Genomic DNA, 113,259 nt, shown 5'->3' with positions numbered 1-113,259 from the left:
GCGTGTCCGGGTCCTCTCCCGCCGCCAACAGGTCGGTCACCGTCTCCGCGTCCCTCCGCAGAACCGCCGCCACCAGATCCCCCGCGCCCATGTTTCGCTGCCCCCGCCCGCTCCGTAACGCACCGCAGGGCCCGACAGCCCTGCGTGAGGTTAGCCAGCCGGCGGGTGGTCGGCGAGGGCGGGACCGGGGCGGGGCTCCCCCGGGGGGGACGCCGGGCGGAGCGATACTGGTTCTGGCTGTCGCCTCACCGGGCGGGCTCGGGCGGTGAGGTTCCATCCTTTTTTCGATGTCTTGTCGATGTCTTGAGGGGAGCCGTTCATGACCACGGCGAAAGACCTGTTCATCATCGCGATGGACCCGGCACCGGAGCACACCGTGGGGCAGGGCGATCTGTCGCTCGCGCTCGCCGGAGCCGAACTGCTCGATCTCCTCGACGCGGGGAGCGTCACCGTGGACGGCGACCTCGTCGTGCCGGGCGGGTCGTCGGTGCCGGACGACCGGCTGCTCGGCGCGGCCGCGGCGGGGGTCACCCGGCAGCCGCCCTACGAGCGGATCGAGGACTGGCTGTGGCGTCGGGGCCGGGACCTCGCGGCCGCCTACCAGGACGCGCTGGAGGAGGACGGCGAGCTCACGCGGAAGAGAAGCGGTCTGCTGCCGTTCGGCCCGAAGGAAGTGGAGCTGGTGGACACGCCCGCCCGCCGCCGGGCCGTCGCCCGCCGGGAGGAAGGCGATCCCGTCCTGGCCTCCCTCGCGTCCGCCGTGGGCCTCGACGGCGAGCGGTCCGACGACGAACCCCAGCTCGGCGACGAGACGGTGACCACCGTGGTCGCCACCGTCCATGAAGCGGTGATGGAGCTGGAAGCCGTACGGCAGCGGCGGACCATCGAGAACACCGCGTTCGCCAACGTCTGGCGCGGCCCCTGAGCCGGGGGCCCTGGCCACCCCCCGCCCCCCCGGGTTGACCTTGACACGGTGACAAGCTCTTCACTGCTTGCCGAGGAGGTGGTCTCGATGACGGTCACGGGACAGCACGGGACGCGTGAAGCACGGGCGCTGCGGGCGTTGCGGGACGAGCGTTCGTCGGTACGGCTGAGCGCCGCTCTGGCGGTCGGCTCGACGCCGGACCCGCGCTTCGTCGGCCCGCTGGTCGAGCGGTGCGCGGTCGAACCGGAGTTCCTCGTCCGCGACATGCTGACCTGGGCGCTCACCCGCCACCCGGTCTCCGACACGCTGCCCGTACTGCTCCGTGAAGTCCGCTCGGAGCGTCCGCAGGCCCGGAGCCAGGCGCTGCACACCCTGTCCAAGGTCGGGGACCCGCGGGCATGGTCCGCGATCACCCGGGCGCTCCTGACGGACGGCGACGAGGAGGTCGCCCGGACTGCCTGGCGGGCGGCCGTCGTGCTCGTACCGGAAGGGGAGGAGGCCGCGTTGGCCGCGGTGCTGGTGACGCAGCTCGGGCGTGGTGGGCGGGAGACGCAGCTGAGCCTCAGCCGGGCGCTGGTCGGTCTGGGGAGCGCGGCGGTGTCGGTCCTGGATGCCACGACGCGGGCCGCCGACCCGGGTGTACGCGCACACGCGCTCGCCACCGAGCGGCTGCGGAGCGACCCGGACACCGGATTCGCCTTCGCCCTGGAGGAGGCGAAGCGCGTGGTGGCCCTGGGCGGGACGGGCAGCGGCGAGGGAGGGTCGTAGCGCGTGTTGATCGGTGAGGTCGCCCGGCGGTCCGGCGTCAGTGCCCGCATGCTCCGGCACTACGAGTCGCTCGGTCTGGTGCGGCCCTCGGGCCGTACCGGATCCGGCTACCGGGAGTATTCCGGTGAGGACGTCCGGCGCATCTTCCACATCGAGAGCCTGCGGGCGGTGGGACTGTCCCTGCGGGAGGTCGGGCGCGCGCTCGACGATCCCGGCTTCGCCCCCGCGGACCTGGTCGACGACCTCATCCGCCGGACGCGCGAACGTATCGCCGCCGAGACCGAGTTGCTCATCCGGCTGGACCGGGTCCACGCCACGGAGCCGGCCGGCTGGGAGGACGTCCTCCACGTCCTCGCGGTGCTGCGGGCCCTGGGGTCCCCGAGCGCCGGTACCCGTCAGCGCGCGGCCCTGGCCCCGGTCGACGAGGTTCCGGTGGAGGCCCTGGTCGAGGCCGCGCTCGACGAGAGCGACCCGGTCGTGGCCGGGGCCCTCCGCTGGGCCCTGGCCCGGTCCGACGGCAGTGCGGCCCTGCTGGCCGAAGGGCTCGGCTCGGCGGTGCCGGAGGTGCGGGAACGCGCCGTGCGTTCCCTCACCGAGCTGCCCGGCGACGAGGCCGTCGCGCTGCTGCGGGACGCGCTGGCGCACCCTGATGCCGTGGTCCGGGGCCGGGCGGCCCTGGCGCTCGGCGCCCAGGGCGAGGCCGCCGCGACCCCGGTGCTCGTCGACATGATCGTGGCGGGAAGCAACGACACGGACGCGGCCGACGCGCTGAGCGTCCTGGCCGGCGACGACGACGCCGCGGACCGGATCGCGTCCCTCCTCGTCGGCCGCCTCGGCGAGGACACCACCGGGCCGCCCGCGCCTGGGCGGCTCACCCAGGCGCTGGCCGGCATTCCGGGCCCTACGGCCTCACGCGCCCTCGTGGACCTGGTGGGCGATGCCGACCGTGCCGTCGCGCTGACCGCCGCCTACCTCCTCCGGCTGCGCGGGGACGGGTGAGGCGCCCCGCGCCGGCCGGTCCAGCAGCAGCGGGATCGCCAGGACGGGCAGCAGCCAGAGGAACACGATGAGGCGGAAGCCGTAGAGCTGGCCCAGGTTCGGGTGGCCGGCCTGGTTGAGGAGGCCCGCCGCGCCGGCCGCCAGGGCGATCGGCAGCACCACCGAGCGCCGCTTCAGCAGCGCCCAGGCCGAGAGCGCGAGCAGAACGGGAAGGACGGGGGAGGCGGCCTGGCGGCGCAGCCACGCCGACCAGAAGACCCCCTCCTGTACGAAGAACTCGGGCCAGGGGTTGGGCAGATCGGGCCGCTGGTAGTGGTGCGTCAGCAGGTCCTGGGCGCTGTCCTCGCCCATCGGCCACCCCAGCAGATGCGCCCCGGCGTAGATGCCCACCGTCAGGCCGGCGCAGAGTCCGGCCGCCCGGAGTGCGGGAGCCGCCCCGCGCCGCCCCTTCCACCGGAGCCACCCAGCCCGGAGGAGGAGGACTCCGGCGAGAGCTGCCGCCAGCAGCAGTGCCTGCGAGTAGCGGACGAAGAACATCAGGACGAGGCCGCCCGCGACGAGCGCCGCGCCCGTACGGGGCCGGTCCCGCAGCAGCAGGACACAGCCGAGGACGACCGCCGTGCCCAGCGCCAGGGAGAGCCCGTCGCTCAGCGGGTTCATGGCGACGGTGCCCGTGGGCAGAGCGAGGTACAGCGCCTGCCCGGCCAGACCGGCGCGCCGGGAAGCGCCCGCCGCGCGGAGGGTGAGCAGAACGCAGACGCTTCCCGCGAGGGCAATGACGAGCCCCGCCAGCCAGAGGCCCCAGGTGATGCCGAAGACGGCCACGAAGGGGACCAGGAACAGCGGATAGCCGGGCCTGGCCTCGAAGATGGCCATGAACCGCTCGTTGGCGAACGGCGCGGTCATCCCTGACGTGTTGCCGTGGCGGGTCCAGTACGCGACCGAGTCGTTCAGCCGGCGTACGCACTGCTCCTCCGACTCCCCCACGGTCTTCCTGTTGGTCCAGGGGACAGGGCTCAGGGACGCGTGCTGCCCGCTGTCGCAGGAGTACGCGATGGCCCGTCGGCCCGCCTCCTCGCGGCTCTCGCCGCTGAGGCTCAGGGCGTAGGAGAGGTAGTTCTTCGTGTCGGGCGAGGCCCGGCCGGTGACCGCCGTCAGCTGGAGTCCGGTGAAGGCCACAGCGATGAGCAGCATCCCGATGAGGCCAAGGTGCTGGGTTCTGCGGATATTCGGCATCGGTCGGGCGCTCCCTGCGTACGGCGGTTGCCTCATCAACGAGAGAACCGGCGCGGGGTGGCGTTCCGGGGCGGTGTGCGGGGCGGTTTACGGGGGCGGGTTCGGGACAGGTCGCGTCTCCGGGGTCTGGCGCGTCCCCGTCCCGGGGTCTGGCGCGTCCCGGGCCCGAGGTCTGGCACGTCCCGGGCCCGACGCGTTCCCCGTTCCGACAGGCTCGGCGTGCCCGCTACCGGCCGCGCGGCTTTCCGCGCTTGCCGCTCTGGCCGCCGGCCCGGCCGCCCGACGAGGGCTTCCGGCCCGCCGCGGGCTTGTGCCGGGCACCGCCCTGGCCGCCGCCCGTGCCGGCCCGCTTGCCCTTGGGCTTCTCCCTGGCCTTTTCCTTGGCCTTGGCCGTGGGGCGCTGCGGGGTGGTCGCGCGGCCCCGGGTGCTGTTGACGGTGCGTCCCCGGACGATCCCGATGAACTCCTCCACCAGGTCGGGGGCTTCCTCCGCCTGGGGCCACGACAGGGCGACGCGTGAGGCGGGGGTCTCCGGGACCGGGCGGTAGGTGAGGTCCTTGCGGTGGTGCAGCCGGGCCAGGGACTGCGGGACGAGCAGGACGCCCACGCCCGCCGCCACCAGTTCGATCGCGTCCGCCGTGGTGGCCGGGCGCTCGACGGCGGGGCGGCCGGGCAGGGTCTCCCAGTCCAGGACGTCGTCCAGCGGATGCAGCACGATCTCGTCGGCCAGCTCGGCGAGCGACACCTCTTCGGCGGCGGTCGCCACGTGGTCCTTGGGGATCACGACGACGGTCGTCTCGGTGTAGAGGGGGATCGCGGCCAGGACGTCCCGGTCGACCGGCAGCCGTACGAGACCGGCGTCCGCGCCGCCGTCCGCCAGCAGCCCGGGGGCATCGGCGGCGGTCGCCTGGACGAGCTCCAGGGGGGTGTCGGGCAGCCGCTCGTGCCAGACCCTCACCCACTTGGTGGGCGTCACGCCGGGGACGTACGCGAGCCGGAAGGATGAGGGGATGTCCGAGCCTGTCACAGAACCAGGCTACCGGTCGGTGGTCGGAGGTATGTCCCATGGTCGATACCCTGGACCCATGACGTCGCACAAGACCGCCCAGACCATGAAGCCCGCCACGGCGGCGAAGAAGCTGGGTGTGTACCTCCAGGCCACGCCCGCCGAGTTCCAGGAGGGTGCCGTCTCCCGCACCGAGCTCAACGCCCTCCAGACCGACCCGCCCGCCTGGCTGGTGGAGCTGCGCCGCACCGGTCCGCACCCGCGCCCCGTCGTCGCCGCGAAGCTCGGCGTCTCCATCGCGGGGCTCGCCCGCGGCGGGGTCACCGAGCCGCTCACCACCGAGCAGATCGACGCGCTGAAGGACGAGATGCCCGAGTGGCTCCAGAAGGAGCGCGCCACGCAGGCCGAGGTGCGCAAGGAGGCCGCCCGCATCAAGGAGCGCAACGCCGAGCGCGCCGCGCGATCCGGCGAGCAGCAGTAGACCCCCTCCGCCGGGGCGGCCGTCGCCGCCCTGCGGACTCCTGTCAGGGCCTGCGGCCCCGCCCCTGCGGAAACTCGCCCAGGCTCACCGCACGGTGAATCGTCTCGGCCAGTTCGCGCGGGTCCTCGGTGAAGGTGTCCACCCGGATCTTCCGCCCGTCGCGCAGCTCGATGGCGTAACCGAAGCCCATCCCCCTGGCCTCGGCCAGCGGGCGTCCGTCCCCGGCCGATGCGGACCCGATCCGCTCGATGTCCGCCCACGGGATCAGCGTGGCCGTGCCCGCGACCCGGTGGGTCAGGCCGCGCTCGTGGACGTCGAAGCACTGTTCCCGGGTGCGGAGGGCCTGCATCAGGCGCCAGATCCCGAGTCCGAGACCGGCCAGCCCCACCCCGAGGAGCAGGCCCGCCAGTTCGGGCGCGCCGTCGGTCGTTCCGATGGAGGCGATGGTCACCGGCACGCCGAAGGCGAGGCCGACGACCCCGGTGACCAGCAGCATCCCGGCCAGTCGTAGCCGTCTGCCGCCGTCGGTGCGGTGTTCGCGGACGAATCCGCCGAGTTCCCGTGCGGCTTCGGTGCGTCGCATCGCCGTTCCCCCCGTCGTGGACACCTCAAATTCTGCCCGATCGCGGGGGCGGGCACCACGGAAACTGCCGTACTCGTGCCACGGGCCCGTGGCCGGTCCGCCCCGCCGACGCGTACGTCGGTGGCGCGGACCCGCACACGGGCCCGTCGGGTACCGCTCGGGTCTGCCGGTCGGGTCAGAGAACGCCGGACTCGGCGATGGTGACCTTGGCGCTGGTGCGGCCGCTGCCGGAGCCGAGCGCCTCGATCTTGCGGACGAGCTTCATGCTGTCCTCGTCGGCGACCTCGCCGAAGACCACGTGCTTGCCGTCCAGCCACGGGGTGAGCACCGTGGTGATGAAGAACTGCGAACCGTTGGTGTTCGGGCCGGCGTTGGCCATCGAGAGCAGGCCCACGCGGTCGTGCTTGAGCTTGAAGTTCTCGTCGGCGAACTTCTCGCCGTAGATGCTCTTGCCGCCGGTGCCGTCGCCGCGGGTGAAGTCACCGCCCTGGAGCATGAAGTCCGTGATGACGCGGTGGAAGGACGAGCCGGCGTAGCCGAAGCCCTTCTCGCCGGTGGCGAGCGCGCGGAAGTTCTCCGTCGTCTTGGGGACGACGTCGTCGAACAGGTTGAACGTGATCCGCCCTGCGGGGGCGTCGTCGATGGTGATGTCGAAGTAGACCTTGGTTGTCATGGTGACATCCTCACATTCCTGGCAACCGCAGGCGAAACCCGGGTTGGGTCGGCACGTCGGACGGCCGGATTCCGCTCACCCCCGGGCGGCTCCCCGGTGGGCCGCGTAAACGGCGTTCACCAGGGCGGTCTTGCGCGGGTCGTCGGCGAGCCGGGAGCCCATCCGGTTCATCACGTATCCGAGGGCGATGGAGGCATCCGGGTCGGCCAGGCCGCAGGAACCGCCCGCTCCGTCGTGACCCAGCGCCCGCGGGTCGGGGCCGTAGGACCGGTTCGCGCCGCTCAGCCAGAAGCCGAGGGCGATCTCCGTCTCGTGCGGGAAACCGTCGCCGAGGACCAGGTCGCGGCAGGCACCCTGCCCTTCCCCGGCGCGGGCGGCCGCCTTCTCGGAGAGGATCCGGCGGCCGTCGAGGCTGCCGCGTCCGGCCAGGATCCCGTAGAGCGCGGCGACCGCCCGGGCGGTGCCGTGGCCGTTGGCGGCGGGGATCTCCGCTCCGCGCCAGGCGGGCGTGTTGGCGGCGGCCCGGCCGGTCGGCGGGTTGAGCAGGGAGGCGACGGCGACCGGGGTCATCCGATCCAGGAGGGCCGCCTGGGCGGCCCGGTCGGGACGTTCCTGGACGAGTTCGGCGAGCCGGTGGGTCTCGCTCTCCGGGAGGCCGAAGGTGAAGTCGATGCCCAGCGGTCCGGTGATCTCCCGCTGGAGGAACTCCTTGGGCCGCAGCCCGGTGATCCGGCGGACCACTTCGCCGACGAGGAATCCGTAACTGATCGCGTGGTAGCCGGAGCGGGTTCCGGGCTCCCACCAGGGGGCGGTGGCGGCGAGCCGGGCGCAGGCCGTCTCCCAGTCGTACAGCTCCTCCAGGGTGAGCGGGGTGTCGGGCCCGGCCACCCCGGAGCGGTGCGAGAGGAGGTGGCGTACGAGGACGGATTCCTTGCCGTTCGCGGCGAATTCCGGCCAGTAGTCGGCGACCGGGGCGTCCAGGTCGAGCAGGCCCCGGTCGGCCAGGACATGGGCGCAGAGCGCGGTGGGGCCCTTGCCGGTGGACCAGACGTTGACCACGGTGTCCCGCTCCCAGGGGCGGGTGCGGGCGGCGTCCGCCCAACCGCCCCAGAGGTCCACCACCATTACGCCGTCGACCAGGACGGTCACCGCCGCGCCCAGTTCGCCGCGCTCCGTGAAGTTCTCCTCGAAGGCGTCCCGGACCCCGGCGAACCGGTCGTCGCAGTGGCCGTGGATCTGCGGCACGGGGCCTCCCTCGTCGCGGGCGCGGGCGCGGGTCCGGCGGCGGACACCGGAACCGGATGCCCCCGCAACGTACCGACTGGTCGGACCGGAGGGAAGGGCGGATGACCGGAGGAGCGGCGGGCCGGAGGGGAGGGGCGGTCTCCGGTACGGCCCAGGCCCCGGCCGCCGCCGCCCGGATCAGCGGATGCCCGCCTCCAGGCTCAGGCTCCAGCGGCCCGGCAGGCCGGTCAGGGTGATCGTCGACAGGGGGCGGACGTCGACGTTCCAGTACGTGGAGGGCGGGGCGTTCAGGGCGTAGACGAGGGCCGCCCGGATGACGGCGGGTTCGGCGACCGCGACCACGAGGCCGTCGTCGGCGGGGCGGGTGTCCAGCCAGCCGCCCACCCGCCCGATGAAGCCGAGCATCGACTCGCCGCCGTGCGGGGCGCTGCGCGGGTCGGCCAGCCAGAGGTCGACGGCGGCCGGTTCCCGGGCGGTGACCTCGCCCAGGGTCAGCCCCCGCCAGCGGCCCATCTCCCAGTCCCGCAGGGCCGGTTGCGCCATCGGGGCGAAGCCGAGGGCGTCCCCGGTGGCGCGGCTGCGCGGGGTGGGTGAGCAGTAGCGCAGCTCGGCGGCGCCGAGCGGGACGAGCGTGTGGGCGACGAGCTGCACCTCGTGCCAGCCGGCCTGATCGAGCGGCCGGTCGTCGTCGAAGCGTTCGGCCAGCCGGGAGGAGCTGCGCGCCGCTGCGACCAGGGAGACCCGAAGCGTCATGGCGGGATCGTGATGCCGAACGCGTGTTTGGTCAAGAGGGCGTGCCCGCCCGGACGCCGCGTCAGCTGCCCAGGAGGCCGTCGAAGGCGGTACGGAGACGGCGTACGCCCTCCGCGATCTCGGCCGCTCCGGAGACCGCGGCGAAGCTCAGGCGGACGTGTCCGGCCGGGGGTTCGGCGCAGAAGTAGGGGCGGCCGGGGGCGATGGCGACCGAGGCGCGCAGGGCGGCCGAGACAAGGGCCGACTCCTCGGCGCCGCCGCCGGGGAGCCGGAGCCAGAGGCTGCCGCCGCCCGCCGGGAGGTGCGGCAGCGCGAGTTCCGGCAGCTCGCCGCCGAGGGCGGTGGCCAGGGCCGTACGGCGGTGGCGCAGCTCGGTGGCGACGGCGGCCAGGTGGCGGCCCCAGGACGGGGAGCCGACGAGTTCCAGCGCGGCTTCCTGGAGCGGCCGGGGTACGAAAAAACTGTCGACGACCTGGATGGCCCGCAGGCGCTCCAGCACCGGGCCACGGGCGGCCAGCGCGCCGACCCGGAGGCTGGGCGAGGTGACCTTGGTCAGCGAGCAGACGTGGACGACGGTCCCGTCGGGGTCGTCGGCGGCCAGCGGCGCGGGGAGCGGCCCCGCGTCGTCGTGGACGAGCCGGCGGGCGAAGTCGTCCTCGACCACGAACGCCCCGGCCGCCCGGGCGGTGGCCAGGATCTCGGGGCGGCGGGCGGGCGCGAGGGTGGCCCCGGTGGGGTTCTGGAAGAGCGGCTGGATGACGAGGACCCGGGCGCCGGTGGCCCGGAACGCGTCGGCGAGCAGTTCGGGGCGCACCCCGTCGGCGTCCATGGGCACGGGGACGGGGCGCAGTCCGGTGGCGCGGGCGACGGCGAGCATCCCGGGGTAGGTCGGCGACTCCACGAGGACCGGGGCGCCGGGCGGGGCGAGGGCGCGCAGGGCGGTGGCCAGAGCGCTCTGGCCGCCCGCGGTGATCAGGACATCGGCGGCGCTGACGGCGGGGCCGATCTCGCGGGCGAACCAGGACCGCAGTTCGGGCAGCCCGTCCGTCGGGGGGCGGCCCCAGGCGCCCGGCCTGCGGCCCGCGCGGGCCAGGGCGGCGGAGAGCGCCCGTTCGGGCTGGAGCGAGGCGTGGAGATAGCCGCCGTTGAGCTCGATGACGCCGGGCGGTGGCGCGGCGAGGGTGACCAGCACCCCGGATGCGTCGACCGTACGGGGCACCACCTCGGGTCCGCCGTCGCCGCTCAGCGACACCTCCTGCCAGGACGTGTCGCCCGGGGCGGGCAGCGCGGCGCGGGGCTCCGCCCGGAACGCGCCGGAGCCGGGGCGGGTGGTGACGAGCCCTTCGGCGGCGAGCTGGGCGATGGCGCGGGAGACGGTGACGGGGCTGACCCGGAACCGTTCGACGAGTGCCCGGCTGGACGGCAGCTTTCCACCGGGTGAGTAGCGGTTGAGCTCGGCCCGGAGGGAAGTGACCAGTTCGGCGACGCTGCTACGCTCTTGCATGAGAGCACAGGATAGCGCTACCCAGCCTTCAGCGATAGCGGTCGCCGATCCGGCGGTCGCCCCGCACCCGTCGGCGGTCGCCCCGCGACCCGCTTCCACGGTCGCCGGGGTGGGGCCGTCGACCGACGCCACGCCGGGACCGTCGGCCGGCGCTCCGGCCGGTCCTCCGCTCGCCCCCTCGCGCGGCCGCAGCGGCACCGTGCTCGCCGGGCTCGGCGTCGTGGCGTTCTCGCTCACCTTTCCGGCCACCGCCTGGGGTCTTGAGAGCTTCGGCCCCTGGTCCCTGGTCGCGCTCCGCAGCGTGCTCGCCGCCCTGGTCGCGGGCGGGGTGCTGCTGGCCGCGCGCGTCCCGCTGCCCGCGCGCCGTCACTGGGCCGGGCTCGCGGTGGTCGGGGGCGGGGTCGTGGTCGGCTTCCCGCTGCTGACGACGCTGGCCCTCCAGACCTCCACCACCTCGCACGCGGCCGTGGTCGTGGGCCTGCTGCCGCTGACCACGGCGGTACTGGGGTCCCTGCGCACCGGCGAACGGCCCTCGCGCACGTTCTGGATCGCGGCCCTCGCCGGGGCGGCCGTGGTGATCGCCTTCACCGTGCAGCAGAGCGGCGGGGCCCTGACCTCCGGCGATCTGTATCTGTTCGGCGCGCTGCTGGTCTGCGCGGCCGGGTACACCGAGGGCGGCCGGCTGGCCCGGGTGATGCCGGGGTGGCAGGTGGTCGGCTGGGCGCTGGTCCTGTGCCTGCCGCTCGCGGTGGCGGGCAGCCTGGTGGCCCTGCCGCTCGAACCCGTGCATCTGAACGCCCACGGGGTCCTCGGCCTGGTCTGGGTCGCCGCGGGATCGACCTTCCTCGGGCTGTACGTCTGGTACCGGGGGATGGCGGCGATCGGGGTGGCCCGCGCCAGCCAGCTCCAGCTCGCCCAGCCGCTGCTGACGCTCGTGTGGTCCTTCCTCCTGCTCGGCGAGGAGGTGTCGGCGGCGGCCCCGGTCGCGGCGGTGGCCGTACTCGTCTGCATCGCTGCCACCCAGCGGGCCGGGCGCCGCGCAGGGCGGAAGCCGTGACCGTACGGCCAGGGCAGGAAGCCGGAACCGTACGGCCAGGACGGGAATCCCGGCCCGCACGGTCATAGACTTGTCGACACGGACACCATCTCCCCCTGTGAGGAGGTCGCTCCCGATGGAGGCACACACGGGCGACCGGCTGCTGATGCACGGCAGGACCGTGGGACAGCACGACCGGGTCGCCGAGATCATCGAGGTGCTCGGTGACGGGGGCGCTCCCCCGTACCGGCTCCGCTTCGACGACGGCCATGAACACCTGATGTCACCGGGTCCCGACAGCGTCGTCCAGCACATGGACGCGCCGAAGGACGAGCAGGCGCGGTAACAGCGCCGGGGGCCGGGACCGTGCAAAAGGGTCCCGGCCCCCGGCGTCGGCGGCTCAGCGGGAGAACCGCTCCCGAAGGCTCAGCCCGGGAACTCGCCCCGACCGCTCAGCCCGGGAACCGGCCCCGACCACCGGACCGGCCCCGTCCCCGCTCCGGGTAGAGCCGGACCCGGTCCGCATAGTGGTCGGCCACCACGCGGCGCATCGCGCCGATCCGGTCCGTCATCACGCTCTTCCCGGAGAAGAAGACGTGACCGACCGCCTCCTGGTGGTTCCGGGCGAGGGTGAGGTGGCGGGAGAGTTCCGCCGGGTCCTGCCAGGCGGCGGCCTGGGCGGGGTCGCCCGCCTTGTACAGCGCCTCGCCCACGTACAGCTCGACGCCCGTCCCCCGTACGGTCGCGCTCCACCAGGCGAGGACCTTGGCGTAGTCGGCGGCGGTCTGGCCGATGTGCCAGTAGATCTGCGGGCAGATGTAGTCGATCCAGCCCTCCTTGACCCATTTACGGGTGTCGGCGTGCAGGTCGTCGTACGTCTGCACGCCCGCCCGCGTGTCCGATCCCAGCGGGTCGGTCTCCTGGTTGCGCCAGACCGCGAAGGGGCTGATGCCGAAGCGGACGTGCGGCTTGATCGCCCGGATCCGCTCTCCCGTCTCGCGCACGAGCCGGTCGATGTTGTCGCGCCGCCAGGCCGCCCGGTCGGCGAAGCCACCGCCGTACCGCGCGTACGCCGCGTCGTCGTCGAAGGTCTGCCCGGCCACCGGATACGGGTAGAAGTAGTCGTCCCAGTGCACGGCGTCGATGTCGTAGCGGCGCACGGCGTCGAGCATCGCGTCCTGGACGAAGCGACGGACCTCGGGCAGGCCGGGGTTGTAGTAGAGCTTCCCGCCGTACGGCACGGTCCAGCCCGGGTTGAGCCGGGCCGGGTGGGAGGCGACGAGACGGGTGGGGTCCGTGTGGTTCGCCACCCGGTACGGGTTGAACCAGGCGTGCAGCTCCAGGCTCCGGTCGTGCGCCGCGCGCACCGCCGTACCGAGCGGATCCCAGCCCGGGTCCTTGCCCTGGGTGCCGGTGAGGCAGTCGGCCCACGGCTCGTACGGCGAGGGCCACAGGGCGTCGGCGGTCGGCCGGACCTGGAGCACCACCGTGTTGAGCCGCAGCTCCACCGCCCGGTCCAGATAACCGAACAGCTCGGCCTCCTGCCGCACCGCCGTGAGGCCCGGCTTCGAGGGCCAGTCGATGTTGGCGACGGTGGCGATCCACATGCCCCGCACCTCCCCCGCCCCCGGAAACCCGCCGCCCTTCCGCCGCCCCGCCGGGGAGGCGACCGCGTCACCGGCGGTCGTCATCGCCGCCAGCAGCCCGGCCGCGCTCAGTACGAACGATCTTCTCGCCACACCCGTGCGCCGCATCCCGGCCCACCTCTCTCCGCCGTGTCCCGCACCCGACTCCGATGGCTCTACGTAACCGCATCATTCCCATCCGTAGCTGTCATGACCCGCGGGTCGTCCGCGTCGGCATGCGGAGTAACGTCGTGGGGTCGAGGCGGGCACCGGAATCACACGGGACCCTGCGATACGGAGAACAGCGAAAGGCACGAGGTGACGGACCTTATGGCCGATATTGCACGCGTCGGAGTGGTGGGCTGTGGCCAGATGGGCGCAGGTATCGCGGAGGTGTGCGCGCGCAGCGGCCTCGAAGTGAAGGTCGCCGAGACCACCGGCGAAGCGCTGGAGATCGGCCGCACCCGTCTGCACAACTCCCTGTCGAAGGCCGCCGAACGCGGCAAGATCACGGCGGAGGAGCGGGACGAGACCCTCGGCCGGCTGACCTTCACGACCGACCTCGGGGAGTTCGCCGACCGCGATCTCGTCATCGAGGCCGTCGTGGAGAACGAGCAGGTCAAGACGGAGATCTTCCAGGTGCTCGACCAGGTGGTGACCCGGCAGGACGCGATCCTGGCCTCCAACACCTCCTCGATCCCGCTGGTGAAGCTGGCCGTCGCCACCTCGCGCCCGGACCGGGTCATCGGCATCCACTTCTTCAACCCGGCCCCGGTGCAGAAGCTCGTCGAGCTGATCCCGGCGCTGACCACGTCGGACGAGACGATCAAGCGCGCCGAGGCCGTCGTGCAGGACGTGCTCGGCAAGCACCCGATCCGCGCCCAGGACCGGTCCGGGTTCGTCGTGAACGCGCTGCTGATCCCGTACCTTCTCTCCGCGATCCGGATGTTCGAGTCGGGCATCGCCAGCCGCGAGGACATCGACAACGGCATGGAGATGGGCTGCGCCCACCCGATGGGCCCGCTCAAGCTGGCCGATCTGATCGGTCTGGACACCGTGGCCTCGGTCGCGGACTCGATGTACGCCGAGTACAAGGAGCCGCTGTACGCCGCTCCCCCGCTGCTCCAGCGCATGGTCGACGCGGGCCGCCTCGGCCGCAAGACGGGGTCGGGCTTCTACGCCTACTGACCGTCCTCCTGGCGGGTCCGGCGCTCACCGGGGTCGGCCGTCGGAGACAGGGACGTCCGCATGATGAACTCGGTGTACAGGGACGCGACGGCGCGGCTGGAGGTCCGGCGCTGGTGTCTCAACCGGATTGCGGACCGAGGGACAGCCCATGCCCGTGACGAAGTGGTGACATCGGCGGGAGTCACCAGCGTTGTGACCGCCGGTCCCCGGGCCCGGGCCCGGGGAACCGGGCATCGTGCTGCTGCCGGGGACGAACATGAACGCCGCGCTGCGCCTTCCCCTGGCGGGGGCACTGGCCGGGCGGCGCGGTCGCTCTCGCCTGTGACTCTCCGCAGATATCCGGTCGGGTCCTGCTCTCCACCGCGGGTATCACGCGCCTGCGGGTGAGCGCCCCGTTCCTGGCGGCCACGCTTCCCTGGCTCGTACGGCCTTCGGTGCCCCGGGCGGAGAAGATGCTGCATCGTATGGCCGCGCCGCGGCAGGCGCTGCCCGGCCACCCGGGTGCGTGGATGCGTCTGGTCGCACGCTGTTGCCGCACCAGCCTGGCGCCCCCTCCTCTGCCGTCGGCTCTTCTCGGGCACAGGGCCGCCACGCCCACCCTGGTCGCCTCCGGATCCTTCGACCCCTTACTGCCACCGGCCGCCCTCGGACCGGCCGTGCAGCACCGCCTCGGCGTCGGGGGCTGGGCGATGATCGCCGCGTTCGTGACCGACCTGGTCTACCGGCCGTGAGCGCGCCCGGCGGCACCGCCGGGCGGGGCGGCCGGGCGACGGCGACGGGCGGGGGGATGTTCCATCAGCCGCCGAGTCGTTGCTCCCGGCGGGAGGCCCAACGGGCCATCATCGAGGCGAGCTCGGTCTCCAGGAACTGGAAGAAGTCCAGCGTGTCGCGGATCCTGCGCCCCTGCGGCGAGTCGGGCCCGAAGTGGTCGACACCCTCGCGCATGGTCGCCTGCCAGCTCCTGAGCATGGCATCACGTTCGAGCAGGGCGCTGTACCACTGGTCCTCCTGTACGCGATACCGTTCACGCCGCGAGCCAGGCTCCCGCTCACGGCTCACCAGGTTGACCTGGGTGAGATAGCGGACCGCTCCCGACACCGCGGCCGGGCTGACCCGGAGCTGGGCGCCCAGCTCCGCGGAGCCCAGCGCTCCCTGCTCGGAGGAGAGCAGCGCGGCGAAGACCCTGGCCGGCATGCGCGCCATCCCGGCCGCGACGAGCTGGGCCGCGAAGCGCTCGATGAAGCGCGACACAGCGGCCTCGTCGTCGGAACCGTTCTCGGCACCGCGGTCCGTACGGCTGCCCCTGTGCCGTTCGTTCATGGATCGACCGCCCTCGCCTCTTCCGCCGTTACCCGGTCCGCGGGCGAGTGTATCCAGAGATTCATACGCTTTCTTAACTTCACAACTTTCTGAAACATGCCTAGGTTCTCTGCTGTGACCAAGGCAATCACCGCCGTCGGACTGCACAAGTCCTTCGGCCGAACCCAAGCTCTGGACGGTCTGGACCTCGTCGTCGAACCGGGGGAGGTCCATGGCTTCCTCGGACCCAACGGCGCGGGGAAGTCCACCACCATCCGTGTCCTGCTCGGACTGCTCCGCACCGACTCCGGTGAGGCCCGGCTTCTGGGCCGGGACCCCTGGAAAGAAGCGGTCGAGCTGCACCGACGCCTCGCCTATGTGCCCGGAGACGTCGAACTGTGGCCCCAACTCACCGGAGGGGAGGCGATCGACCTGCTCTCCAAACTGCGCGGCGGCCTCGACCGGCGGCGGCGCGACGAGCTGATCGAACGGTTCGACCTCGATCCGGCCAAGAAGGGCCGCGCCTACTCCAAGGGCAACCGGCAGAAGGTCGCCATCGTCGCCGCACTCGCCTCCGACGCCGAACTGCTGCTCCTGGACGAGCCCACGGCCGGGCTCGACCCGCTCATGGAGGCCGTCTTCCAGGACGTCATCCTCCAGGCCAAGGCCGCGGGCAGGACCGTGCTGCTCTCCAGCCACATCCTGGCCCAGGTCGAGAAGCTCTGCGACCGGGTGAGCATCGTCCGGCAGGGCCGCACCGTGCAGTCGGGCACCCTGAGCGAGATGCGGCATCTGACGCGTACGACCGTCGAGGCCGAAACCGAGCGGCCGGTCACCGGGCTGGAGGACCTGCCCGGCGTCCACGCGCTGGAGGTGCGGGACGGGCGGGTGCGCTTCGCTGTCGACGGCGGACATCTCGACACCGCGATCCACCGCCTCGGCGAGTCCGGCATCCGCCTGCTGATCAGCCATCCGCCGACCCTCGAAGAACTCATGCTGCGCCACTACGGCGACGGGACCGGTCGATGACCGCGGCCACCAGGACTCCCCCGCACCTCGAAAAGCCCGTGACCGCCGGTCCCGGAGACTTCGCCGGTACGGTCGCCCTCGTCCGGTTCGGGTTGCGCCGGGACCGCGTCCGCAGTGCCGTATGGCTGCTCGCCCTGGTCCTCGGCACCCTTGTCACGGCGGCCGAGTACGACACGCTGTACGCCACGGCGGAGCAGCGGGCCGGGGTCGCGGAGACCATGAGCAGCCCCGCCGCGCTCGCCATGACCGGACCGCAGCACTATCTCGACGACTACGGCGTCGGTTCGATCCTGAGCCACCAGCTGCTGGGTTTCATGGCCGTGCTGACCGGTCTGATGAGCGTCCTGATCGTCACCCGGCACACCCGCAACGAGGAGGAGACCGGCCGGGCCGAGCTGGTGCGCTCCACCGTCGTCGGACGCCACGCCCAACTGGCGGCCGCGCTGACGCTGGCGGCCCTCGTCAACGTCGCGCTCGCGCTGCTGGTGGCTCTGGGCCTCGTCTCGATGGGCATCGAGGGCATCGGGCCCGGCGGTGCACTACTGTACGGCTTCGCGCACACCGCGGTCGGGCTGGTCTTCGCGGGGGTCGCGGCCGTCACCGCGCAGTTCACCGCCCACACACGCGGAGCGTCGGGCATGGCGCTCGCCGTCGTCGCCGTCGCGTACGTCCTGCGAGCCGCCGGTGACGTGGGCGAGGGGGCCTTGTCCTGGGCGACGCCCATCGGCTGGGTCCAGCGCACCTACGTCTTCGTGGACAACCGCTGGTGGCCCCTGCTGCTCTGCCTCGCCCTCGCCGCCCTCACCACCGTCACCGGCTTCGTGCTCAGCACCCGGCGGGATGTCGGCGCGGGTCTGCGCCCGGCCCGCTCCGGCCGTCGTACGGCATCCGGTGCTCTCACCCGGCCACTCGGCCTCGCCCTGCGGCTGCATCGGGCGACGCTGCTGGGCTTCGGCGCCGGACTGCTCGTGATGGGACTGATGTACGGCTCCATCCTCGGCGACGCCGCCGACATGGTGAAGGACGTGGAACAGGTCCAGGAGGCGCTCGCGGAGATCGGCGGCAGCACGGTCGAGGAGTCCTTCGCGTCGATGGTGATGGTGGTCGTGGCGGTCGTGGCCGCCGTGTACGTGGTCATGGCCACGCTGCGGCTGCGTGCCGAGGAGAGCGCCGGGCGCGCCGAACCGCTGCTTGCCACGGGCCTCTCGCGGGACCGCTGGGCGGGCAGCCATGTCGCCGTCGCGCTGCTCGGCGGCACCGGGCTCCTCGTCGTGGCCGGGCTGGGATTCGGCCTCTCGGGGGCCGCGTCCACCGGGGACCGCGCTCTGGTGGCGAAGCTGGTCCTCGCCGCGGTCGTCTACGCTCCGGCCCTGTGGGTCACAGTGGGCGCCACCGTCGTGGTCTTCGGGTGGTGTCCGCGGGCCGGAGCGGCGGCCTGGGCGGTGCCCGTGTACGCGTTCCTCGTCGGCTACCTGGGCCCGATCCTGCGGCTGCCGCAGGCGATGGCCGACATCTCGCCCTTCGGCCATGTGCCCCGGCTGCCGGCCGCCCAGATCAGCTGGACTCCGCTGCTCGCCCTCACCGCCGTCGCGGCCGGGCTGATCCTGCTGGGGATCGCCGGTTTCCGGCGGCGGGACCTGGAGTGCACGTAGCGGCTCGAACAACCGGGCTTTCGCAGGGAGGTGGTTATCCGCACAGGTGTATGCGGATAACCACCTCCGCCTTTTCGGGTGCTTACCCGCACTCCTCGATACCCGGTGCGGTTGCCCCGCCCCTTCCCGTATGGATGACGTCAAGGAAGGTCCGGGCAGCGTATGAGCCCCGTCAACAGGTATGGGTTTCGCTTCTGACGTGCGGTTTCCTCGATGAGTCCATTCGAGTCCGAACTCATTGAGGAGCATGCGATGGCCGATCTGGCCTTCGTTGCCATCACAGTCGCGATATTCGTGCTGGTGGCTTTCATTGCCAAGGGGGTGGCGAAGCTGTGACTGCCGAGAACATCATCGGCCTGCTCATCGCCGCCGCCCTGCTGGGATATCTCGTTCTGGCCCTCGTCAAGCCCGAGAGGTTCTGAGCGCAGACATGAGTCCCCTTCTCGCTGACGTGCTCCAGGTGTCCGTGCTGATCGTCGCGCTGGCACTGGTGCACCGTCCTCTCGGCGACTACATGGCCGCCGTTTTCTCCTCGGAAAAACACCTGCGCGTGGAGAAATGGATCTACCGTTCGGTCGGGGTCGATCCGAACACCGGAATGCGCTGGCCCGCCTATCTGCGGGGCGTACTCGCCTTCTCCGTGGTGAGTGTCCTGTTCCTCTATCTGCTCATGCGGGTGCAGGACAAACTGCCGCTGTCGCTCGGCTTCGAGCCGATCTCTCCGGACCAGGCGTTCAACACGGCTGTGTCCTTCACGTCGAACACGAACTGGCAGTCGTACTCCGGCGAGTCGGCGATGGGCCACATCACCCAGACCGGCGGCCTCGCCGTACAGAACTTCGTCTCCGCCGCCGTCGGCATCGCGGTCGCGGTCGCGCTGATCCGTGGCTTCGCCCGGTCCCGTACCGGTGAACTCGGCAACTTCTGGGCCGACCTGGTCCGTGGGGTCGTCCGCGTCCTGGTCCCGGTCTCCGTGGTGGCGGCCGTCCTGCTGGTGGCCGCCGGCGCGATCCAGAACTTCGCCGGCATCCACGAGGTCACGACGGTCACCGGCCAGGCCCAGAGCATCTCACCGGGCGCGGTGGCCTCCCAGGAGGCCATCAAGAACCTGGGAACCAACGGAGGCGGCTACTTCAACGCCAACTCCTCGCACCCCTTCGAGAACCCCAACGGCTTCTCCAACCTCCTGACGGTCTTCCTCCTGCTGCTGATCCCGTTCTCCCTGCCGCGCACGTTCGGCAGGATGGCCGGCTCGGTCAGGCAGGGCTACGCGATCGTCGGGGCCATGGCCGCCATCTGGTTCGCCGGAGTGGTACTGGCCACCTGGATCGAGTACGCGCACCCCGGTACCGCCTCCCAGATCGCCGGCGGAGCCATGGAGGGCAAGGAGCAGCGGTTCGGCGAGGGTTCGTCGTCCCTGTTCGCGGTCTCCACCACGATGACGTCGACCGGCTCGGTGAACTCGTTCCACGACTCCTACAGCGGCCTCTCCGGCGGCATTCTGCTGCTCGGCATGATGCTCGGGGAGATCGCGCCGGGCGGAGTCGGCTCCGGCCTCTACGGGATGCTGGTCATGGCGGTCGTCGCGGTGTTCATCGCCGGGCTGATGGTCGGCCGCACCCCCGAGTACCTGGGCAAGAAGATCGGCACCCGGGAGATCAAGCTGGCCGCCTGTTACATCCTCGTCACCCCGGCACTGGTCCTGATCGGCACGGCGCTCGCGATGGCCACCGGCAACGGCGAGTCGTCCATGACGAACGCCGGCGCGCACGGCTTCTCCGAGGTCCTGTACGCCTACACCTCGGCCTCCAACAACAACGGCTCCGCCTTCGCGGGCTTCGGCGCCGACACCCCGTACCACAACACCGCGCTGGGCCTGTGCATGGCGGTCGGGCGGTTCCTCCCGATGGTGTTCGTCCTCGCCCTCGCGGGCTCCCTCGCGGAGCAGCGCCCGGTGCCGGTCACCGCGGGGACGCTGCGCACCGAGAAACCCCTGTTCACCGGTCTCCTGGTGGGCACAATCATGATCATCACTGGTCTCACGTTCTTCCCGGCGCTCGCGCTGGGACCGCTCGCCGAAGGGCTCGCGGCATGACCACCGACGTAACGAAACAGGACCCCGTGTCCCCGAAGGCAACGACCTCCTCCACCCTCGCCCCTCACCCGGACGCACCGTCAGGACCCGTACCCGCAGGGCGGGTCGGCGCAGGGCTCTTCGACCCGCGGCAGCTTCTCGCGTCCCTGCCGGACGCGCTGCGCAAGCTGGACCCGCGCATCATGATCAAATCGCCCGTGATGTTCGTGGTACTGGTCGGCTCGGTGACCACCACCGGGCTCGCGGTCACGGACCCGGCCGACTGGTTCGGCTGGGCGATCGCCGCCTGGCTGTGGCTGACCACGATCTTCGCCAATCTGGCGGAGGCCGTGGCGGAGGGCCGGGGGAAGGCCCAGGCCGACACCCTGCGCCAGGCCAGGACCGGCACGATCGCCCGGAGGGTGACCGGGAAACACGAGGAGCGGGTCCCGGGAACCGATCTGAGGATCGGTGATCTGGTGGTCTGCGAGGCCGGAGACACCATTCCCGGCGACGGCGACGTCGTCGAGGGGGTGGCCAGCGTCGACGAGTCGGCCATCACCGGGGAGTCGGCACCGGTCATCCGGGAGTCCGGCGGCGACCGCTCGGCGGTCACCGGCGGTACGAAGGTGCTGTCCGACCGGGTCGTCGTCAGGATCACCACGAAGCCGGGCGAGACCTTCATCGACCGGATGATCAGCCTGGTGGAGGGCGCGGCCCGGCAGAAGACGCCCAACGAGGTCGCCCTGAACATCCTGCTGGCGTCCCTCACCATCGTCTTCCTGCTGGCCGTGGTCACCCTGAAGCCGTTCGCGGTCTACGCCGGCGCGGACGGGCAGACCTCGCTGATCGTCCTGACCGCGCTCCTCGTCTGCCTGATCCCGACGACGATCGGCGCGCTGCTGTCCGCCATCGGTATCGCGGGCATGGACCGCCTGGTGCAGCGCAACGTCCTGGCCATGTCCGGCCGCGCGGTCGAGGCCGCGGGCGACGTCTCGACCCTGCTGCTCGACAAGACCGGCACGATCACCCTCGGCAACCGGCAGGCTTCCGAGTTCCTCCCGGTCCGGGGTACGACCGCCGCGGAGCTCGCCGACGCCGCGCAGCTGTCCTCGCTCTCCGACGAGACGCCCGAGGGCAGGTCCGTCGTGGTCCTCGCCAAGGAGAAGTACGGGCTGCGGGAGCGCCATCAGGGGGAGCTGGCACGCGCCGAGTGGGTGGCCTTCACCGCGCAGACCCGGATGTCCGGTGTGGATCTCGTCGAGAACGGGACCGGCCGCAAGGTCCGCAAGGGCGCCACCGGAGCCGTCGTGGCCTGGGTGGAGGAACGCGGCGGCCTCGTCTCCGGCGACGCCCGGTCGCTCACGGACGCGATCTCCCGGGCCGGCGGCACCCCCCTGCTCGTCGCCGTCGAGGACGACCGGGGTGCCCGGGTCCTCGGCGTGATCCACCTCAAGGACGTGGTGAAGGAGGGAATGCGGGAGCGGTTCGAGGAGCTGCGCCGGATGGGCATCCGTACGGTGATGATCACCGGCGACAACCCGCTGACGGCGAAGGCGATCGCCGAGGAGGCCGGGGTCGACGACTTCCTGGCCGAGGCGACGCCCGAGGACAAGATGGCCCTCATCAAGCGGGAGCAGGCCGGGGGCAAGCTGGTCGCGATGACCGGCGACGGCACCAACGACGCCCCGGCCCTGGCCCAGGCGGACGTCGGCGTGGCGATGAACACCGGGACCTCGGCCGCCAAGGAGGCCGGGAACATGGTGGATCTCGACTCCAACCCCACGAAGCTGATCGAGATCGTCGAGATCGGCAAGCAACTCCTCATCACCCGCGGTGCCCTGACCACCTTCTCGATCGCCAATGACGTCGCCAAGTACTTCGCGATCATCCCGGCCATGTTCGCGGTGGCGTACCCGTCGCTGGACCGGCTGAACATCATGGGGCTCGCGTCCCCGGAGTCGGCGATCCTGTCGGCGGTGATCTTCAATGCGCTGATCATCGTGGCCCTGGTGCCGCTCGCTCTGAAAGGGGTGCGCTACCGGCCGACCAGCGCGGATCGGCTGCTGCGGCGCAACCTCGGCCTGTACGGGCTCGGCGGCCTGATCGCCCCGTTCGTCGGCATCAAGATCATCGACCTGCTCCTCTCCCTCATCCCCGGAATCGGCTGACCGATCATGAACTACTCCGCAGTGAAGACGGGACGTCTCCTCTGGGCCGCGCTGCGCATGCTGCTCGTCCTCACGGTGGTGACCGGGGTCGTCTACCCCCTGGCCGTCACCGGGGTCGCCCAAGGGCTGTTCCACGACAAGGCCAACGGCTCGATGGTGAAGGCCGACGGGAAGGAGGTCGGATCGGCCCTCATCGGCCAGACCTGGAACATCAGGGGCGGCGACGGGCCCGACCCCCGGTGGTTCCAGCCGCGCCCCTCCAACAGCGGTTACGATCCCCTGTCCACCGGCTCCGGCCAGCTCGGCGCCTCCGACCCCACGCTCGTCAGGAGCGTCACGGAGACGAAGAAGGCGGTGGCCGCCTTCAACGGCGTGCCCGAGTCCGATGTGCCCAAGGACGCGGTGACCGGCTCGGCCTCCGCGATCGACCCGCACATCTCACCGGACTACGCGGACATCCAGGTCAAACGCGTGGCTGAGGCGAACGGTTTGGCCGAGCGGCAGGTCCTCGCCCTGGTCGAGGACCATACGGAGGGCCGTACCGCAGGATTCCTCGGGCAGCCGCATGTCAACGTCCTCCAGCTCAACCTCGCACTGCGGGCCCTGGCCGGACGCTAGCGGCCACGGTGGGGAGGCCACCGCTCAGGGCGACGACGATCACGCCCGGTGGCCTCCCCGCTCCAGATACCCGGACAGAAACTGATGGCCCGCTTGCGGGCCGCCGTACGCCGGAGTCACGAGCCGGACGGTGGCCGGTGACCAGGCGCAGCCCCGTGGACCTGGCGGCCATGAAGGTCCTGCGTGACGGCCGGCCGGTACGCCTCCCCCTGATCACCGCCCCCGACAAGGGATACCGCTTTGATATCTGAGTACGCCCCGCGCCGCCCTTCGGTCCCGCAAGGCCGCACCGTATCCGACCCGAGAGACCACACATGAGACGCGGCAAGCTCCGTATCTACCTCGGCGCGGCACCGGGCGTCGGCAAGACGTACGCGATGCTGTCCGAGGCGCACCGCCGCGTCGAACGCGGCACGGACTGCGTGGTCGCCTTTGTCGAGCATCACGGCCGGTCGCGTACGGAGGTGATGCTGCACGGCCTCGAACAGGTCCCGCGCCGGGAGATCGAATATCGCGGCAGCGTCTTCACCGAGATGGACATGGACGCCGTCCTCGCCCGCGCGCCGGAGGTCGCGCTCGTCGACGAACTCCCGCACACCAATGTTCCGGGCTCACGCAACACGAAGCGCTGGCAGGACGTGGAGGAGCTGCTTGCCGCGGGGATCGATGTCATCTCGACGGTCAACATCCAGCATCTGGAGTCCCTGGGCGACACCGTGGAGTCGATCACCGGTGTGCGCCAGCAGGAGACGATCCCGGACGAGGTCGTGCGCCGGGCGGACCAGGTGGAGCTGGTCGACATGTCCCCCGAGGCGCTGCGCCGCCGCATGGCACACGGCAACATCTACCGGCCGGAGAAGATCGACGCGGCTCTGTCGAACTACTTCCGTCCCGGCAACCTCACGGCGCTCCGGGAACTGGCCCTGCTGTGGGTGGCGGACCGGGTCGACGAGTACCTGAACCAGTACCGTGCCGACCACGACGTCTCGGCGATCTGGGGCTCACGCGAACGGATCGTCGTGGGGCTCACCGGTGGCCCCGAGGGCCGGACGCTCATCCGGCGGGCTTCGAGACTCGCGGAGAAGGGCGCCGGCGGAGAGGTTCTCGCCGTCTATATCGCCCGCAGTGACGGCCTGACCTCGGCGTCCCCGAAGGAACTGGCCGTCCAGCGCACCCTCGTCGAGGATCTGGGCGGCACCTTCCACCATGTCATCGGCGACGACGTGCCCGCGGCTCTGCTGGCGTTCTCCCGCGGCGTCAACGCGACCCAGATCGTGCTGGGGGCCAGCCGTCGCCGCGCGTGGCAGTACGTCTTCGGCCCCGGTGTCAGCGCCACGGTGGCCCGCGACTCCGGCCCCGACCTGGATGTCCACATCGTCACCCACGGAGCCGTCGGGCGGGGCAGGAAACTGCCGTCCCGGCCGGAGGGCCGCCTGACGCGCCGCCGTGTCGTGGCGGGCTGGCTCACCGGCGTCGCCGGACCCGTCCTGCTCGCCCTGGCGCTGACATCGGCCGGAGACGGTCCGGGGCCGGCCCATGAGATGCTCCTCTTCCTGGCCCTGACCGTCGGAGCGGCCCTGCTGGGGGGACTCCTGCCCGCACTGGCCTCGGCCGGTGTCGGTTCCCTCCTGCTGAACTGGTACTTCACGCCACCTGTACACGCATGGACCATCGCCGATCCCGAGAACATCGTCGCCATCGCCGTCTTCTTCGCCGTCGCCGTCTCGGTCGCGTCGGTCGTGGGTCTGGCCGCGGCCAGAACGCAGCAGGCGGCCCGGCTGCGGGCGGAGTCCGAGACCCTGACCGTGCTGGCCGGCAGCGTCCTGCGCGGGGACAACAGCCTGGAAGCCCTGCTGGAGCGGGTCCGCGAGACCTTCGGCATGGAATCCGTCGCCCTCTTCGAGCGTACGAGCGACTACGCTCCATGGTCCTGCGTGGGAAGCGCGGGGGCCGACCGCCCCGTCGACCGCCCGGAGGACGCCGACGTCGACATGCCCGTCGGTGACCGCCTGGCCCTCGCGCTCAGGGGCCGGGTGCTGCCGGCCGAGGACCGGCGTGTGCTCGGCGCGTTCGCCGCTCAGGCCGCGGTCGTCCTGGACCGCCGGCGCCTGGTGGGAGAGGCGGAGGAGGCGAAGAAGCTCGTCGAGGGGGCCAAGATCCGTACCGCGCTGCTCGCCGCGGTCAGCCATGACCTGCGCACGCCTCTCGCCTCGATCAAGGCCGCCATCACGTCCCTGCGTGCCGATGACGTCGAGTGGTCGGACGAGGACCGCGACGAGTTCCTCGCCGGCATCGAGCAGGGTGCTGACCGGCTCGACCTCCTGGTGGGCAACCTCCTGGACATGTCACGCCTACAGACCGGTACGGTGACCCCTCTGCTGCGGGAGACCGACCTCGACGAGGTCGTACCGATGGCGCTGGGCGGAGTGCCGGAGGGCAGCGTCACCCTGGACATCCCCGAATCCCTGCCCATGGTCCTGGTGGACCGTGGACTGCTGGAACGGGCCGTGGCCAACATCGTCGAGAACGCGGTGAAGTACAGCCCCGACGGCGCTCCGGTCTCGGTCTCGGCCAGTGCCAGGGGCGTTGACGTCGAGGTACGGATCGTCGACCGCGGGCCGGGTATCCCGGACGAGGCCAAGGAGTCCGTCTTCGCACCGTTCCAGAGGTACGGCGACGCCCCCCGCGGGGCCGGGGTCGGCCTGGGGCTGGCGGTCGCGCGCGGCTTCGTCGAGGCCATGGGCGGTACGGTCACGGCCGAGGACACTCCCGGAGGCGGCCTCACCATGACCATCACGCTGAACATGTCTCCGGCCCAGGACGGGCCGCGCTCCGATCCCCGGGCCGGGCCGGCCGTATGAGCCGTACCGATTCCTCGGTTCAGTCAGATCCCCCGTACGGAACCCTTGCTGCCGTACGCCCGGCGTATGCGGCACGCGCGAGGAGCCGGTCCCGGTCGGGGCCGGCTCCTCGCGCGTACGGGGAAGGCGTTACGGGGCCGGGGTCAGCCCAGCCTCAGGTGGTGCAGCATCAGCAGCGCGGCCGCCATGTTCGCGGCGGGCACCTCGCCCCGGGCGATCATGTCCGGGACCACCTTGAGAGGTATCCACTCGCGGCGCGACGACTCGAAGGGGTCCCGCGGGTGGCCCGTCCAGTGCGCCTCGTCGGACCAGTAGAGGTGGTGGCGGGCGTCGGTGAGGCCGTTCGACGGTTCCACGGTGAGCAGGGAGCGCAGCTCGCCGGGGCGCCAGCCGGTCTCCTCCTCCATCTCCCGGGCCGCCGCCGCCGCGATGTCCTCGCCGTCCTCGACGACGCCCGCGGCCAGCTCCCACCCCCAGCTGTCGGTGATGAAGCGGTGCCGCCAGAGCAGCAGCACTTCGTTCGCCTCGTTGACGACGGTGGCGGCCGCGACGGGGCGCTGCCGGATGACGAAGTGGTCGAGGTGGCTGCCGTCGGGGAGTTCGACATCCGCCAGATTCACCCGGAACCACGGGTTCTGATACACATTCTGTTCGTTTAAGTTCGTCCACTGCACGGTTCTGCCGCCTTTCGACATGTTGAGGTCAACATGCCAGCAGGCTCGGCTGCCCGGGGGAACGAACGACGGGGCGGCGGCGGAGCTCACAGAGGCACGCGCAGCGCCTCGTCGATGAGATCGGCGGTCCCCACGGCATCCGCGCAGCCGCTCGCGGCCAGCTCGCGCCGGATCTGCCGCAGCCGGTCGCGCAGCCGCTGGGACTCCATGCCCCGGGCCCGTACGGCCATTTCGGCAGCTGTACCGGCCGCGCGATCGGCCTCGCCCTGGAGCAGTTCGATATGGCTGAGCATCGCGAGCCGGTGCACGCGCCCCCGGTCGTGCGCCGGGGCGCGCACGGCGGAGGCCGCGTGCTCCCGGGCGGCGGGCAGATCGCCGAGTCCGATCAGCGCCTCGGCCACCTGGACGTCGACCAGACCCGGCTGGACGTACCCGGTCTCGTCCGGCTCCCGCCCGGTGTGGATCCGGCCCGCCTGGGCCTCGGCCCGCCCGATGCAGGCGCGGGCGCTCGCCGCGTCGCCGAGCCGGGCGTACGCCTTGGCCTGCATGGCGTGCAGATCGGCGGCGAGGGCCGGGGTGATGTGGTCGCCGGCGGCCCGCAGCGCGGCCTCGGCGAAGGCGATGGAGCGGCGGTAGTCGCCGAGGAACAGCGACTGGGTGACCAGCAGGGCGATCACATAGCCGCCGAGCCCCCGGTCCCCGCTGGACTTGGCGAGCCGCAGCGCCTGGTGGAAGTAGCGCTGGGCGAGCCCGTGGGCGTCGGAGTCGTAGGCGCAGATGCCCGCCACCGCGACCAGTCCCGCCGTCGCCCGGTGCAGGCTCCGGCCGAGCGCGTCGCTGTGGCCGCCGCGCAGCAGCGGGGCGGCCTGCGCGTTGAGGAAGCGGACGATCCGGGACCTGGTCGCGACGCCGCCCGTCTTGCGGTACATCTGCTCGTAGTGGTCGCGGGCCGCCTTGAGCATCGCTATGTCGGCGGGGCTCACCCGGCCGGGTCCGGGACGGGAGACGTCGGTGTCCTCCGGGGGGTTCTCCCACTCCCAGACCGGCATCACCGCCGAGGTCCCCGTGACGGCGGGGACGGTGGCCAGGTGCGGGCGCCGCTGTTCGTCGGAGCGCCACAGCGCGGTGGCCCGCTCGACGAAACCGGAGAGGGACGCGCTCCCGGCGCCGGCGTCCGTGCCCGCCGATGCGGCCGAGGCGCCCATCCCGATGTCGTCGAGCCCGACGGGCCTGCCCAGCCGTCCGCCCAGCACCTCGCAGATGAGGTCGGGCACCTGGCCGCGCGGGCGCTGGCCCTTGAGCCAGCGGGAGACGGCGGTGTGTTCGTACCGCAGGTTCAGCCCGCGGGACCGGCCCGCCCGGTTGACGTGACCGGCGAGGCCCGCCCGGGAGACACCGGACTCCTCGATCAACGATTCGAGCAGGACATTCGGCTCCATCGTCCCCCCCAGGTGCGTGTCGCAATGAGCCTAGTGGAGCACGATTCACACGGGGTGTGAACGGAATGCCCGAACCCTCCTGCTGTGCGCTCTGCCGCGCGGGTCCCGGGCTCGGTTGAATGAACTCCCTCGCAAGAGGCGGCCGGGTCGTCGGCTCCCCCTCGTAACGGCCTACGACCCGCACCCGCGCCGTCCGCACTGCTACCTGCCCGACACTCCGAGGCAGTGCGGACGGCGCCCGGACCGCACGGCCCACTGACCGACGACGAAGGAGGGTGGCTGCGGAACGGCGGCCGGAACCGCGTTTCCTCCCGGTTCCCGCTCCCGGGTCCGGCGTGTGGTCCCTCCGCCGATCGGCGGGACGGAGAAGGGGCGTATCCGGTGGCCGGATACGCCCCTTCTCAACGCCGTGGCGCCTGGGTGTTACGCCCCGCGCAGCACCGCGCCCGTACGCTCGGCGGCCAGGGCCACCGCGCTGTCGCGGGCGGCCGACGCCTCCTCGACGGTCAGCGTGCGGTCGGCGGCGCGGAAGCGCAGCGCGTACGCCAGGGACTTGTTGCCCCCGCCGATCTGCTCGCCGGTGAAGACGTCGAACAGCCGCAGCGATTCGAGGAGTTCACCCGCGCCCTCGCGCAGCGCCCGCTCCACGTCGGCGGCCGGGACGTCCCCGGCGACGACGAGCGCGACGTCCTGGGTCGCCACCGGGAAGGTGGAGATCCGGGGCGCCTGGAGCGCTCCGTCGACGGCCTGTTCCAGGACGTCCAGCTCGACCTCGGCGGCGCAGGTCCGCTCGGGCAGGTGCAGCGCCTTGATCACCCGCGGGTGCAGTTCGCCCGCGTGTCCGAAGAGGGTCTCCTCACCGTTCACGTTGACGTACAGCGCGGCGCAGCGGCCCGGGTGCCACGGGGCGTGCTGGTCGGCGCGGACGATGACCTCGACACCGGCCTCCGCGGCGATCAGGCGGGCCGCCTCGACGGCGTCCGCCCACGTGGCCGGGGTGCCCTTGCCCCACCAGCCGGCCTGCTCGCGGGCGCCCGCGAGGACGACGGCGGCGCGGCGCGGCTGACGCGGCAGAGCCGCGTCCAGTCCGGCGATCTCCTCGTCGGTGGGTCGGCGGTCGACGGGCAGCCGGACGGCGGGCGTCTCCTCACCGGTCGGCCGGAAGACCAGCCCGGTCTCGAAGAGCGCCAGGTCGTGGCTGCCGCGGCCGTCGTTGCGCCGCAGCGCGCCGAGGAGGCCCGGCAGCAGCGTGGTGCGCAGCGCCGGCTCCTCGTCGGAGAGCGGGTTGACCAGCTTGACCGTGCGGCGGCGGGCGTCGTCCGCCTCCAGGCCGAGCTGGTCGAGGACCGCGTCGCCGATGAACGGGTAGCTGAGCGCCTCGACGTAACCGGATCCGGCCAGCACCCGGCCGATGCGGCGGTGCAACCGCTGCCGGTCGGTGAGACCACGCCCGGAGGGGGGCGTCGGGAGGGTGGAGGGCAGGTTCTCGTAGCCCTCCAGGCGGATGACCTCTTCGGCCAGGTCGTTCGGCTCGTTCAGGTCGGGCCGCCAGGACGGGACGGTGACGATCAGCTCGTCCTGCCCGTAGACGTCGCAGCCGACCTCCTGGAGGCGGCGGACGACGGTCTCGCGGCCGTACTCCACACCGGCGACCTGGTCAGGGTGGTTCGCCGGCATCGCGATGGTGCGCGGCGCGTGGGGCGAGGTGATCTCGGTGACCCCGGCCTCGGCGGTGCCGCCCGCGAGGAGGACCAGCAGGTCCACCGTGCGCTGCGCGGCAGCGGCGGCGGCCTGCGGGTCGACGCCGCGCTCGAAGCGCTTGGACGCCTCGGAGGACAGCTTGTGGCGGCGCGCGGTGCGGGCGATCGAGATCGCGTCGAAGTGCGCGGCCTCGATGACGACCTCGGTGGTCAGCGCGTGCTCGCCGTCCGCGTCGGCGATCTCGGTGTTGGCACCGCCCATGACGCCCGCGAGGCCGATCGGCCCGCGGTTGTCGGTGATGACCAGGTCCTCGGCGTCCAGCACGCGCACGGTGCCGTCCAGCGTGGTGAGCTTCTCGCCCTGGGTGGCGCGGCGCACGCCGATCGGCCCGTCGACCCGGTTGCGGTCGTAGGCGTGCAGCGGCTGGCCCAGCTCCAGCATCACGTAGTTGGTGATGTCGACGGCCAGCGAGATCGGGCGCATCCCGGCCTTCTGGAGCCGGCGCTGCATCCAGATCGGGGAGCGGGCCTCGGGCTGGAGACCGGTGACGGTGCGGGCGGTGAAGCGGTCGCAGCCGATCGGGTCGGAGATCTGGACCGGGTAGCCGTACGCGTTGGGCGCGGGCACGTCCAGGAGCGCCGGGTCGCGCAGCGGCAGCCCGTAGGCGGTCGCGGTCTCGCGGGCGACACCGCGCATCGACAGGCAGTAGCCCCGGTCCGGGGTGACGGCGATGTCGAGGACCTCGTCGACGAGCTGGAGCAGCTCGATCGCGTCGGTGCCGACCTCGTGCTCCGGCGGCAGCACGATGATGCCGTGCGTTCCGTCGTCGCCCATGCCCAGCTCGTCGGTGGAGCAGATCATGCCGTGCGAGGTCTTGCCGTACGTCTTGCGGGCGGCGATCGCGAAGTCGCCGGGCAGGACGGCGCCCGGGAGGACCACGACGACCTTGTCGCCGACCGAGAAGTTACGGGCGCCGCAGACGATCTCCTGCGGTTCGCCGGTGCCGTTGGCGGTGCCGACGTCGACGGTGCAGAAGCGGATGGGCTTCTTGAACCCCTCCAGCTCCTCGATGGTCAGGACCTGTCCGACGACCAAGGGGCCCTTGAGGCCCGCGCCGATCTGCTCGACGGTCTCGACCTCAAGGCCCACGGAGACGAGCTTGGCCTGTACGTCACGGCCGGTCTCCGTCTCCGGCAGGTCGACGTACTCCCGCAGCCAGGAAAGCGGGACGCGCATCAGATCTCCATCCCGAACGGCCGGGTGAACCGGACGTCACCCTCGACCATGTCTCGCATGTCTTCGACGTTGTGGCGGAACATCAGCATCCGTTCGATGCCGAACCCGAAGGCGAATCCGCTGTACTTCTGGGGGTCGACGCCGCAGGCGGTGAGCACCTTGGGGTTGACCATGCCGCAGCCGCCCAGCTCGATCCAGCCCTCGCTGCCGCAGGTGCGGCAGGGGCGGTCGGGGTTGCCGACGGACTCGCCGCGGCAGACGTAGCAGACCATGTCCATCTCGGCGGACGGCTCGGTGAACGGGAAGAAGTTCGGCCGCAGCCGGGTCTTCATGTCGGGCCCGAAGAGCGCCTGGACCATGTGGTCGAGGGTGCCCTTGAGGTCGGCCATGGTGAGGCCCTCGTCGACGGCGAGCAGCTCGATCTGGTGGAAGACCGGGGTGTGCGTGGCGTCCAGCTCGTCGGTGCGGTAGACCCGGCCGGGGCAGACCACGTAGACGGGGGGCTTGCGCTCCAGGAGCGAGCGGGCCTGGACGGGCGAGGTGTGCGTACGCAGCACGACACCGGACTCGTCGCCCTCGGTCACCTTGCCGTCGGGCGTGGTGCCCTGGACGAAGAAGGTGTCCTGCATCTGGCGGGCCGGGTGGTCGGGCACGAAGTTCAGGGCGTCGAAGTTGAACCACTCCGCCTCGACCTCGGGGCCCTCGGCGATCTCGTAGCCCATGGCCACGAAGACGTCCGCGACGCGCTCCATGATCGTCGTCAGGGGGTGGCGGGCGCCGGCCGGGGTGCGGTCGTAGGGCAGCGTGACGTCCACGGCCTCCTCGACGAGCACCCGGGCGTCGCGCTCGGCCTCCAGCTCGGCCTGGCGGGCGGCCAGCGCCTTGGAGACGGCGCCGCGGGCCTGGCCCACGCGCTTGCCCGCCTCGGCCTTGGCCTGCGGGGGCAGGGCGCCGATCTCGCGGTTGGCGAGGGACAGCGGCGAGGTACCTCCGGTGTGCGCGGTCTTCGCCTGGGCGAGCGCGTCGAGGTCACCGGCGGCGGCGAAGGCGGCGAACGCCTCGTCCCGCAGGCGCTCGATCTCTTCCGGTTTCAGTGCCTCGACCTCGACTGGGTCGTACGACTTGTTCGGTGCCGACATCTCTTCCCGTGCTTCCGATTGGCTGGTGGCGCGACCCCGCTCGACGACCGGAGGACGCAAAGGTGCCAAAGGTCGAGTCTAAAGGCCGCAGGACGGTCGGGGCGCCCGTGGGCCGCTCACGCCAGATAGGCGGGCATGCTCACGGGCAGAATAAATCGGAACTCGGCTCCGCCGCCGGGCCCCCGGTCGACGGTGATGGTGCCGCCGTGGGCCTCGACGATGCCCTTGACGATGTAGAGGCCCAGGCCGGTGCCGCCGCGCTTGCTGCCCCGCCAGAAGCGGGTGAAGACGCGGCTCATCGACTCCTCGGGGATGCCGGGGCCTTCGTCGCTCACGGTGACAGCCGTTCCCATCTCGTCGCAGCCGCCCGGCGCGGGTGCGGGGGCGATGTCAATGGTGACGGTTCCCTCGCCGTGGCGCACCGCGTTTTCCAGGAGGTTGCCGAGGACCTGGTCGACCTTGTCGGGGTCGGCCCACAGATCGGGCAGCGGTCCGCGGGTGCGGACGAGGAAGCGCTCGGCGGCCTGGCCGCCGGTGATGAGCGCCTGGATGTGCCGGGCCACGGCGGCGGAGATGTCGACGGGCTGGCGGCGCAGCTCCAGGCGTCCGGAGTCGATGCGGGAGATGTCGAGCAGTTCGGCGATGAGCCGGGTGACCCGGCCGGCGTCCGCGTCGACGGTCTCCAGCATCAGCCGCTTCTGGTCGTCGGTGAACCGCTCCCACTTGGCGAGCAGCGTCGCGGTGAACCCTTTGACGGAGGTCAGCGGGGAGCGCAGCTCGTGGGCGACGGTGGCGATCAGTTCGGCGTGGCTGCGTTCGGTACGCCGGCGGGCCTCGGTCCCCCGCAGGCAGACCACGACCCGGCGCACCGGCCCGGTCGGGTGCTCGCGTACGTAACGGGCGGAGACCAGCACCTCACGGCCGCCGGGCAGCAGCAGATTGCGCTCGGGCTGGCCGTTGCGGGTGGCGAGGCCGCCGTACGGGTCGGTCAGCGGCCACCAGCGCTTCCCCTTGAGGTCCTCCAGCGGAAGGACGGCGTCCAGCGGCCGGCCGATCGCGTCGGCGCGGGAGGTGGCGGTGATGCGGGCGGCGGCGGTGTTGAAGCAGGTGACGTGTCCGCGCTCGTCGGCGACGACCAGACCGTCGGGAAGGTCGTCCGGGTCGAGGCCACCGGCGAGGCCGTCCGGACCGGCCGCAGGACCGGCCGGCTCCTCGGCCGCGGCGCGCACGGCGGTGGTGCGCGCCGGTCGCGGCGAGCTCATGCCGACAGCCATCTTCCCGTATCCCCACCTCTCGAACAGGTGCAGTGGGCCCCCGAGTTCGTCACCCTACTAGTCGTCGGTGAACCGGCGACACCCTGTGGGGGCGCGGAGGGGAGTGCGCCGGTGGGAGGGGGCGCGGGAATGGCCGGGATCGTGTGCTGACGGGCCGTGAGGGCGGCGATTTGTTACGCGTCGGGGGCGCGCCGCGGACGCTGCGCGCGGGCGGAGGCGTAGAGGCAGACGGCGGCGGCGGTGGCGAGGTTGAGGCTCTCCGCCTTGCCGTGGATGGGGACGCGGACGACGGCGTCGGCGAGCGCGCGGGTCTCCTCGGGGAGCCCCCAGGCCTCGTTGCCGAAGACCCAGGCGGTGGGGGTGCCCATGGTGCCCGCGTCCAGCTCGTCGTCCAGGTCGTCGGCCCCGGCCCCGTCGGCGGCGAGGATCCGCACCCCGGCGTCCCGCAGCCCCTGGACGGCCTGTTCGACGGGGACGCCGACGGCGACGGGGAGGTGGAAGAGCGAACCGACCGAGGCGCGTACGGACTTGGGGTTGTAGAGGTCGACGGAGGCGTCGGTGAGGATCACCGCGTCGGCGCCCGCGGCGTCCGCGCAGCGCAGTACCGTACCGGCGTTCCCGGGGTCGCGGACGTTGGCCAGAACGGCCACCAGGGTGGGCCTGGCGTCCAGGATCTCCTGGAAGGGGGAGTCAAGGAAGCGGCAGACGCCGATGAGGCCCTGCGGGGTGACGGTCTGCGAGACGTCGGCGAGGACGTCGGCGTCGGCGAGGTGGATCCGGGCGCCCGCCGTGCGGGCGGCCTCGACGATGTCGGCGTACCGGTCGGCGGCCTCGGGGGTGGCGAAGAGCTCGATGAGGGTCGGCTCACCGTCGCCGCCGCGGTGGGCGGCGGCCTCGCGCACGGCCTGGGGCCCCTCGGCGATGAACCTGCGCTCCTTGCTCCGGAAGTTGCGGCGGGCCAGCCGGCGGGCGGCGGCGACGCGCGGGGAGCGCGGGGAGATCAGTTCGGGGGTGCCCATGGTCGGCGGGGAGCCTCTCTGCGTACGGCGGTGGGGGTCAGCGGCAACGCACCGGACCCGCAGGCGGCGTGCGCCTGCGGGTCCGGTTCACGAACTACCTGGAAGGTGAGGCCTGGATCAGGCGGCCTTCGGGGCGTTGACGTCGCTCGGGAGGGCCTTCTGGGCGACCTCGACGAGGGCGGCGAACGCGTTGGCGTCGTTGACCGCGAGCTCGGCCAGGATCTTGCGGTCCACCTCGATGTTGGCGGCCTTCAGACCCTGGATGAGGCGGTTGTACGTCATGCCGTTCTGGCGGGCAGCGGCGTTGATGCGCTGGATCCACAGCTGACGGAAGTCGCCCTTGCGCTTCTTGCGGTCGTTGTAGTTGTAGACCAGGGAGTGGGTGACCTGCTCCTTGGCCTTGCGGTACAGACGCGAGCGCTGACCGCGGTAGCCGCTGGCGGCTTCGAGGATTGCCCGGCGCTTCTTGTGGGCGTTGACTGCCCGCTTGACGCGTGCCACTTGTTAACTCCTTGTAGCGGGGCCGTGGGTGTCTTCACACGGCCCGGAAACGAATTGGTCCCGGTGTGATCGAGGTCGTGCCTCCGGGGCGGGCCGGAGGCCGGACCTCACTTGCCGAGAAGCTTCTTGATCTTCTTGGCGTCGGCCGGAGCCACGACGACCGTGCCGGTCAGCGAGCGGGTCTTCTTGGACGACTTGTGCTCGAGCAGGTGGCGCTTGCCGGCCCTCTCGCGGAGCACCTTGCCGGAGCCGGTGATCTTGAAGCGCTTGCTGGCACCGCTGTGCGTCTTGTTCTTCGGCATCGCGCCGTTCTCTCCTCGTCAGTGGCGCCCCTCACGGTGCGGAGCACCGGACTACAGGGGCGTCAGATCTCTATGGGATTCCGGGATGACCCGGGGGCGCCTGGGTGGCGGCCCCCGGAGGTCATGCCTCGGAAGGTGTCTCGGCCGGAGCCTCGGCCGCGTCGGCCTGGGCCTCGGCGGTCTCGCCCTCGGACGCGGCGTCGGAGGAACCCTGACGCCCCGCCTTGCGGGCGGCCTGGGCCTCACGGGCTTCGGCCATGGCTTCGGTCTTCTTCTTGTGCGGGCCCAGAACCATGATCATGTTCCGGCCGTCCTGCTTCGGGTTGGACTCGATGAAGCCCAGGTCCTCGACGTCCGAAGCGAGACGCTGGAGCAGTCGGAAGCCCAGCTCGGGACGGGACTGCTCACGACCACGGAACATGATCGTGATCTTGACCTTGTCGCCCTGCTTGAGGAACCGGACGACGTGACCCTTCTTGGTGTCATAGTCGTGCGGGTCGATCTTCGGCCGGAGCTTCATCTCCTTGATGACCGTGTGCGCCTGGTTCTTGCGCGCCTCACGGGCCTTCATGGCCGACTCGTACTTGAACTTCCCGTAGTCCATGAGCTTGCACACGGGCGGACGGGCTGTCGCCGCCACCTCGACCAGGTCGAGGTCGTACTCCTGTGCGAGTTCCAGGGCCTTGGCAAGCGGAACAATCCCGACCTGCTCGCCACTGGGACCGACAAGTCGGACCTCGGGAACGCGAATCCGGTCGTTGATGCGGGGCTCGGCGCTGATGGATCCTCCTCGGTAGCACCACGCGACCGCCTGGCGGACAGCCGCGTAACGTCTTGTAACGTCAAGACCAACCGCGCCGGAACCACAAAAATGCCCCGGACGGGACACAAGGCGAGGCTCCAGGAACTACCGGAACACCGCCGCGGTGAACCGCGGGGCTATCGGACGGGCCCATCGTCCGTACGGAACGATGGTCGCCGCCTGACCGGTGACCCGCTGTCCTGAACGGACAGCCAGGTGGGAGATCGGAGCCTCCACTTGTGGGCCGGGCACATAGATGTCCGGCCGGTCGTTCCACCAGACTACCGCACGATCCCCGGGGCCCGCACCACGGAGGCCGGAGGGACGCCCGCGGACGGGAGGGCGATGGCCTGGCCTTATCGTGTGGGCATGAGCGACGCGACCCCCAGCAGTGAGAACCCCGGCTTCGACGACATGGCCCGCGACATCGCGGAGGTCCCCGCGGTCGAGGTGATCGTGACGGTCGCCGTCAACCTGATGAGCGCGGCCGCCGTGAAGCTCGGCCTCACCGAGGAGGGCGAGGACCACAAGGACCTCGACGAGGCCCGCAAGCTGGTCCACGCCCTGGCCGGACTGCTGGACGCGAGCACCACGGAGATCAGCACCTTCCACGCCTCGCCGCTGCGCGACGGCCTGAAGTCGCTCCAGCTCGCCTTCCGCGAGGCCTCGCTGGTGCCGGACGAGCCCGGCCACGGCCCCGGCGAGAAGTACACCGGTCCCGTCTACGGCTAGCCGGCCCCTCCCCCGTACGCCAGGGAGCCCGCCGTCCCCCCGTGGGGCGGCGGGCTCCCGCGCGTGTGCGCCGGGACCGTTCGCGGGTCCTCAGACGGCGTCCTCGGTCTCCTCGGGCAGGACGTTGGGGAAGGGGTGGGTGAGCCGGTGGGCGTAGGCCGCGATCACTCCGCCGACCAGCGGCGCGACGATGAACAGCCAGAGCTGGGAGAGGGCGGCGCCGCCCGCGAAGAGCGCCGGGCCGAAGCTGCGCGCCGGGTTGACCGAGGTGCCGGTCAGCGGGATGCCCACCAGGTGGATCGCCGCGAGGGCCAGGCCGATGGGCAGGCCGTCGAAGCCGGTGACCGCGACCTTGTGGGTCACCGCGAGGACCACGTAGACGAGCAGGAACGTCAGCACGACCTCGGCGAGGAACGCGCCGCCGATGTTGATGCCGACGGCCGACCGGTCGTCGTAGCCGTTCGTGCCGAACTCGCCGCTGGTCTCCAGGCCGGGGATCTGCTTCGCCAGCAGGAACAGCAGGGCCGCTCCGACGATCGCGCCGAGGAACTGGGCCACCCAGCGCTCGACGGCCGTACGGATGTCGATGCGGCCGGCCATCAGCATGCCCAGCGTCACCGCCGGGTTGACGTGGCAGCCGGAGATCGGGCCGAGCGCGTAGGCCAGGGCGAGGAGAGTGAAGCCGAAGGTGAGGGCGATGCCCACCGTGCCGAGGTATTCGACGGCGACCACCGCGGACCCCACGGCGAAGAACACCAGCAACAGCGTGCCGAGAAACTCTGACGCAACGATCCGCTTCTGCATGGAACCACCTCGCGAGTAGGTCGGTATGCCGGATTTCTCCGTTTTCCCGAGTCATTCTCACGGCGGTGGGCGCTTCGCGCTCGTCGGACCGGGGCTCACCCGTCGGTCAGCGGGCGATCAGCGGGCTGTCAGCGGGTGAAAAGGGGCTCCCCCGGCATGGCCGTTCCGGCGGGGAGGAGGGCCAGGTCCAGGCCGCTGACCAGCCGGGCCCGCAGGACCTCGCTGGCCGACAGGGCCTGGGCGATGCGGCGGGCCGCCTCGGCGGGCACCGCGTCCGGGGCGAGGACGAGCGCGAGGGTGCCGTCCGCGCTGCCGGGGCCGAGGTGGGCGCGGACCACGGCCGGGTCGGCGGCCACGGTCTCCCGTACGGCCTCGATGACGGCGGGGTCCCGGAGCGGGTCGGTGCTGGTGCGGTTCTCGGCCAGCGCCAGGAGCGCCTGCCCGCTCAGCTCGAAGGCGACGGGCCCGGCGAGGTCCAGTACGACGGTGTCGGCCTTCTCGTGGGCGGCGGCCTGGAGGGCCTGGTGCAGCGGTACGGCGACGGGGCGCGCCTCGGGGTCCCAGAGCGCCAGTGAGGCGGTCGAGGTGAAGGCGGGGAGCGCGCGCCGGTCGCCGGCCTTGAGGGTGGGGACGGCCATGTCGCTGGTCTTCTCGCGCCGCAGCCCCCTCTCGTCCTCCTCGACCTCGCCGAGGACGGCGACGACGGGGACGAGGAGCCGGGCGTCCCGGAGGGCGGTGAGGACGGGGCCGACCGCGGTACGGTCCTTCGCCCAGGCGTCGAGTGCCCTGGTCAGGGCCGGGGAGGCCGAGCCGTCGTCGTCGGAGAAACCGGGGTCCGGGATGTTCTTGAGCTCCACGGGACGAGGGTAGTGCCTGGCGTCCGGGGGCCTGCTCGCAGGTGTCGCGGCGGCCGTGCTCGGCGTACGCCGAAGGGGCGAACGTGCTCAGCGGCGGCCGGGGGCGTTCCGGCCGCGCCACAGGACGACGGCGGCCGCCAGCAGTGCCGCGCCGAGGCCGCCGGCGAGCGGGGCGGCCCAGTTGGCCGTTCCGTCGGCGGTACGGGGCGGGGTCGGGCCGTCGCCGAAGTACCGCCCCCGGTGTCCGGCCGGGGCGGCCTTGGCGTCCAGGTCCGCCGGGCGCAGCCGGGCTCCCGCCTCGATGGCCTCGGCCGGGTCGACGATGCCGTAGCCGCGGGCGTCGTCGCGGCCCTGGGCGGGGGCGTCGCGGGCGGTGTCGGCGAGGAGCTTCTTGATCTGGGCCGGGGAGAGGCCGGGGTGGGCGGCGCGGACGAGGCCGACCGCGCCGGAGACGAACGCGGCGGCGGCGGAGGTGCCCCACTCGATGTAGTAGTGCCCGTCCGGGTTGGCGACGACGATGTCGACGCCGGGGGCGCTGACGGTGGCGTACCAGCGGCGGGTGGAGAACGAGGCGTGGGTGCCGTACTCGTCGACGGCGGCGACCGCGATCACCCCCGGGTAGGCGGCGGGGTAGGAGATCCGGTCCCCCTTCTCGCCGCCGTTGCCCGCCGACGCGATCACGGGGACGCCCTTGGACAGGGCGTACTGGATGGCCGCGTCCTCGCCGGGGTCGGGGTGGGCGGACTTGCTGTCGTCGCCGAGGGACAGGTTGATGACGTCGGCGCCGTTGTCGGCGGCCCAGCGGATGCCCTGGGCGAGCGCGGTGCCACGGGTCTTGCGGGCCTTGGCGCGGGCCGGGTCCTTGGACTCCAGGATGACGCGGACCGGCAGGATCTTGGCCTCGGGCGCGATGCCGAGGATGCCGTCGGCGCGGCCGGGGCCGTTGCCCCGTCCGGCGATGATGCCGGCCATGGCGGTGCCGTGGAGGGCCCAGGAGGAGTCGCCGCGGGCGGCGCCGAAGCCGACGAGGTCCTTGCCGGGGAGCACCTGGCCCGCGAGGTCGGGGTGGGCGTCGTCGACCCCGGTGTCCAGGACGGCGACGGTGACGCCGGAGCCCCGGGTGGTCTGCCAGGCCCGGTCCGTGTGCAGGGCGTCCAGGGCCCACTGCTGGTCGCGGATGGCGTCGGCGTGGGCGGGCGCCGCGGGGGTGAGGACGAGGACGGCGGCGGCGCAGGCCGCGGCGAGGGCGCGGCGGGGTCGGCGGGTCATCCGGGCTGCTCCGTGAGGTCGGCGACGGCTGTGCGCAGTCCGCGCTCCACCCGGTCCGCGATGCCCTTCGCCTCGTGGCCGAGCCCGGCCTGGGCGACGGCCGTCTCGGCGCCGGAGGCCATGGCGTCGGCGGCGGGCTGCGGTTCGGCGACGGCGCGGCCGTCGGCGAAGCCGGAGACGGCGAGGACGACGACGGGGATCTCGGTGAGCGGGCTGACCGTCCAGCTGGCGCGCTGTTTGTCGCCGAAGGAGGCCACGGGGGTGCCCTCGGGGGCGTACGTACGGGGCATGAGGTCCTTGCGGGCACCGAGCTTCTGCTCGGTGAACCGGGTGCGCAGGGCCTGCATGCCGGAGGCGTCGGCCTCGGTGAAGACGAGGCCGACGGTGGTGACGGCGGAACGGGTGGCGTCGGTGTAGGTGGCGCGCACCATCCGCTCGCAGCCGACGGACCGGAGCGTGGTGAGGAGCAGCGGGTCGAGGCCGTCCTTGCAGGTGCTGTCGGCGGCGACGGCGACCCGGGTCCAGGTGCGGTGGGTGCCGCCGGGGCCCGCGCCCCGGCCCTTCAGGGTGGGCGGGAACAGCGTGTCGACGGGCACGCTGTGCCAGGCGGCGCGGGCGGCGGTGTACGGGCTCTTGGCGGTCCCGGCCGAGGAGTCACCGGTCAGCCAGGCACCGGTGGCGGCCCCGCCGATCAGCCCGAGCCCGAGCACGACACAGGCGGCGGCCACCGCCGTACGCCACCGCTGCCGGGGCCGGACGGGGCGCAGCCGGGTGGTGGTCTCGACGGGCGTCTCGGGAAAGCCGTAGCGAACGGGGGCGCGGTAGCCACCGGGGGGTACGGGGCTGCCTCCCGGGCCCCCCGGAGCGGCCCCAGGCGCGGCAGTCAGATCGACGGCCCCGACGGGCCTGCGCCGGGTGGCGGGGGGTGCTGGGTCGGGTGCGGGTGGGGTGGGGTGTGCGGTGGGCGCGGACTGCGGGCCGGGCGCGGCCGGGCGGCCGGGGGTCGCCTGGGTCGCCTGGGTCGCGGAGGGAGCCGGGCTTGCGGCAGGCGGGCCGGGGCGCGTTGAGTCCGTGGCGGACGGCCTGGGGTGCGCGGCGGGCGGGGCCGTCCGGCGGCGCGATGCGCCCTGTTGGGTGAAGGCTGCCGGTGGGCCGGGTCGGTCCGATGCGGCCGACGGGGCGGGCGGTGCGGTGGTGGCCTCCTGGGCGGGGGCCGGCGGGCGGGCCTGCCCTGCCGAGGTCGTCGGGCCGGGCGGCGAAAGCCGCTGGGTGGGGTCCGGGTCCGGGGGCACGATCGTTCTCCGCGGGGCCGATCCCGCAGGGGGCGCGGAAGCAGGGGCCGACGGCGTCCCGGGCGAGGCTACGGAAACCGGAGGGACCGACGAAGCGGGGGCCGACGGCGCGGGAATCGGAGGGACCGAGGATGCGGGGGCCGACGGCACCGAAGCCGAGGGGGCGGGAACCGGAGGGGCCGTCGGGGGCGGAGGTGTGCCGGGGCGGGGCGGTGTCGGAGGGGGCGCTGTCGGGGGGGTGGGAGGGGTGGTCGGGCGGGGTGGGACAGGGGCGCGCTGCGCTTCGGTACTCATCCGGCCCCCTGCTGACACATCCTCGTACCGACCACGGATCACCGCCGCTGACAGGCCCGTTGGTGCTCGCGTGCAGGTCACTCTACGGGCTGCGGGCGGGCCGCGGGGAACGGGACTCCCCGCCGGTGGAGGATCTGTCCCGATCGTCCCCCTACCCAGCCGTAGCGGCTCTCTGGCAAGCTGCGGCCATGACTGCCCGCGCCGCTGACCGGACCCGCTACGACCGGGCCACCGCCCATCTCGACGCCCCGATCGCGATCGTCGATCTGGAGGCGTTCGACGCCAACGCCGACGATCTGGTGCGGCGGGCGGCCGGGAAGCCGGTCCGGGTGGCGAGCAAGTCGGTGCGGTGCCGGGCCCTGCTGGAGCGGGTGCTCGCGCGGCCCGGGTTCGCCGGGATCATGTCGTACACGCTGGCGGAGTCGCTGTGGCTGGCGCGGGCCGGGTTCGAAGATGTCCTGCTCGCCTATCCGTCGGCCGACCGGGGCGCCTTCGCCGAGCTGGCCGCCGATCCGAAGCTCGCCGCGGCCGTGACGGTGATGGTCGACGACCACTCCCAGCTGGAGCTGATCGACGCCTCCCGGGCCGGTGGGCGCGAGGAGATCCGGGTCTGCCTGGAGCTGGACACCTCGCTGCGGATGCTGGGCGGCCGGGTACGGATCGGGGCGCTGCGGTCGCCGCTGCGCTCCCCCGCCCAGCTCGCCGACCTGGCCCGCTCCGTGGCGCGCAGGCCGGGCTTCCGGCTGGTGGGGCTGATGGCGTACGAGGGCCATGTCGCCGGGGTCGGGGACGCGGTCGCCGGGCGGCCGCTGCGGTCCCGGGCCATCCGGCTGATGCAGGCCGCCGCCCGCAAGGAGCTGGCGGTGCGCCGGGCCGAGGTGGTGCGGGCGGTCCGGGCGGTCGCGCCGGAGCTGGAGTTCGTCAACGGCGGCGGCACCGGCAGCGTGCAGCACACGGCGGCCGAGAGCGCGGTGACGGAGATCGCCGCCGGTTCGGGGCTCTACGTGCCCCGGCTGTTCGACAACTACACGTCGTTCACCGCCCGGCCCGCGGCCCTGTTCGCGCAGCCCGTGGTGCGCCGGCCCGGGGTCGGCGTGGTGACGGTGCTCGGAGGCGGCTATCCGGCGTCCGGTGCGGCCGGCGCGGACCGCTCCCCGGTGCCGTATCTGCCGGAGGGACTGCGCTACGACCCGCAGGAGGGCGCGGGCGAGGTGCAGACGCCGCTGCTGGGCTCCCCCGCCGACGATCTGCTGATCGGCGACAAGGTCTGGTTCCGGCACGCCAAGGCCGGGGAGCTGTGCGAACGCTTCGACACGCTGCGGCTGATCGAGGGCGACCGGGTCACGGCGAGCGTTCCGACGTACCGGGGCGAGGGGCGCACCTTCCTCTGACCGGGGCACGCGCGGGGTCAGGGGCTGATCGACGCGCCCACGCCGCCGCTCGTCCCGCTGTCGCCGAGCGGACGGATGCCCCGCGCGATCGTGTCCATCAGGGACAGCGGCAGGTCGGCCTCGTCCGCGTCGAAGGCGAACCTGACGATCACCGGCGTACCGCTGCCCACGGACGAGGGGAAGGCGAGGGACTGCACGTATCCGCCGGGCCCCTTGCCGGTGGTGACCTGCCAGCGCACCAGGTAGCCGACGCGGCCGGCCACGGACATCTGCTGGGCCTTGAGCACCTTGTGCGAGGTGATGCCGCCGTGGTTGCGGCGGCCAAGGCTGTCCTCCTCGTAGGCCCGGTCGGCGGCGGTGACGATATCGGCCTCGGCCAGGGCCTTGGGGTCGGTCTCGGCGCTCCGGGCGGTGTGGGTGGTGACCGTGCCGTGGTAGCAGAACGACGAGCCGCCGGGGCAGTCGTAGGACTGGACGGTACGGATGGTGGGGACGTCGGACGAGCTGTTCTTCGGCTTCTCCCAGCCCTGGGGCACCGGCACCGTGACCCCGTTGAGCTGGTCGACGAGGAGGTTCGGGTTCTCGTCCGGGTCGGGCTCGTCGGAGGCCGTGGGGGTGGTGACGGGGGCCGGGGCCGAGGTCGTCGTCGCCGGGCCGGCCGGTGTGCCGCCCTCGTCGCGGCCCAGCAGGATCGCGCCGGTGACGGCCGCGCCCAGGACCAGTACGCCGGAGAGCGTGACCGCCAGGATCTTCGTCCGGTTGCCGCCGCCGGATCCGTCGTGCGGGCCGCGCTGATGCGGAAGCGGCAGCGACGGCGGGCCGAACCCGGCCGGGCCGAACTCCCCCGAAGCCGCCTCCGCCGGGCCGAACCCGGCCGGGCCGGGCTGCGCCGGACCGAACTGCGCCGGGGTGGGCGGCTGGTGCGGTGCGGACCCGTCGGCGGCGAGCGGGCGGGTGTGCGCGGTCCAGGCCGTGCCGTCCCACCAGCGCTCCAGGCCGGGTGCGCCCGTGTCCGGATACCAGCCGGGCGGCGTCGCGTTACTCATGCGCACACTCTAAAACCCGGCTCCGACACGGTCGCGGGGTTCCCCGCGTTCATAAATCGGCCCTAGGCCGGATTCAGCCGTCGCGGCCCGTCAACGACAGCAGATCGCGGGCGGGGCCGGTCGGGCGGTGGCCGCCGGGCCAGACGGCGCGCAGCTGGCGGCGCAGCCGTACGCCCGCGACCGGGACCTTCACGAGGCGGCGGGAGGACAGCTCCTCGCCCAGGGCCAGTTCGCTCAGGACGCACGGGCCGGCCCCGCTCGCCGCCGCGCCCTTGACCGCCGTGGTGGAGGAGAGTTCCAGCAGCGGCTGGGCGAGGCCGCCGTGCACGGCGAGCGCGGCGTCCAGGACCTGACGGGTGCCGGAGCCGTGTTCGCGCAGGATCAGCGGGGTGGCGGCGAGTTCGCCGGGGAGCAGCGGGGTGCGGCGGCGGGCCCAGGGGTGGGTGGGGGCGACCACGACGACGAGGCGGTCGTGGGCGATGACGGTGCCGTCGAGGCCCTCCGGAATCGACAGGCCCTCGACGAAGCCGAGGTCGGCCTCGCCGGTGACCAGGCGGCGGGCGACGGCCGCCGAGTTGCCGACGAGCAGCGAGACCGCCGTGTCCGGGCGCTCGGCGCGCAGCGCGATGAGCCAGCCGGGCAGCAGGTACTCGGCGATCGTCATGCTGGCGGCGACCCGCAGCCGGGAGTCCCGGCGGTCGCGCAGCGCCTGCGTGCCCGCGTCGAACGCCTCGGCCGCCTCGACGACCCGGCGCGCCCAGTCGGTGACCAGCGCGCCCGCGTCGGTGAGCCGGGAGCCGCGCGGGGAACGGTCCAGCAGGGTGACGCCGAGCTGCCGCTCCATGGACCGGACGCGGCTGGAGGCGGCGGGCTGGGTGATACCGACGTCCCGGGCGGCCCGGCCGAGGCTGCCGTGCCGGGCGACGGCGAGCAGCAGCTCCAGCGCCCCCAGGTCGGGGACCCGGTGGGCGAGGGGGATACGGGGTGCGTGCACGTCGTCGCCGGTCATCAAGCCAGCTTATGACCTCATAGGAACGGGGTCCCTGGCGGGCGGGGACCCCGCCGCCAAGAATCGTGGCATGGCCATCTTTCCGCAGACCCGGACCGCCGAACCGCCCCTTCACGTCGCTCTTCCCCCGCGGAGAGCGGACGACCGGCCGGGCGTACGGCGGCTGCCCTCCCTGCGGCACATCGGTCCGAACTGGTACGCGAGCGTGATGGGCACCGCGATCGTCGCGTCCGCCGGCGCGGCCCTCCCGGTGGACGTTCCCGGGCTGCGCGCGGCCTGCACGCTGGTGTGGGCGCTGTCGGCCGTGCTGCTCCTGGCCGTCCTCGCCGCGCGGGCCGGGCACTGGATCCACCACCGCGACCAGGCCCGCGCCCATCTCCTGGACCCGGCGGTCGCCCCGTTCTACGGCTGTCTGTCGATGGCGCTGATGGCCGTCGGCGGGGCCACCCTGACGGTGGGCGTGGATGTGGTGGGCGCGCGGGCGGCGCTCGCGGTGGACGTGGTGCTGTTCGCGGCGGGTACGGCGGTGGGGCTGGCCGCCGCCGTCGTGGTGCCGTATCTCATGGTCGTACGCCACCGCCCCGCGCCCGGGACCGCGTCGCCGGTCTGGCTGCTGCCGCTGGTCGCCCCGATGGTGTCGGCCTCGCAGGGCGCGCTGCTGGTGCCGCACCTCGGGGCCGGGCAGGGGCGTGAGGCGCTGCTGCTGGCCTGCTACGCGATGTTCGGGCTGTCGTTGCTGGCGACGCTGGTGGTGCTGCCGCTGGTCTTCTCGCGGCTGGTCCACCACGGTCCGCTGCCGCTCGCGCTGACCCCGACGCTGTTTCTGGTGCTGGGGCCGCTCGGCCAGTCGACGACCGCCGTCAACCAGCTGGCCGATGCCGCGCCGGGGGCGGTCGCGGGCCCCTACGCCTCGGCGTTCGGCGCGTTCGCCGTGCTGTACGGGGTGCCGGTGCTGGGCTTCGCGCTGCTGTGGCTGGCCCTGGCGGCCGCGATGGTGGTGCGGGCCGCGCGGAACGGGATGGGGTTCGCGATGACGTGGTGGGCGTTCACCTTCCCCGTCGGTACGTGTGTGACGGGGGCGGCGGGTCTGGCCCGGCACACCGGCCTGGACGCGCTGACCTGGCTGGCGGTGGCCCTGTACGTGTTCCTGGTCGTGGCGTGGGCGGCGGCCGGGACGGGGACGGTGCGCGGGCTGCTCAGCGGAGCGCTGACGGCAGCACCCGTGCCGCCTCGGCCAGCGACGGCCCGTACCACGTGAGCAGCCGCCCGTCGACGAGTGCGGCGGGCAGGGCGGGGAAGGCCTCGGGCCCGTCGTCGGCGGTGAAGCGGTAGGGCTCGTCGGGCAGCACGACCAGCTCGGCCCCGGAGGCGTTCAGCTCGTCGACGGGGATGCGCGGGTAGCGCTCGGGGTGGTCGGCGTACACATTGCGGACGCCGAGGCGGGCCAGGAGGTCTCCGGCGAAGGTGTCGCGCCCGAGCACCATCCAGGGCCGGCGCCAGATCGGTACGACGGCGGGGCGGGGGTTCTTCGGGGGCGCGGGCAGGGCGGCCCAGGCGGCCTCCGCCTCGTCCAGCCAGGCGGGCCGGGCGAGCCCGCAGCCGTCGACGAGGACGCGGTGGAGTTCGGTGAGGGCCTGGTCCAGGGTGCGGACCTCGGTGACCAGGACGTCGAGCCCGGCGGCCCGGAGCGCGTCGAGGTCGGGGGCGCGGTTCTCCTCCTCGTTGGCGATCACGAGGTCGGGCGCGAGGGCGGCGATCGCGGCCACGTCGGGGTTCTTCGTACCGCCGATCCGGGCGGCGGCGAGGTCCGCGGGGTGGGTGCACCAGTCGGTGACGCCGACGAGCAGCCCGGTCGCGGTTACGGCGACGGCCTCGGTGAGCGAGGGGACCAGGGAGACGACACGCACGGGCACTCCGGCCTCCGGGACGCTCAGCGGCGCGAGTCGAAGGTGGCGTCGATGTGCTCGGCCACCGAGACGACCAGGAGCCGGGTGTTCGGCACGGTGGCGCGCCAGCGGTGGCGGACCCCGCCGGAGAGGAACAGGGTGTCGCCGCTCTCCAGCCGGTACACCTGGCCCTCCGCCTCGACGTCGACGGCGCCCGCGACGACGTACATCAGCTCGTCGTTGCGGTGCTGGAACTCGCGGCCGAGATCCGGTTCGCCGGAGAACTCCAGGGCGCTGAGCTGATGGCGGCCGCGCACCAGACGGCGTACGCCCTCGCCCTCCTCGCCCCGGACGACGTCCACGGCGCGGGCGGAGTCGGCGGCGGCGTGGAGCTTCTTGGTGGTGGTCTCCAGCGCTTCGGCGACCCGGTCGAGGGAGCGGGCGCTGGGGCGGGCCCGTTCGTTCTCGATCTGGCTGAGGAAGGGCACGGAGAGCCCGCTGCGCTCGGCGACCGCGGCCAGCGTGAGGCCGAGGGTTCGGCGTCGACGCCGGACGGCGGCGCCCACCCGCGGTGTGTCCTTGTCGTCCATGTCCGAGCTCCCTCCCGCACCCGCCCATCCTCGCGGTTGTCAGCACCTTACGCACATGGTTGCGCACGACGTCCGGAAAACGACCTCCGGGCAGCCGGAAAAAGGGGTGGCCCCGCCCGAAGACGGGGCCACCCCTTTTTCCGAACTGTGCTCCGGTGCCCGTGGGCTCCTACCGGGGCGCCATGGTGTCCGCGATGCCCGGGTTGTCACCCATCCAGGCCTTCACGGCTTCCTCCTCGTGGCCCGCGCCGCGCTTCTGGATCTCGTTCTCCAGTCCGCCGAGCTGCTTCTCGGTGAGCTTGAAGTCCTTGAACCACTTCGTCAGCTGCGGGTACTGCTCCGGGAACTCCTTGGAGGCGATGGTGTGCAGCCGGTCGCCGTCACCGAACACCTTCTGCGGGTCCTTCAGCTTGGTGAGCTTGTACTCGTTGTACGACCAGTGCGGGGTCCACAGCAGGACGGCGATGGGCTCCTTCTTGGCGTACGCGCGCTTCAGCTCGGCCAGCATGCCGGGCGTCGAGGAGTCGACGACCTTGTACTCGCCGTCCAGGCCGTACTTCGGCAGGACGTTCTCCTTGAGGTTCTCCATGACGGCGGTGCCGGGCTCGATACCGACGATCCGCCCCTTGAAGTCGGAGCCCTTGCCCTTCAGGTCCTCCAGCGACGTGACGTCCTTGACGTAGTCGGGGACCGCGATCTCCACGGAGGTCGGCCCGTACCAGGAGCCGATGTTCGTCAGCTTGTCCTTGTACTTGTCCCAGTAATTCTTCTGGGTGTACGGCAGCCAGCCGTCGAACTGGACGTCGATCTGACCGCGCGACATCGCCGCGTACATCGGGCCGATCTCGAACTGCTTGAGGTTGATCTTGTAGCCGCGCTCCTCCAGGACCGCCTTCCACAGGTACGTGGCGGCGATGTCCTCCTCCCAGGGGAACCAGGCGACCTCCAGCGCGCGGTCACGCTCGTCCTTGCCGCCGGCGGCCTTGGCGTCCTTCGGGACCGGGGACCACTTGTCGGCGACGCCCGGGTTGTCCTTCAGCCAGGTGCGGACGGCCTCCTGCTCCTTGCCCGAGCCGGCCTTCTGGATCTCGGCCTCCAGGCTGGTGAGCTGCTCCTCGGTCATCTTGAAGCTCTTCAGCCACTGGGCGACCTCGGGGTTCTCCTGCGAGAAGCCCTTGCGCGCCAGGGTGTGGATGCCGTCGCCCTTGCCCCACAGACCCTTGGGGTCCTTGAGCTTGGTGAGGTCGAAGTCGTTGTAGGCCCAGTGCGGCGACCAGAGCGGAACGACGATCGGTTCCTTCTTGGCGTACGCGCGCTTCAGCTCGGCCAGCATGGACGGCGTGGAGCCGTCGATGAGCTTGTACTCCTTGTCCAGGCCGTAGCCCGGCAGAAGCTTGTCCTTGAGCAGGCCCATCTCACCGGCGCTCGGCTCGATGCCGACGATGCGGCCCTTGAACTCGGAGGCCCGGCCCTTCAGGTCCTCCATCGACGTGACGTCCTTCATGTACGCCGGGACGGCCAGCTCAAGGGAGGTGGGGGCGTACCAGGAGCCCATGTCCTCCAGGCGGTCCTGGTACTTCTTCCAGTAGCTGGCGTGGGTGACCGGCAGCCAGGAGTCGGTCTGGAAGTCGATCTGCCCGTTGGCCATGCCGGTGTACAGCGCGCCGGCCTCGTACTGCTTGACGTCGACCTCGAAGCCGCGCTGCTCCAGCATCTCCTTCCAGAGGAACGTGGAGGCGATGCCCTCGTCCCACGGGATGTAGCCGATGGAGATCTTCTTGCCGTCGCCGATCTGCGCGTTCTTGCCCGCGGTGTCGTCCTTGGAGCCGCCGAAGACGCTCATGCCACCGGCTACCAGGGCGAGGGCGACGATGGCGGCGACCGCGACGACGGGCTGCGGGCGGTAGGTCCAGATCTTCCAGCCCTCGGCCATCGCGCGGGCCTTGACGACCGCGCGGCGGCCCAGCGGGGAGACCACGGTGCCGAGTGCGCCGGTCATCCGGTCCAGGTACATGGCGAGGATGACGATGGAGATGCCCGCCTCGAAGCCGAGGCCGACGTCGACGTTGCCGATGGCGCGGTAGACGGAGCCGCCGAGGCCGCCGCCGCCGACCATGCCCGCGATGACGACCATGGACAGGCCGAGCATGATGACCTGGTTGATACCGGCCATGATCGTGGGCAGGGCGAGGGGCAGCTGGACGCGCAGCAGGGTGTTGCGCGAGGTGGTGCCGAAGGCCTCGGCCGCCTCGACGAGCTCGCCGTCGACCTGGCGGATGCCGAGTTCGGTCATCCGGACGCCCGGGGGCAGCGCGAAGATGATCGTGGCGATGATGCCGGGGACCACGCCGACGCCGAAGAAGATGACGCCGGGGATCAGGTAGACCATGGCGGGCATGGTCTGCATGAAGTCCAGGACCGGGCGGACCACCGCGCTGACCGTCCTGGACCGGGAGGCCCAGATGCCCAGCGGTACGGCGATGACCAGGGTGACGAGGGTCGCGACGAGCACCAGGGTGAGGGTGTCCATCGCCTCGTCCCACAGTTCGACGGAGTCGATGAGGGCGAATCCGACGAAGGTGAGCAGGGCGGCGGGCAGGCCGCGCAGCCACCAGGCGATGACGGCGACGATGCCCGCGAACAGCAGCGGGGCGGGGGCGGACAGGACGGCGGCTATGCCGTCGAACATGCCGCTGACGATCGAGCTGATGGCGTCGAAGAGCCAGACGAGGTGGGTCTGGAGCCAGTCGACGGCGGAGTCGACCCATTCGCCGAGGGGGAGCCTAAACACCGGCCACCTTCTTCACGTCGGTACCGGCAGCGCCTGCGGACTCTGCGTCGCGCGGGGCCTCGGCCGGGGTCATCGGCTCGCCGAGGACGGCGAGCAGCCGGGAGCCGGGGACGACGCCGACGAGCTTGCCCTTGGCGTCGGTCACGGCGACCGGGTCCGGGCTCTGCGAGCAGGGCGTGAACAGGTCGATGATCGGCGTGGACTCCGCGACCGTGGCGGGGGCGGCGGCGAGCACGTCCTGCGGGGTGCGCAGTTCCGTGCCGTCCGCGGCCTTGCCGCCCATCACGGTGTGCGGCTCGGCCATGATCGCGCCGGCGGTGAGCACGCGGGAGCGGTCGACGTCCTGGGTGAAGGAGGCGACGTAGTCGTTGGCCGGGGTGACGAGGATGTCCTCGGCGCTGCCGAGCTGGACGATCTTCCCGTCGCGCATGACGGCGATCCGGTCGCCCAGGCGCATGGCCTCGTTCAGGTCGTGGGTGATGAAGACGATGGTCTTCTTCAGCCGCTTCTGGAGCTCCAGGAGCTGGTCCTGCATGTCACGGCGGATCAGCGGGTCGAGCGCGCTGAAGGACTCGTCCATGAGGAGCAGGTCGGCGTCGGTGGCCAGGGCGCGGGCGAGGCCCACGCGCTGCTGCATACCGCCGGACAGCTCGTCGGGCCAGGACTTCTCCCAGCCTTCGAGTCCGGTGAGCCGCAGCGCCTCGGCGGCGCGCACCTCGCGCTCCTCGCGCGAGACGCCCTGGACCTCCAGGCCGTACGCGGCGTTCTCCAGGACGCTCCGGTGGGGGAAGAGCGCGAAGTGCTGGAACACCATGCTGATCTTGGTGGAGCGCACCTGGCGCAGCTCGCGGGGGCTCAGGGCGGTCAGATCCTGGCCGTCGAAGAGGACCCGGCCCGCGGTGGGGTCGAGGAGACCGTTGAGCATCCGCAGCAGGGTGGACTTGCCCGAGCCGGACAACCCCATGACGACGAAGATCTGGCCCGGCTCGACGGTGAACGAGGCGTCGATCACCGCTGCGGTCGTGCCGTCGGCGCGCAGCTCTTCGCGGTCCGCGCCGCTCTCCAGCTTCCGCACGGCTTCATCGGGTCGTCTGCCGAACACTTTGTACAAGTGCTCGGCCTGGAGCCTGGACACATACACCTCACGCGTTGAACCGAAAAACGGTCTGCCACCCCCTCCGGCAGACCGTGGAGCGATGCGGGCTCTGTCCGCGTGGCACATGCACTAGTTGAAAATGCGACGTGGTCCGCTCCGGTGGCGCGCCTGCCCGCACTTACGCGACCCAAACGCGACCGTGACCCACGTCACTGACCTGCGACGGAGCGCGGGCAAGCGGTTACTGGGAGCGACTGTCGGTGCCGTGGGGCATCATCGGGTCTGTGACGCGACGCCTGATGCTCCTCGACACCGCCTCCCTGTACTTCCGCGCCTACTTCGGGGTGCCCGATTCGGTGCGCGCGCCGGACGGGACGCCGGTGAACGCCGTGCGCGGCCTTCTCGACTTCATCGGCCGCCTGGTGCTCGACCACCGGCCGGACGAGCTGGTCGCCTGCTGGGACAACGACTGGCGTCCGCAGTGGCGGGTCGACCTGATCCCGACGTACAAGGCGCACCGGGTCGCCGAGGAGACGCCCGCCGGGCAGACGGACGAGGAGGAGATCCCCGACACGCTGTCCCCGCAGGTCCCGATCATCGAGGACGTGCTGGCGGCGCTCGGGATCGCCCGGGTCGGCGTCACGCCGTACGAGGCGGACGACGTCATCGGCACGCTCACGGCGCGGGCGAAGGGCCCGGTCGACATCGTCACCGGCGACCGGGATCTGTATCAGCTGGTCGACGACGCCCGCCAGGTGCGCGTGCTCTACCCGCTCAAGGGCGTCGGCACGCTCCAGGTGACCGACGAGGCGTGGCTGCGCGAGAAGTACGGCGTGGACGGCGCGGGGTACGTGGATCTGGCGCTGCTGCGCGGCGACCCGAGCGACGGGCTGCCGGGCGTGCCCGGCATCGGCGAGAAGACGGCGGCGAAGCTGCTGGACGCGTACGGCGATCTCGACGGGATCATGGCGGCGGTGGACGACCCGAAGGCGAAGCTGACCCCGTCGCAGCGCAAGCGGCTGGACGAGTCGCGCGCCTATGTCGCCGTGGCGCCGAAGGTGGTCCGGGTGGCCGGGGACGTGCCCCTGCCGGACTTCGATCCGGCGCTGCCGCGCGAGCCGCGCGATCCGGCCGCCCTGGAGGCGCTGGCGGAGCAGTGGGGGCTGGGCGGGGCGATCCAGCGTCTGCTGACGGTCCTTCAGCGCTGAGGGGTCGACCGGGGCTCCGGCCGAGGTGTTAACTTAGGCATACCTAAGTCTTCGAACCAGGGAGTACCTCGTGGCAGAGCGGCCGGCCCGGCAGGGACCCAAGGCCCAGGGGGCGCAGGTCGTGCGCACCGAGCAGATCACCCCGCACATGGTGCGGGTGGTCCTCGGCGGTGAAGGGCTCGCGGACTTCTCCCTCTCCGGCTTCACCGACCACTACATCAAGCTGTGCTTCGCGCCCGAGGGCGCGGACTACGCGCACCCGTTCGACATGGCGGCCATCCGGGAGTCCTACCCGCGCGAGCTGTGGCCCACCACCCGTACGTACACGGTACGTTCGTGGGACCCGGTCGCCCGGGAGATGGCCGTCGACTTCGTCGTGCACGGCGACGAGGGCCTGGCGGGTCCGTGGGCGCAGCGCGCCCAGGTGGGCGAGCAGGTGACCTTCCTCGGCCCCGGCGGCGGCTACGGCCCCGACGCCTCGGCGGACTGGCACCTGCTGGTCGGCGACGAGAGCGCGCTGCCGGCGATCGCGGCGGCCCTGGAGCAGATGCCCGTGGGCGCGCTGGTGCACGCCTTCGTCGAGGTGCCGGACGCCTCGGAGGAGCAGAAGATCGTGACGCCCGACGGGGTGGCCGTGACCTGGCTGCACCGGGGCGACCGCCCCGTCGGCGAGCTGCTGACCGCCGCCGTGAAGGGCCTGGACTTCCCCGAGGGCCAGGTCCAGGCGTTCGTGCACGGCGAGGCGGGCTTCGTGAAGGAGATCCGCCGCTACCTGCGCATGGAACGGCAGATCCCGCTGCCGCAGCTGTCGATCTCGGGCTACTGGCGCCTCGGCCAGAACGACGACGCGTGGCGCGCGGTGAAGCGCGAGTGGAACGAACAGGTGGAACGGGAGCAGGAAGGCGGCCCGTCCGCCGCGTAGCGGCTGAGGGCCGGGCCGCCCGGTTGGCCCGGGTAGCCCGACCTCGCGGCGGCCCGCACACCCGGCCGCTCGGCGCTCGACGTACACCCCCGGACCCCGTCCGCCGCGCATCGCGGCGGACGGGGTCCGTTCGGTCGGGGCGCGGCCCGGCGGCCGGACCCGGCTTCAGACGCCCGGAGCGCCCGCCTCCGCACCGCTGGAACCCCCCGCGTCGCCGGAACCCTCCGCGCCGTCCGGCTCCGGCAGCGGCGCGAAACGCTCGCCGGCTGCGTCGCGCGTCCTCCCGGGGCCGGTCTGCGAAGATCGCGGACATCCGACCAATCCGCACGGCCGCCGGCTCCGAATCACTTCCGGAACCGACGATCGCCCCGGGAGGAAACCCGCGTGAAGGAAGCCGTACACATCAGTGGGGTGCCCTCGCCCGGTCCCGATCTCCAGGAGCTCCTGGTGCGGGTCGCGCGGGGCGACCAGGACGCGTTCGCCTCGGTGTACGACGCGGTGAGCGGGCCCGTGCTCGGCCTGGTCCGCAGCGTGCTGCGCGACCCGGCCCAGTCGGAGGAGGTGGCGCAGGAGGTGCTGGTGGAGGTGTGGCGCACCGCGCCCCGCTTCCAGGCCTCCCGGGGCAGCGCGATGAACTGGGTGCTGACCCTGGCCCACCACCGGGCCGTCGACCGGGTCCGCTCGGCCGAGGCGGCCGCCGCCCGGGAGCACAAGGCGGCTCTGCTGGAGCGGACGCCCGCCTTCGACGAGGTGTCCGAACAGGTCGAGACCCGGCTGGAGAGAGAGCAGGTACGGCGCTGCATGCGCACCCTGTCCGAACTGCAACGGGAGTCGGTGACCCTCGCCTACTACCGGGGCCTGACCTACCGTGAGGTCTCCGAACTCCTCTCCGTGCCGCTGGGCACCATCAAGACACGACTCCGCGACGGCCTCATCCGGCTGCGCGACTGCCTGGGGGTGAGCGCATGAGCACGGCCGAACTGCACACGCTGACCGGGGCCTACGCCCTGCATGCGCTGCCCGAGTCCGAACAGCGGGCGTTCGAACGGCACTTGGAGGACTGCGAGGCCTGCGCCCAGGAGGTGCGGGAGCTGTCGGCCACCGCCGCCCGGCTCGGTCTCGCCGTCGCCGAGACCCCTCCGCGCGCGCTGCGCGAGCGGGTGCTGCGGGAGATCACGACCGTACGCCAGGAGGCTCCGGCGCACGGCAGACGTGAACGGACCGGCGGCCGGGGGCGCACCGGACGGTGGTACGCCTACGCGCTCGCCGCCTGCGTCGCGGCGGCCGCCGCGTTCGGCGGGGTCGCGGTCTGGCAGAACCAGCTGGCGCAGGACGCGCGGCAGGAGGCGAACCAGGCGCAGCGGCAGAACGAGCAGCTGGCGCGCGTGCTCTCCGCCCCGGACGCGAAGACCTCGTCGGGCGAGCTGACGGGCGGCGCACGCGGCACCGTCGTCGTCTCGCAGAGCCAGAACCGCGCGGTGTTCCTGGCCTCCGGCATGGAACGGCCGCCGAGCGGCAAGGTCTACCAGCTCTGGTTCAACGACGAGGGCACGATGCGCTCGGCCGGACTGATGGACCCGAAGGCGAGCGACGACGCGGTCCTGCTGGACGGGCCGGTGGACCGGGCGTCCGGGATGGGCATCACGGTCGAGCCCGCGGGCGGCTCCGCCGAACCGACCTCGGATCCGGTGGCGCTGATGGACTTCCCGACCGCCTGACGTTTCCCCCACAAGTACCGCGTTTCCCCCACGAGTACCGCAAGGGAGCACACGTTCCATGAGTAGTGTCGCGGTGGTGCTGTTCACCTCCGACCTGCGTCTGCACGACCATCCGGTGCTGCGTGCCGCCCTGCGGGACGCGGACGAGGTCGTCCCGCTGTTCGTGCGGGACGACGCCGTCCACCGGGCCGGGTTCGACGCGCCCAACCGGCTGGCGTTCCTCGCGGACTGCCTGGCGGACCTGGACGCCGGACTCCGTGACCGCGGCGGCAGACTGATCGTCCGCCGGGGCGAGAGTGCCCGTGAGGTGAAACGGGTCGTCGAGGAGACCGGGGCGGGCTCCGTGCACATCGCCGCCGGGGTCAGCGGGTACGCGGCCCAGCGCGAGGAACGCGTCCGGGAGGCCCTCGCGGGCACCGGCTGCGAGCTGCGCGTCCATGACGCGGTGGTCACCGCGCTCGCCCCGGGCCGGGTGGTCCCGACGGGCGGCAAGGACCACTTCGCGGTGTTCACCCCGTACTTCCGCCGTTGGGAGGCGGAGGGAGTACGGGGCACACTGGCCGCTCCCCGCACGGTCCGGGTGCCGGACGGCGTGTCCGGCGACACGCTCCCGGACCGGGACACGGCCAAAAACGTCTCCCCCGGTCTCGCGCGGGGCGGCGAGCAGGCGGGCCGCAAGCTGGTGACGTCCTGGCTGCACGGCCCCATGGCCGACTACGAGGACGGCCACGACGACCTGGCCGGCGACGCGACGTCCCGGCTCTCCCCGCATCTGCACTTCGGTACGGTCTCCGCCGCCGAACTGGCCAACCGGGCACGGGAGAAGGGCGGCCCCGGCGGCGAGGCGTTCGTCCGGCAGCTGGCCTGGCGCGACTTCCACCACCAGGTCCTCGCGGCCCGGCCCGACGCCTCCTGGTCCGACTACCGGCCGCGCCACGACCGCTGGCGCTCCGACGAGGACGAGATCGCGGCCTGGAAGTCCGGGCGGACGGGCTATCCGCTGGTGGACGCGGCGATGCGGCAGCTCGCGCACGAGGGCTGGATGCACAACCGGGGCCGGATGCTGGCCGCGAGCTTCCTCACGAAGACGCTGTACGTGGACTGGCGGGTGGGCGCCCGGCACTTCCTGGATCTGCTGGTCGACGGGGACGTGGCGAACAATCAGCTCAACTGGCAGTGGGTGGCGGGCACCGGCACGGACACCCGGCCCAACCGGGTGCTCAACCCGGTGATCCAGGGCAAGCGCTTCGACCCGGACGGCGCTTACGTACGGCGGTGGGTGCCGGAGCTGGCGGAGGTGGAGGGGCCCGCGATCCACGAACCCTGGAAGCTGGAGGGCCTGGACCGGGCGGGCATCGACTATCCCGACCCGGTGGTGGACCTGGCCGAGGCACGGTCCCGCTTCGAACGCGCACGCGGCCTGGACTGACCCGTACGCCCCCCGGAAGGGCCTGTTCCGCGCGGCTGCGGAGCAGGCCCTTCCGGGTACTCACACGCGACGCGGCGGCCGCGGGAAGAAGCCGCTCGTCCGGGCCACATAGGCGTCAAACCCCGGCCGGTCGGCCATATGACGCTCCAGCAGGGCCGCGCCACTGCCCTTGGTCAGCAGGAAGCTCATCACCAGCGGGGCGACGACGGTCGCGGCAGCGGCGGCCGGAGCCTGGCAGACGAAGAGGAACAGGCCCCACCAGACGCAGAAGTCGCCGAAGTAGTTCGGATGGCGGGTCCAGGACCACAGCCCCCGGTCCATGATCTTCCCCTGGTTGGCGGGGTCGGCCTTGAACCGGGCGAGCTGGGCGTCACCGATCGCCTCGAAGGCCAGCCCGACCGCCCACAGCAGCACCCCCGCCCAGGCCCACCACGCCAGGGGCGCGGTGAGGTACTGGGCGGCCTGCACCGGGAGCGAGACGAGCCAGACCAGCGCGCCCTGGAGCAGATACACCTTGCGCAGGGCGTACAGCTGGGGGTTACCGGGGGCCTTGGCCAGCATCTTCGCGTAACGCGGGTCCTCCCCGTGGCCTCTCCCCCGCCGCCCGATGTGGATCGCGAGGCGCAGCCCCCAGATCACGGTCAGCGCGGTGACGAGCAGTCGGCGGGCGTCGTCGCCCTCGCCCGCCGAGAGCCCGTAGGAGACCAGGGCGACGACGGCGAACCCGATGCCCCAGGCGACGTCGACGATCCGGTGCACGCCCTTCTTCAGGGCGACGGCGAAGGTGACGAGCATGACGCCGAGGGCGGCGACGGCCGCGCCCGCGAGCCCGCTCGCGAACGCGGCCCAGGCGAAGCCGCTCACCGCTGCTCCTCAGGACCGCCCGGTGCATACCAGTCACGCCGGGTGGCGGGCATCGCGGCGGATCCGGCCGGGTCGGGGCGTACGGACAGGATCTGGTCGACGCCCATCCGCCGTTCCTCGAACGCGAGCGCGCCACCGACGAGATAGAGCCGCCACACCCGCGCGGTCTCCTCCCCCACCATGGCGACGAACTCCGCCCAGCGCTCCTCCAGCGTGCGCCGCCACGCCTCCACGGTCCGTACGTAGTGCTCGCGCAGCGACTCGACGTCCCGCACCTCCAAGCCGGCCCCTTCCAGCAGGGCGACGGTCTCGCCGAGCGGCCGCATGTGCATGTCGGGGGCGATGTAGGACTCGATGAACGCGCCGCCGCCGGGGGCGGTCGCGCCGCGTGACATCTGCTGGACGAGCACCCGTCCGCGCGGCCGCAGGGAGTCGTGCAGGATGCGGGTGAACGCCGGATACTCGGCGTCCCCGACGTGCTCGCCCATCTCGACGGTGGAGACGGCGTCGTACGCGCCCCGGGTCCCGGGCCGCTCCGCGATGTCCCGGTAGTCGATGTTCAGTACCTCGACGAGATCGCCGAGTCCCCGGCTTTCGACCTGCTGCCGTACGTACGCGGCCTGTTCGGCGGCGAGGGTGACGGCGGTGACGCGGACGCCGTGGCGCTCGGCGGCGTACAGGGTCAGCGAACCCCAGCCGCAGCCGATGTCCAGCAGCCGGGCGCCGGGCCGCAGTCCGAGCTTGCGGCAGATCAGCTCCAGCTTGTCGCGCTGGGCGTCGGCCGGGCCGTAGCCGGGGGCGTCACTGGTCCAGTAGCCGCAGGAGTACGCCATCGTCTCGTCGAGGAGCAGGGCGTAGAAGGCGTTGGACAGGTCGTAGTGGTGGCTGATCGCCGCCCGGTCGCGGGCCTTGCTGTGCAGCTCCCCGCGCAGTCCCGCGCGGGCAGCGGGCACCGGTGGCCGGGGGCCGACCGCGCCGAGGCGCAGGGCGAGGCCGGCCGCCTTGACGCGGTCGGCGAGGGCGGGCGCGGGCGCGGTGAGGCCGCGTTCGCGTACGGCGCGGCGCATGGCGCGCAGCCCGTCGCCGAGATCGGCGTCGAGGTCGATGTCGCCGGTGATGTAGGCCTCGGCGAGGCCGAGTTCGCCCGGCTCCCACAGCAGGCGGCGCAGGGCTCTGCGGGTCCGCACATGGACGGTGGGCGCGTCGCGGGGTCCGGTCTCGCTGCCGTCCCACATCCGTACCCGGACCGGCAGTCCGCCGCCGAGGAACCGCTCGATGAGCGGTTCGACGCGCTGGGCGGCCCCGGTCGGGGTGCGCCGGGCGGGCGGCCTGGTGGCGGAGGTGGTCACGCGGTCTCCTCACGGGTCAGCAGCAGTTGCTGTACGTCGAGATAGCCGGAGCGGAAGCCCGCTTCGGAGTAGGCGAGGTAGAAGGTCCACATCCGGCGGAAGACGGCGTCGAAGCCGAGGGCGTCGACCTCGGCGGCCCGCTCGGTGAACTTCTCGCGCCACAGCCGGAGCGTCTCGGCGTAGTGCGCGCCGAACCGGATGCGCTGGGTGGTGCGCAGCCGGGTGTGCCCGGTGGTGATGCGCTCGACGGCCTCGGTGGAGGGCAGCAGTCCGCCGGGGAAGATGTACTTCTGGATCCAGGTGTACGTGGAGCGGCTGGCGCGCAGCCGGTCGTCGGGCATGGTGATGGCCTGGAGGGCGATCCGGCCGCCGGGGGCGAGCAGCCGGTCCAGGGTCTCGAAGTAGACCGGCCAGAACTCCTCGCCGACCGCCTCGACCATCTCGACGCTGACGATGGCGTCGTAGTCGCCGGTGACCTGGCGGTAGTCGCTCAGCAGCACCTCGACGTGGTTCTCGAAACCGGCTTCGCGGATGCGGGCCCGGGCCAGTTCGCGCTGTTCGGCGGAGAGGGTGACGGTGGTGACCCGGGCGCCCCGGGCAGCCGCGCGGAGGGCCAGTTCGCCCCAGCCGGTGCCGATCTCCAGGAGGCGGGTGCCGTCGGTGACCCCGGCGGCGTCGAGCAGCCGGTCGATCTTGCGGTGCTGGGCGGCGGGCAGCAGGTCGTGGTCGGCGGGGAAGCCGCGGAAGACGGCGGAGGAGTAGGAGAGCGTCTCGTCGAGGAAGAGGGCGAACAGCTCGTTGGACAGGTCGTAGTGGTGGCTGATGTTGTCCCGGGAGCCCTCGGGGGTGTTCAGCTGGGCGGCGGGCCTGCGCAGCTGCCAGACGCGGCGCAGGCGTTGCAGCGGCCGGGGGACGAGACCGGCGGCGTTGTCGGCGAGGACCGTCAGCACGGCGACGAGGTCGGGCGCGTCCCACTCGCCGGCCATGTAGGACTCGCCGAAGCCGATGAGTCCGCTCGCGCCGATCCGCCGGAAGAAGGCGTCGGGGTCGCGGATGTCCATGAGCGGCCCGCCGAGGCCGATGTCGTCCCGGCCCGCGAGCCGGGCGCGCAGGGGGAGCCGGCCGAGCGCGCGGCGGACGATGCGTTCGGCGACGGCGGTCCGGGCGCGGGAGACCCGGGGCAGGGTGACGATGTCGGGCCAGCGTTCCGGGTCGGTCCCGGGGGTGTGCTCTGCCGGCAGCGCCGAGGTGGGAGCGGTCACTGCATGCCTTCCTGTGTGCGGTGCGGGGGACGGGGCTGCACGGGGAGCCCGCGCAGATACAGCCGGACGCCGTGCAGGCGGATCGCGGCGGAGACGAGGACGGTGGAGAGGGGGTGGCGCAGGGCGAGGCGCACCAGCTCCCGGGGGGTGGCAGGCCGGCGCCCTCCGCGGACGGTCGCGGTGAACGGGCGGCCGCCGTCGCGCTCCAGATGGACGCTCAGGTCGAGCCGGCAGCCGGGCTCGGGCAGCCGCATCCGGTAGCCGCCGTCCACGGGGAAGAACGGCGAGACGTAGAACTCCTTGCCCGTCACGGCTCGGTCCTTCCCGTCGGGGCGCAGAAGGTAGCCGTGCCGTCCGCCGTACGTGTTGTGCACCTCGGCGACGACGCAGAGGGGACTGCCGTCGGCGCGGTGGCACCAGTAGACGGTGATCGGGTTGAAGACGTATCCGAACACCCGGGCCTGGGTGAGCATGGTGACGGTGCCGTCGTCGCCCAGCTCCACGCCCCGGGCCCGCAGGAAGCGTTCGAGACCGGCCCGGATGGTGGGGGCGGTGCCGCCGAAGTGGTCACGGGCGTCGAACCGGGCCAGCGGCCGCAGGGCGCGCGGCAGCCGGGGCGGCCGGTCGGGGTCGATCAGCCACAGATAGGTCCGGTGCCGGAACGCGTACTTCGTGGGCCGGTTCCGTACGTGCGTGATCGTGCACGGGTAGAGGGCGCTCACCAGGTCACCCCCAGTGCGGCGGCGGCCGCGGCCCCCGAACGGCAGCCGTCCTCGTGGAAGCCCCAGCCGTGGTAGGCCCCCGCGTAGGCGGTGACGGGACCGGACAGACCGGGCAGCCGGCTCTGGGCCGCGACCGACTCGGGGGTGTAGACGGGATGCTCGTAGACCATGCGGGCACGAACGCTCTCCGGATCGACGCGGTCGGCGCCGTTCAGGGTGACGACGAAGGTGTCCGGGGCGCCGAGCCGCTGGAGCCGGTTCATGTCGTAGCTGACGGTCACCCGGTCGGCGTCGGCGGCGCACGAGGGCATCAGGTAGTTCCAGGAGGCCCTGGCCCCTCGGGCGCGCGGCAGCAGCGTGGTGTCCGTGTGCAGCAGGGTCGGGTTGCGGGAGTACCGGAACGCGCCGAGTGTGCCGCGCTCGGCGTCGGTCGGGTCGGCGAGCAGTCGCAGCGCCTGGTCGGGGTGGGTGGCGATGACCACGGAGTCGTACGGGGTGGTCGTGCCGTCCTCGGTGGTGATGTCGACGCCGTCCGTGTGCCGGGTGACGGCCCGGACCGGGGTCGCGGTGTGCACGGCGGCGAGCTGCTTGACGACGAGGTCGACGTAGGCGCGGGACCCGCCGGTGACGGTGCGCCAGACCGGGGAGCCGCCGATGGTGAGCATGCCGTGGTGGTCGAGGAACCGGAACAGATAGCGCGCGGGATAGCGCAGGGCGGTGACCGGGTCGCAGGACCAGACGGCGGAGACCATGGGGGTGAGGAAGTGGGCGTGGAAGTACGGCGAGAAGCGGCCGCGCCGGGCGAACTCCCCCAGCGTCATGCCGCTCGTCGCACCCTCCGGCAGCTCCAGGAGGGCCCGGGCGGCACGGTGGAAGCGCGGCACCTCGGCGAGCATCCGCAGATAGGGGCCGCGCACGGCGGAACGCGGCTGCGCGAACAGCCCGGCGGGCCCACGCGCCCCGGCGTACTCCAGTCCGCACCCCTCGCACCGTACGGACATCGACATCTCGGACTCCTGGGTGGCGACGCCGAGTTCGTCGAAGAGCCGCAGCAGGTGGGGGTAGGTCCGCCGGTTGTGCACGATGAACCCGGAGTCGACGCGGTGCACCCGGCCGTCGGACGCGCCCAGCTCGTGGGTGTGGGCGTGGCCGCCGACGCGGTCGTCGGCCTCGTACAGCGTCACCTCGTGGGCGTCGCGGAGAACGTGGGCGGCGGTCAGTCCCGCCACCCCTGCTCCCACCACGGCCGTACGCCGCCGTTCCCCTGCCATTCCGGCTCCCTCCGGTCCTTCCCCGCCTGGTCGGAGCGCCCCTGGAGCGCCCCTCACGTGGCATTCGTGGCCGGAGGACGAACGGATTGGTCGATCACCGCATCTGCTCCGAACGAGTGAATGAAGAGCCTGCGACCAATCCACCGACCGCCCCGGCGCCGAACCCCCTGTGTCAGAACAAACCGCTCTCCGCACGACTCTTCCGATCCAGGAGAAACGCCATGAACACGCTCCTCTTCCGCCGCGCAGCCGTCGCCGTGTCCGCAGCGGCCGTGCTGCCGCTGACGCTGACCGCCTGCTCGTCGGACGACTCCTCCAAGGACTCGGCGGCCGGCTCCACGCCCAGCTCGTCCGCGCCGGCGAGCCCCTCGGCCGACGACTCGGCGACGATGAACGAGCCGTTCGGACCGGCCTGTTCATCGGTGCCGAAGGAAGGCGCGGGCTCGTTCGACGGCATGGCGAAGGACCCGGTCGCCACGGCCGCCTCGAACAACAAGGAGCTGTCGACGCTGGTGGCCGCCGTGAAGCAGGCGGGCCTGGTGGACACGCTCAACAACGCGGAGAACATCACGGTGTTCGCCCCGACCAACGACGCCTTCGCGAAGATCCCGAAGGCCGACCTGGACGCGCTGCTGGCCGACAAGGCCGAGCTCACCAAGGTGCTGACCTACCACGTGGTGGGCGAGAAGCTGACGCCGCAGCAGCTGGAGAAGGGGTCCTTCGACACCCTGGAGAAGAGCAGGCTGACGACGGCCGGCTCGGGCACGGAGTACACCGTGAACGACTCCTCGAAGGTCGTCTGCGGCAATGTCCCGACCGCCAACGCGACGGTCTACATCGTCGACACGGTCCTGAGGCAGCCGCGTGCACCGCGGCTGCCCGCCCCTCGTCGTACCCGGGAAAAATCCGCCCGAAATGTACACATAAGCGCTGGATAAGCGCACTATGGAGGTAGGGGCGCCTGCCGCATCCATCCGCACAGCGGCAGGGCCCGCAGGACCGAAGGAGACGAAATCTCATGAGCAACGTCTCACACGCGAGGAGTGACTTGTCGGGTCACCCCGACGCCTCCGAAATGCGTGCGCGGTACGACCGCGTGATGGGCGGCCGCGATGTGGCGCTGGTGGACGCGCCGGTGTTCCTCGTCGGCCTCTACTGCGCCGTTTCCCCGTGGGTGCTCCACTTCACGGCGAACCAGCCGGCCCTGGTCACGCACAACCTGGTGATGGGTATCGCCATCGCGGTACTGGCTCTCGGCTTCACCGTGATGCCCGAGCGCATGTACGGCCTGAGCTGGGCGATGTGCGCCATCGGGGCGTGGATCATCGTGTCGACCTGGGTGGTGGGCAACAGCCCGGACGCCGGAATCGTGATCAACAACATCATCGTCGGCGGACTGACGGTACTGCTGGGCATGGTCTGCGCGGGAGCAACGGCCAGAACCCGCAGCACGTAAGACCGGCACAACCGCCCCCGGCCCCACTTCCAGCCCCTCCGGCGCTTGAGGAGCGGGCCCGGGGCGGGAGCCCCACCCTTCCAGCCCCTCCGGCCCTTCCAGCCCCTCCGGCGCTTGAGGAGCGGGGCCCGGGGCGGAGCCCCACCCACCCAGCCCCTCCGGCGTTTGAGGAGCGGGGTCCGGGGCAGCGCCCCGGTTTCGGGAAGGGGCGGGTAGGGGAACAGGCCCGCCGCAGGCGCCCCGCACCCGCACCCCCACCCGGCACCACCCTCCGCTCACCCCACCGAGCTGTACGCCACCACCCCCCGCAACACCGCATCCACCGCCTTACGCGCACTCTTCGCCACGCCGGAGGCTCCCTCCCCCGCCTCCCGAGGCGCCGCCGCGGCCACCTGCCCCAGCACATCGATCACCTGCTTGCACCACCGCACGAAGTCCCCCGCCGGCATCTCCGCCTCGCGCAGCACCTCGTCCAGCGTCCGGCCGGAGGCCCACATGTAGACCGCCCAGGCGAAACCGAGATCGGGCTCGCGCTGCCCGACCCCTTCCGTCTGGTTGATCTTGAAGTCCTCCTCCAGGGCATCCAGCCGCCCCCAGATCCGCACCATCTCGCCCATGGCGACCTTGGCAGGCCCGGACGGCAGCTTCGGCGCGACCGCGTCATCGGCCTGCCGCGCCTCATAGACCAACGCCGAGACGCAAGCAGCCAGTTCAGCGGGGTTGAGCCCTTCCCAGACCCCCTCGCGCAGACACTCGCTGGCGAGCAGGTCCAGCTCCCCGTACAGCCGGGCCAGCCGCCGCCCGTTCGCGGTGACCTCGTTGCCCCGGAGGTAGTCCAGCTCGGTGAGGAGCGCGACGATCCGGTCGAAGGTCCGGGCGATCGTGTTCGTCCGCCCCTCGATCCGCTTCTCCAGCTGCCGGGTGTCCCGCTGGAGCCGGTGGTAGCGCTCGGCCCACCGCGCGTGGTCCTCCCGCTCGTCGCACCCGTGGCAGGGGTGCGCGCGCAGCTCGGCCCGCAGCCGGGCGATCTCGCGGTCGTCGGCGGCCGGCGCCCGCCCCTTGCGGTGCCGGTCGGGCACAATGTGCCCGGCCTTGGACCGCAGCGCGGAGGCCAGATCGCGCCGGGACTGCGGCGAGCGCGGGTTGAACGACTTCGGAACGCGCATCCGGTCCAGCGCCTCCACCGGCACCGGGAAGTCCATCGAAGCCAGCCGCTTCACCTGCCGCTCGGCTGTCAGCACCAGCGGCCGCGGCCCGTCGTGGTGGTCGAACCCGCGGTGCCCGTTGGCCCGCCCGGCGGGCAGCCCCGGGTCCAGCACCAGCGCGAGCCCCGCGAACTTCCCCGTCGGGACATGGATGACATCGCCCGGCTTCAGCTTCTCCAGGGACGAGGCCGCCGCCGCCCGCCGCTGCGCCGCGCCCTGCTTGGCCAGCTCCGTCTCGCGGTCCTTGAGGTCGCGGCGCAGCCGCGCGTACTCCTCGAAGTCCCCGAGGTGGCAGGTCATGCCCTCCTTGTAGCCCTCCAGGCCCTCCTCGTTGCGCTGCACCTGCCGGGAGATCCCGACAACGGACTTGTCGGCCTGGAACTGGGCGAACGAGGTCTCCAGCAGTTCCCGCGACCGGTGCCGCCCGAACTGCTGCACCAGGTTGACCGCCATGTTGTACGAGGGGCGGAAGCTGGAGCGCAGCGGATACGTACGCGTGCCCGCGAGGCCGGCCAGCGCCGTCGGGTCCAGGCCGCGCTGCCAGAGGACCACCGCATGGCCCTCGACGTCGATGCCGCGGCGTCCGGCCCGGCCGGTGAGCTGGGTGTACTCGCCGGGGGTGATGTCGGCGTGCTGCTCGCCGTTCCACTTGACGAGCTTCTCCAGCACCACCGAGCGCGCGGGCATGTTGATGCCGAGCGCCAGGGTCTCGGTGGCGAAGACGGCCTTCACCAGGCCCTTGACGAACAGCTCCTCGACGACCTCCTTGAACGTCGGCAGCATGCCCGCGTGATGCGCGGCGATGCCCCGCTCCAGGCCTTCGAGCCATTCGTAGTAGCCCAGGACGTGCAGGTCCTCGCCGGGGATGGACGCGGTCCGCTCCTCGACGATCTCGCGGACCAGCCGGCGGTTGTCCTCGTCGTTGAGCCGGAGTCCGGCGTACAGACACTGCTGGACGGCGGCCTCGCAGCCGGCCCGGCTGAAGATGAACGTGATCGCGGGGAGCAGCCCCTCGTTGTCCAGCCGCTCGATGACCTCGGGCCTGCCGGGCGTCCAGATCCGGCCGCGCTGGCGCCGCTCGCGCTCCCGGTCGGCCTCGCGCACCATCTTGCCCCGGCGGCGGTCACGCGGGTTGTAGGTGTTCTGGCTCTCCTGGCGGGCGAGCCGGACCAGGTCCGGGTTGACCTCGCGGCGTCCGGCGCCCCGGCCCCCGTGGTCGGTCCCCTCCTCGAAGAGGTCGTACATCCGGCGCCCGGCCATCACGTGCTGCCACAGCGGCACGGGCCGGTGCTCGGAGACGATCACCTCGGTGTCGCCGCGCACGGTGTCCAGCCAGTCGCCGAACTCCTCCGCGTTGGACACGGTGGCCGACAGGGAGACCAGGGTCACCGACTCCGGGAGGTGAATGATCACTTCCTCCCACACCGCGCCCCGGAAGCGGTCGGAGAGGTAGTGCACCTCGTCCATGACCACATAGCCGAGCCCGGACAGCGACTGGGAGCCCGCGTACAGCATGTTCCGCAGGACCTCGGTGGTCATCACGACCACCGGCGCCTCGGAGTTGACGCTGTTGTCGCCGGTCAGCAGACCGACCTTGTCCGCGCCGTACCGCTTCACCAGGTCGGCGTACTTCTGGTTCGAGAGCGCCTTGATCGGCGTGGTGTAGAAGCATTTGCGGCCCTGCTCCAGGGCCAGGTGCACGGCGAACTCGCCGACGATCGTCTTGCCCGACCCGGTGGGGGCCGCGACCAGCACCCCCTTGCCCGCCTCCAGGGCCTGGCAGGCCTCGATCTGGAACGGGTCCAGGCCGAACTCGTACATCTCCCGGAAAGGCCCGAGGGCCGTCGCCATCTCGGCCGCACGGGCGCGGGATGCCTGGTATCGCTCAGCTGGTGAGAGGTCCTCTGTCATCTTGGCTACGAGCCTACCCGTCGCCTCCGACAGTCAGCCCGATCTTTAAATCCCCTTGGGCTTCGACCGGCCGGCCCTCGGTCAGGGCCCGGTGAGCACGCGTACGGCCCCCGGTACGCAGGTGGCGGCGAGCGGCAGCGCGCCCATCGGTTCGCCGTCCGCGTACGCCGTGATCCCGGCCGCCGCCAGCTCGATCGAGGAGACCCGGTGCACGGTGACGGCGGGGTGGCTCAGATGTGTGCCCTTGTAGACCTTCGGGAAGACCTTGAGCAGCTCGGTGCGGGTGCACTCGCCGACCACGGTCACATCGAAGAGCCCGTCGTCCATCTCGGCGTCGGCGCAGATCCGCATGCCTCCGCCGTACGTGGTCCCGTTCCCCACCGCGATGAGGGTGGCCTCGATCTCGGTGGCCTCTCCCCCGTCGAGCCGGATCCGGTACGGGATCGGCTTGAAGGCGGCCAGTTCGGCGAGGATCGCGAGGTCGTACTTGAACCGGCCGCCGACGAGGCGCATCCGGTTGCCCCGGTCGTTGACCCGGGAGTCGAAGCCGGAGGCGAGGACGGTGCCGAACCAGCGGTCCCCGACCCGGCCCAGGTCGATCTCGCGGTGGCCGCCGTCCTTGAGGGCCCGCGCGGCCAGCCGTCCGGCGGCGGCCGGGTCGCGGATCGGCAGCCCCAGGGCGCGGGCGAAGTCGTTGCCGGTACCGACGGCGACGACCCCGAGCGGGGTGGCGGTCCCGGCGACAGCCTGGAGGGCGAGGGACATCAGCCCGTCCCCGCCCACGGCTATGAGTGCCCCGGTCCCGGCCGCGACGGCCTCGCGGGCCCGGCGCAGGGCGTCGTCGGCGTCCTCGCCCAGCACCGTACGGACGGAGAATCCGGCGTCCCGCAACGCGGAAGCGGCCGGCTGCGCGGCGTGCGCGCCCCGGCCGCGTCCCGCGGTGGGATTGACGAAGAGGGTGATCTCGCTGGTCACCCGCCGGACCCTACAAGGTCAGGTGATGTCGTCGTAACCGTTCAGCCGGTGTGATCCGGGCCCGTCCGCCTCACCGGTGTTCTGCTCGGGCAGCGTGGGGCGGGAGGAGGAGACGTTCTCCACGCGGCCGACGGGCTCGGGGGTCAGATCGAGATCCGAGGCCTCGTCGTCGCTCAGCTCGGCGTCGGGGTTCTTCCGGTGGCGGCGCTTGTCGTTGAGCAGGGAGAAGCCGACGGCGATGAAGTAGAGGAGCGCGAGCGGCCCGGCCAGCAGCAGCATCGAGATGGGCTCGCCACCGGGCGTGGCGAAGGCGGCGAAAACGGTGAGGCCGACGATCATCCCGCGCCACCAGCCGAGCATCCGCTTGCCTGTGATGACGCCCGTCATGTTCAGCGCGATGAGCAGCAAGGGCAGCTCGAAGGCAAGCCCGAAGACGATGACCATGCGGACGAGCAGATCCAGATAACTGTCGAGCCCGATCTGGTTCTGTACGTCGTCGGGACTGAAGCCGAGCATGATCTCGGCGGTCTGCGGCAGGATCGCGTAGGCGAGGTAGCCACCGGCCGCGAAGAGCGGGGCGCCGACGACCGCGAAGGCGTAGGCGTAGCGCTTCTCGCCCTTGTGCAGCCCCGGGGCCACGAACGCCCAGAGCTGGTAGAGCCAGATCGGGGTGGCCAGCAGCACACCGGACATCAGCGCGACCTTGAGCGCGTTGGTGAACGGTCCGATCAGCGTGTCGGTCTTCAGCAGGGCACAGGACTTGCCGTCGACGGTGGTGACCACACCGTTCTTGCAGCCGACGGATTCCTGAATGGGGGCCAGAAGGAACTCGTAGATCTCCTTCTGGTAGAACGCCGCGACGATCATCACCACGACGATCGCCAGGACGGCCTTCAGCAGCCGGTTACGCAGCTCACGCAGGTGATCGAGGAGAGGCATCCGCCCCTCGTCGTCCTTCTCCTGCTTGCGGGCAGACTTGAGCAACCCACTTCCCTCGTCTCGTGCGGCGGCTGTCGGCGGAGCGCGTCGGCGGTCAGCTCTGGGTGGTGGGCTTGGCCTCGTTGACCGGGCGGGAGCTGGTGACGTCTCCCGGCGCGGCCTGGATGGTGCGCGCGGTGGTGGACTGCGGGGGGACCGTGTCGTCGGCGGTCTCCGTGGTGGGCGTCGCGGTCGCCGCGTCGTCCTTCTTCATGGCCTTGGCCTCGCTCTTGAGGATGCGGGCCGACTTGCCGAGCGAGCGCGCCATGTCGGGGAGCTTCTTGGCACCGAAGAGCAGCAGGATGACAGCGATGATCAGAACGATCTCGAGGGGCTTCAGATTGCCGATCATGTGCGACTTCCTTCTCACTGAGGCGGCTGGTGGGTGGGCTCGCTACCCGTTCGACCGGGCATACGTCCGATCGTTGCGCTTGGCAGCGATCGTAACCCGCGGGGGTAAACGCGAGGCAATGCCCGTGCGTACTCCGGCTTGCGGCCCCGCACCTCCCTGCCTGGGGCGACCCATGCAGCGTACCCCCCTGAACTGTGGGGCATCAGGCCCCCGGCCCGTTATCGCAGGCCGTCACCGGTGGCCGCGAGGCGGGTGGCGGCCCGCTCCAGGTCCTCCGACGCGCGGTTGATGCGCTCGGTGGTGTCGGTGACCTGCCGGCCGAGGCGCTGGGCCTCGACGAAGACCTTGATGCCGAGCACGCCGAGCACGGCGATGCCCAGGAATCCGAGGGCGATGGCGAGCATGGGCCAGAACATACGGGGGGCCTCTCTCCTGTACGGCTGCGCGGCGCTACAGGGCGGTGTGCAGGCGCAGGGTGCGTACGCCGCCGCCGGTGAGCAGTTCGATGATGCGCTCCCCGGCGGGCTTGCGGACCGAGGCGCCGCAGTCGGGGCAGGTGAAGGTGTAGAAGGTGGTGCGGCGGGTGGCGCCGATCGCCAGGCGCAGGGCGGCGGCGGCCAGTTCGAAGCGCCCGCGGCAGTCGGGGCAGGCGGCCCGGAAGCGTACGGCGGCGGGGACCGGCACGGGGACGGGACCGGTGCCGGACCGGGGCGCCGGGCGTATCCCGGTGCCGGGCAGCGCCTCCGGGCGGGCTCCGCCGACGGCCGGGAACAGGGGCGTCCGGTTCATCGTCGTCTCCCTTCCCCGGGCCTCAGACCGCGTCCTCGTAGGCGGCGAGCGCCTCGCGGGCGGCCTCGCGGGCGCTGTCGGCGAGCTCCGGCGGGGCGACGATGCGGCCGTCGCCGCCGAGCCGCAGGGCGAGCCGGCGCAGCGATGCCGGGTCGGGGGTGCGCAGGGTGATGCGCAGGCCGCCGTCGGGGAGTTCCTCGGCGCTGTCGTGCGGGTAGTACTCGGCGACCCAGCGGCCGCCGGTGCCGACCTCGATCACGACTTCCGGGTCCTCGGCCGCGGGCTGGACGAGCCCGGCGGACAGGTCGCGCAGTTCCAGCTCGGGCGGAGCGGCGGGGGCGTCGAGGAGGCGGATCTCGGCGACCCGGTCGAGCCGGAAGGTCCGGCGGGCCTCGGAGAGCCGGCACCAGCCCTCCATGTAGGTGTGGCCGACGGCGAAGAGCCGGATCGGGTCGACCTCGCGCTCGGTGAGTTCGTCGCGGGCGGGCGAGTAGTAGCGCAGCCAGAGCCGGCGGCGCTCGGAGATGGCCCGGTCGACGTCGGCGAAGACGCCGCCCTCCGCCTCGAAGGTCACCGAGAGCCGGGAGCTGGCCGCGCCGGACTCGCCTGCGGCGGTCTCCAGCTTGGCGGTGGCGCGGACGAGGGCTTCCCGGTCGCCCTCACGCAGGCCGGGCAGGGTGGCGACGGCGCGGGCGGCGACGAGCAGCGCGGTGGCCTCGTCGGCGGCGAGCCGCAGCGGTTCGGCGACGTCGTCCGGGTTGTGCCACCAGATGCGGTCGCCGTCGGTGTCGATGTCGAGGAGGTCGCCGCCGCGGAAGCTGGTGCCGCACATGGGCAGGACGTCGAGGTCGGAGATCAGCTCGTCCTCGGTGATCCCGAAGGCCCGCGCCACGTCCTGGACGTGGGCGCCGGGGCGCTCGCGCAGATACGTCACCAGGGACAGCATCCGGCGGGTCTGGTCGATCGCGTTCGTGGCCATCGTGTCGGCTCCCCTAGTCCTTGGCCACGGCTCGGAGCCGGTCCACCACATCGGCCCGCAGATCGGCGGGCTCCTCGACGACGACGTCCGGGCCGAACTCGACGAGCCAGGCGTCCAGCCCGTGTCCGTACGGGATCTCCAGCTCGTCCCAGCCGTCGCCGCGGTCCCGTACGGCGGTGGCGCGGGAGCGCAGCGGGTAGCCGGCGCCGGCGCGGAGCCTGATCCGGGCGGTGCGGGTCGCGGTCTCGCCGGCCCAGCTCTCGACGGTCTCGCGGACGGTGACCACGTCGGGCACCTCGGCGCTGAAGGCTCCGGCGCGGGAGCGGACCTTGCCGGTGATGCGGGAGAGCCGGAAGACGCGTTCGGCGCCCCGCTCGCGGTCCCAGCCGGCGAGATACCAGTGGCCGCGCCAGCATTCGAGGGTCCAGGGCTCGACCTGGCGCTGTTCGGCGCGGGCGGAGTTGGCCTTGCGGTAGTCGAAGGTGACCGGGCGGCGGTCGCGGCAGGCCAGCATGAGGGGTTCGAAGGCGGCCTCGTGGACGGGGATGCGGGGTTCGAGGGCGCTGTGGACCTCGTAGGCGTCCTCGGCCTCGGGCATTCCGGCGGCGCGCAGCTTCTGAAGGGCGCCGCTGGCGGCCCCGGCGAGGCGGGCCTGCTGCCAGACCTTGGCGGCGAGGCCGAGGGCTGCGGCTTCCTCGGCGTCCAGGGTGATGGGGGGCAGCCGGTTGCTGTCGCGGCGGGCGAGGTAGCCGGTGTCGCCGTCGAGGTTCTCGACGGTCTCGATGACGAGGCCGAGCTCGCGCAGATCGTCCTTGTCGCGCTCGAACATCCGGTTGAAGGAGTCGTCGGAGCCCGCTTCGAGGTAGGCCTCGATGGATCCGCGGAGTTCACGCTTGCTGAGGGGGCGCCGGGTCCCCAGCAGGCACAGCGCGAGATTCATCAACCGCTCGGCCTTGGCAATCGCCATCGACGCCCTTTCTCCGGTGCTCTACGACGGTCGACCGTACCGCCCCGGGGTGTGGGGATCCAAAGCCGGGCCGTCGTCCGGAGCCCGGTGGGGCCTGCCGGAGAGCACCGAGGGCCCCCGCCGTGCGGCGGGGGCCCTCCTGCGTACAGCCGGAACGGATCAGACCGAGACCAGGTCGCAGACGAAGATCAGCGTCTCGCCCGGGGCGATGGCGTTACCGGCGCCGCGGTCGCCGTACGCGAGGTGCGCCGGGATGGTCAGCTGGCGGCGGCCGCCGACCTTCATGCCCTGGACGCCCTGGTCCCAGCCGGAGATGACCTGGCCGACGCCGAGCTGGAACTGGAGCGGACGGCCGCGGTTCCAGGAGGCGTCGAACTCCTCGCCGGTGGAGAAGGCCACGCCCACGTAGTGGACCTGGACCTGGTCGCCGGCCTTGGCGACGGGGCCGTCGCCCTCCCAGATGTCCTTGATCTCCAGGTCGGCCGGCGGCTCTCCACCCGGGAAGTCGACCTCGGGCTTCTCGATGCTCACTGAACTGCTCCTAAAAGAATCTTGGGGAAAAACCCCACAAGTCTTGCACGGGTCGCCCCGTCGCTCGGACCGTACCGCGAGGTGTCTCAGACCGTGCCGAGGATGTCGACGACGAAGACCAGGTTGTTCTTGGCCAGCTGGTTGGAGGGGTCGGCTCCGTAGGCCTGGTTGGGCGGGATCGTCAGCAGGACACGGTCGCCGACGTGCTTGCCGACCAGGCCCTTGTCCCAGCCCTGGATGACGCCGCCGACGCCGATCGGGAAGGCGCTCGCGCCACCGTGGTCCCAGGAGGAGTCGAACTTCTCGCCGTCCTCCCACTTCACCCCGGTGTACTGGACGACCAGGCCCTCGCCGGCCTTGACCACGGCGCCGTCGCCCTTGATCAGGACCTGCTCCTTGAGGTCCTTCGGGGCCTTCTCGCCCTTGGGGATGGTGATGGTCGCGGCCTTCTGCGACGCGGCCTTCACCTCGGGCATCCCGGCCTCGCTCGCGGCCTGGTCGCCCTTGGCCTCGGCCTGCTTGTCGACCTTCTTGGCGTTGACGATGTCGACGACCCAGACCAGCGGGTCGCCGGGCTTGATCCCGGACTGCGGGTTCAGCTGCTGGCCGACGATCGCCTCGGCCGTGCCTTCGACCTGGACCCGGCTGCCGATCTTGTGGCCGGCCAGCGCGTCCGCGACCTTGGTCGGCAGCATCTGCCCCTGCTGGCCGACCTCCTGCACGACCTGGGCGCGGGGGGCCTTCGGGTCGGCGCCCTGCCGCTGGGCCCAGGTGGAGCCGAGCGCCTCGATGTTGCCGGCGAAGTCCAGGCGGACGATGTCGCCCTTCTTCACCTCGGCGCCGTCACCGGTCGAGACGTCGGTCGCGACGACCTCGTCGGACACCTGGGCGTCCTTGGCGATCTCGATCTTGGGCTCGGCACCGAACTTCCCGGAGACCTCGGCGACGGGCCCCGACTTCTTCGGTGCGGCGTCGTCCTTGGAATCGGAACCGCAGGCGGCGGTGATCAGCAGAGCGGGCACAGCCAGTACGGCAGCGGCACGCCGGGCAGTTTTCGTGGGGATCATCAGTCCAACTCGCGTAGGGGGCTCCGGGTACTCCCGCCACTCTACGACTTCGCCCCAGCGGCATCACCGGTACCGACACGGCTGTACGCCGGGGCTGCCTGCCCCGGCGTACACTGTGTCCCCTTTTCCCGCGAGTCCCGCTTTCCCGGGTTTCCCGCGGGCGGCCCGGTCACATGCCGGCGATCAGCTTCTCCACCCGCTCGTCCACGGACCGGAACGGGTCCTTGCACAGCACCGTGCGCTGTGCCTGGTCGTTGAGCTTGAGGTGGACCCAGTCGACGGTGAAGTCCCTCCGCTGCTCCTGGGCCCGGCGGATGAAGTCGCCGCGCAGCCGCGCCCGGGTGGTCTGCGGGGGCACCGTCTTGCCCTCGAAGATCTTCAGGTCGTTGCAGATGCGGGCCGTCTGCCCCTTCTTCTCCAGGAGGTAGAAGAGTCCTCGGCGGCGGTGGATGTCGTGGTAGGCGAGGTCTATCTGGGCGACCCGCGGGTTCGACATGGTCATGTTGTGCTTGGCCCGGTACCGCTCGATGAGCTTGTACTTCATGACCCAGTCGATCTCGGTGTCGATGCGGTCGAGGTCCTGGGCCTCGATCGCGTCCAGGGCGCGGCCCCACAGCTCCAGGACCTGGTCGACGGTGCCGGTGCGGATGCCCCGGCGCTCGACGAAGTCCACGGCCTTCTCGTAGTACTCCCGCTGGACCTCGATGGCCGAGGCCTCCCGGCCGCTGGCCAGGCGGACCTTGCGCTGTCCGGTGAGGTCGTGGCTGACCTCGCGGATCGCCCGGATCGGGTTCTCCAGGGTCAGGTCACGCATCACGGTGCCCGCCTCGATCATGCGGAGCACCAGGTCGGTGGCGCCGACCTTGAGCAGCATGGTCGTCTCGGACATGTTCGAGTCACCGACGATGACGTGGAGGCGGCGGTACCGCTCGGCGTCGGCGTGGGGTTCGTCTCGGGTGTTGATGATCGGCCGGGAGCGGGTCGTCGCGGAGCTGACGCCCTCCCAGATGTGCTCGGCGCGCTGGCTGACGCAGTAGACCGCGCCGCGCGGGGTCTGGAGCACCTTGCCGGCGCCGCAGATCAGCTGCCTGGTGACGAGGAAGGGAATGAGGATGTCCGCGAGCCGGGAGAATTCTCCGTGCCGGGCCACGAGGTAGTTCTCGTGGCAGCCGTAGGAGTTTCCCGCCGAGTCGGTGTTGTTCTTGAAGAGATAGACGTCGCCCGCGATTCCCTCCTCGTGCAGGCGGCGTTCGGCGTCGACGAGCAGGCCTTCGAGAATGCGCTCGCCGGCCTTGTCGTGGGTGACCAGTTCGGTCACGTTGTCGCATTCCGGGGTTGCGTATTCCGGATGCGATCCCACGTCGAGGTAGAGGCGGGCGCCGTTCCGCAGAAAGACGTTGCTGCTGCGGCCCCATGACACGACACGGCGGAAGAGGTAGCGCGCCACTTCGTCAGGTGACAGTCGGCGCTGTCCCCTGAACGTGCACGTGACGCCGTACTCGTTCTCCAGCCCGAAAATGCGGCGGTCCATGACTGAACATTACGCCTTATGGCCCGAGCTGAAACCGGGTTCGACGGCACCGTTTCGATCATTTTCCGATCCCGTCACGACGGCGGCCGTACGGGCGGGAGCTGCGAGGACCTTCCCGGTGGCCAGGAGGACGAGCAGGGCGGCCACTCCCCCGGCCCCCGCGACGGCGAAGCTCCAGGCGGTCGAGCCGAGTTCGACGGCCGGTCCGGCGACGGCCGTGCCGACCGCCGCGCCTACGCCGAACGTGGTGACGAGCCAGGAGAACGCCTCGGTCACCGTGCCGCGCGGGGCGTGCCGGTCGACCACGATGAAGGAGCAGGCGATGGCCGGGGCGAGGAAGACCCCGGCGAGGGCGGCGAAGACGGTCATGAGCGGCACCGAGGGGGTGAGCGTCAGCGGCAGATAGCCCAGTGCCAGCAGCCCGACGATGACCCGCAGCCGCTTCTCGGGGGCGCCGGCCCACTGCCGCGCCCCGTACGCCAGGCCGCCGATCAGCGCGCCGAGGCCGAGCGCGGCCATCAGCCAGCCGTACACCGCTTCCCGCCCGTGGTCGTCGGCGTACGCCACCCCGGCCACGGTGATGGAGCCGAGGGCGAGCCCGACGAAGAAGAACGCGCCGAGGAGCGCGAGGAGTCCGGGCGAGCGCAGGGCGCCGAGCCAGTGCGCCTCGCGGGGTGCGGAGCGCCAGGTGCGGGAGGGCTCGGACAGGACGACCGAGAGGGCGCCGAGGACGCCGATGGCGTTGATGACGAGCAGGGCGGCGGCCGGGGACCAGAGCGAGACGAGCAGCGTCACCAGGAGCGGTCCGACGGTGAACATGATCTCCTGCGCCACGGCGTCCATGGCGTAGGCCCGGTGCACCTGGCCCTCGCCCTTGAGGACGCTGGGCCACAGGGCCCGCAGACCGCCCTCCAGGGGCGGGGTGGCGACTCCGGCGACGATGACGGCGAGGTAGGCCAGCGGGAGCGAGCCGAGGCCGGCGAGGGCCAGCAGGGTCATCCCGAGGGCGGAGAGCACGGCGGCCGGGAGCTGGACGCGCGGCTGCCCGTACAGGTCGACCGCGCGGCCGAGCAGCGGCTGCCCGGCGGCGGTGGCCAGCCCGTACGCGGCGGCGAGCGCGCCGGCCAGGGTGTAGCTGCCGCCCTCCGCCCGGGTGAACAGCACGATCGCGATGTGCGCGGTGCCGTTGGGCAGCCGTCCCACCAGGGTGCCCGTCAGCAGCCGGGCGGCGTGCCGCGCCCGGAGGATGTCCAGATATCCCGCGGCCATTCCCGCCCCTCTCCGCCCCGGCCGGCCGTGCGCCCGCCGAAGTGTTACGTATAACGTCGAGGTTCATACGTACCATGTGCGCAGTTCGCGGGTCCACCCCGCGACGTTACGGAGACGTCCCGCACGGAGGCACGAGTGACCAGCGCGCAGCAGCCCGTCCCCGCCCGGCCCACCAGTCGTGACGTGGCCCGTGCGGCGGGTGTCTCCCAGGCGACGGTCTCCCTGGTGCTCGGCGGGAAGTGGCCGGGCCGGGTGTCGGAGGTCACGGCCCAGCGGGTCCGGGAGGCGGCGGCGGAGCTCGGCTACCGGCCCAATCTGGCGGCCCGCAGTCTGCGGCTCGGCCGCACCAGGACGGCGCTGCTGGTGGTGCCTGCGCTCACCAACGAGTTCTTCGCCCGGGTGTACGCCGGGGCGGCGGCGCTCGCCGCCGAGCACGACTTCGGCGTGGTGCTCTACCCCTCGCCCGACGGCACGGGCCCGGCGAGGGACCCCTTCGCCTCGGCGCGGGCGGCGCTCGACGGGGTCATCGCGTCCTCGATGGCCGCCGACGCACTGGACGCGCTGCACGGGGCGGATCTGCCGCTGGTGATGCTGGACAGCGACCCCTCGGACACCGGGCCCGCCGCCCATGTGAACCTCGACATCGCGGACGGGATGCGGCAGGTGACAGGCCATCTGCTGGGGCTCGGCCACCGCCGCTTCCTGCATCTGGCGTCCGCCGTGGACACCTGGACGTTCGCGGTGCGCGCCGAGGCGCTGCACGACGCGCTGGGCGCTGCGGAAGACGCGACGGTGCGTACGGTACGGGCCCCGCTGGACGTGGGGGCGGGGCGCGAGGCGGTCGAGCGGGCTCTGGCGGTCCCCGGGAAGCGGCCCACCGCGATCGTCTGCGACGACGACATCCTGGCCGCCGGGGCCTGCAAGGCGGCGCGCAGGCTCGGGCTGCGGGTGCCGGACGAGCTGTCGGTGACCGGGTTCGACGATCTGGCGCTGGCCACCGCGCTGGAGCCCGAGCTGACCACGGTGCGGCTGCCGGCGGAGCAGGTCGGGGAACGGGGCATGGAGGCGCTGCTCGCCGTGCTGGACGGCCGCCCCGCCGAGCAGGACGGTCTGCCGGTCGGGCTCGTCGTACGCGGCTCCACGGCGCCGCCGCCCGCCGCCCGGGCATGACGGTGCCCCCGGGCCGGGGCCCGGGGGCATGTCGAGCGCCGCTCGGCTACTTGTCGGTCTCCTCCGTGGAGCCCGACGCGCTGCCGTTGTCCGTACCGGTGGCGTCGTCGTCCTCGGCGTCGGACGGGGCGTCCGTGGGCGTGCTGGCCGCCGCTTCCGTCTCCAGCAGCCGGGCCAGCTGACGGCCGACGATCCGCTTGAACTTGCGCTGCTGGGGGCGGGTGCGGTCCAGGACCGCGACCTCCAGGCGCTCCGCGGGGATCTCCCGCTCGCCGCCGCCCGGCTCCCGCGAGAGGGCCTGGACCGCCAGCTTGAGCGCCTCGGCCAGCGTCATGCCGTCGCGGTGCCGCTGGTCGAGGAAGCCGCTGATCTGTTCGGAGTTGCCGCCGACCGCGACCGAGCCGTGCTCGTCCACGATCGAACCGTCGTGCGGCAGCCGGTAGATCTGGTCGCCCTCGGGTTCGCTGCCGACCTCGGCGACCACCAGCTCCACCTCGTACGGCTTCTCGGCCGCGCTGGAGAAGATGGTGCCGAGCGTCTGGGCGTAGACGTTGGCCAGCCCACGGGCCGTCACATCGTCCCGGTCGTAGGTGTATCCGCGCAGATCGGCGTAGCGCACACCGCCGATGCGGAGGTTCTCGTACTCGTTGTACTTGCCGGCGGCGGCGAAGCCGATCCGGTCGTAGATCTCGCTGAACTTGTGGAGCGCGCGGGACGGGTTCTCGCCGACGAACACAATGCCGTCGGCGTACTGGAGCACAACGAGGCTGCGACCACGGGCGATGCCCTTGCGGGCGTATTCCGCCCGGTCGGCCATGGCCTGCTGGGGTGAGACATAGAACGGCGTCGACACCGGCTATCCGTCCCTTCCTGTCAGTGACGAGTGCATCGGAAAAAGGCTCGGAGTCCGGATCAGAGCAGCGCGGCGCGCGGGCCGTCGGGCTGCTCGAGTCGGCGTTCCAGGATGGAGCGCGCGATCTCGGAGGACTCCTGGTCGGTCAGCCTCCGGAAGCCTTCGTCGGTGATGACGGTGACGATCGGATAGATACGGCGGGCCACGTCCGGGCCGCCGGTCGCCGAGTCGTCGTCCGCCGCGTCGTACAGCGCCTGCACGACCAGGGTGAGGGCCTGTTCCTGCGTCAGGTCCTCGCGGTAGAGCTTCTTCATCGAGCCGCGGGCGAAGATCGACCCGGAGCCGGTGGCGGCGTAGCCGTTCTCCTCGGTGCGGCCGCCGGTGACGTCGTAGGAGAAGATGCGGCCCTTCTCGCGGTCGACGTCGTACCCCGCGAAGAGGGGAACCACGGCGAGGCCCTGCATGGCCATGGCGAGGTTGGAGCGGATCATGGTGGAGAGCCGGTTGGCCTTGCCCTCCAGGGAGAGCTGGGCGCCCTCGACCTTCTCGAAGTGCTCCAGCTCCAGCTGGAACAGCTTGACCATCTCCACGGCCAGTCCGGCGGTGCCCGCGATGCCCACCGCGGAGTACTCGTCGGCCGGGAAGACCTTCTGCATGTCGCGCGTCGCGATCATGTTGCCCATGGTGGCGCGCCGGTCACCGGCCAGGACCACGCCGCCGGGGAAGGACGCCGAGACGATGGTCGTCCCGTGCGGCGCCTCGATGGCCCCCTGGAGCGGCGGCAGGCTCCGGTTGCCCGGAAGCATCTCGGGCGACTGGTCGGACAGGAAGTCCATGAACGAGGACGATCCCGGCGTCAGGAAGGCAGCTGGTAGACGCCCGGTGCTACGAGTGTTGGCTTCCACGCGTTTCCCTCCAGGTATGCGATGGCCCTGCGCAAGAGAGTCAGGATCATCCCCCAACTTGCCGATGGCCGGATTGCAGTTGAAGCAGCTTGTGCCACGGACCCTACCCGCCCCGCGGGAGTGATCCACATGTTCGGCGGGGATATCCGCGCCGATCCGGCGGCCCGTCGGCCGGGCCCCGTTCGGCGGGCGGGGTGACGGCCCGCGCCGTCACCCCGCTTCCTACCGATTCCTACCGAGCGTTCACACCCGTGAACTACTCTCCGCCCTTCTGGACGAATGACCTCACGAAGTCCTCGGCGTTCTCTTCGAGCACGTCGTCGATCTCGTCCAGCACCGAGTCGACGTCGTCGCTCAGCTTCTCCTGTCGCTCCGCAAGGTCCTCGGACGCCTGCGCGTCCTGCGCCTGCTCCTCGACCTCCTCGGTGGAACGTGTCGCCTTCTGCTGTCCGCCGCCGGTGTCCTTGGTCGCCATGTAGCTCACCCCGCTCGGTTCGAAGCAATCGAAGCTCTTGATCAGACCCTACCCACCGGGTCCGACATTTGGCCCGGTAGTTGATGCAAGCCCGTGCCTCAGGTGATTGATTCCCAGCCCGGAGGCCTTTCAGCCGCCCGACAGCGTCCGGACCAGCTCCTCCGCCGTACGGCAGCGGTCGAGCAGATCCTTCACGTGCTCCTTGGTCCCGCGCAGCGGCTCCAGGGTGGGCACGCGCTGGAGGGAGTCACGGTCGGGCAGGTCGAAGATCACCGAGTCCCAGGAGGCCGCCGCCACGTCGTCGGCGTACTGCTCCAGGCAGCGGCCGCGGAAGTAGGCCCTGGTGTCCTCCGGGGGCGCCGTACGGGCCCTGGTGACGTCGTCCTCGTTCAGGAGGCGCTTCATCTTCCCGCGCGCCACCAGACGGTTGTAGAGGCCCTTGTCGGGCCGTACGTCCGCGTACTGGAGGTCGACCAGATGCAGCCGGGGGGCGTCCCAGTCCAGCGCGTCGCGGCGGCGGTAGCCCTCCATGAGCTCCCGCTTGGTGATCCAGTCCAGCTCGCCCGACAGGCTCATCGGATCGGTCTCCAGCCGGTTGAGGGTGTCCTCCCAGCGGGTCAGGATGTCCTTGGTCTGCTCGTCGGCGTCGGCGCCGTACCGCTCGTCGACGTATTTGCGGGCCAGTTCGAAGTACTCCATCTGGAGCTGGACCGCGGTGAGTGTCCGGCCGCTGCGGAGCGTGATCAGCTGCCGCAGATCCGGGTCGTGGGAGACCTGGTGCAGGGTGCGCACGGGCTGGTCGACCGCCAGGTCGACGTTGATGAAGGCGTCCTCGATCATCGACAGCACCAGGGACGTGGTGCCGAGCTTGAGATAGGTGGAGATCTCCGAGAGGTTGGCGTCGCCGATGATCACATGGAGCCGGCGGTACTTCTCGGCGTCGGAGTGGGGCTCGTCCCGGGTGTTGATGATGGGGCGCTTGAGCGTGGTCTCCAGGCCGACCTCGACCTCGAAGTAGTCCGCGCGCTGGCTGATCTGGAAGCCGTGCTCGTGGCCGTCCTGGCCAATGCCGACCCGGCCCGCGCCCGTGACGACCTGGCGCGAGACGAAGAACGGCGTCAGATGGCGCACGATGTCCGAGAACGGCGTCTCCCGCTGCATGAGGTAGTTCTCGTGCGTGCCGTAGGAGGCGCCCTTGTTGTCGGTGTTGTTCTTGTAGAGGTGGATCGGCTGGGCGCCGGGGATGGCGGCCGCCCGCTCGGCGGCCTCCGCCATGATCCGTTCGCCGGCCTTGTCCCAGAGCACCGCGTCGCGGGGATTGGTGATCTCCGGGGAGCTGTATTCGGGGTGCGCGTGGTCGACGTAGAGCCGGGCGCCGTTGGTGAGGATGACATTGGCCAGGCCGATGTCCTCGTCGGTGAGCTGGCTGGAGTCGGCGGTCTCACGGGCGAGATCGAAGCCTCGCGCGTCACGCAGCGGGTTCTCCTCCTCGAAGTCCCAGCGGGCACGTCGCGCCCGGTGCATCGCCGCCGCGTAGGCGTTGACGATCTGGGACGAGGTGAGCATGGCATTGGCGTTGGGGTGACCGGGGACGGAGATCCCGTACTCCGTCTCGATGCCCATTACTCGCCGTACGGTCATGCGGCCCTCCTTGCCCGGCGTCGGCCCCTCCCGGAGCGACGCTCACGTACCGCTGCTGTGTCCGGTGCGTCGGTGCGGTGCCCGTCACCGCACTGCGCGACTCGGCGGTACCGCAGAGCCTAGAGCGCCTCTGCGCCGGTGGGGAGATCAATTACGACTTTGGCTCCGGCATGGCCGGAACGTGGGAATGAGACCGGCTGCGGAGGCCCCTGGGGCCTTCCGCAGCCGGTCCGGGTATTACAGGTACTGGCCGGTATTGGCCACCGTGTCGATGGAGCGTCCGGTGTCCGCGCCCTGCTTTCCGGTGACGAGTGTGCGGATGAAGACGATCCGCTCACCCTTCTTACCGGAAATCCTGGCCCAGTCGTCCGGGTTGGTGGTGTTCGGCAGGTCCTCGTTCTCCTTGAACTCGTCCACGCAGGCCTGTAGGAGATGAGCGACCCGCAGCCCCTTCTGGCCCTGTTCCAGGAATGCCTTGATGGCCATTTTCTTTGCCCGGTCGACGATGTTCTGAATCATCGCGCCGGAGTTGAAGTCCTTGAAGTACAGGACTTCCTTGTCGCCGTTGGCGTACGTCACCTCGAGGAAGCGGTTTTCCTCGGACTCCGTGTACATCCGCTCCACGACCGACTGGATCATGGCGTGGGCGGCGGCCTCGCGCGAGCCGGTGTGCTCGGAGAGGTCGTCCGCGTGCAGCGGGAGCGACGGGGTCAGGTACTTCGCGAAGATGTCCTTCGCCGCCTCGGCGTCCGGACGCTCGATCTTGATCTTCACATCGAGCCGGCCGGGCCGCAGGATGGCGGGGTCGATCATGTCCTCGCGGTTGGAGGCGCCGATGACGATGACGTTCTCCAGGCCCTCCACCCCGTCGATCTCGGCGAGCAGCTGCGGGACGATGGTGTTCTCCACGTCCGAGCTGACGCCGCTGCCGCGGGTGCGGAAGAGGGACTCCATCTCGTCGAAGAAGACGATGACGGGGGTGCCCTCGCTCGCCTTCTCCCGCGCACGCTGGAAGACCAGGCGGATGTGCCGCTCGGTCTCGCCGACGTACTTGTTGAGCAGCTCGGGGCCCTTGATATTGAGGAAGTAGCTCTTCCCCGCGGGCTGCCCGGTCACCTCGGCGACCTTCTTGGCGAGCGAATTGGCGACGGCCTTGGCGATGAGCGTCTTGCCGCAGCCGGGCGGGCCGTAGAGCAGGATGCCCTTCGGCGGGCGCAGCTCGTGTTCCTTGAAGAGGTCGGGGTGCAGATACGGAAGCTCGACCGCGTCGCGGATCAGCTCGATCTGGTCGCCCAGGCCGCCGATCTTGTCGTAGTCGATGTCCGGGACCTCTTCGAGGACGAGCTCCTCGACCTCGCTCTTGGGGACCACCTCGTAGACGTAACCCGACCTGGAGTCCAGGAGCAGGGCGTCGCCGGAGCGGATGGTGATGTCCAGCAGCGGCTCGGCGAGCCGCACCACCCTCTCCTCGTCGGTGTGCCCGACCACCAGGGCGCGCTCGCCGTCCTCAAGGATCTCCTTGAGGGTGACGATGTCCCCGGCGCGCTCGAACTCCATGGCCTCGACCACGTTGAGCGCTTCGTTGAGCATGACCTCCTGGCCACGCCGCAGGTCTTCGAGCTCGACGCTGGGGCTGACGTTCACCCGGAGCTTGCGGCCCCCGGTGAAGATGTCGCAGGTGCCGTCCTCGTTGGCCTGAAGGAAGACGCCGAAGCCGGCCGGCGGCTGCGCGAGCCGGTCGACCTCTTCCTTGAGGGCCACGATCTGGTCACGCGCCTCACGGAGCGTGTTGGCGAGCCGCTCGTTCTGGGCGGACACGCCTGCCAGATTCGTCTGCAACTCGACGATCCGCTCTTCGAGAATCCTCGTATGACGCGGAGAGTCGGCGAGCTTACGTCGCAGGACGGCGATTTCCTGCTCGAGATAGGCAACCTGGCCGGCTGGGTCCTCGGACCCGCGCGCGGGCCGGATGCCGCGGTTGATGTCGTCGTCGTGGGCTGCCACGGTCCTCACCTCCTCCATGGGGAGCTGGACGCTTCCTGACCCTACCTGGGTGGGTGGTGATTGAAACCCCTAGATCACAAAGACTGCGGGGCGTGTCCGATCTTCACCCTTGCGCTCTCCCTCACGTCAAGGGAATACCCACCCTTCGGCACCGGAAAGCCGCCGGTTGTATCGTCGAACCGTTCAACACCCGTCAGGGCTGGCTCCAATTGGTTCGGATACGCAGGAACGGCAGGACACATGACCGTGCAGCAGGGCTCGCCGGGCGACAGTGACACGCAGGACCTGGAGGTCTGGATCGACCAGGACCTCTGTACGGGGGACGGGATCTGCGTGCAGTACGCCCCCGATGTCTTCGAGCTGGACATCGACGGCCTGGCGTATGTGAAGAGCTCCGACGACGAGCTGCTCCAGGACCCGGGGGCGACCACTCCGGTGCCGCTGCCGCTTCTCCAGGACGTCGTCGATTCGGCCAAGGAGTGCCCCGGCGACTGCATCCATGTGCGGCGGGTCAAGGACAGCGTCGAGGTGTACGGGCCGGACGCCGAGTAGCCGTCCGGGAGCGCGAGCCTCCGGGACGCGCGGGCGGCGCTCAGACGCTGCGGGCGAGCTCCCCGGAGCTGCGGACGAAGGTCTTCCCCTGCCACCGCCAGGAGGCCTGTTCCTCCTGGTCGGGGCAGCAGCGGGGCACTTCCAGCGAGGAGTAGCCGAGGAGGGTCGCCGAGACGACTCCGTCGCGTACGGCGAAGTCCCCGACGGTCTTCTTGTCAGCGGGGTCCACCAGGGTCGCCACGACCCGGGGTGCGGCCCCGCTCGTCTGTGTCAGGACGTAGATGCCGCCGGGCGGGGTGCCCGATCCGGCGGCGCAGTGCACCACGGCGACGGTTTCCGGCCGCCCGTCGCCGTCGAGGTCCCCGGGGGCCTGCTTCGCGACGGTGGTCCCGGCGCCGCCGCACTCCAGCGGGAAGTCGACGCCGGCCGGGTCCGGGGCAGGCACGGGGGCGCCGTGCCGCGTGGTGGTCCGCTGCTCGGCGGCCGTGGCGGTCGCGGTGGCCGTACGGGGCTGGAGCAGCCCGGCCAGCGCGACGACGCCCGCCATCGCCGCGGCCGTGGCGAGCCAGTGCATCGGCTTGGCGGCGGTGTGGGCGAGGTCCGGGAGCGCGGAGGTCTGCACGCGGTATGTCTCCTGATGGTTCCTGGGAGCCCGGTGAAGGGGTGGGAACACCCCGAGGGGTTGCCCGGCATCGTGCCACACCTCACACCCGGGCGGAACGGCGGGGTCAACGAAAAGGCGCCGCCGCGCCGTTCCCCGGTCGGTCGGGGAACGGCGCGGCGGCGCCGGTGCGTTGTGCGGGTCAGCCGCGGTCGGCGGCGGAGCCTCCGCGGCTCTGGCTGCCCGGACCCTCGTAGTCCTCGCCGTAGGCGCCCTTGGAGGGGCGGCGGCGGCGCAGCGGCGGCTCGACGCCGTCCGCGAGGCGGCGGGCGGTGACCAGGAAGCCGGTGTGGCCGATCATCCGGTGGTCGGGGCGGACGGCGAGGCCCTCCACGTGCCAGTTGCGGATCATCGACTCCCAGGGCTGCGGTTCGGCGAAGCAGCCGATCTCGCGGATGGACTCGACGGTGCGCGAGAGCTGGGTGGTGGTGGCGACGTAGGCGCAGAGGATGCCGCCGGGCACCAGGGCCTTGGAGACGGCCTCCAGGCACTCCCAGGGGGCGAGCATGTCCAGCACGACGCGGTCGACGTCGGTGTCGGAGAGGTTGTCCTGGAGGTCTCCGACGGTCAGCTGCCAGGCGGGGTGCGGCGAGCCGAAGTAGCGCTCGACGTTCTGCTGGGCGATCTCGGCGAAGTCCTCGCGGCGCTCGTAGGAGTGCAGCATGCCCTGCTCGCCGATGGCGCGCAGCAGGAAGGTGGAGAGCGATCCGGATCCGACCCCGGCCTCCACGACGCGGGCGCCGGGGAAGATGTCGGCGAAGGCCAGGATCTGGCCCGCGTCCTTGGGGTAGACCACGGCGGCGCCGCGGGGCATGGACAGGACGTAGTCGGGGAGCAGGGGGCGCAGCGCGAGGTAGGCGACGTTTCCCGTGGTGCGGACAACACTGCCCTCGGGAGCACCGATCAGCTCGTCGTGCTGGAAAGAACCCTTGTGGGTGTGGAAGTTCTTTCCGGCTTCGAGCGTGAAGGTGTAGTGGCGTCCCTTGGGGTCGGTGAGCTGTACCTGGTCCCCGACCTTGAAGGGCCCACGTCGGCGGGCGGCACCGGTCGGTTCAGACATGTGACCAGCCTACCGGTGATTCCGGGGCCCTTTAGGACTCGGGGCGGGCCATGGCCTTGACGAAGGCGCGCTCCACGTCGGCGGTGGAGAGGACGCCGTAGATCTCGCCGGTCTCCTCGACGACCAGGTACTCGGTGGCGGGGGTGGCCTTGAGCCGGTCCAGGAGGGCTTCGCCGGCCAGTTCGGCGGGGACCTTCATGCCGTCGGTGAGGTCCTGGGCGAGGCCGCTGACGGCGACCCAGGGGCGGCGGTGCTCGGGGACGCCGACGATGGCGGCCTCGCGGACGACGCCCTTGGGGTTGCCCTGTCCGTCGACGACGACGAGGGCGCGGGCCCCGGCCTCGTTGGCCCGGCGCAGCGCTTCGGAGAGCGGGGTGGCGGACTCGACAGGGACGGCGCGGCGGGTCAGGGTGCGGGCCCTCAGGTCGGGCAGGTGCTCGCGGAGGCGGGCCATGCGCAGGCTGTTCCCGGCGCCGGTCCAGATGATGCCGGCGAGGATCGCGGCGAGCAGCGCGTCCATGACGGTCTCGACGCCGCCGATGTCCTGGGCGGTGCCGCCGAGGGCTCCGGTGTGGGTGAGGAGCGGCAGTCCGACGAGGACGGTGACGGCGAGGCCCCGGCCGACCCAGGCGGCGGCGATGGTGCCGCTCATGGGCTTGCCGGTGATCTTCCAGACGACGGCGCGGAGCATCCGGCCGCCGTCCAGGGGCAGCCCGGGCAGCAGGTTGAAGGCGGCCACGATGAGGTTGGAGATCATCAGGCCCGCGAGCAGGACGCCGGGGACGGTGCCGGGCTCGACGAGCTGCATCGCGCCGTAGAAGACGCCGCCGAGGACCAGGGACAGGAGCGGCCCGACGAAGGCGAGGACGAATTCGCGGCCGGGGGTCTCCGTCTCCTTCTCGATCTCCGAGACGCCGCCGAAGAACTGGAGCTGGATGCGGCGGACCGGGAGTTTGTAGCGCAGGGCGGCGACCGTGTGGGCCAGTTCGTGGACGAGTACGGAGGCGTAGAAGGCGATGGCGAAGAACAGGGCGACGAGATAGCGGGCGCCGCCCAGCTCGGGCAGCACCCGGTCGAGCTGGCCGCCGAAGACCCAGGTGATCAGCGCGGCGACGACGAACCAGCTGGGGGCGACGTAGACGGGCACACCGAAGGGGCGGCCCATGAGCAGGCCGCCGCCCGGCTCCGCGGGGCGTTTCGGCTTGCCGTTGTCCGGGTCGGTGCCGGGGGCCGTTCCCCCTGCGCCGGGCTGCGGCCGCCCGCTGTCGCCGCTGTCGTCCACGGGGTCCCTTCGGTTCGGTGCGTGGTCTGTGCCACGATCATGCAGTGTGCGAGGGTCTGCCGTCGATGGTATGCCGCTCGATGTCAGTGGCGGGCCGTAGGGTCTGGAGACATGACCTCCGTGCCGCGGCAGCCTCAGCCGCCTTCGTCCCTGTCGCCGTCGCGGGCGAGCGATTTCATGCAGTGCCCCTTGCTGTACCGCTTCCGGGTCATCGACAAGCTGCCGGAGAAGCCCAGCGAGGCTGCTACCCGCGGCACGCTGGTCCATGCGGTGCTGGAGCGCCTCTTCGACGTCCCGGCGGCCGACCGTACGGCGCCCCGGGCGCGGGCGCTGATTCCCGGCCAGTGGGACCGGCTGCTGGAGTCGAAGCCGGAGCTGGGCGAGCTGTTCGCCGGGGACGCGGAGGGTGAGCGGCTGACGCGCTGGCTGGGCGAGGCGGAGCGGCTGGTGGACCGGTGGTTCTCGCTGGAGGACCCGACGCGTCTGGAGCCGGCCGAGCGCGAGATGTTCGTCGAGACGGAGCTGGAGTCGGGGCTGCGGCTGCGCGGGGTGATCGACCGGGTGGACATCGCGCCGAGCGGCGAGGTCCGGATCGTCGACTACAAGACGGGGAAGGCGCCGCGGCCGGAGTATGCGGACGGGCCGCTGTTCCAGATGACGTTCTACGCGCTGGTGATCTGGCGGCTGAAGGGTGTGGTGCCGCGCCGCCTCCAGCTGGTCTATCTGGGCAGCGGGGACGTCATGACGTACGACCCGGTGGTGGCGGATCTGGAGCGGGTGGAGCGCAAGCTGCTGGCGCTGTGGGACGCGATCAGGCTGGCGACGGAGACCGGTGACTGGCGGCCCCGGCCGACGAAGCTGTGCGGCTGGTGCGACCACCAGGCGGTGTGTCCGGAATTCGGCGGGACTCCCCCGGTCTATCCGCTGTCGGTCCGCCCGGCGGGCCCGGGTGAGGATGGCCAGGGCAGAATGGGACCGGTCCGGGCCGAGGCCGGCCGAGCCGTGGCCCTTGAGGGCCCTTAAGGAGTTCCTGTGGCGATCCGCGTCCTTCTGGTCGACGACCAGCCTCTGCTGCGCACCGGTTTCCGGATGATCCTGGAGGCGGAAGGCGATCTGGCGGTGGTCGGCGAGGCCGGTGACGGTCTCCAGGCCATCGACCAGGTGCGGGCGCTCCAGCCCGATGTGGTGCTGATGGACATCCGGATGCCGCGGATGGACGGGGTGGAGGCGACCCGTCAGATCACCGGCCCCGGGAAGGACGGCCCGGCGAAGGTGCTGGTGCTGACCACCTTCGATCTCGACGAGTACGTGGTGGAGGCGCTGCGTGCGGGGGCGAGCGGCTTCCTGCTGAAGGACGCCCCGGCGGCCGAGCTGGTGCAGGCGATCCGGGTGGTGGCGGCGGGCGAGGCGATGCTCGCGCCGAGCATCACGCGCCGGCTGCTGGACAAGTACGCGGACCATCTGCCGTCCGGCGAGGAGCCGGTGCCGGACGCGCTGCACACGCTGACGGACCGTGAGGTCGAGGTGCTGAAGCTGGTGGCGCGGGGGCTGTCCAACGCGGAGATCGCGGCGGAGCTGTTCGTGAGCGAGACGACGGTCAAGACGCATGTGGGCCATGTGCTGACGAAGCTCGGCCTGCGCGACCGGGTGCAGGCCGCGGTGTACGCGTACGAGAGCGGGCTGGTGCGCCCCGGCGCGCAGTAGCGGCCCCGCGCTCCGGAAGAAGCCCGCGCGAACGCCGTCCGGCCCGCATCTCTCCTGTCGCGAGGAGGGCGCGGGCCGGACGGCGTTGTGCGGTCGGGGCTCAGGCGCTGTGCCGGTTGAGCTCCCAGAGCTGGAGTTCGGAGGTGGCGCTGACGGAGCGCTCGACACCGGCGATGCCATCGCGGGAGGCCACGTACTGCTTGCCCTGCCAGATCGGGAGCACCGGCACATCGTTGGCGACGATGTCCTGGAGCTTCTCGTAGGTGGCGGCCGCGGCGGTGCGGTCGGCCTCGCGGCGGGACTGCGGGATGAGGACCTTCTCCGCCTCGGGCGACCGGTAGGGCGAGTTGAGGAAGTTGTTGGCGTCCAGGAAGGGCGCGGTGTAGTTGTCCGGGTCCGGGAAGTCGGGGAACCAGCCCATGCCGTAGGCCGCGTAGTCGCCGCGCTTCTGCGCGGGGCGGTACTTCGACCACTCCTTGCCCTGGACGGAGACGTCGAAGAGGCCCGACTTGTTCAGCTGCTGCTGGATCGCCTTGAACTCGGCGGCGGTGGCGGGGCCGTAGTGGTCGTTGGTGTAGTGCAGGGTGAACTTCACCGGCGTCTTGATCCCGGCGTCGCGGAGGATCGCCGCGGCCTTGGCGGTGCTGGGCTCGCCGTACTTGTTGAAGAAGGCGTTGGTGTGCCCGGCGATGCTGGAGGGGATCAGCGAGTAGAGGGGTTCGGCGGTGGTGCCGTACACCTTGCCCGCGATCTGGCCCCGGTCGATGATCTGCGCCATGGCCTGCCGGACGGGCTTGTCGACCACGGGGTTCTTGGTGTCGAACCCGAGGTAGCTGATGGCCAGTCCGGGCAGTTCGGTGAGGCCGATGCCCTCCTTCGGCGCCACGAGCATGTCGTGGGCCTGCTCGGGCGACATCGCCCGGGTCATCAGGTGGATCTTCTTCTCCTCGAGCGCCTTGCCCATGGCGTCGGCGTCGGGGAAGAGGTCCATCTCGACCTTGTCGTTGAGGACCTTCAGCTCACCCTTGTACGAGGGGTTCTTCTTGAAGGCGATCTTGACGACGCGGCCGTCCTCGACCTGCGGCTTCATGGTGTACGGGCCGGAGCCGTCGACCTGGAAGCCGGTGCGGGCCGCCTTCGCCGGGTACTGCGCCTTCGGGACGATGCCGGCGGCGGGGGTGGCGAGCTTGTACGGGAAGGTCGCGTCGGGCGTGTTCAGGTGGAAGATCACCTGGTCCTCGCCCTTGGTCTCGATCATGTCGATGTTGGCGAGCAGACCGACCGGTCCGCTGTCCGAGTCGATGTCGATGACGCGCTGGATGGAGTGCTTCACGTCCTCGGCGGTGACGGGCGTCCCGTCGGCGAAGGTGAGGCCCGCCCGCAGGGTGCAGCGGTAGCTCTCGTTCGCGGTGTCGGTGAAGGCGCAGCTGCGGGCGGCCTCGGGCACGGGCTCGCCGCCGCCGTTGGGCACCGTGGTCAGGGTCTGCACGGTCTGCCGCAGGACGTTCCAGACGCCCGCTTCGTAGCCGATGGCCGGGTCGAGCGGCGCGGGGTTCTCCTTGGAGGCCACGAGCTGGTCCGTGGTGCCGACGACGATGGCTCCGTTGCCACCGGCGCCGCTGTCCGTGCTGCCGCAGGCGGCGAGCACGGGGGCGAGCAGGCCGACGACGGCCGGCAGCACCAGGGTCTTGCGGTTCATCTGGACGTTCTCCCTCATCCCGGCAGGTGAGGAATCCAAGTTAGTAGCCGTGGGTGGGCCCTCCGACCGCCTGGCGAGCGGTTCACGCTCCCCCGGCCCCCAACGAGGCGGACATACGATCACCATTCCGGACAGCCCACCCGTTTCGGCGGGGCGCGGGAGACCCCTGAGTGAGCAAGGTCACCCGTCCGACCTCTTCACAGAAACACCCTGTGGCTGATTTGCATCCACGGAACGTTGCCGGAACGCACACGGAGGGGAGCGGAAAATCCGCAATTCGTTCACAAGTTCGCGCTCGGGCCGCTCAGCCGGTGCCGCTGGAGCCGGTGATCAGCCCGCGCAGAAAGGCGAGGTCGACCTCTTCGAGGGAGCCGACGACCACGCGCCCGGCGGCCGGGGCGATGGGCGCGACGGACGGCACGGCGACCACCCGGCAGCCTGCGGCCTCGGCGGCGGCCACACCGGTCGCGGTGTCCTCGATGACCGCGCAGCGCCAGGGGTCGGCGCCGAAGCCCGCGGCGGCGGTGAGATAGGGCTCGGGGTGGGGCTTGGTCCGGGCGACCTCGTCCCCGGCGACCGTGAGGGCGAAGTGGTGCCGGCCCACGGATTCCAGCACCCGGTCGATGATCCGGCGGTGGGAGGCCGAGACGAGCGCGGTGGGCACCTCGTACACGGCCAGCTCGGCGAGCAGCCGCTCGGCCCCCGGCATCAGCGGCACACCCCGGCTGATGCGGTTCTCGAATCCGTCGTTGAGCAGCACGGTCAGCTCGTCCAGCCGGATGTCGGCGCCGGTGGCGTCGATGAGGTAGCCGGCGCTGCGGGTCATCGGACCGCCGACGACCACGTCCCGCCAGGACTCGTCCAGGCGGTGTCCGAGGCCGGCGAAGACCTCCTTCTCGACGTCCCACCAGAAACCCTCGGTGTCGACCAGGGTTCCGTCCATGTCGAGAAGGACCGCCTGCAAGGCGGCCTCTTCGGCCGTGCGGGTCAAGGACGCGGGGACCGTACTGGTCATCCGGCACACCTTCCGTAAGGGACGAGAAGGCCGGCCGCCATTCCCGGAAATGGGAGGGCGACCGGCCTGCACTGGACCGACCAGTGTACGACGTGCCGCCCCGCGGTGCGCGGCAGGCGCGTGAGCGCGGGGCGAACTCGGTGCTACCGGGCGTTGAAGTACTTCGCCTCGGGGTGGTGGATGACGATGGCGTCGGTGGACTGCTCCGGGTGGAGCTGGAACTCCTCGGAGAGGTGCACGCCGATCCGCTCCGGCTGGAGCAGGTCGGCGATCTTGGCCCGGTCCTCCAGGTCCGGGCACGCCCCGTAACCGAGCGAGAACCGCGCGCCGCGGTACTTCAGCGCGAACATGTCCTCGACGTCCTCCGGGTCCTCCCCGCCGAAGCCCAGCTCGCTGCGGACCCGGGCGTGCCAGTACTCCGCGAGGGCCTCCGCGAGCTGGACGGAGAGGCCGTGCAGCTCCAGGTAGTCGCGGTAGGAGTTGGCGGCGAACAGCTCGGCGGTGGCCTCGCCGATCCGGGAGCCGACGGTGACGATCTGGAGGCCGATGACATCGGTCTCGCCGGACTCCTCCGGGCGGAAGAAGTCCGCGAGGCAGAGGCGGCGGCCGCGGCGCTGGCGCGGGAAGGTGAAGCGGGTGCGCTCGGAGCCGTCCTCGTGGAGGAGGATCAGGTCCTCGCCCTTGGAGACGCAGGGGAAGTAGCCGTAGACGACGGCGGCTTCCAGGAGGTTGTTGGACTGGAGGTGGTCGAGCCAGCCGCGCAGATGCGGGCGTCCCTCGGTCTCCACCAGCTCCTCGTACGTCGGTCCGTCACCGGTCCGGTTCTGCTTGAGGCCCCACTGGCCCTTGAACAGGGCGCCCTCGTCGAGCCAGGAGGCGTACTCCTTGAGCGGGATGCCCTTGATGACCCGGGTGCCGCGGAAGGGCGGCTCGGGGATGGGGTTGGTGGTGGAGACGTCCGAGCGCACCGAGCCCTCGGGCTCCTCGACCTCCAGCACGGGGACGTCCTTCTTCGGGACCCGGCGCTGCTTCAGCTCGGGCAGGGCCGCGCCCGGCACCCCGCGCTTGACGCCGATGAGCGCGTCCATGAGGCGCAGGCCCTCGAAGGCGTCGCGGGCGTAGCGCACCTCGCCCTCGTAGATCTCGTGCAGGTCCTGCTCGACGTAGGCCCGGGTCAGCGCGGCGCCGCCGAGGATGACCGGGAAGTCGGCGGCCATCTTGCGCTGGTTGAGCTCCTGGAGGTTCTCCTTCATGATCACGGTGGACTTGACCAGGAGACCGGACATGCCGATGACGTCGGCGCGGTGCTCCTCGGCGGCTTCCAGGATCGCGGAGACGGGCTGCTTGATGCCGAGGTTGACGACGTTGTAGCCGTTGTTGGAGAGGATGATGTCGACGAGGTTCTTGCCGATGTCGTGGACGTCGCCGCGGACGGTGGCGAGCACGATGGTGCCCTTGCCCTCGTCGTCGGACTTCTCCATGTGCGGCTCCAGGTGGGCCACCGCGCTCTTCATGACCTCGGCGGACTGGAGGACGAACGGAAGCTGCATCTGGCCGGAGCCGAACAGCTCGCCGACGACCTTCATGCCCTCCAGGAGGGTGTTGTTGACGATGTCCAGGGCCGGGGTGGTCTGAAGGGCCTCGTCGAGGTCGGCCTCCAGGCCGTTCTTCTCGCCGTCGATGATGCGGCGCTGGAGGCGCTCGTCCAGCGGGAGGGCCATCAGCTCCTCGGCCTTGCCCGCCTTCATCGACTTCATGTTGACGCCCTCGAACAGCTCCATGAGCCTCTGGAGGGGGTCGTAGCCCTCGGCGCGGCGGTCGTAGATCAGGTCGAGGGCGACCTTGACCTGCTCCTCCTCCAGCCGGGCGATCGGCAGGATCTTCGAGGCGTGCACGATCGCGGAGTCCAGGCCCGCCTTGACGCACTCGTCGAGGAAGACGGAGTTCAGCACGACGCGGGCGGCCGGGTTGAGGCCGAAGGAGATGTTGGAGAGGCCCAGCGTGGTCTGGACGTCCGGGTGACGCTTCTTCAGCTCGCGGATGGCACCGATGGTGGCGATGCCGTCGCCGCGGGACTCCTCCTGGCCGGTGCAGATGGTGAAGGTCAGGGTGTCGATGAGGATGTCGGACTCGCGGATGCCCCAGTTGGTGGTGAGGTCCTCGATCAGCCGCTCCGCGATGGCGACCTTGTGCTCGATCGTGCGGGCCTGGCCCTCCTCGTCGATCGTCAGCGCGATCAGGGCGGCGCCGTGCTCGGCGGCCAGGGCGCTGACCTGCGCGAAGCGGGACTCGGGGCCGTCGCCGTCCTCGTAGTTGACGGAGTTCAGCACGGCCCGGCCGCCCAGCTGTTCCAGGCCGGCGCGCAGGACGTCCAGCTCGGTGGAGTCCAGCACGATCGGCAGGGTGGAGGCGGTGGCGAAGCGGCCGGCCAGCTCGGTCATGTCGGCGACGCCGTCGCGGCCCACGTAGTCGACGCAGAGGTCGAGCATGTGCGCGCCCTCGCGGATCTGGTCGCGGGCCATCTCCACGCAGTCGTCCCAGCGGGCCTCCAGCATGGCCTCGCGGAACTTCTTGGAGCCGTTGGCGTTGGTGCGCTCCCCGATGGCCAGGTAGGCGGTGTCCTGCCGGAAGGGGATGTGCTGGTAGAGGGAGGCGGCGCCGGGCTCGGGGCGCGGGTCGCGCTCGGTCGGCGTCAGCTCGCGGGCGCGGTCGACGACGGCCTTCATGTGCGCCGGGGTCGTACCGCAGCAGCCGCCGATCAGGGAGAGGCCGTAGTCCCGGACGAAGTGTTCCTGGGAGTCGGCGAGACCGTCGGGGCCGAGCGGGAAGTGCGCGCCGTCCTTGGTGAGGACGGGCAGGCCGGCGTTGGGCATGCACATCAGGGGCGTACGGGAGTGGCGGGCGAGGTAGCGCAGGTGCTCGCTCATCTCGTCCGGGCCGGTCGAGCAGTTCAGCCCGATCAGGTCGATGCCGAGCGGCTCCAGGGCGGTCAGGGCCGCGCCGATCTCGGAGCCGAGGAGCATGACGCCCGTGGTCTCGAAGGCGAGGGAGCAGATCAGCGGCACCTGGAGGCCGAGGGCGTCCATGGCGCGGCGGGCGCCGATGATGCTGGCCTTGGTCTGGAGGAGGTCCTGGGTGGTCTCGACGATCAGCGCGTCGGAGCCGCCCGCGAGAAGGCCTTCGGCGTTCTGCTGGTAGCCGTCGCGGAGGATGTCGTACGTGGTGTGGCCGAGCGAGGGCAGCTTGGTGCCGGGGCCGATCGAGCCGAGGACCCAGCGCTGACGGCCGTCCTTGGCGCCGAACTCGTCGGCGACCTCGCGGGCGATCCGGGCGCCGGACTCGGAAAGCTCGTAGATCCGGTCGGCGATCTCGTACTCGTTGGCGGCGGAGTGGTTGGCGCCGAAGGTGTTGGTCTCGACGCAGTCGACGCCGACGGCGAAGTACTCCTCGTGGACGGAGCGCACGATGTCGGGCCGGGTGATGTTGAGGATCTCGTTGCAGCCTTCGAGGTTCTCGAAGTCCTCCAGCGTGGGGTCCTGCGCCTGGAGCATGGTGCCCATCGCCCCGTCGGCCACCACCACGCGGGTGGCGAGTGCCTCTCGGAGTGCTTCTGCGCGGTTCCGGCTGTCGGCGGCGGATGTCGGCAACGAGGCCATGGATGATCTCCCAGGGATGCGACGGCTGTCGGCTTTGCGTCCTTCTTGGGGAAGGCGCACCTCGCCAGCCTAGCCCGAGGGTGCCCGGGTCCGTAGGGGCGTCCACGGGACGGAACGCGTACGGCCTGCATGCTGTGCCGGGTGCGACACGTGCGGCCGCGTGGCGGAGACTTTCCCCCGGAGTCCGGCGCAGGTCGGCATCGACCGATAGTGTTCAGCATTGTCGAACCGAGGTGGAGGAGTACGGCGCGATGGCCAAGAACATCCAGTCGCTGGAGCGGGCGGCCGCGATGCTGCGTCTGCTGGCGGGCGGCGAGCGCCGGCTCGGGCTCTCCGACATCGCCTCCTCCCTGGGGCTGGCCAAGGGCACCGCGCACGGCATCCTGCGCACCCTTCAGCTGGAGGGCTTCGTCGAGCAGGACGCGGCGTCGGGCCGCTACCAGCTGGGCGCGGAGCTGCTGCGGCTCGGCAACAGCTATCTGGACGTCCACGAGCTGCGGGCGCGCGCCCTGGTCTGGACGGACGACCTGGCCCGCTCCAGCGGCGAGAGCGTCCACCTCGGGGTGCTGCACCAGCACGGCGTGCTGATCGTCCACCACGTCTTCCGGCCCGACGACAGCCGCCAGGTGCTGGAGGTCGGGGCGATGCAGCCGCTGCACTCCACGGCGCTGGGCAAGGTTCTCTCCGCGTACGACCCGGTGGCCCACAGCGAGGTCATGGAGGCGGAGCGCCGCTCCTTCACCGGGCGCACCGTCACCGAGGCCGACGCGTTCGAGTCGATGCTCGACCTGATCCGGGCCCAGGGCTGGGCGGCCGACGCCGAGGAGACCTGGGAGGGCGTCGCCGCCGTGGCCGCCCCCGTGCACGACCGGCGCAGGATGCCGGTGGGCGCGGTCGCCGTGACCGGGGCGGTGGAGCGCGTGGCCCCGGGCGGCACGCTGCGCCCCGAGCTGATCGCGGCCGTACGGGACTGCGCCCGGGCGGTCTCCCGGGATCTGGGCGCCGGCCGCTTCTGACGGCCGCACGGCCCGCACCCTCCGCCCGGCGTTCAGCGCCGGGCGCATCCGTTGCGCCCGCGCCCGGCCACGCCCGGCGCATCCCGGGCCCGCGCCCGGCCACGCCCCGACGCACCCGGCACCGGCCGGTAACGATCCCGTCGCGCACCGAGTCGTGGACCACAGAACCCTTGACGCTGCGTTCACTCGGGGGAAACACTGCCGTTCAACGGTCGGCATTGTCGAACGCCTAACGGCAATACGCGTTAGGGTGTGACAGTGCCAAGGGCCGGTCAAGCCCTTACAGATGGGCTGCCCACGCTTCGTGGATACCCATCTGGGGCGCGGAACACCGGCAGGACCGGTGTTCCGTCTCCCCTGGACGAAGGACAAAGGAGTCGCGGGTGTCCAGCTCCGACATTTTCATCGGCGAGACCATAGGTACCGCCGTACTCATCCTGCTCGGCGGCGGTGTCTGTGCCGCCGTCACGCTGAAGAGCTCGAAGGCCCGGAACGCGGGCTGGCTGGCCATCACCTTCGGGTGGGGCTTCGCCGTGCTGACCGGCGCCTACCTGGCCGGCGGCGTCTCGGGCGCCCATCTCAACCCCGCGGTCACGATCGGCCTCGCCATCGAGGGCGGCACGGAGTGGGGCGACGTGCCCCTCTACCTCGGTTCGCAGCTGCTCGGCGCGATGATCGGCGCCCTGCTGGTCTGGGCGGTCTACTACGGCCAGTTCCACGCCCACCTGACCGACCCGGAGATCGTCGGCACCAAGTCCACCGACGAGGGCATGGTCGACCAGACCGCCGCCCCGAAGGCGGGCCCGGTGCTCGGGATCTTCTCCACCGGACCCGAGATCCGCAACGGCGTGCAGAACGTCATCACCGAGATCATCGCCACCGTGGTGCTGGTCCTGGCGATCCTGACCCAGGGCCTCAACAACGAGGGCAACGGCCTCGGCGTGCTCGGCGCGCTGATCACCGCCCTGGTCGTCGTCGGCATCGGCCTCTCGCTCGGCGGCCCGACCGGCTACGCCATCAACCCGGTCCGCGACCTCGGTCCGCGCATCGTGCACTCCCTGCTGCCGCTGCCGAACAAGGGTGGTTCGGACTGGGGCTACGCGTGGGTACCCATCGTGGGTCCGCTCGTCGGCGGCGCACTCGCCGGCGGGCTCTACAACCTCGCCTTCGCCTAGCCACCCCTTCACCACTTCACAGACTTCCGGGAGCACACCGTGACCGACGCACACACCACCGGCACCCATGGCACCGGGCCGTTCATCGCGGCCATCGACCAGGGCACCACCTCCAGCCGCTGCATCGTCTTCGACAAGGACGGCCGGATCGTCTCCGTCGACCAGAAGGAGCACGAGCAGATCTTCCCGAAGCCGGGCTGGGTCGAGCACGACGCGACCGAGATCTGGGAGAACGTCCAGGAGGTCGTCGCCGGGGCCATCGTCAAAGCCGGCATCACCTCCGCCGACGTCAAGGCGATCGGCATCACCAACCAGCGCGAGACCACCCTGCTGTGGGACAAGAACACCGGTGAGCCGGTGCACAACGCGCTGGTCTGGCAGGACACGCGCACCGACGCGCTCTGCAAGGAGCTCGGCCGCAACGTGGGCCAGGACCGGTTCCGCCGCGAGACCGGGCTGCCGCTCGCCTCGTACTTCGCGGGCCCCAAGGTCCGCTGGCTGCTCGACAACGTCGAGGGGCTGCGCGAGCGCGCCGAGCGCGGCGACATCCTCTTCGGCACCATGGACTCCTGGGTCATCTGGAACCTGACCGGCGGCACCGACGGCGGTGTCCACGTCACCGACGTCACCAACGCCTCGCGCACCCTCCTGATGAACCTGCACACGATGGCCTGGGACGAGAAGATCCTCGCCTCCATCGGCATCCCGGCCGCGGTCCTCCCCGAGATCCGCTCCTCCGCCGAGGTCTACGGCAACGCCAAGGGCGGCATCCTGGACGGCGTCCCGGTCGCCTCCGCGCTCGGCGACCAGCAGGCGGCCCTGTTCGGCCAGACCTGTTTCGCCGAGGGCGAGGCCAAGTCCACGTACGGCACCGGCACCTTCATGCTGATGAACACCGGTGGCACCCCCGTGAACTCGTACAACGGGCTGCTCACCACCGTCGGCTACCGGATCGGCGACGAACCCCCGGTGTACGCGCTGGAGGGTTCCATCGCGGTCACCGGTTCGCTGGTGCAGTGGATGCGCGACCAGATGGGCCTGATCAAGTCGGCCGCCGAGATCGAGACGCTGGCCTCCTCGGTCGAGGACAACGGCGGCGCGTACTTCGTGCCCGCCTTCTCCGGACTGTTCGCCCCCTACTGGCGTCCCGACGCCCGGGGTGTCATCGCCGGTCTCACCCGCTACGTCACCAAGGCGCACATCGCCCGTGCCGTCCTGGAGGCCACCGCCTGGCAGACCCGCGAGATCAGCGACGCCATGACGAAGGACTCCGGCGTCGAGCTGACCGCGCTCAAGGTCGACGGCGGCATGACGTCCAACAACCTGCTGATGCAGACGCTCGCCGACTTCCTGGACGCGCCCGTGGTGCGCCCCATGGTCGCCGAGACCACCTGCCTCGGCGCCGCCTACGCCGCCGGTCTCGCCGTCGGCTTCTGGCCGGACACCGACGCGCTGCGCGCCAACTGGCGCCGGGCCGCCGAGTGGACCCCCCGCATGGACGCGGACACCCGTGCCCGCGAGTACAAGAGCTGGCTCAAGGCCGTCGAACGGACCATGGGCTGGATCGAGGACGAAGAAAGCTGACGAGGAGCATTCCATGACCACCCTGCAAAGCGTTCCCGCCCTCGGAACGCACCCGGCCTCCGGCTCGCTGCCGAGCCGCGCCGAGACCCGGGACCAGCTGTCCCGGGCCACGTACGACCTCCTGGTCATCGGCGGCGGCATCCTGGGCATCTCCACCGCCTGGCATGCCGCGCAGTCCGGGCTGCGGGTGGCTCTGGTGGACGCCGGCGACTTCGCCGGCGCCACCTCCTCCGCCTCCTCCAAGCTCCTCCACGGCGGTCTGCGCTACCTCCAGACCGGCGCGGTGAAGCTGGTCGCGGAGAACCACTTCGAGCGGCGCGCGGTCTCCCGCGAGGTGGCCCCGCACCTGGCCAACCCGCTCACCTTCTACCTGCCCGTCTACAAGGGCGGCCCGCACGGCGCGGCCAAGCTCGGCGCGGGCGTCTTCGCCTACTCCGCGCTCTCCGCGTTCGGCGACGGCGTCGGCCATGTCATCTCCCCGGCCAAGGCCCAGCGCGACGTCCCCGAGCTGCGTACCGACGATCTGAAGGCGGTCGCGGTCTACCGCGACGACCAGATGAACGACGCCCGCATGGCGCTGATGACGGTCCGCGCGGCCGTCGACGCGGGCGCGGTCGTCCTCAACCACGCGGCGGTCACCGGGCTGCGCTTCACCCGGGGCCGGGTCACCGGCGCTGAGCTGAAGGACAGCACCGACGGCACCGAGTTCGGCGTCGACGCCCGTCTCGTCCTGAACGCCACCGGTCCCTGGGTCGACCACCTGCGGAAGATGGAGGACCCGAACGCGGCCCCCTCCATCCGCCTCTCCAAGGGCGCCCACCTGGTCCTCAAGCGGACCCGGCCGTGGCGGGCGGCGCTGGCCACCCCGATCGACAAGTACCGCATCACGTTCGCGCTGCCGTGGGAGGACATGCTGCTCCTCGGCACGACGGACGAGGAGTACGAGGGCGACCCGGCGGACGTCTCGGTGACCGAGGCGGACACCGCGCAGATCCTCGACGAGGCGGCGTTCTCGATCAAGGACCAGCAGCTCTCGCGCGACCTGATCACGTACTCCTTCGCGGGTCTGCGCGTCCTGCCCGGCGGCCCGGGCGACACCTCCAAGGCCAAGCGCGAGACGGTCGTCACCGAGGGCCGCGGCGGGATGCTGTCGGTCGCGGGCGGCAAGTGGACGACCTTCCGCCACATCGGCCGTACGGTGATGAACAAGCTGGCCGCCCTGCCCGGGCACCCGCTGGCCGAGGACATGGAGCCGATGAACCGGCTGCCGCGGAAGCTGCCGCTGCCCGGTATCGCCAACCCGAACGCGGTCGCCCACCGGCTGCTGATCGACGGCCCGGCCCCCGGCCCGCGCATGGCCCCGGACACCGCCCGCCACCTGGCCACGCACTACGGCTCGCTCGCCTTCGACATCGCCCGGCTGGCGAACGAGAACCCGGAGCTGGCCGAGCGCGTCCACCCGGACGCCCCGGAGATCTGGGCCCAGGTCGCCTACGCCCGGGACCACGAGTGGGCCGAGACGGCGGACGACGTGCTGCGCCGCCGGACCACGCTGACGATCCGGGGCCTGGCGACGGACGAGGTCCGCGAGGGCGTCGAGAAGCTGCTGGCCGACCGGGACTGATCCACCGACCCACCCCCCACGGGTACGCGGACGGGGGCGGCTTCCTCGCGGGAGCCGCCCCCGTTCCCGTACCCGCAGGGCACCGGGCGGGTGCCACACTCCCGCCATACGCGTGCAACGTGCCGCGGGGACAGTGGAGTTCATGCGATTCTCCGTGCTCTCCCTGATCGGTCACGATCCGCACCCGCTGACCGGTGACCTGCCCTCCGCCGCCGACCGGTTCGAGGAAGTGATCGACACGGCCTCGGTGGCGGAGCGGCTCGGCTTCGACGCCTACTCCGTCGGCGAACGGCACGCGGGCGCCTTCCTCTCCTCCAGCCCGAACGTGGTGCTGGGCGCCATCGCGGCCCGGACGAGCACCATCCGGCTGCTCACCGGCGTGACCGTCGTCGCGATCCTCGACCCGGTCCGGGTGGCGGAGGACTTCGCGACGCTCGACCAGATCTCCCGGGGCCGGGTGGAACTGGTCGTCGGCAAGGGCGCGGAGGCGGGCCACTTCGATCTGTTCGGCCTGGAGGAGGAGCGGCAGTGGGACCTCCAGAAGGAGAAGTACGAGCTGCTGCGCCGGCTCTGGACCGAGGAAGGCGTCGACTGGGAGGGCGAGTTCCGGCCGCCGCTGAAGAACGTGACGACCGTGCCACGCCCGTACGACGGTCTCCCCCGGATCTGGCACGGCTCGGCGACCAGCCTCAACTCCCCCGAGCTGGCGGCGAAACACGGCGATCCGCTGTTCACCGCGAACGCCATCCAGCCCCGTGAGGCGTACGCGAGGCTCATCGCCCACTACCGGGAGCGGTTCGAGGCCTACGGGCACGATCCGGCGGACGCGAAGGTCGCGGCGGGATCCGGCGGGCTGCTCATCGCGGACAGCTCGCAGGCGGCCGTGGCGCAGTACAAGGAGCTGTACGAGGCGCGGGTGCGGCAGACGTTCAAGCCGCATCTGGCGGGCAAGGCCGGCTACAACACCCCGTTCCGCACGATCGAGGAGGCGATCGAGGGCGGCCCGCAGCTGATCGGCAGTCCGCAGCAGATCATCGACAAGATCCTGGGCTGGCACGAGGTCTACCGCCACGACCTCCAGTCGATCACCGTGGACGGCTTCGGGCTGAGCAGGCCCGAGCAGTTGGAGACGCTCCAGCGGTTCGCGGAGGAGATCGCCCCGGTCGTGCGACGGGAGGCGCCGTCCTCGCTGCGGGACTGATCGAACAGTGTTCACCCGGCCGTGCAAGAGGGCTGCGGCCGGGGGCCCGGGAAGCCGTAAGGTTGCTCCGTACGTATGGAGACATCGGAAGGAGGCCCGGGTGATCGAGCTCGAGTCGGTGCCCGAGCTGGTCGACCCGGTCATGGTGGCCGCGTTCGAAGGCTGGAACGACGCCGGGGACGCCGCCTCCACAGCGGTCGGTCATCTGGACCGGGAGTGGAAGGGCGAGGTGTTCGCGGCGCTGGACGCCGAGGACTACTACGACTTCCAGGTCAACCGGCCCACGGTGTGGCTGGACGGCAACACGCGGAAGATCACCTGGCCGACGACGCGCCTGTCCGTGGTGCGGGTCGGCGGCGACAAGCCCCGCGACCTGGTTCTGGTGCGCGGGATCGAACCGTCGATGCGCTGGCGGTCGTTCTGCAACGAGATCCTCGGCTTCGCCCATGAGCTGGGCGTCGAAATGGTCGTCATCCTGGGCGCGTTGCTCGGCGACACCCCGCACACCCGGCCGGTGCCGGTGAGCGGGGTCACCTCCGACGCGGACCTGGCGCGGACGATGGATCTGGAGGAGACGCGGTACGAGGGCCCCACGGGCATCGTCGGGGTCCTCCAGGAGGCGTGCACGCATGCCGGGGTGCCCGCGGTCAGCCTGTGGGCGGCGGTCCCGCACTATGTGTCGCAGCCGCCGAACCCGAAGGCGACCCTGGCCCTGCTCAACCGTCTTGAGGATCTGATCGGGCTGCGCATCCCGCTGGGCGAACTGCCCGAGGACGCGCGGGCCTGGCAGCTCGGCGTGGACCAGCTGGCCTCGGAGGACAGCGAGGTCGCGGAGTACGTGCAGACGCTGGAGGAGGCGCGGGACACCGCGGAGCTGCCCGAGGCGTCCGGCGAGGCCATCGCCCGCGAGTTCGAGCGGTATCTGCGGCGGCGGGACGGCGGCCCCGGGCAGGGGCCGGGCGGCCACGCCACGGAGACCGGGGACGTCTCCTATCTGCGCGACCCCTCCAGCGGCCGCACCCGCCCGCCGAAGCCGCCGCGCGGGAAGGCCTCCGATGACAAGGGCACCAAGGGCTCCGACGGCGATGAAGGCACCGACGGCAGCCGTCCCGAGGAGGACGGCGAGGGCTAGGGTCTATGGCCAACAGCGGTGCGCCGCACGGGAGTTGATCCCGTGCGGCGCCCCTGTCCCATCGGTCCCGCGTACGGCTCAGGCGCAGTGGAACTTCGCCGCCGCCCAGTCGCCGTGGTCCCCCGTCTTGGACCCGTTGGTGTCGGTGACCTTCAGCCGCACCTGGCGTACGCCGTCGAGCTTCACGTCCACCGGCACGGTCGCCGAGGCGCCGGTCAGCTTCGGTGAGGTCCACAGCACCTTGCCGTCGCCCTCCACGGAGAACGCGACCTCTCCGTAGCCGTCGATCTCGTCGTCGATGCCGACGTCGGCCGTGAACGCGGTGCACCGGCCGCCGAGATGGAGGGCGATGTCGGAGTCGGCGTGGGTGCCGATCCCCTTCTCGTACGTCTTCCCCGCGAGCGTCAGCGTGTTCCCGTCGTCGGCACCCGACTCCCCGTTGGAGCGGTCGCGTTCGGCGGGGCCGTAGCCGTTGGTCTCGGAGAGCCAGACGAGATCGCTCGCCCAGGCCTCGCCCTCGGGTGCCGGTGGCAGTACGGAGACGGCGAGCCGCTGCTGACTCGTGCGGGCCTCGCCGGCGGCCCGGTAGCGGGCCAGCGCCGTCAGCCGGGTCTCGCGGACCTCGGCGTCCTTCGCCGGGGTCAGCGCCACCTCGACGCGTCGGGTGGCGCCCGCCGGGATGCGGCCCGGGACCTTCGCGGTGGCGGTCTGCCAGCCCTCGGGGACCTGGAGGGAGACGGTGGTGTCGGTGAGGGCGGTGCTGCCCGCGGTCACGTCGACCTGGACCGTGCCGGGCGTGCCCGCTCCGGCCTCCTGGCCCGTGGGGGCGGTGAGGGCGGCGGCCGCCGAGGCCTTCTTGCCGCCGACCGCGCTGGTGTCCAGCAGCTTCACCGTGAACTTCTTCGCGGTGCTCAGGGGCGCGGTCTTCACGTGCACCACGCCGCCCCGGTCGTCGCGGTCGTACCACCAGCCCTGGCGGGCCTGGTCGTACGCGGCCTTCGAGGTCAGCTCGGGCAGCGTCCGGTCCAGCTGCACCGCGCGCGGCTCGGAGCCGGTGTGGACGGTGAACTCGTAGGGGCGGGTGGTCTGTTTGCCGGTGAAGCTGCCCCGGCTCTCGTTGATGGTGACGGAGACGTCGCCCGCGCCGTGCTTCGGGGCCCGGACGTCGGCGCGCTGGGTGGCGTACTTCCCGTCGCGGTGCCGGCGGGTGACGCCGTCGTCCTCGTACAGGGTGAAGGAGGTATTCCCCTGCGGGTAGACGTCCCAGGCCAGCGGGGAGTCGGCGGTGCGGTCGCGGTACGAGCGGATGCCCGGCCACATCGGGACGGCCGCGCCCGCCTTCACGAAGAGCGGCAGGGTGTCGAGCGGGGCGCTGTAGGAGTCGATGGTGGTGGGGCCCTCGTAGGTGCGGCCGCTCCAGTAGTCGATCCAGGTGCCCTTGGGGAGGTAGATGTCCTTGCGCTCGGTGGTGTCCTGGTAGACGGGCGCCACGAGGAAGTGCTCGCCGGAGAGGAACTCGTACTTCGCGGCCTCCGTCGACGCCTTCGGGTCGTCGGGGTATTCGAGGACCAGCGGGCGGACCATGCCGACCCCGGTCTTGGTGGCCTCGTGGGCGTAGCTGTACTGGTAGGGCAGCAGCGACTCCTTGAGCTTGAGGTAGTCGCGGTTGACCGAGGTGTACGGCTCGCCGTGGCGGAAGGGCTGCTTGTCCATGGCGGCCCAGCCGTCCATGGTCATCGTGGTGCCGAGGAACATCTTCCACTGGAGGTCGCGGGTGTACGTCTTGGCGCTGCCGCCGAAGATCCCGTCGACGTCACCGGTGGTGTAGGCGAGTCCGGACATGGTGGCGCCCGCGTAGGTGGGGATCTGCCAGCGGATGTACTCCCAGGTGCCGGACTGGTCGCCGGACCACTGGACTCCGCAGCGCTGTGCGCCCGCCCAGCTCTCGGGGGCCCAGGTGAAGCCTCGGGCATCACTGTGGTCCTCGATGCCCTGGTAGGCGTCCTTGCAGGCGTCGAGGGCGAACTTGTAGCCGGGGCCGACCCAGGCGACGTCCAGCTTGGCGACCCGCTGGCCGGCCTTGACCTGGGCTTCGAGGTTCTCGATGCCGTCCTCGGTCCACAGGCCCAGCTCCATGTTGCGGTCCTTCAGCCCCTGGGCGGTCTCCTCCAGGTCCTCGTAACCGCAGCCGTAGCCGTCGTTGACGAGCATCCAGCCGTTGGGCATGTCGTTCTCGACGTATCCGTCCGCGACCTTCAGCGAGTCCAGGGTGCGGCGCTCGCCCCGGTTGGCGTTGTGGAGGTAGCAGTCGGCGTCGCCGATCTCCATGCCGTAGACGGGCGGCAGGAACGGCTTGCCGGTGAGGTCGGTGTACTGCCCGATGACGTCCTTGGCGGCGTCGGACCCCTGGCCCGCGAAGTAGTAGGCGTCGAAGCGCTGTTCCTTCGCACTGGTCGTCACCGGGTCGGTGAACGCGTAGGTGTTGGGGGCGTAGGTGTTGCGGAAGACGCCGTAACCGGCCGAGGAGAGGTAGAACGGCACGGAGTTGGGGTGGCCGCCGTCGTCCCAGTTGTAGTCGACGGCGACCTCGACGGTCTTGTCGCGGTGGGAGGTGTTGCCGCGGCCGTTCTGCATCCCGGCCCCGTAGAACTGCTCACCGGCGCCCCGGGCCAGCGTCTGGACGGTCTTCTCGCCGGTCCAGCTCAGGCCCTTGGTCTCGGACCAGATCCGGCTGCCGTCCGCCCGGTGCAGGGCGAAGCGCAGCGGCTTCTTGTAGGCCCGCAGGGTGACCTCGCCCGTCGACAGCTCGTAGCGGTCGCCGCGCTCCTTCCAGCGGGTGCGGGGCGGCTCGCCCTGCGGGAGGACGATGTCGTCGCCGGTGGGGTCGGTGAACTTCCCGTCCGGGGCCAGCTCGATGCGGAAGGTCTCCTCCGAGACGAAGCTGACCCGGGCCTCTGCCTGCCCGGCGGTCAGCCGGTAGACCGCCCCGTCCGCGCGGAAGCCGGTCACGTCCCCGACGGTGGTGGTCTCCGTGCTCTCCGGCGGGGCCTCGTCGGCGTGGGCCCCGCCGGGTCCCGTGAGGACCGCGAACAGTCCGAGCAGTGCAGCAACCGCCGCCGCTCTCATGCGCGTCGATGTTTGCATAGAGAGCTTTTAGCGCAACTTCGAGCACATGGCCATGGACAAAAAGGAACCGGCCCCGAACTTCGTAGAGAAGTCCGAGGCCGGTTCAAGCCATCGTGCGGGCGGGGAAACCCCCTACAGCGCGACCCCCAGCAGGGCGTCGACCGTACGGGATACGAGGCCGGGCGCGCCCTCGTCGGTGCCGCCCTCCGCACCCTGGAGCGCGGCCCAGCGGTCCACCGCGGCGAGCGCGGCGGGGCTGTCCAGGTCGTCGGCGAGGGCGGCCCGGACCTCCTCGACCAGCGCGTCGGCGGACGGCCCGTCGGGGCGCGAGACGGCGGCCCGCCAGCGCGCGAGGCGCTCGACGGCGTCGGCCAGCACCTGGTCGGTCCACTCCCAGTCGGAACGGTAATGGCGGGAGAGCAGCGCGAGCCGGATGGCCGCCGGGTCCACGCCCTCGCGGCGCAGCGCCGAGACGAAGACCAGGTTGCCGCGCGACTTGGACATCTTCTCGCCGTCCAGGCCGACCATGCCGGCGTGGACATAGGCCTGGGCGAAGGGGTGCTCGCCGGTCAGCGCCTGGGCGTGCGAGGCGCCCATCTCGTGGTGCGGGAAGGCGAGGTCGGAGCCGCCGCCCTGGATGTCGAAGCCCATGCCGAGGTGGTCCAGGGCGATGGCGACGCACTCGATGTGCCAGCCCGGGCGGCCGTCGCCCAGGGAGGCCCCGTCCCAGCTCGGCTCGCCCGGGCGGGCGGCCATCCAGAGCATCGGGTCGAGGGGGTTCTTCTTTCCGGGGCGCTCCGGGTCGCCGCCGCGCTCGGCGGAGAGCAGGCGCATCGCCTCGGCGTCGAGGCCGGAGACCTCGCCGAAGTGCGGGTCGGCGTCGACGGAGAAGTAGATGTCGCCGTCCAGGTCGTAGGCGGCGCCCGCGTCCCGGAGGCGTTCGACGAGGGGCACGATGCCGGGTATGGCCTCGACCGCGCCGATGTAGTGCCGCGGGGGCAGCATCCGCAGGGCGGTCATGTCCTCGCGGAAGAGTGCCGTCTCGCGCTCCGCGAGCTCGGTCCAGTCCTGACCGTCGCGCACGGCCCGCTCCAGCAGCGGATCGTCCACGTCTGTCACGTTCTGGACGTAGTGAACCTGCCGCTTGGTGTCGAGCCACACGCGCTGAACGAGGTCGAACGCGTTGTAGGTCGCCGCATGACCCATGTGGGTCGCGTCGTACGGCGTGATGCCGCAGACGTAGATGCGGGCGACGGGACCGGGGTCAAGGGTGATCCGTCCGCCGGTCGCGGTGTCGTGGATCCGAAGGTCGCGGCCCTTGCCGGGCAGGGCGGGGACCTCAGAAGCGGGCCAGGCATGCATGTCATGAGCGTAACCGGACGTTGCTTCCGGATACGAACCGGCACCGGAAACCTGTCCGAAGAGGCCCTCTTGCGTGCAACCGTCAACAGGGGGTAGGGCGCGGGTCGCCGTCGGGCGCGTTCTACACCGGCGGCCAGGGGATCGGCGGCCACTGGCCGCTCGGCCGCGGGTGCACGGCGCCCTTGAGCATCCCGTCGACCCGCTCCCGCAGGGCCTCCAGTTCGGCCGGGGTGATGAGTTCGGCCATCCGGGTGGCGAGGGCAGCCCCCGGAGCCAGCTCGGCGGCGAGCCGGCCCAGCACCGCCAGGGCCTCTTCGGTGAGCGGTTCGCCCGCCCAGCCCCAGAGCAGGGTCCTGAGCTTGTCGTCGGCGTTGAAGGTGACGCCGTGGTCGATGCCGAAGAGCCGCCCGCCGGGCGCGGGCAGCAGATGGCCGCCCTTGCGGTCACCGTTGTTGATCACCGCGTCCAGCACCGCGAGCCGCCGCAGCCGGGGGTCGTCCGCGTGCACCAGCAGCGCGGTCTTCCCCTCCCCCACATCCGCGAAGCCCACGGCTTTCCAGCCATCACCCGGCTCCTCGCCCTCGACCAGCGCCAGCAGCTCGGGGGCGTCCTCACCGTCCGCGGGGCCGTCGATCCAGAGCTGGACCATGCCCTGCCCGTACGGCCCGTCGCGCAGCACGGTCGGCGGCACGAGGTCCCAGCCGGTCGCCCGGGAGATCTCGTACGCGGCGACCTCCCGCTGGGCGAGCGTCCCGTCGGGGAAGTCCCAGAGCGGCTGCTCGCCCGCGACCGGCTTGTAGGCGCAGGTGCGCTCCTCGCCGTCGTACGCCACTGTGCAGTGCAACACCGCGTTGGACGCCCCGCCGACCTGACCGAGGACGGTGAGCGTGCCCTCGGTGAGCAGGGTGAGCAGCTCGGGGTCCGTCAGGCTCCGCGACGGTATCCGTTCTGGCGCGGGCATACGTGTCCTTCCGGATCGAGCGGCAGGCTGCACAGCGGGCACGGCGGGCGGCCGGCGTTGACGACGTCCAGGGCGCGCTTGGCGAAGGCGCGGGCCTGGGCGCCGCTGAGCCGGACGCGGAGCATCGGCGGGCCGTTCTCCTCGTCCTGGAGGAGCTTCTCCTCGGCCTCCGCGAGGTCGTCCTCGGAGTCGGCGTCGAGCTCGACGAGGGCCTGCGCCTCGACGATCATGCGCTGTTCCTCGCCGTCCCAGGCCAGGGCCATGGTGCCGACCCGGAACTCCTCCTCGACGGGCACGTCGAGCGGGGCGGTGTCGGTGACGTCGGTGGGCGCCACGGCCGGCACCGGGGAGTTGCCGCCGGTGCGGCGTACGACCTCGTCGAGCAGTTCGTCGATCCGCTCGGCGAGCGCGGCGACCTGGGTCTTCTCCAGGGCGACGCTGGTGACCCGGCCCTGGGAGGACGCTTGCAGGAAAAACGTACGGCGGCCAGGCAGCCCGACCGTACCGGCCACGAATCGGTCCGGTGGGTCGTAGAGGAACACCTGACGGGACACGTCCTGCTCCCTTGAGCTTCGATGGTGGTTGGGCGGCGCTACGGCGCGTCCACCCTACTGCCCGGAGCGATCACGGCGCGCCCGCGCCGCCCCCGACCGTCGCGTCCGCCGAACCGTCACCGGCGGGGGACGCGGCGGCGTCCGCCCCGACGGCGTTCTCGCGGGGCGCCAGGGAGTCGAGGTCGCCGGTGTCGCCGAGCCGCAGGAGGAAGGGCCGCAGCCTCGTGTAGCGGATCGCGGTGACCGAGCAGGGGTCGACGTGGATGCGCTGGAACAGGTCCAGATGCATGCCCAGCGCGTCGGCGACGAGGGACTTGATGATGTCGCCGTGCGAGCACATGACGTACGTGGCGTCCTCGCCGTGCTCCGCCTCGACGCGCTCGTTCCAGTCGCGGACGGCGTCGACGGCGCGGGCCTGCATGGCGCGCATGGACTCGCCGCCGGGGAAGGCCGCGGCGGAGGGGTGCTGCTGGACGACCGACATCAGCGGCTCGTCGGCGAGTTCGGCGAGCTTGCGGCCCGACCAGTGGCCGTAGTCGCACTCGCTGATCCGGTCCTCGGTGTGCAGGGGCAGGCCCGGGCGCGCGTCGAGGAGCGGCTGGAGCGTCTGCCGGCAGCGCTCCAGGGGGCTGCTGACGGCGAGGACCGGGACGACGGCGGCGAGCCGGCCGGGGAGGGCCGCGGCCTGTGCGGCGCCGCGTTCGTCGAGGGAGACGCCGGGGGTGCGGCCCGCGAGTACCCCGGCGGTGTTGGCGGTGGAGCGTCCGTGGCGTACGAGGATCAGCGTGGGCATACCCGCCAGCGTACGTCCGAGGCGCGTGGGGGCGGGCCGGGGCGGCGAAGGTGCGTGGGGGCGGGTTCACGGGGAAGAATGCCCGCCGTGATCGTGGATTGCGCCATCTACCGGGACGGGCGCCGCACCGAACGGCCCGACGACCTCGCGAACGCCCTGGCCGAGGCGCGCGCCTCGCACGACGCGTTCCTGTGGATCGGGCTGCACGAGCCGACGGAGGAGGAGTTCGACCGCGTACGGGCGGAGTTCGGGCTGCACCCGCTGGCCGTGGAGGACGCGCTGCGCGCGCACCAGCGGCCGAAGCTGGAGGTGTACGACGACTCGCTGTTCGCGGTGCTCAAGCCGATCGTGTACGAGCCCGCGAGCGACACGGTCAGTGCGGACGAGCTGATGGTCTTCATAGGGGACGCGTTCGTGGTGACGGTCCGGCACGGCGAGGGCGCCCCGCTGGCGGCCGTGCGCCAGCGGCTGGAGGCCGAGCCGGAGGTGCTGAAGCACGGCCCGACTGCGGTGCTGTACGCGATCAGCGACGCGGTCGTGGACCACTACATGGACGTGGCCGGCGAGCTCCAGGTGGACCTGGAGGAGCTGGAGACGCAGGTCTTCGCGCCGGCCGGCTCGGGCGACTCGAAGAACACCGCCGCCCGGATCTACACCTTCAAGCGGCAGGTGCTGGAGTTCCGCCGGGCGGCCGGTCCGCTGACGGCGCCCATGGCCCGGCTCTCGGCCGCGGGCGTGCCGTTCGTCCACGAGCACGCGCAGCCGTTCTTCCGGGACGTGGCCGACCATCTGACCCGCGCCAACGAGCAGGTGGAGGGGCTGGACCGGCTGCTCTCGGACATCCTGTCGGCGCATCTGGCGCAGATGGGCGTGCGGCAGAACGACGACATGCGCAAGATCTCCGCCTGGGCGGCGATGGCCGCCGTCCCGACGATGGTGGCGGGCATCTACGGCATGAACTTCGACAACATGCCGGAGCTGCACTGGCCGTGGACCTACCCGGTGGTGGTCGCGGTGATGGGCCTCATCGTGTACGGGCTGTACCGGCAGTTCAAGCGGCGCGGCTGGCTCTAGGGCGTGTCCGGGGGCCCGGGCCCCCGGACAGCCGGGCCTCAGGCGTACTCGTGCTCGGGCACCGCGGGGCTGCCGAGCGCGTTGCGCCGCTCCGGCATCTCCAGGGTCACCATGCGCCGCCAGCCGACGAGGCGCTCGTACGCGTACACCGCGTGGATGCCCGCGGCGAGGACGGCGGCCTTGGGGCGGGACCAGCCGAGGATGCGGCCCATGTTGGCCATCACGGCGAGGCTGACGTCGCGGTAGACACGGATCTCGGCCAGGGCGCACTCGCGCATGATGCGCTGGATGGTCCGGCCGTGCCCCTCGCGTGCGAGGGCGAGCAGTTCCTCGTGGCAGTAGGCGAGGTGGTTGTCCTCGTCGTTGGAGATCATCTTCACCGCGCGGCCGATGTCGGGGTGGTCGGCGAAGTACCGGCGCAGCAGCTGCATCTGCTCGGACGCGCGCTGCTCGGTGATCCGGCTGTGGGCCAGATAGGTGATGATGTCGCGCTCGGTGAGCCGTTCCTCGCCGCGCAGCCGGGAGTGCGCGAGGCCGATGCCCTGCTGCTCCAGGAGCATCGTGTAGTCGGTCTCCGGGGGGACCTCGACGGGCGGCAGTCCGCGCTTCTTCAGGAGGGCGTTGAAGATCCGGCCGTGCTTGTCCTCGTCGGCGCCGTGCCGGACGATCCTGGGGGCCAGCTCACGGCGGCCCTCCGGGACGAGGGCGGCGATGCGGGCGTTCTCCCAGCCGCCCTGGGCCTCGCCGCTCGCGGCGATGGAACAGAACAGCCGGTAGGACTCGTCGTTGTCCAGGATCTCCTGGAACAAGGTCTGCGCAGAGAGCATGAGGGCCACCTCCGTACCCGATTTCCGCGGAACCCAGGTCCGCGGAGCGGTAGTCCGCAGAACGAGTCAAAGGCGCTACGGGGCGGTCGGCAACCGGAGCCGTCACGCACCGCGCACGGCGGCGGCCGGGGCCGCCGACGGCCGACACGCCCGCGGGGACGGCGTAACCCCTGGGCGCGCAGCGCGTTGTTCCTGCTGACGGCCGTGGCGGGGAAGACCCCCGAGCCCCCACCACGGCCGTAGTGCTGCCCGCCGGACACGCTAGGCGAGGCCGGAGCGCTCCAGGGCGTCCGTGCCGGCGCGGAGCGCGGTGAGCCGCTCCTCCAGGGTGAAACCGGCCGGGGCGAGGTTGAGCGTGGTGACCCCGGCGGCGGCGTAGGCCTGCATGCGGTCGGCGATCCGCTCGACGGGGCCGAGCAGCGCGGTCTGGTCGATCAGCTGGTGTGGTACGGCGGCGGCGGCCCCGGCCTTGTCCCCGTCCAGGTACTTGTCCTGGATCTCGGCGGCCTCCTTCTCGTACCCCATGCGCTGGGCGAGCTGGTTGTAGAAGTTCTGCTTCCGGCTGCCCATCCCGCCGACGTACAGCGCGGTGTACGGACGGAACATGTCGGCGAGGCCGTTGACGTCGTCGCCGACGGCCAGCGGCAGCGTCGGGCTGACGTCGAAGCCCTCCATGGTCTTGCCCGCCTTCTCGCGGCCCGCGCGCAGCGGCTGGATCGCGGTCTCCTCCAGGTGCTCGGCGGAGGGGAAGATCAGCAGGGCGCCGTCGGCGATCTCACCGGTCTGCTCCAGGTTCTTGGGACCGATCGCGGCGATGTAGAGCGGGATGTGCTCGCGCTGCGGGTGCACGGTGAGCTTGATCGGCTTGCCCGGGCCGCCGGGGAGCGGCAGCGTCCAGTGCGCGCCCTCGTAACTCACGCGCTCACGGGTCATCGCCTTGCGGACGATCTCCACGTACTCGCGGGTGCGGGCCAGCGGCTTGTCGAACTTCACGCCGTACCAGCCCTCGGAGACCTGCGGGCCCGAGACGCCGAGGCCGAGCCGGAAGCGGCCGCCGGAGAGCGAGTCGAGGGTGGCGGCGGTCATCGCCGTCATGGTGGGCTGCCGGGCCGGGATCTGCATGATGGCGGAGCCGACGTCGATCGACTCGGTCTGGGCCGCGACCCAGGTCAGCACGGTCGGGGCGTCGGAGCCGTACGCCTCGGCCGCCCAGCAGACGTCGTAGCCGAGCCGGTCGGCCTCCTGCGCGACGGCGAGGTTGTCGCCGTCCATGCCGGCGCCCCAGTAACCGAGATTGATGCCGAGCCGCATAGCCGCTCCCCTTACTGATCAGTAACGTCCCTTTCTCCGGACTCTAGCGCGGGCGGCGGCGATCCGGCAGGCCCGGCGGACCTCGGGTTGTCCACAGCCCCTGCACCCCGTGGGGCCATGGCCAGTAATCTCAGCGCCCATGGAGCAGAGGCATCTCGGCCGTACCGGCCTTCGCGTGTCCCGGATCGGGCTCGGCACCCTCACCTGGGGCCGGGACACGGACGAGCACGACGCCGCCGACCAGCTGAAGGCCTTCTGGGACGCGGGCGGCACCCTGGTGGACACCGCCGATGTGTACGGGGGCGGCGAGGCCGAGTATCTGCTCGGGCGGCTCGTCGGGAGCCTGATCCCCCGGGAGGACCTGGTCATCGCCACGAAGGCCGGAAACGTGCCCGACCCCTATCGCCGCGTCAACGGTTCACGCGGGCATCTGCTGGCCGCCCTGGACGCGTCCCTGGAGCGGCTCGGCACGGATTACGTGGACCTGTGGCAGGTCCACGCCTTCGACCCGGCGACCCCGCTGGAGGAGACCCTTCAGGCGGTGGACCTGGCGGTCTCCTCGGGCCGTGTGCGCTACGCGGGCGTGTCGAACTTCTGCGGCTGGCAGCTGGCGAAGGCCGCCACCTGGCAGCTCGCCGCGCCCGGGGTGCGGACGAGGCTGGCCAGTACGCAGATGGAGTACTCGCTGCTCCAGCGCGGCATCGAGCGCGAGGTGCTGCCCGCCGCGCTGGACCTCGGGATCGGGCTGCTGCCGTCGTCCCCGCTGGGGCGCGGCGTGCTCACCGGCAAGTACCGCCAGGGCACCCCGTCCGACTCGCGGGGCGCGTCCGAGCGGCTCGCCCCGTTCGTCGAGCCGTATCTCGACGACGCGGCGGCCCGGGTGGTGGACGCGGTGGCGACGGCGGCGGACGGCCTGGCGACGAGCCCGCTCCAGGTGGCGCTCGCCTGGGTCCGGGACCGGCCGGGCGTGGCCGCGCCGATCCTCGGCGCGCGCAACGCCGGGCAGCTCACGGAGGCTTTGTCAGTGGAGGCGCTTAGTCTTCCCTACGAGATCTGCCAGGCGCTCGACGATGTGTCGGCGCCCGTGCACCGCTATCCCGACCAGGACTGGAGCACGCTGTGACTGCGCTTCCCGGGGAGACCCCCGGCACCGGCGGCACGGACACCCCACAGGACGCGGTGTCCCCGCCGGAGCCCGCGGCGGACGCCGGAGCGCC

General features: G+C 71.7%; 102 protein-coding genes and 2 pseudogenes (2 of these 104 cut by a window edge). 39 read left to right on the top strand and 65 right to left on the bottom strand.

Going from position 1 to position 113,259, the window contains the following annotated elements; all coding sequences use genetic code 11:
• Positions 1-91, bottom strand: the start of a protein-coding gene (locus A3Q37_RS37235; RefSeq protein ID WP_065483976.1) for a HEAT repeat domain-containing protein. The gene continues 1,283 nt to the left of window position 1, outside the view; 91 of the gene's 1,374 nt are visible here — the first part of the coding sequence; its start codon is at positions 89-91; its stop codon lies beyond the left edge, outside the window.
• A 228-nt stretch (positions 92-319) separates the two neighbouring features.
• Here A3Q37_RS37235 and A3Q37_RS14850 point away from each other — a divergent pair, with 228 nt between their 5' ends.
• The 3 genes from A3Q37_RS14850 (at position 320) to A3Q37_RS14840 (ending at position 2,692) form a co-directional block, all read left to right on the top strand.
• A complete protein-coding gene (locus A3Q37_RS14850) occupies positions 320-925 on the top strand; it encodes a GPP34 family phosphoprotein (RefSeq protein WP_065483971.1) in 606 nt (201 codons plus the stop codon).
• Positions 926-1,012: 87 nt separating this feature from the next.
• Positions 1,013-1,693, top strand: coding sequence for a HEAT repeat domain-containing protein (locus A3Q37_RS14845; protein WP_065483966.1), 681 nt, complete (start codon positions 1,013-1,015; stop codon positions 1,691-1,693).
• Positions 1,694-1,696: 3 nt separating this feature from the next.
• Positions 1,697-2,692, top strand: coding sequence for a HEAT repeat domain-containing protein (locus A3Q37_RS14840; RefSeq protein ID WP_065483963.1), 996 nt, complete (start codon positions 1,697-1,699; stop codon positions 2,690-2,692).
• Here the strand turns inward: A3Q37_RS14840 and A3Q37_RS14835 are convergent.
• Positions 2,603-3,928 (bottom strand): hypothetical protein, encoded by a 1,326-nt coding sequence (locus tag A3Q37_RS14835; protein WP_065483960.1) that lies wholly within the window; start codon positions 3,926-3,928, stop codon positions 2,603-2,605. The two genes, A3Q37_RS14840 and A3Q37_RS14835, sit on opposite strands and share 90 nt — an antisense overlap.
• A 226-nt stretch (positions 3,929-4,154) precedes the next feature.
• A complete protein-coding gene (locus A3Q37_RS14830; RefSeq protein WP_065483957.1) occupies positions 4,155-4,955 on the bottom strand; it encodes a LysR family substrate-binding domain-containing protein in 801 nt (266 codons plus the stop codon).
• A 58-nt stretch (positions 4,956-5,013) separates the two neighbouring features.
• Here A3Q37_RS14830 and A3Q37_RS14825 point away from each other — a divergent pair, with 58 nt between their 5' ends.
• Complete coding sequence (locus tag A3Q37_RS14825; protein WP_065483954.1) at positions 5,014-5,415, top strand: DUF5997 family protein; 402 nt, start codon at positions 5,014-5,016, stop codon at positions 5,413-5,415.
• Between the two features lie 43 nt (positions 5,416-5,458).
• Here the strand turns inward: A3Q37_RS14825 and A3Q37_RS14820 are convergent, their stop codons facing one another.
• From A3Q37_RS14820 to A3Q37_RS14800, 5 genes are all read right to left on the bottom strand, one after another.
• A complete protein-coding gene (locus A3Q37_RS14820) occupies positions 5,459-5,998 on the bottom strand; it encodes a hypothetical protein (protein WP_065483952.1) in 540 nt (179 codons plus the stop codon).
• 175 nt (positions 5,999-6,173) lie between these two features.
• Positions 6,174-6,671 carry a peptidylprolyl isomerase gene (locus A3Q37_RS14815; RefSeq protein ID WP_030712369.1) on the bottom strand — a complete coding sequence of 166 codons (498 nt, stop codon included), beginning with the start codon at positions 6,669-6,671 and terminating at the stop codon, positions 6,174-6,176.
• A gap of 75 nt (positions 6,672-6,746) precedes the next feature.
• Entirely contained in the window at positions 6,747-7,916 is a 1,170-nt protein-coding gene (locus A3Q37_RS14810; protein WP_065483949.1) for a serine hydrolase domain-containing protein, read from the bottom strand.
• A gap of 177 nt (positions 7,917-8,093) precedes the next feature.
• On the bottom strand, positions 8,094-8,669 hold the full coding sequence (locus tag A3Q37_RS14805) for a histidine phosphatase family protein (protein WP_065483946.1): 576 nt from the start codon (positions 8,667-8,669) through the stop codon (positions 8,094-8,096).
• A gap of 61 nt (positions 8,670-8,730) precedes the next feature.
• Positions 8,731-10,173 (bottom strand): PLP-dependent aminotransferase family protein, encoded by a 1,443-nt coding sequence (locus A3Q37_RS14800; RefSeq protein WP_065483943.1) that lies wholly within the window; start codon positions 10,171-10,173, stop codon positions 8,731-8,733.
• Between A3Q37_RS14800 and A3Q37_RS14795 the strand changes: the two genes are divergently transcribed.
• Together A3Q37_RS14795 and A3Q37_RS14790 are read left to right on the top strand one after the other, a co-directional pair.
• Positions 10,172-11,230 (top strand): DMT family transporter, encoded by a 1,059-nt coding sequence (locus A3Q37_RS14795; protein WP_065483940.1) that lies wholly within the window; start codon positions 10,172-10,174, stop codon positions 11,228-11,230. The genes A3Q37_RS14800 and A3Q37_RS14795 overlap by 2 nt on opposite strands.
• 115 nt (positions 11,231-11,345) lie before the next feature.
• Complete coding sequence (locus A3Q37_RS14790) at positions 11,346-11,555, top strand: DUF1918 domain-containing protein (protein WP_065483937.1); 210 nt, start codon at positions 11,346-11,348, stop codon at positions 11,553-11,555.
• Positions 11,556-11,661: 106 nt separating this feature from the next.
• Here A3Q37_RS14790 and A3Q37_RS14785 read toward each other — a convergent pair whose 3' ends face one another.
• Complete coding sequence (locus tag A3Q37_RS14785) at positions 11,662-12,963, bottom strand: glycoside hydrolase family 10 protein (RefSeq protein ID WP_065483934.1); 1,302 nt, start codon at positions 12,961-12,963, stop codon at positions 11,662-11,664.
• A gap of 201 nt (positions 12,964-13,164) precedes the next feature.
• Between A3Q37_RS14785 and A3Q37_RS14780 the strand changes: the two genes are divergently transcribed.
• Positions 13,165-14,022 (top strand): 3-hydroxybutyryl-CoA dehydrogenase, encoded by an 858-nt coding sequence (locus A3Q37_RS14780; RefSeq protein ID WP_065483931.1) that lies wholly within the window; start codon positions 13,165-13,167, stop codon positions 14,020-14,022.
• A gap of 464 nt (positions 14,023-14,486) precedes the next feature.
• The gene (locus A3Q37_RS14775; protein ID WP_141693571.1) at positions 14,487-14,753 is read left to right on the top strand and encodes a hypothetical protein; all 267 of its coding nucleotides are present in this window, start codon (positions 14,487-14,489) and stop codon (positions 14,751-14,753) included.
• A 64-nt stretch (positions 14,754-14,817) separates the two neighbouring features.
• Here the strand turns inward: A3Q37_RS14775 and A3Q37_RS14770 are convergent, their stop codons facing one another.
• Positions 14,818-15,342, bottom strand: a complete 525-nt coding sequence (locus tag A3Q37_RS14770) for a GbsR/MarR family transcriptional regulator (protein ID WP_065483921.1) — start codon at positions 15,340-15,342, stop codon at positions 14,818-14,820.
• A 114-nt stretch (positions 15,343-15,456) separates the two neighbouring features.
• Here A3Q37_RS14770 and A3Q37_RS14765 point away from each other — a divergent pair, with 114 nt between their 5' ends.
• From A3Q37_RS14765 to A3Q37_RS14735, 8 genes are all read left to right on the top strand, one after another.
• Entirely contained in the window at positions 15,457-16,350 is an 894-nt protein-coding gene (locus A3Q37_RS14765) for an ABC transporter ATP-binding protein (protein ID WP_065483917.1), read from the top strand.
• The gene (locus A3Q37_RS14760) at positions 16,347-18,002 is read left to right on the top strand and encodes an ABC transporter permease (protein ID WP_107471538.1); all 1,656 of its coding nucleotides are present in this window, start codon (positions 16,347-16,349) and stop codon (positions 18,000-18,002) included. Before A3Q37_RS14765 ends, A3Q37_RS14760 begins: the two co-directional genes overlap by 4 nt.
• Positions 18,003-18,215: 213 nt before the next feature.
• Positions 18,216-18,338: a hypothetical protein gene (locus tag A3Q37_RS37780; protein ID WP_255311814.1), complete on the top strand. Its 123-nt coding sequence runs from the start codon at positions 18,216-18,218 to the stop codon at positions 18,336-18,338.
• Positions 18,335-18,424, top strand: coding sequence for a K(+)-transporting ATPase subunit F (kdpF, locus tag A3Q37_RS14755; protein ID WP_065483911.1), 90 nt, complete (start codon positions 18,335-18,337; stop codon positions 18,422-18,424). The genes A3Q37_RS37780 and kdpF overlap by 4 nt, the downstream gene beginning before the upstream one ends.
• Before the next feature lie 8 nt (positions 18,425-18,432).
• A complete protein-coding gene (kdpA, locus tag A3Q37_RS14750; protein ID WP_065483909.1) occupies positions 18,433-20,097 on the top strand; it encodes a potassium-transporting ATPase subunit KdpA in 1,665 nt (554 codons plus the stop codon).
• On the top strand, positions 20,094-22,247 hold the full coding sequence (gene kdpB, locus A3Q37_RS14745; protein WP_065483906.1) for a potassium-transporting ATPase subunit KdpB: 2,154 nt from the start codon (positions 20,094-20,096) through the stop codon (positions 22,245-22,247). Before kdpA ends, kdpB begins: the two co-directional genes overlap by 4 nt.
• A gap of 6 nt (positions 22,248-22,253) precedes the next feature.
• Entirely contained in the window at positions 22,254-22,865 is a 612-nt protein-coding gene (kdpC, locus tag A3Q37_RS14740) for a potassium-transporting ATPase subunit KdpC (protein WP_065483903.1), read from the top strand.
• A 314-nt stretch (positions 22,866-23,179) separates the two neighbouring features.
• Entirely contained in the window at positions 23,180-25,726 is a 2,547-nt protein-coding gene (locus tag A3Q37_RS14735) for a sensor histidine kinase KdpD (protein WP_065483897.1), read from the top strand.
• A gap of 143 nt (positions 25,727-25,869) precedes the next feature.
• On the opposite strand, the gene A3Q37_RS14730 is transcribed toward A3Q37_RS14735, so the two are convergent.
• The 9 genes from A3Q37_RS14730 to infC form a co-directional block, all read right to left on the bottom strand.
• Positions 25,870-26,400 carry an NUDIX domain-containing protein gene (locus tag A3Q37_RS14730; RefSeq protein WP_065483895.1) on the bottom strand — a complete coding sequence of 177 codons (531 nt, stop codon included), beginning with the start codon at positions 26,398-26,400 and terminating at the stop codon, positions 25,870-25,872.
• 86 nt (positions 26,401-26,486) lie between these two features.
• A complete protein-coding gene (locus A3Q37_RS14725) occupies positions 26,487-27,839 on the bottom strand; it encodes a transcriptional regulator (RefSeq protein WP_065483892.1) in 1,353 nt (450 codons plus the stop codon).
• Between the two features lie 423 nt (positions 27,840-28,262).
• Positions 28,263-30,776: a phenylalanine--tRNA ligase subunit beta gene (pheT, locus tag A3Q37_RS14720; RefSeq protein ID WP_065483889.1), complete on the bottom strand. Its 2,514-nt coding sequence runs from the start codon at positions 30,774-30,776 to the stop codon at positions 28,263-28,265.
• Positions 30,776-31,915 carry a phenylalanine--tRNA ligase subunit alpha gene (gene pheS, locus A3Q37_RS14715; protein ID WP_065483886.1) on the bottom strand — a complete coding sequence of 380 codons (1,140 nt, stop codon included), beginning with the start codon at positions 31,913-31,915 and terminating at the stop codon, positions 30,776-30,778. The genes pheT and pheS overlap by 1 nt, the downstream gene beginning before the upstream one ends.
• A gap of 116 nt (positions 31,916-32,031) precedes the next feature.
• Positions 32,032-33,189, bottom strand: a complete 1,158-nt coding sequence (locus A3Q37_RS14710) for an ATP-binding protein (RefSeq protein ID WP_065483883.1) — start codon at positions 33,187-33,189, stop codon at positions 32,032-32,034.
• A 173-nt stretch (positions 33,190-33,362) separates the two neighbouring features.
• Positions 33,363-34,208 (bottom strand): RNA methyltransferase, encoded by an 846-nt coding sequence (locus A3Q37_RS14705; protein ID WP_065483880.1) that lies wholly within the window; start codon positions 34,206-34,208, stop codon positions 33,363-33,365.
• Positions 34,209-34,325: 117 nt separating this feature from the next.
• Positions 34,326-34,709 carry a 50S ribosomal protein L20 gene (gene rplT, locus A3Q37_RS14700; protein WP_003970214.1) on the bottom strand — a complete coding sequence of 128 codons (384 nt, stop codon included), beginning with the start codon at positions 34,707-34,709 and terminating at the stop codon, positions 34,326-34,328.
• A gap of 107 nt (positions 34,710-34,816) precedes the next feature.
• The gene (gene rpmI / locus A3Q37_RS14695) at positions 34,817-35,011 is read right to left on the bottom strand and encodes a 50S ribosomal protein L35 (protein ID WP_003970213.1); all 195 of its coding nucleotides are present in this window, start codon (positions 35,009-35,011) and stop codon (positions 34,817-34,819) included.
• A gap of 121 nt (positions 35,012-35,132) precedes the next feature.
• Complete coding sequence (gene infC, locus A3Q37_RS14690) at positions 35,133-35,792, bottom strand: translation initiation factor IF-3 (RefSeq protein WP_079137799.1); 660 nt, start codon at positions 35,790-35,792, stop codon at positions 35,133-35,135.
• Between the two features lie 390 nt (positions 35,793-36,182).
• Between infC and A3Q37_RS14685 the strand changes: the two genes are divergently transcribed.
• A complete protein-coding gene (locus A3Q37_RS14685) occupies positions 36,183-36,545 on the top strand; it encodes a DUF1844 domain-containing protein (protein ID WP_006123336.1) in 363 nt (120 codons plus the stop codon).
• A 90-nt stretch (positions 36,546-36,635) separates the two neighbouring features.
• On the opposite strand, the gene A3Q37_RS14680 is transcribed toward A3Q37_RS14685, so the two are convergent.
• From A3Q37_RS14680 to A3Q37_RS14665, 4 genes are all read right to left on the bottom strand, one after another.
• The gene (locus A3Q37_RS14680) at positions 36,636-37,349 is read right to left on the bottom strand and encodes an MIP family channel protein (protein WP_065483877.1); all 714 of its coding nucleotides are present in this window, start codon (positions 37,347-37,349) and stop codon (positions 36,636-36,638) included.
• A gap of 128 nt (positions 37,350-37,477) precedes the next feature.
• Entirely contained in the window at positions 37,478-38,206 is a 729-nt protein-coding gene (locus A3Q37_RS14675; RefSeq protein WP_065483874.1) for an SseB family protein, read from the bottom strand.
• A gap of 87 nt (positions 38,207-38,293) precedes the next feature.
• Entirely contained in the window at positions 38,294-39,475 is a 1,182-nt protein-coding gene (gene mycP, locus A3Q37_RS14670; protein ID WP_065483871.1) for a type VII secretion-associated serine protease mycosin, read from the bottom strand.
• Positions 39,472-40,242, bottom strand: coding sequence for a hypothetical protein (locus tag A3Q37_RS14665; RefSeq protein ID WP_255311818.1), 771 nt, complete (start codon positions 40,240-40,242; stop codon positions 39,472-39,474). The genes mycP and A3Q37_RS14665 overlap by 4 nt, the downstream gene beginning before the upstream one ends.
• 1,007 nt (positions 40,243-41,249) lie before the next feature.
• Here A3Q37_RS14665 and A3Q37_RS14660 point away from each other — a divergent pair.
• The gene (locus A3Q37_RS14660) at positions 41,250-42,452 is read left to right on the top strand and encodes an amino acid deaminase/aldolase (RefSeq protein ID WP_065483868.1); all 1,203 of its coding nucleotides are present in this window, start codon (positions 41,250-41,252) and stop codon (positions 42,450-42,452) included.
• Positions 42,453-42,469: 17 nt separating this feature from the next.
• Here A3Q37_RS14660 and A3Q37_RS14655 read toward each other — a convergent pair whose 3' ends face one another.
• On the bottom strand, positions 42,470-43,498 hold the full coding sequence (locus A3Q37_RS14655) for a DUF2510 domain-containing protein (RefSeq protein WP_065483865.1): 1,029 nt from the start codon (positions 43,496-43,498) through the stop codon (positions 42,470-42,472).
• Between the two features lie 73 nt (positions 43,499-43,571).
• Entirely contained in the window at positions 43,572-44,507 is a 936-nt protein-coding gene (locus A3Q37_RS14650) for a LysR family transcriptional regulator (RefSeq protein ID WP_065483860.1), read from the bottom strand.
• Between the two features lie 70 nt (positions 44,508-44,577).
• Here A3Q37_RS14650 and A3Q37_RS14645 point away from each other — a divergent pair, with 70 nt between their 5' ends.
• Positions 44,578-45,765 carry a TDT family transporter gene (locus A3Q37_RS14645; RefSeq protein WP_065483853.1) on the top strand — a complete coding sequence of 396 codons (1,188 nt, stop codon included), beginning with the start codon at positions 44,578-44,580 and terminating at the stop codon, positions 45,763-45,765.
• Here the strand turns inward: A3Q37_RS14645 and A3Q37_RS14640 are convergent.
• The 4 genes from A3Q37_RS14640 to A3Q37_RS14625 form a co-directional block, all read right to left on the bottom strand.
• The gene (locus A3Q37_RS14640; protein WP_065484157.1) at positions 45,704-46,414 is read right to left on the bottom strand and encodes a helical backbone metal receptor; all 711 of its coding nucleotides are present in this window, start codon (positions 46,412-46,414) and stop codon (positions 45,704-45,706) included. The two genes, A3Q37_RS14645 and A3Q37_RS14640, sit on opposite strands and share 62 nt — an antisense overlap.
• A 23-nt stretch (positions 46,415-46,437) precedes the next feature.
• A complete protein-coding gene (locus A3Q37_RS14635) occupies positions 46,438-46,983 on the bottom strand; it encodes a helix-turn-helix domain-containing protein (protein WP_065483850.1) in 546 nt (181 codons plus the stop codon).
• A 169-nt stretch (positions 46,984-47,152) separates the two neighbouring features.
• Positions 47,153-49,774, bottom strand: a complete 2,622-nt coding sequence (locus A3Q37_RS14630) for an ABC transporter permease/substrate binding protein (protein WP_065483847.1) — start codon at positions 49,772-49,774, stop codon at positions 47,153-47,155.
• Positions 49,767-50,909, bottom strand: a complete 1,143-nt coding sequence (locus tag A3Q37_RS14625) for a glycine betaine/L-proline ABC transporter ATP-binding protein (protein WP_079137795.1) — start codon at positions 50,907-50,909, stop codon at positions 49,767-49,769. Before A3Q37_RS14625 ends, A3Q37_RS14630 begins: the two co-directional genes overlap by 8 nt.
• Before the next feature lie 260 nt (positions 50,910-51,169).
• Between A3Q37_RS14625 and A3Q37_RS14620 the strand changes: the two genes are divergently transcribed.
• The 5 genes from A3Q37_RS14620 (at position 51,170) to A3Q37_RS14600 (ending at position 56,147) form a co-directional block, all read left to right on the top strand.
• Entirely contained in the window at positions 51,170-52,078 is a 909-nt protein-coding gene (locus A3Q37_RS14620; protein WP_065484154.1) for a 5'-3' exonuclease, read from the top strand.
• Positions 52,079-52,148: 70 nt separating this feature from the next.
• Positions 52,149-53,000: a siderophore-interacting protein gene (locus tag A3Q37_RS14615; RefSeq protein ID WP_065483841.1), complete on the top strand. Its 852-nt coding sequence runs from the start codon at positions 52,149-52,151 to the stop codon at positions 52,998-53,000.
• Positions 53,001-53,384: 384 nt separating this feature from the next.
• Positions 53,385-53,969 (top strand): sigma-70 family RNA polymerase sigma factor, encoded by a 585-nt coding sequence (locus A3Q37_RS14610; protein WP_030712278.1) that lies wholly within the window; start codon positions 53,385-53,387, stop codon positions 53,967-53,969.
• Entirely contained in the window at positions 53,966-54,718 is a 753-nt protein-coding gene (locus A3Q37_RS14605; protein WP_065483838.1) for an anti-sigma factor domain-containing protein, read from the top strand. Before A3Q37_RS14610 ends, A3Q37_RS14605 begins: the two co-directional genes overlap by 4 nt.
• A gap of 58 nt (positions 54,719-54,776) precedes the next feature.
• On the top strand, positions 54,777-56,147 hold the full coding sequence (locus tag A3Q37_RS14600; RefSeq protein ID WP_065483835.1) for a deoxyribodipyrimidine photo-lyase: 1,371 nt from the start codon (positions 54,777-54,779) through the stop codon (positions 56,145-56,147).
• 60 nt (positions 56,148-56,207) lie between these two features.
• On the opposite strand, the gene A3Q37_RS14595 is transcribed toward A3Q37_RS14600, so the two are convergent.
• From A3Q37_RS14595 to A3Q37_RS14575, 5 genes are read right to left on the bottom strand one after another with little or no spacing between them, the layout of a single operon-like run.
• On the bottom strand, positions 56,208-57,011 hold the full coding sequence (locus A3Q37_RS14595) for a DUF1295 domain-containing protein (RefSeq protein WP_065483832.1): 804 nt from the start codon (positions 57,009-57,011) through the stop codon (positions 56,208-56,210).
• Positions 57,008-58,360 (bottom strand): cyclopropane-fatty-acyl-phospholipid synthase family protein, encoded by a 1,353-nt coding sequence (locus A3Q37_RS14590; RefSeq protein ID WP_065483829.1) that lies wholly within the window; start codon positions 58,358-58,360, stop codon positions 57,008-57,010. Before A3Q37_RS14590 ends, A3Q37_RS14595 begins: the two co-directional genes overlap by 4 nt.
• Entirely contained in the window at positions 58,357-59,622 is a 1,266-nt protein-coding gene (locus A3Q37_RS14585; RefSeq protein WP_065483826.1) for a cyclopropane-fatty-acyl-phospholipid synthase family protein, read from the bottom strand. Before A3Q37_RS14585 ends, A3Q37_RS14590 begins: the two co-directional genes overlap by 4 nt.
• Positions 59,619-60,344 carry a DUF1365 domain-containing protein gene (locus tag A3Q37_RS14580; RefSeq protein ID WP_065483823.1) on the bottom strand — a complete coding sequence of 242 codons (726 nt, stop codon included), beginning with the start codon at positions 60,342-60,344 and terminating at the stop codon, positions 59,619-59,621. Before A3Q37_RS14580 ends, A3Q37_RS14585 begins: the two co-directional genes overlap by 4 nt.
• Positions 60,341-61,615: an NAD(P)/FAD-dependent oxidoreductase gene (locus A3Q37_RS14575; protein ID WP_065483820.1), complete on the bottom strand. Its 1,275-nt coding sequence runs from the start codon at positions 61,613-61,615 to the stop codon at positions 60,341-60,343. The genes A3Q37_RS14580 and A3Q37_RS14575 overlap by 4 nt, the downstream gene beginning before the upstream one ends.
• A 221-nt stretch (positions 61,616-61,836) precedes the next feature.
• Between A3Q37_RS14575 and A3Q37_RS14570 the strand changes: the two are divergent.
• Both A3Q37_RS14570 and A3Q37_RS14565 read left to right on the top strand, forming a co-directional pair.
• A pseudogene (locus A3Q37_RS14570) lies at positions 61,837-62,481 on the top strand (fasciclin domain-containing protein); the annotation flags it as partial.
• Positions 62,482-62,633: 152 nt separating this feature from the next.
• Entirely contained in the window at positions 62,634-63,071 is a 438-nt protein-coding gene (locus A3Q37_RS14565; RefSeq protein WP_065483816.1) for an SPW repeat protein, read from the top strand.
• Between the two features lie 275 nt (positions 63,072-63,346).
• Here A3Q37_RS14565 and A3Q37_RS14560 read toward each other — a convergent pair whose 3' ends face one another.
• The 12 genes from A3Q37_RS14560 to A3Q37_RS14505 form a co-directional block, all read right to left on the bottom strand.
• The gene (locus A3Q37_RS14560) at positions 63,347-66,187 is read right to left on the bottom strand and encodes an RNA helicase (protein WP_065483813.1); all 2,841 of its coding nucleotides are present in this window, start codon (positions 66,185-66,187) and stop codon (positions 63,347-63,349) included.
• Positions 66,188-66,268: 81 nt separating this feature from the next.
• Positions 66,269-67,162, bottom strand: coding sequence for a diacylglycerol kinase (locus tag A3Q37_RS14555; protein ID WP_065483810.1), 894 nt, complete (start codon positions 67,160-67,162; stop codon positions 66,269-66,271).
• Between the two features lie 18 nt (positions 67,163-67,180).
• Positions 67,181-68,146: a twin-arginine translocase subunit TatC gene (tatC, locus tag A3Q37_RS14550; RefSeq protein ID WP_065483807.1), complete on the bottom strand. Its 966-nt coding sequence runs from the start codon at positions 68,144-68,146 to the stop codon at positions 67,181-67,183.
• A 49-nt stretch (positions 68,147-68,195) separates the two neighbouring features.
• Complete coding sequence (gene tatA / locus A3Q37_RS14545; RefSeq protein ID WP_065483803.1) at positions 68,196-68,492, bottom strand: Sec-independent protein translocase subunit TatA; 297 nt, start codon at positions 68,490-68,492, stop codon at positions 68,196-68,198.
• A gap of 218 nt (positions 68,493-68,710) precedes the next feature.
• The gene (locus tag A3Q37_RS14540) at positions 68,711-68,908 is read right to left on the bottom strand and encodes a hypothetical protein (protein WP_006123367.1); all 198 of its coding nucleotides are present in this window, start codon (positions 68,906-68,908) and stop codon (positions 68,711-68,713) included.
• Between the two features lie 34 nt (positions 68,909-68,942).
• Positions 68,943-69,281, bottom strand: coding sequence for a hypothetical protein (locus A3Q37_RS14535; RefSeq protein ID WP_255311813.1), 339 nt, complete (start codon positions 69,279-69,281; stop codon positions 68,943-68,945).
• Between the two features lie 22 nt (positions 69,282-69,303).
• Entirely contained in the window at positions 69,304-70,260 is a 957-nt protein-coding gene (locus A3Q37_RS14530; protein ID WP_065483800.1) for a YafY family protein, read from the bottom strand.
• 13 nt (positions 70,261-70,273) lie between these two features.
• The gene (locus tag A3Q37_RS14525; protein WP_006123370.1) at positions 70,274-71,227 is read right to left on the bottom strand and encodes a YafY family protein; all 954 of its coding nucleotides are present in this window, start codon (positions 71,225-71,227) and stop codon (positions 70,274-70,276) included.
• Positions 71,228-71,386: 159 nt separating this feature from the next.
• The gene (locus tag A3Q37_RS14520; RefSeq protein ID WP_065483797.1) at positions 71,387-71,758 is read right to left on the bottom strand and encodes an FKBP-type peptidyl-prolyl cis-trans isomerase; all 372 of its coding nucleotides are present in this window, start codon (positions 71,756-71,758) and stop codon (positions 71,387-71,389) included.
• Between the two features lie 86 nt (positions 71,759-71,844).
• On the bottom strand, positions 71,845-72,825 hold the full coding sequence (locus A3Q37_RS14515) for an FKBP-type peptidyl-prolyl cis-trans isomerase (protein ID WP_065483794.1): 981 nt from the start codon (positions 72,823-72,825) through the stop codon (positions 71,845-71,847).
• Between the two features lie 169 nt (positions 72,826-72,994).
• On the bottom strand, positions 72,995-74,356 hold the full coding sequence (gene pafA / locus A3Q37_RS14510) for a Pup--protein ligase (RefSeq protein ID WP_006123373.1): 1,362 nt from the start codon (positions 74,354-74,356) through the stop codon (positions 72,995-72,997).
• A 9-nt stretch (positions 74,357-74,365) separates the two neighbouring features.
• Positions 74,366-75,625: an MFS transporter gene (locus A3Q37_RS14505; protein WP_065483790.1), complete on the bottom strand. Its 1,260-nt coding sequence runs from the start codon at positions 75,623-75,625 to the stop codon at positions 74,366-74,368.
• Positions 75,626-75,760: 135 nt separating this feature from the next.
• Between A3Q37_RS14505 and A3Q37_RS14500 the strand changes: the two genes are divergently transcribed.
• Positions 75,761-76,795 carry a LacI family DNA-binding transcriptional regulator gene (locus A3Q37_RS14500; protein WP_065483786.1) on the top strand — a complete coding sequence of 345 codons (1,035 nt, stop codon included), beginning with the start codon at positions 75,761-75,763 and terminating at the stop codon, positions 76,793-76,795.
• Between the two features lie 46 nt (positions 76,796-76,841).
• On the opposite strand, the gene prcA is transcribed toward A3Q37_RS14500, so the two are convergent.
• The 6 genes and pseudogenes from prcA to arc all read right to left on the bottom strand — a co-directional run bounded on the left by prcA (position 76,842) and on the right by arc (position 82,673).
• On the bottom strand, positions 76,842-77,648 hold the full coding sequence (gene prcA / locus A3Q37_RS14495; protein ID WP_065483783.1) for a proteasome subunit alpha: 807 nt from the start codon (positions 77,646-77,648) through the stop codon (positions 76,842-76,844).
• Positions 77,649-77,707: 59 nt separating this feature from the next.
• Entirely contained in the window at positions 77,708-78,553 is an 846-nt protein-coding gene (gene prcB, locus A3Q37_RS14490; protein ID WP_065483780.1) for a proteasome subunit beta, read from the bottom strand.
• Positions 78,505-78,694: pseudogene (locus A3Q37_RS35680) on the bottom strand (endonuclease domain-containing protein); the annotation flags it as partial. The pseudogene A3Q37_RS35680 and the gene prcB, both read right to left, overlap by 49 nt.
• A 115-nt stretch (positions 78,695-78,809) precedes the next feature.
• On the bottom strand, positions 78,810-79,028 hold the full coding sequence (locus A3Q37_RS14485; protein WP_010057120.1) for a ubiquitin-like protein Pup: 219 nt from the start codon (positions 79,026-79,028) through the stop codon (positions 78,810-78,812).
• A gap of 129 nt (positions 79,029-79,157) precedes the next feature.
• Positions 79,158-80,669: a depupylase/deamidase Dop gene (dop, locus tag A3Q37_RS14480; RefSeq protein ID WP_065483775.1), complete on the bottom strand. Its 1,512-nt coding sequence runs from the start codon at positions 80,667-80,669 to the stop codon at positions 79,158-79,160.
• A 237-nt stretch (positions 80,670-80,906) separates the two neighbouring features.
• Complete coding sequence (arc, locus tag A3Q37_RS14475) at positions 80,907-82,673, bottom strand: proteasome ATPase (protein WP_006123382.1); 1,767 nt, start codon at positions 82,671-82,673, stop codon at positions 80,907-80,909.
• 240 nt (positions 82,674-82,913) lie between these two features.
• On the opposite strand from arc, the gene A3Q37_RS14470 reads away from it, so the two are divergent.
• Positions 82,914-83,225, top strand: coding sequence for a ferredoxin (locus tag A3Q37_RS14470; RefSeq protein WP_065483772.1), 312 nt, complete (start codon positions 82,914-82,916; stop codon positions 83,223-83,225).
• A 40-nt stretch (positions 83,226-83,265) separates the two neighbouring features.
• Here the strand turns inward: A3Q37_RS14470 and A3Q37_RS14465 are convergent, their stop codons facing one another.
• The 3 genes from A3Q37_RS14465 to A3Q37_RS14455 form a co-directional block, all read right to left on the bottom strand.
• Positions 83,266-83,847, bottom strand: coding sequence for a hypothetical protein (locus A3Q37_RS14465; protein WP_065483769.1), 582 nt, complete (start codon positions 83,845-83,847; stop codon positions 83,266-83,268).
• Between the two features lie 181 nt (positions 83,848-84,028).
• Positions 84,029-84,946, bottom strand: coding sequence for a tRNA (adenine-N1)-methyltransferase (locus A3Q37_RS14460; RefSeq protein WP_006123386.1), 918 nt, complete (start codon positions 84,944-84,946; stop codon positions 84,029-84,031).
• 31 nt (positions 84,947-84,977) lie between these two features.
• The gene (locus tag A3Q37_RS14455) at positions 84,978-86,228 is read right to left on the bottom strand and encodes a site-2 protease family protein (protein ID WP_065483766.1); all 1,251 of its coding nucleotides are present in this window, start codon (positions 86,226-86,228) and stop codon (positions 84,978-84,980) included.
• Positions 86,229-86,405: 177 nt separating this feature from the next.
• Here A3Q37_RS14455 and A3Q37_RS14450 point away from each other — a divergent pair, with 177 nt between their 5' ends.
• Both A3Q37_RS14450 and A3Q37_RS14445 read left to right on the top strand, forming a co-directional pair.
• Positions 86,406-87,251, top strand: a complete 846-nt coding sequence (locus A3Q37_RS14450) for a PD-(D/E)XK nuclease family protein (protein WP_065483763.1) — start codon at positions 86,406-86,408, stop codon at positions 87,249-87,251.
• 9 nt (positions 87,252-87,260) lie between these two features.
• Entirely contained in the window at positions 87,261-87,932 is a 672-nt protein-coding gene (locus tag A3Q37_RS14445) for a response regulator transcription factor (RefSeq protein ID WP_006123389.1), read from the top strand.
• Positions 87,933-88,032: 100 nt separating this feature from the next.
• On the opposite strand, the gene A3Q37_RS14440 is transcribed toward A3Q37_RS14445, so the two are convergent.
• The 3 genes from A3Q37_RS14440 to metH all read right to left on the bottom strand — a co-directional run bounded on the left by A3Q37_RS14440 (position 88,033) and on the right by metH (position 94,302).
• A complete protein-coding gene (locus A3Q37_RS14440; RefSeq protein WP_065483759.1) occupies positions 88,033-89,631 on the bottom strand; it encodes an ABC transporter substrate-binding protein in 1,599 nt (532 codons plus the stop codon).
• A gap of 304 nt (positions 89,632-89,935) precedes the next feature.
• A complete protein-coding gene (locus tag A3Q37_RS14435; RefSeq protein WP_065483756.1) occupies positions 89,936-90,646 on the bottom strand; it encodes an HAD family phosphatase in 711 nt (236 codons plus the stop codon).
• 143 nt (positions 90,647-90,789) lie between these two features.
• Positions 90,790-94,302, bottom strand: a complete 3,513-nt coding sequence (metH, locus tag A3Q37_RS14430) for a methionine synthase (RefSeq protein ID WP_065483753.1) — start codon at positions 94,300-94,302, stop codon at positions 90,790-90,792.
• 251 nt (positions 94,303-94,553) lie between these two features.
• On the opposite strand from metH, the gene A3Q37_RS14425 reads away from it, so the two are divergent.
• The 6 genes from A3Q37_RS14425 (at position 94,554) to A3Q37_RS14400 (ending at position 102,034) form a co-directional block, all read left to right on the top strand.
• A complete protein-coding gene (locus A3Q37_RS14425) occupies positions 94,554-95,318 on the top strand; it encodes an IclR family transcriptional regulator (RefSeq protein WP_006123393.1) in 765 nt (254 codons plus the stop codon).
• Positions 95,319-95,701: 383 nt separating this feature from the next.
• Complete coding sequence (locus A3Q37_RS14420; RefSeq protein ID WP_065483750.1) at positions 95,702-96,493, top strand: MIP/aquaporin family protein; 792 nt, start codon at positions 95,702-95,704, stop codon at positions 96,491-96,493.
• Between the two features lie 39 nt (positions 96,494-96,532).
• The gene (gene glpK / locus A3Q37_RS14415) at positions 96,533-98,077 is read left to right on the top strand and encodes a glycerol kinase GlpK (protein WP_065483747.1); all 1,545 of its coding nucleotides are present in this window, start codon (positions 96,533-96,535) and stop codon (positions 98,075-98,077) included.
• Between the two features lie 13 nt (positions 98,078-98,090).
• The gene (locus A3Q37_RS14410; protein WP_065483744.1) at positions 98,091-99,701 is read left to right on the top strand and encodes a glycerol-3-phosphate dehydrogenase/oxidase; all 1,611 of its coding nucleotides are present in this window, start codon (positions 98,091-98,093) and stop codon (positions 99,699-99,701) included.
• 142 nt (positions 99,702-99,843) lie between these two features.
• Entirely contained in the window at positions 99,844-100,902 is a 1,059-nt protein-coding gene (locus A3Q37_RS14405; protein WP_065484148.1) for an LLM class flavin-dependent oxidoreductase, read from the top strand.
• Positions 100,903-101,002: 100 nt separating this feature from the next.
• On the top strand, positions 101,003-102,034 hold the full coding sequence (locus tag A3Q37_RS14400; protein WP_065483741.1) for a PAC2 family protein: 1,032 nt from the start codon (positions 101,003-101,005) through the stop codon (positions 102,032-102,034).
• Between the two features lie 78 nt (positions 102,035-102,112).
• On the opposite strand, the gene A3Q37_RS14395 is transcribed toward A3Q37_RS14400, so the two are convergent.
• From A3Q37_RS14395 to A3Q37_RS14375, 5 genes are all read right to left on the bottom strand, one after another.
• Positions 102,113-105,178, bottom strand: a complete 3,066-nt coding sequence (locus tag A3Q37_RS14395; RefSeq protein WP_065483738.1) for an NPCBM/NEW2 domain-containing protein — start codon at positions 105,176-105,178, stop codon at positions 102,113-102,115.
• A 114-nt stretch (positions 105,179-105,292) separates the two neighbouring features.
• On the bottom strand, positions 105,293-106,522 hold the full coding sequence (gene mshC / locus A3Q37_RS14390) for a cysteine--1-D-myo-inosityl 2-amino-2-deoxy-alpha-D-glucopyranoside ligase (RefSeq protein ID WP_065483735.1): 1,230 nt from the start codon (positions 106,520-106,522) through the stop codon (positions 105,293-105,295).
• A 121-nt stretch (positions 106,523-106,643) separates the two neighbouring features.
• Complete coding sequence (locus tag A3Q37_RS14385; RefSeq protein ID WP_065483732.1) at positions 106,644-107,483, bottom strand: SCO1664 family protein; 840 nt, start codon at positions 107,481-107,483, stop codon at positions 106,644-106,646.
• Entirely contained in the window at positions 107,447-108,037 is a 591-nt protein-coding gene (locus tag A3Q37_RS14380; protein ID WP_030114163.1) for a DUF3090 domain-containing protein, read from the bottom strand. Before A3Q37_RS14380 ends, A3Q37_RS14385 begins: the two co-directional genes overlap by 37 nt.
• A gap of 70 nt (positions 108,038-108,107) precedes the next feature.
• The gene (locus tag A3Q37_RS14375) at positions 108,108-108,830 is read right to left on the bottom strand and encodes a histidine phosphatase family protein (protein WP_065483729.1); all 723 of its coding nucleotides are present in this window, start codon (positions 108,828-108,830) and stop codon (positions 108,108-108,110) included.
• A gap of 78 nt (positions 108,831-108,908) precedes the next feature.
• On the opposite strand from A3Q37_RS14375, the gene corA reads away from it, so the two are divergent.
• Positions 108,909-109,904, top strand: coding sequence for a magnesium/cobalt transporter CorA (gene corA / locus A3Q37_RS14370; RefSeq protein WP_065483726.1), 996 nt, complete (start codon positions 108,909-108,911; stop codon positions 109,902-109,904).
• A 38-nt stretch (positions 109,905-109,942) separates the two neighbouring features.
• Here the strand turns inward: corA and A3Q37_RS14365 are convergent, their stop codons facing one another.
• Together A3Q37_RS14365 and A3Q37_RS14360 are read right to left on the bottom strand one after the other, a co-directional pair.
• On the bottom strand, positions 109,943-110,731 hold the full coding sequence (locus A3Q37_RS14365) for a hypothetical protein (RefSeq protein ID WP_065483723.1): 789 nt from the start codon (positions 110,729-110,731) through the stop codon (positions 109,943-109,945).
• Between the two features lie 261 nt (positions 110,732-110,992).
• Positions 110,993-112,042, bottom strand: a complete 1,050-nt coding sequence (locus tag A3Q37_RS14360) for an LLM class F420-dependent oxidoreductase (RefSeq protein WP_006123406.1) — start codon at positions 112,040-112,042, stop codon at positions 110,993-110,995.
• A 139-nt stretch (positions 112,043-112,181) separates the two neighbouring features.
• Between A3Q37_RS14360 and A3Q37_RS14355 the strand changes: the two genes are divergently transcribed.
• Both A3Q37_RS14355 and A3Q37_RS14350 read left to right on the top strand, forming a co-directional pair.
• Positions 112,182-113,165, top strand: coding sequence for an aldo/keto reductase (locus A3Q37_RS14355; protein ID WP_065483715.1), 984 nt, complete (start codon positions 112,182-112,184; stop codon positions 113,163-113,165).
• A protein-coding gene (locus A3Q37_RS14350; protein ID WP_079137792.1) for an ATP-dependent RecD-like DNA helicase crosses the window boundary here: on the top strand, positions 113,162-113,259 show its 5' portion. Its footprint extends 2,314 nt past the window's final position; 98 of the gene's 2,412 nt are visible here — the first part of the coding sequence; it begins with the start codon at positions 113,162-113,164; its stop codon lies off the right edge, out of view. The genes A3Q37_RS14355 and A3Q37_RS14350 overlap by 4 nt, the downstream gene beginning before the upstream one ends.

Origin of the sequence: Streptomyces sp. PTY087I2 (genome assembly GCF_001687325.1) — a bacterium.
Lineage (GTDB): Bacteria > Actinomycetota > Actinomycetes > Streptomycetales > Streptomycetaceae > Streptomyces.
This window is presented reverse-complemented; position numbering and strand designations above follow the sequence as displayed.

Excerpts from the sequence above, each read along its gene's own strand:
- A3Q37_RS14845 (WP_065483966.1), top strand. The coding sequence starts at position 1,013 with ATGACGGTCACGGGACAGCACGGGACGCGTGAAGCACGGGCGCTGCGG.
- A3Q37_RS14800 (WP_065483943.1), bottom strand. The coding sequence starts at position 10,173 with ATGCAAGAGCGTAGCAGCGTCGCCGAACTGGTCACTTCCCTCCGGGCC.
- A3Q37_RS14360 (WP_006123406.1), bottom strand. The coding sequence starts at position 112,042 with ATGCGGCTCGGCATCAATCTCGGTTACTGGGGCGCCGGCATGGACGGC.
- A3Q37_RS14575 (WP_065483820.1), bottom strand. The coding sequence starts at position 61,615 with ATGGCAGGGGAACGGCGGCGTACGGCCGTGGTGGGAGCAGGGGTGGCG.
- A3Q37_RS14795 (WP_065483940.1), top strand. The coding sequence starts at position 10,172 with ATGAGAGCACAGGATAGCGCTACCCAGCCTTCAGCGATAGCGGTCGCC.
- rpmI (WP_003970213.1), bottom strand. The coding sequence starts at position 35,011 with ATGCCGAAGAACAAGACGCACAGCGGTGCCAGCAAGCGCTTCAAGATC.
- A3Q37_RS14620 (WP_065484154.1), top strand. The coding sequence starts at position 51,170 with ATGCTCCTCGACACCGCCTCCCTGTACTTCCGCGCCTACTTCGGGGTG.
- A3Q37_RS14790 (WP_065483937.1), top strand. The coding sequence starts at position 11,346 with ATGGAGGCACACACGGGCGACCGGCTGCTGATGCACGGCAGGACCGTG.
- A3Q37_RS14685 (WP_006123336.1), top strand. The coding sequence starts at position 36,183 with ATGAGCGACGCGACCCCCAGCAGTGAGAACCCCGGCTTCGACGACATG.
- A3Q37_RS14560 (WP_065483813.1), bottom strand. The coding sequence starts at position 66,187 with ATGACAGAGGACCTCTCACCAGCTGAGCGATACCAGGCATCCCGCGCC.
- A3Q37_RS14505 (WP_065483790.1), bottom strand. The coding sequence starts at position 75,625 with ATGGCCGCGGGATATCTGGACATCCTCCGGGCGCGGCACGCCGCCCGG.
- tatA (WP_065483803.1), bottom strand. The coding sequence starts at position 68,492 with ATGATCGGCAATCTGAAGCCCCTCGAGATCGTTCTGATCATCGCTGTC.
- A3Q37_RS14605 (WP_065483838.1), top strand. The coding sequence starts at position 53,966 with ATGAGCACGGCCGAACTGCACACGCTGACCGGGGCCTACGCCCTGCAT.
- A3Q37_RS14770 (WP_065483921.1), bottom strand. The coding sequence starts at position 15,342 with ATGAACGAACGGCACAGGGGCAGCCGTACGGACCGCGGTGCCGAGAAC.
- A3Q37_RS14355 (WP_065483715.1), top strand. The coding sequence starts at position 112,182 with ATGGAGCAGAGGCATCTCGGCCGTACCGGCCTTCGCGTGTCCCGGATC.
- A3Q37_RS14395 (WP_065483738.1), bottom strand. The coding sequence starts at position 105,178 with ATGCAAACATCGACGCGCATGAGAGCGGCGGCGGTTGCTGCACTGCTC.
- A3Q37_RS14385 (WP_065483732.1), bottom strand. The coding sequence starts at position 107,483 with ATGCCCGCGCCAGAACGGATACCGTCGCGGAGCCTGACGGACCCCGAG.
- A3Q37_RS14780 (WP_065483931.1), top strand. The coding sequence starts at position 13,165 with ATGGCCGATATTGCACGCGTCGGAGTGGTGGGCTGTGGCCAGATGGGC.
- mshC (WP_065483735.1), bottom strand. The coding sequence starts at position 106,522 with ATGCATGCCTGGCCCGCTTCTGAGGTCCCCGCCCTGCCCGGCAAGGGC.
- A3Q37_RS14805 (WP_065483946.1), bottom strand. The coding sequence starts at position 8,669 with ATGACGCTTCGGGTCTCCCTGGTCGCAGCGGCGCGCAGCTCCTCCCGG.
- A3Q37_RS14705 (WP_065483880.1), bottom strand. The coding sequence starts at position 34,208 with ATGGGCACCCCCGAACTGATCTCCCCGCGCTCCCCGCGCGTCGCCGCC.
- mycP (WP_065483871.1), bottom strand. The coding sequence starts at position 39,475 with ATGACCCGCCGACCCCGCCGCGCCCTCGCCGCGGCCTGCGCCGCCGCC.
- A3Q37_RS14525 (WP_006123370.1), bottom strand. The coding sequence starts at position 71,227 with ATGGCGATTGCCAAGGCCGAGCGGTTGATGAATCTCGCGCTGTGCCTG.
- A3Q37_RS37780 (WP_255311814.1), top strand. The coding sequence starts at position 18,216 with ATGAGTCCATTCGAGTCCGAACTCATTGAGGAGCATGCGATGGCCGAT.
- A3Q37_RS14725 (WP_065483892.1), bottom strand. The coding sequence starts at position 27,839 with ATGGAGCCGAATGTCCTGCTCGAATCGTTGATCGAGGAGTCCGGTGTC.
- A3Q37_RS14650 (WP_065483860.1), bottom strand. The coding sequence starts at position 44,507 with ATGACCGGCGACGACGTGCACGCACCCCGTATCCCCCTCGCCCACCGG.
- A3Q37_RS14425 (WP_006123393.1), top strand. The coding sequence starts at position 94,554 with ATGGCCAAGAACATCCAGTCGCTGGAGCGGGCGGCCGCGATGCTGCGT.
- pafA (WP_006123373.1), bottom strand. The coding sequence starts at position 74,356 with ATGGACCGCCGCATTTTCGGGCTGGAGAACGAGTACGGCGTCACGTGC.
- kdpA (WP_065483909.1), top strand. The coding sequence starts at position 18,433 with ATGAGTCCCCTTCTCGCTGACGTGCTCCAGGTGTCCGTGCTGATCGTC.
- A3Q37_RS14735 (WP_065483897.1), top strand. The coding sequence starts at position 23,180 with ATGAGACGCGGCAAGCTCCGTATCTACCTCGGCGCGGCACCGGGCGTC.
- A3Q37_RS14405 (WP_065484148.1), top strand. The coding sequence starts at position 99,844 with ATGCGATTCTCCGTGCTCTCCCTGATCGGTCACGATCCGCACCCGCTG.
- A3Q37_RS14680 (WP_065483877.1), bottom strand. The coding sequence starts at position 37,349 with ATGCAGAAGCGGATCGTTGCGTCAGAGTTTCTCGGCACGCTGTTGCTG.
- A3Q37_RS14775 (WP_141693571.1), top strand. The coding sequence starts at position 14,487 with ATGGCCGCGCCGCGGCAGGCGCTGCCCGGCCACCCGGGTGCGTGGATG.
- metH (WP_065483753.1), bottom strand. The coding sequence starts at position 94,302 with ATGGCCTCGTTGCCGACATCCGCCGCCGACAGCCGGAACCGCGCAGAA.
- A3Q37_RS14530 (WP_065483800.1), bottom strand. The coding sequence starts at position 70,260 with ATGGCCACGAACGCGATCGACCAGACCCGCCGGATGCTGTCCCTGGTG.
- A3Q37_RS14820 (WP_065483952.1), bottom strand. The coding sequence starts at position 5,998 with ATGCGACGCACCGAAGCCGCACGGGAACTCGGCGGATTCGTCCGCGAA.
- A3Q37_RS14435 (WP_065483756.1), bottom strand. The coding sequence starts at position 90,646 with ATGACCAGTACGGTCCCCGCGTCCTTGACCCGCACGGCCGAAGAGGCC.
- A3Q37_RS14440 (WP_065483759.1), bottom strand. The coding sequence starts at position 89,631 with ATGAACCGCAAGACCCTGGTGCTGCCGGCCGTCGTCGGCCTGCTCGCC.
- A3Q37_RS14760 (WP_107471538.1), top strand. The coding sequence starts at position 16,347 with ATGACCGCGGCCACCAGGACTCCCCCGCACCTCGAAAAGCCCGTGACC.
- pheS (WP_065483886.1), bottom strand. The coding sequence starts at position 31,915 with ATGTCGGCACCGAACAAGTCGTACGACCCAGTCGAGGTCGAGGCACTG.
- pheT (WP_065483889.1), bottom strand. The coding sequence starts at position 30,776 with ATGCGCGTCCCGCTTTCCTGGCTGCGGGAGTACGTCGACCTGCCGGAG.
- A3Q37_RS14785 (WP_065483934.1), bottom strand. The coding sequence starts at position 12,963 with ATGCGGCGCACGGGTGTGGCGAGAAGATCGTTCGTACTGAGCGCGGCC.
- kdpB (WP_065483906.1), top strand. The coding sequence starts at position 20,094 with ATGACCACCGACGTAACGAAACAGGACCCCGTGTCCCCGAAGGCAACG.
- A3Q37_RS14485 (WP_010057120.1), bottom strand. The coding sequence starts at position 79,028 with ATGGCGACCAAGGACACCGGCGGCGGACAGCAGAAGGCGACACGTTCC.
- A3Q37_RS14835 (WP_065483960.1), bottom strand. The coding sequence starts at position 3,928 with ATGCCGAATATCCGCAGAACCCAGCACCTTGGCCTCATCGGGATGCTG.
- A3Q37_RS14565 (WP_065483816.1), top strand. The coding sequence starts at position 62,634 with ATGAGCAACGTCTCACACGCGAGGAGTGACTTGTCGGGTCACCCCGAC.
- A3Q37_RS14460 (WP_006123386.1), bottom strand. The coding sequence starts at position 84,946 with ATGTCTGAACCGACCGGTGCCGCCCGCCGACGTGGGCCCTTCAAGGTC.
- A3Q37_RS14375 (WP_065483729.1), bottom strand. The coding sequence starts at position 108,830 with ATGCCCACGCTGATCCTCGTACGCCACGGACGCTCCACCGCCAACACC.
- A3Q37_RS14600 (WP_065483835.1), top strand. The coding sequence starts at position 54,777 with ATGAGTAGTGTCGCGGTGGTGCTGTTCACCTCCGACCTGCGTCTGCAC.
- A3Q37_RS14655 (WP_065483865.1), bottom strand. The coding sequence starts at position 43,498 with ATGAGTAACGCGACGCCGCCCGGCTGGTATCCGGACACGGGCGCACCC.
- corA (WP_065483726.1), top strand. The coding sequence starts at position 108,909 with ATGCCCGCCGTGATCGTGGATTGCGCCATCTACCGGGACGGGCGCCGC.
- A3Q37_RS14815 (WP_030712369.1), bottom strand. The coding sequence starts at position 6,671 with ATGACAACCAAGGTCTACTTCGACATCACCATCGACGACGCCCCCGCA.
- A3Q37_RS14660 (WP_065483868.1), top strand. The coding sequence starts at position 41,250 with ATGACTGCCCGCGCCGCTGACCGGACCCGCTACGACCGGGCCACCGCC.
- A3Q37_RS14635 (WP_065483850.1), bottom strand. The coding sequence starts at position 46,983 with ATGGACGACAAGGACACACCGCGGGTGGGCGCCGCCGTCCGGCGTCGA.
- A3Q37_RS14410 (WP_065483744.1), top strand. The coding sequence starts at position 98,091 with ATGACCACCCTGCAAAGCGTTCCCGCCCTCGGAACGCACCCGGCCTCC.
- A3Q37_RS14645 (WP_065483853.1), top strand. The coding sequence starts at position 44,578 with ATGGCCATCTTTCCGCAGACCCGGACCGCCGAACCGCCCCTTCACGTC.
- kdpC (WP_065483903.1), top strand. The coding sequence starts at position 22,254 with ATGAACTACTCCGCAGTGAAGACGGGACGTCTCCTCTGGGCCGCGCTG.
- A3Q37_RS14825 (WP_065483954.1), top strand. The coding sequence starts at position 5,014 with ATGACGTCGCACAAGACCGCCCAGACCATGAAGCCCGCCACGGCGGCG.
- A3Q37_RS14535 (WP_255311813.1), bottom strand. The coding sequence starts at position 69,281 with ATGAACCGGACGCCCCTGTTCCCGGCCGTCGGCGGAGCCCGCCCGGAG.
- A3Q37_RS14710 (WP_065483883.1), bottom strand. The coding sequence starts at position 33,189 with ATGGCTGTCGGCATGAGCTCGCCGCGACCGGCGCGCACCACCGCCGTG.
- A3Q37_RS14540 (WP_006123367.1), bottom strand. The coding sequence starts at position 68,908 with ATGTTCTGGCCCATGCTCGCCATCGCCCTCGGATTCCTGGGCATCGCC.
- A3Q37_RS14515 (WP_065483794.1), bottom strand. The coding sequence starts at position 72,825 with ATGATCCCCACGAAAACTGCCCGGCGTGCCGCTGCCGTACTGGCTGTG.
- A3Q37_RS14450 (WP_065483763.1), top strand. The coding sequence starts at position 86,406 with ATGCAGTGCCCCTTGCTGTACCGCTTCCGGGTCATCGACAAGCTGCCG.
- dop (WP_065483775.1), bottom strand. The coding sequence starts at position 80,669 with ATGACCGTACGGCGAGTAATGGGCATCGAGACGGAGTACGGGATCTCC.
- A3Q37_RS14850 (WP_065483971.1), top strand. The coding sequence starts at position 320 with ATGACCACGGCGAAAGACCTGTTCATCATCGCGATGGACCCGGCACCG.
- A3Q37_RS14470 (WP_065483772.1), top strand. The coding sequence starts at position 82,914 with ATGACCGTGCAGCAGGGCTCGCCGGGCGACAGTGACACGCAGGACCTG.
- A3Q37_RS14365 (WP_065483723.1), bottom strand. The coding sequence starts at position 110,731 with ATGCTCTCTGCGCAGACCTTGTTCCAGGAGATCCTGGACAACGACGAG.